The following is a 112,531-nucleotide window of genomic DNA, read 5'->3' on the forward strand; positions in this document are numbered from 1 at the left end:
AGCACGAAGAGCATGAGCCTTTGGGATGACCTGAAGAAGAAGGCCTATGATGCCAACCCGGAGCTGGCCGCCAAGGCCGCGCAGGCGCTGGAAAAGGCCCGCGACCTGGCCGTGGAGGCAGGGCAGAAAGCCGCGCCCATCATCAAGGAAGCCAGCGACAAGGCCGCAGGCTACGCGCAAGAGAAAACGCCCTTGCTCAAGGCCCAGGCGCTGAAAGCGATTGACGACGCCAAGCAGCGTCGTACCCAGTTGCAAGAGCAGGCCAAGCGCGACAAAGCTGCGCGGGCGGAGATGATCCGCACCATGTATGACATCACCCTCACACCGGAAGACATCAACTTCGTCGAGGAACCGTTCAACCATTTTGAGCGGCAGCTGATGTTTTTCGTGCGCAATGGCGAAGTGCTGGAAAGCGAAAAACGCAACCAGACGCACCTGGACGCCTACCATTCGCACCGCACCACCGGTGGCCACATGTGGAAGGGCACCGGCCATACCGGTAGCAGTTCATCGTCCATGCAGGTCACTGCGCATAATGTGCAGGAGCACGAGTTCTGGGTGCGCCTGGAGAATGGCAAAGAGGCGTGTTTCCAGCTGAACAACAACGGTGTGCGCGTGCGCCCTGGGCAGTATGTGAGCATGGCGTTTGTGCGCAACGCCAACCAGGACATGGGGCAGATGGTGGCGCTGTACAACCACAACGCCAGGGAGAACTACGTGACCCTGTCGCCCAGGCAGATCAACCAGCAGTTTCAGCTGTACCTGAAAGAGCCCGGCATTTTCAACGCCAACGAAGTGAACGGTACTCGCGACAGGCTGCTGCAGGCACTGGACAAGCGTCTGGGCGAACTGGCCAGGTACATGGCGTTGCACGGCGACCGGCGGGTCGGCCCAGTGATAGACGTACAGGCGGAATAAACGAAAAAGCCCCGGGAGATCTCCCAGGGCTTTTTTTGATATGGCGCACTCGGCGGGATTCGAACCCACGACCCCTGCCTTCGGAGGGCAGTACTCTATCCAGCTGAGCTACGAGTGCAACGCGCACGCATGATACCCATCTGTGTCGTTGACGTCCATCGCCTTGATCTGTGGCCTTTTTCCTCTTCTGCGGGCGACTGCCCTGCGCAAATCCATCTATCCATATGCAATATCAATATTTCACACCCCCTTCTTATGCCCTCTATCCTCTGGTCACAACTTGTTATAACAAGTCATCGATCAGCGAAGAGACCCCATGGCCGAACTGCTCCCCCTGTCCCCGGTACCGCTCTACACCCAGCTCAAGGAACTGCTGCGCGAGCGCATCCTCGACGGTACTTATCCACCGCACAGCCGCATGCCCTCGGAAAGCGAACTGGGCAAGGCCTTCGACGTCAGCCGCATCACCGTGCGCCAAGCGCTGGGGGACCTGCAGAAGGAAGGGCTGATCTTCAAGATCCACGGCAAAGGCACGTTCGTCGCCAAGCCCAAGGCGTTCCAGAACGTCAGTACCTTGCAGGGCCTGGGCGAGTCGATGACGCAGATGGGCTACGAAGTGATCAACCGCCTGCGCAGCCTCCGCCATGTGCCGGCCAACGCATTGGTTGCCGCCCGGCTTCAGGTCGAGGAGGGCAGCCTGGTCACCGAGATCCGCCGGGTGCGCCTGATCAACCGCGAACCGGTGTCACTGGAGCTGACCTGGTTGCCCAAGGCCGTCGGCGAAAAACTGGAGAAGGCCGACCTGGTCACCCGCGACATCTTCCTGCTGCTGGAAAACGACTGCGGCATTGCCCTTGGCCACGCCGACCTGGCCATCGATGCGGTGCTGGCCGATAGCGACCTGACTCAGGCCCTGGATGTTGAAGAAGGCTCGCCGATCATGCGCATCGAGCGCCTGACCCATGCTGCCGACGGCACGCCGCTGGACTTCGAACACCTTTACTACCGCGGCGATGCCTTCCAGTACCGCCTGCGCATTGATCGCCAGAAAGGGGGCAAAGCATGAGCATCCAGACCCAGGACTACGACATCATCATCATCGGGGGCGGCACGGCCGGGCCGATGGCGGCGATCAAGGCCAAGGAGCAAGACAAAAGCCTGCGCGTGCTGCTGCTGGACAAGGCCAATGTCAAGCGCAGTGGTGCCATCAGTATGGGTATGGACGGCTTGAACAACGCCATCATCCCCGGCCACGCCACCCCTGAGCAGTACACCAAGGAAATCACCGTGGCCAATGACGGCATCGTCAACCAGGCCACCGTGCATGCCTATGCAACCCACAGCTTTGAAACCATCGAGCAACTCGACCGCTGGGGCGTGAAGTTCGAGAAGGACGAAACTGGCGACTACGCGGTGAAGAAGGTTCACCACATGGGCGCCTACGTGCTGCCCATGCCCGAAGGCCACGACATCAAGAAGGTGTTGTACCGGCAGCTCAAGCGTGCCCGGGTCGAGATCAGCAACCGTATGGTCTGCACCCGTGTGCTGCTCGATGGCGAAGGCGCCGCCGCGGGTGTGCTGGGCTTTGACTGCCGCAGCGGCGAGTTTCGTGTGGTGCGGGCCAAGGCGGTGATCCTTGCCTGCGGCGCCGCCGGGCGCCTGGGCCTGCCGTCGTCGGGTTACTTGATGGGCACCTATGAGAACCCGACCAATGCCGGTGACGGCTATGCCATGGCCTACCACGCAGGCGCCGAGCTGGCCAACCTTGAGTGCTTCCAGATCAACCCGCTGATCAAGGACTACAACGGCCCGGCCTGTGCCTATGTGACCGGCCCGCTGGGTGGGTACACCGCCAACAGCAAGGGCGAGCGCTTCATCGAGTGCGACTACTGGAGCGGCCAGATGATGTGGGAGTTCCACCAGGAGCTCGAAGGCGGCAATGGCCCCGTGTTTCTCAAACTGGACCACCTGGCCGAGGAAACCATCCAGAACATCGAAGAGATCCTGCACAGCAACGAGCGCCCCAGCCGTGGCCAGTTCCACGCCGGGCGTGGCACCGACTACCGCCAGCACATGGTCGAAATGCATATCTCCGAGATCGGTTTCTGCTCCGGGCATTCGGCATCGGGGGTATGGGTCAATGAAAAGGCCGAGACCAGCGTCAAAGGGCTGTACGCCGCAGGCGATATGGCTGCGGTGCCGCACAACTACATGCTCGGCGCCTTTACCTATGGCTGGTTTGCCGGTGTGAACGCCGCGTATTACGTGGCCGGGCGCGAGCTCGCCGAGGTCGATGCCGAGCAGGTCGAACGCGAGCGCGCGCGGGTGTTTGCCCCGCTGCAGCGTGAGCATGGTCTGCCGCCAGCCCAGGTCGAGTACAAGCTCCGGCGCATGGTCAACGACTACCTGCAGCCGCCGAAGGTGACCAAGAAGATGGAAATCGGCCTGGCGCGCTTTGCCGAGATCGAGCGTGATCTGGAGCAGATGAAGGCCAGCAACCCTCATGAACTGATGCGTGCGATGGAAGTGTCGGTGATTCGCGATTGCGCCGAGATGGCGGCGCGGGCCTCGCTGTTCCGCGAGGAAAGCCGCTGGGGGCTGTACCACCACCGGGTGGACTTTCCTGAGCGCAACGATAGCGAGTGGTTCTGCCATTGCCACCTGAAAAAGGGCGAGAACGGTGAAATGACCAGCTTTAAAAAGGCCGTCGAACCCTACCTGATCGCCCTGGATGCACAAGAGCAGACCGCTTATGACCGGTTGCGGGTGAAGGCCGATGCCGCCTAAGCGACACCTCACCTTGTGGGAGCGGGTTTATCGAGGCGTCGAACCGCCGCGAACACCGGCGAAGCCGGTGCCATCCACCGTGTTGGATTCTTCGCGGGTAAACCCGCTCCTACAGGAAAACGTGCAAGCCTATAGATAGAAGGGAGCCAATGAAGGCCCCAAGGACTCCGTGAAATGGCCTATCAGCCGCAAGAAATCTTCTTCCGCAGCAGCGCCCCGGTCACCATCGACGAAGACAAATGCATCGCCGAAAAAGGCTGCACCGTGTGCGTCGAGGTCTGCCCCATGGACCTGCTCGCGATCAACCCGGCCACGCAAAAAGCCTACATGGCCTTCGACGAATGCTGGTACTGCATGCCCTGCGAGAAGGACTGCCCCACCGGTGCGGTGAAGGTCGACATCCCGTACCTGCTGCGCTGACCCATCCTGCCATCCGGCGAACCACCGGACGCCCTCCTGCTGTGCCCCTCGTTTCCCACCACCCAAGCCGGGCGGCGGAGACGACGCCAACTCTTATAACGATTCGAGGGGAAACACCCATGCGCCTTGTTGCAACCGTGGCCGGCCTCGCGCTGGCGCTCACTGGCCTGAATGCCAGTGCCGAAACCATCCGCATCGCCATCGGCACCCAGGACACCACCATCAACTGCGCCACTGGCGGCCTGCTGATCCGTGAGTTGGGCCTGCTGGACAAGTACCTGCCGCACGACGGCAAATACAAGGACGCCACCTACCAGGTCGAGTGGAAGAACTTCACCAGCGGTGCGCCGCTGACCAACGAAATGGTCGCCGGTAAACTCGACTTCGGTGCCATGGCCGACTTCCCTGGGTCGTTCAACGGCGTTGCCCACCTGGATGCCGGCAAGCGCAGCCTGTTCATCAGTGTGCTGTCGGGCAGCGTGCATGGCAGCGGCAACGGCATCGTCGTGCCTGCCGCATCCAGCGTGCAGTCGCTGGCTGAGCTCAAGGGCAAGACCATTTCCGTGCCGTTCGCCTCCACCGCCCACGGCATGCTGTTGCGCGCCGTCGCCGCTCAGGGCTGGGACCCGCAGAAGGATGTGCGCATCATTGCCCAGGCGCCGGAAATCGCCGGTTCCGCCCTGCGCAGCAACCGCATCGAAGCCCACGCCGACTTCGTACCGTTCGCCGAGCTGTTCCCCAACCGCGGCTTCGCCCGCAAGATCTACGATGGCGCCCAGGCCAACGCACCGACTTTCCATGGTGCCTTGGTCGATGCCGACTACGCGAAGCAGTACCCGGAAGTGATCACCGCCTACCTGCGCGCCAGCCTTGAAGCCGACCGCCTGATCGCGGCGCAGCCTGAGAAGTACAGCGAGTTGATCGAGAAGGTCACGGGTATCGAAGCCGAGGTCAATTACCTTTTCCACGGCCCGCTCGGCCTGCAGACGCGCGACCTGACCTGGAAGCCTGAGTACCGCCAGGCAGTGGCTACGTCCATCGATACGCTCAAGTTGCTGAAAAAGACCGACCGTGGCCTGGACACCGACAAGTTCATCGACGACCAGTACATCCGTGCCGCCTTCAAAGAGGCTGGCCTGGACTACGACAAGGCGCTGAAAGACTACGACCCGCTGCCACTCAAGGCCAATGACGCGCTGACCGGCAAACCCATTACCGACCTCAGCCGCCTGGCGCAGATCTGGGTGCGCGGTGAAGACAAGGTCCGCCACTACGCTTCGCCGGAAGCGGCCCTTGGTGCCCTGGCCCAGTTGGAGCAGGAGGGCAAGGACATCCGCGCCATCTACGCCCAGGCCGCCGACAGCGGGATCAAGTTGCTGGCCAATCAGGCCTGGTTCGTGCGCAACGCCAAAGGCGAACTGGCGGCGTTCCTGCTCAAGGACCAGGCTGAGCAGTATGCCAAGGCCCATGGTGGTGAGGCGCTGGACTTCGTCAGCGCCAACCAGAAGCTGGTCGCCCAGCGCTGACCGGGAGGCATCGACATGACCCGCAACCTCAAGCGCTGGCCGGTGCGCCTGGCGTCGTTGCTGGCCTGCCTGCTGTTCTGGCAGGTGGCGGCAAACGTGAAACTGGACCTGGGTCTGCTGACCTTCACCTATGTCCCCACACCCAAGGCGGTGCTGGACGCTGCCTGGCAGTTGCTGACCTCCAGCACCCTGCTGGCGCACCTGGGCAGCAGCCTGTCGCGGGTGTTTGCCGGTTATGCAACTGCGGCGCTGGTCGGCGTGGCCCTGGGGTTGCTGATCGGTCGCTCGAAATGGGCTGAAGACACCCTGCTACCGCCGCTGGAAGTGCTGCGGCCGATTCCGGCGGTGGCGTGGATCCCGCTGGCGATCCTGATGTTCCCGTCGTCGGAACTGTCGATGGTGTTCATCACCTTCACCGGCGCGTTGTTCCCCATCCTGCTGAACACGGTGCATGGCGTCGAGGCTGTCGACCCGCGCCTGGTGGCATCGGCGCGCAGCCTCGGTGCCGGGCGCTGGGCGATCCTGCGTGAAGTGGTATTGCCTGGGGCGTTGCCGAGCATCGTCACCGGCCTGGCCATCGGCATGGGAACGTCATGGTTCTGCCTGGTCACCGCCGAGATGATTTCCGGGCAGTTCGGCATCGGCTACTACACCTGGGAGTCCTACACGTTGCAAAACTATCCGCACATCATCGTCGGCATGCTGCTGATCGGCGTGCTGGGCATGGGCAGCAGCGCCTTGGTCAAGCGCTTGGGGGCGCTGGCCACGCCGTGGTACCGCACGCGGAGGGCCAGTTGATGAACAGTTATCAACAGGCGCCGGGACGTATCGATGGTCGTGGCCTGTCGATTCGCCTGGGGCACGGCAGCGAAGCATTCGAGGCCGTGCAGCGCCTGGACTTTGCCGTGGAGCCTGGCGAGTTCGTCTGCATCCTCGGCCCTTCCGGTTGTGGCAAGTCGACGTTGCTCGGCGCCCTGGCCGGGCACCTGGTGCCCAGCAGCGGCCAGCTGAACGTGGACGGTCAGCCCGTTGCCGGGCCGTCACCGCAACGTGGCATGGTGTTCCAGCACCACACCTTGCTGCCCTGGCGTAGCGTGCTCGACAACGTGGCCTTCGGCTTGAAAATGCAAGGCCTGGGCCGCGCCGAACGTCACCGGCAAGCGTGCGAAATGCTGCAACTGGTGGGGTTGGCCGACTTTGCCGGGCGCTGGCCCAACCAGCTGTCCGGCGGTATGCAACAACGTGCCGAAATTGCCCGGGTGCTGATCAACCGCCCACGGCTATTGCTGATGGACGAACCTTTCGGCGCCCTGGATGCGCAAACCCGTGCACGCATGCAGGAGCTGTTGCTGGATATCTGGGCCAGCATCCGCACCACCGTGGTGTTCGTCACCCACGATATCGACGAAGCACTGTTCCTCGCCGACCGCATCCTGGTGATGAGCCCGCGCCCCGGTCGCTTTATCGAGGACCTGCGCCTGGACTTTGCGCGACCCCGCCGCGCCAGCCTGCTGACCAGCCCTGAATTCACTCACCTCAAGCGTCACTGCCTGGCGTTGCTCCGCCACGAGGAAGGCCGCGAACTGCCGCGCCTCACCCCGCTGGGCCTGCCGGACACTGACCACCCACCGCTACGGATCGCGCTATGACTGACCGAACGACCGACAACGCCGACATCCTTGCCCTGTTGTCTCGCCTTGATGCCAGCGACGCTGGCGTGCGCCGCATCGCCCTGATCGAGCTGGCCGACCTGGAAGACCCGGATGGTCTGCCTTGGCTCACCGATGCCCTGCTGGTAGATACCGCCGATGAGGTGCGTGCCGAGGCCGCACGCCTGCTTGAGGCCTGGGAAGAACCCGAAGTTGTGCAAGCCCTGTGCGCTGCGCTAGCCGATGCCACCGAGCCGGTACGGTTGGCAGCTGCGCAGAGCCTCAGCGAACTCAAGAGCCTTGAAGCCGGCCATTTGATACTGCCATGGGTCAAACACGCCGATGCGTTTGTCCGCGCCAGTGCCCTACGGGCCTTGCGCGAGCTGCGCCTGGAAGATGCTGCCGAACCTGCGCTGCTGGCGCTGGCCGATGATGACGCCGCCGTGCGGCGTGAGGCTGTGGGCATTCTTGGCTGGCTCAAGCACCAGCCGGCGCTGCAGGCGCTGGCAGCGCTCGCCCAGGCCGAGCCGGACACCGAGGTGCGCCGTGCGGCCATCGGCGCGTTGGGCCTTGCCCGGGACAGCGCGGTGTTGCCTGCGTTGGTGGCGGCATTGACTGACCAGGCCTGGCAAGTGCGCGAAGAAGCCGCCACCACCTTAGGCAAAGTCGGTCAGGAAGCAGCGGGCCCGGCGCTGGTGGGCGCCCTTGCCGATGAATTTTGGCAGGTACGCTTGCGGGCAGCCCGTTCACTGGGTCGGCTGCGCTATGCCCTTGCACTGGACACGCTTGGCGCGCTGCTTGGCCATGGCATTGCCAACCTGCGCAAAGAGGCGGCGCTGGCGCTGGGCGAGCTGGGCCAAGCGCGTGCCTTGCCGGTGCTGCAGGCTGCCGAGGCCGACAGCGACCCCGAGGTGCGCAAGGCGGTGCGGATTGCCCTGGCTCAACTGCGCGGGGTGTCCTGATGAACGCCCCGCAAGCCATCCGCAACCTGCGCGGGCCAGGGCAATTGGTGCTGCTATGGGAAGACGGTGAGCACAGCCTCAGCCATACCCGTTTGCGCGGTGCTTGCCCTTGTTCACAATGCCGTGCGGCGCGGCTGTCAGGTGGGATCAGCCTGGTACGCGACGATGTGCGCGTGGTGCAAATCGAGTCGCAAGGGTATGGCGTGCAGCTGGTGTTCAGCGATGGACATGAGCGCGGGATCTACCCTTGGGCTTACCTGCGTGAACTTGGTAGCCAGTTAAGCTGATCCCTTGCTGGAGCATGTAAACCTCTGGGGCCGGCTGCCTTGTACAAAATCCAAAAGCTGACGCGGTCCACACTGTGGGAGCGGCTTTAGCCGCGAACACCGGCAAAGCCGGTGCCATCCACCGCGCTGGAACGTTCGCGGGTGAACCCGCTCCCACAGAATACGACGTTCACAATGCAATCAGCTCCGGCCGCAGCCCCTCGACCCGTCGCACCGGGGGTGGCAGGTAGCCGCCATCGCCGGTGATCTGATGCAGCACCTTTTCGCGCAGGCCGTGCAGGGCCACGCCGGTGCGCAAGCGCGGGTGCGGCAGGTCGATGTCCACCACCGCCTTGATCCGCCCCGGGCGCGGCTCCAGTACCACCACCCGGTCGGCCAGGTAGGTGGCTTCTTCGGCGTCGTGGGTCACCAGCAGGGTAGTAATGCCGGCCCGTTCACGTATGGCCAGCAGTTCGTCCTGCAATTGCTGGCGGGTCAGTGCATCCAGCGCGCCGAATGGCTCGTCGAGCAACAGGATGCGCGGGCTGGCGACCAGGCCACGGGCAATTGCCACGCGCTGGGCCATGCCGCCGGACAGTTGGTGCGGGTAGGCCGATTCAAAGCCGACCAGCCCCACCAGTTGCACGAACTCATGCACCCGCCGGGCGCGCTCGCCTTGGGTGAGCGCTTCATTGACCAGGCCCAGGGCAATGTTCTGCTCCACGTTCAGCCAGGGGAACAGGCGGTGCTCCTGGAACACGATGCCGCGCTCACCACCAATACCGCTGACCGTACGGCCGTCGACGCGGATGCTGCCGCTGTAGTCGGTATCCAGCCCCACCAGCAGGCGCAGCAAGGTGGACTTGCCACAGCCGGAAGCACCCACGATGGCAATGAACTCGCCTTGGTTGATCGACAGGTTGAAGTCGCGGATGGCCTCGAGCGGTTGGCCATCGACGCTGAACACTTTGCCAACCCCCTCGAAACTGACCAGGGGCGGGGTGGCGTCGGGCTGGTTGGCCGCGTGCAGGTGCGAAGTGTTGAAGGCGTTCATGCGGTTCTCCAGCGCGTGGCGCGCGATTCGAGGCGTTGTCCAAGGGTGCCGAGCAGGGCGCCGACCAGGCCGATCAGCAGCATGGCGGCCATCACCTGGTCCATGCGGAACAGTTGTTGCGCACCGATCATCAGGCTGGCGATGCCGCCGTCCGAGGGCATGAAGTATTCGGCACCGATGGTGCCCAGCCAGGCGTAGATCAGCGACAGGCGCAGGCCGGCGAAAATCGCCGGGGCTGCGCCGGGCAGCACGAGCAGGCGCAGGCGCTGCCACAGGTTCAGGCGCAGGGTGCGGGCAGCCTCGCCCAGTTGTGGCGACAGGCCGGCAATACCGCGCTGGGTGGCGATCAGCAGCGGGAAGAACGCAGCCATGCCGACGAACACCAGCTTGGCCCCTTCACCCAGGCCGAACCAGGCGGTGAGCAGCGGCACCCAGGCGAACAGCGCCACTTGGCGCAGTGCTGTCAGGCTTGGGCCGAACAGGCGCTCGGCATTGCTGGACAGCCCCAGCAGCAAACCGGCCAGCAGGCCCGCGCCGCCGCCCAGGAGCAGGCCGCTCAGGGTGCGTTGCAGGCTCAGTAGCAAGGCTTGCGGCAACGAACCATCGGCCAGGCCGACCAGCAGGGTGCGCAGCACGTCGAGTGGCGAGGTCAGAATGTTGCCGTCGACCCAGCCAAAGCTGTTGCAGACCTGCCACAGTGCCAACAGCGCCAGCGGCAGCAGCAGGCTTTGCCAGCCCCGCGGTACCGGGCCACGCTGCTGTTCGCCGGTGGCCGCTTGCGGCCAATAGAGCAGGCGTTTTTCAACCGCAGAGAAGGTGCGTTCCAGCACCGCGCCGACCAGGCCGATCACCAGGATGCACAGCAGGACCAGGTCGAGCATGAACAGTTGCCGACCCCACACCATCAGGTACCCGATGCCTTCGCTGGAAGCCAGCAGCTCGACCGCCAGCAGCGAGGTCCAGCCAGTGGCCAAGGCCAGGCGCACGCCAGTCAGAAAAGCCGGCAGGGCAGCGGGAAGCAGCAGGCGCAAAAGCAGCAGATGGCGCGGTAAGCGCAGTGCCGCAGCGGCTTCACGCAATTTGGGCTGGGCATCGCGCACCCCGACCAGCGTATGCAAGGTGACGGGGACCACTACGGCTTTCACCAGTACTACCAGCTTCAGCAACTCGCCGATGCCGAAGAACAGCATGAACAACGGAATCCAGGCCAAGGTTGGAATCTGTGCCAGCGCCACGAAGGTTGGCAGCACCAGCGTCTGCGCCTGCCGCGAAGCGCCCAGCCACACCCCCAGCAGCAAGCCGCTGGAAATGCCCGCCGCCAGCCCCCAGAACAACCGCTGCAAGCTTATCCACAGGTGCCCCCACAGCTCGCCGGAGCCAAACTCCACCGCGCTCTGCCACACCAACGCTGGCGCCGGCAGAATCTGCTCGCTCATCCAGTTTTGCCGGCTGGCCACCCCCCAAAGCAGCGCAATCGCCACAGGCAAGACCCAGGGCAGAACCCGCTTCGCAAGGGCAGCACGGTCCCTGTGGAAGCGGCCTTGCGCCGCGAATGGGTCGCCCAGCGGCCCCCGCAGCCGCCCCCGACCTCTGTTCAGCACTCCATTCATGGGCCATCTCTCGAAACGTTGTTGGTTTATTCACTTATGGAATTAAAAAATCCAACAAGCGACTTTCAAGAGATAAGAGCATGCGCACTCTGCATACGGAAGCCCTTGGCCGTTGCGTTTTCCTCATATTTTCCATGCGTTTTCCGCAACCTCGCCGCCGGCCCGCATGTCCTCTGATTTATGCCTTCCAGTTACTAAAAAATGAAGTTTTGATCTTTGGAGGTTCTAACCAGACCTGCCTAGCTTCTGGCCAAAGCGCCGGCCATCGCCGGTGGCACCCTGCCAAGGAGCCTTGCCATGAAAACCCCGTTGCGCCACCTGATTACTGCCCTTGGGCTGGCCTTTACCCTCAGCGTCCATGCAGCAGAGACCGCCAGGCCGGAAAGCATCCGCATCGCCGTGCCGGACCTTAGCGCTGGCAGCAAGCCCAGTGCCGGTGGTGTGGTCGATGTGCTGCGTGAGCAGCAGTTGCTGGAGAAAGAATTTGCCAAGGACGGCATCCGCATCGACTGGCATTTCTTCAAGGGTGCCGGGCCGGTGGTGAACGAAGCGTTGGCCAACGGCCAGGCCGACTTCGCCTACCTCGGCGACCTGGCGGCGATCGTCGGCAAGGCCAATGGCCTCGATACCCGTGTGCTGTCGGCCGGCGTACGCGGGGTGAAGAGCTACCTGGGTGTGGTACCCGGCTCTGGCATCAAGACCCTGCACGACCTCAAGGGCAAGCGTGTGGCGGTATTCCGTGGTACCGCCAACCAGCTGTCATTCGCCAGCGCCCTGGCCAGCCAGGGCTTGAGCGAGCGCGAGCTGAAAGTGATCAACCTCGACTTCAACGCGGCAAATGCCGCGCTGGCCGCCAAGCAGATCGACGCCACCTGGGGCTTGTCCAACCTGCTGTCGTTGCGCGACCGCGGGCTGGTCGAGCTGCCGGTCAATTCGGGTGACCTGAAGGGCGCTGGCAGCACCCAGGCCGTGCTGCTGGGCACTGGCGACTTCATTCGCAAATACCCCGAACTGGTGCAGCGCCTGGTCAACGCCCAAGAGCAAGCCAGCACCTGGCTGCGCGACGAGCACAACCGCGAGGCCTACGTCGACCTGGTGGCCAGCAATGCCAACTGGCCGCGCAGCATCCTCAGCGATGACCTGGCCAAGGAAGACCTTGCCCACTACTTCGACCCCCGGCTGGACGCCGACTTCGTCGGCCAGTTGCAGCAGGGCGTCGACCTGGCCGCCAAGGAGCGCCTAATCCGCCGTGGCTTCCAGGTGGCCGACTGGATCGAACCGCGCTTCCTCGATGCCGCGCTGAAACACGAACAGGCCGTGCAGGCCGCCCGCTGAACCCGCAAACAACCCGACAACTACCGCAAGGACCACGACCATGAGCAATGCCGCCCTGGCCACCGCGCCACAAGCCCTCGATCTCGACATTCACCCGGTTGCCGGCCGTATCGGCGCCGAAATCCGTGGCGTGCAACTGTCCGCCGAGCTGGACGCGGCGACCCTCGACGCCATCCAGGCCGCGCTGGTGAAGTACAAGGTGATCTTCTTCCGTGGCCAGACCCACCTCGATGACCAGAGCCAGGAAGCCTTCGCCAAACTGCTCGGTGAACCGATAGCACACCCCACCGTTCCGGTGGTGGATGGCACCAGCTACCTGCTGCAACTCGATGGTGCCGAGGGCCAGCGGGCCAATTCCTGGCACACCGATGTGACCTTCGTCGATGCTTACCCCAAGGCCTCGATCCTGCGCAGTGTGGTAGCGCCTGCCTCCGGTGGCGATACCGTGTGGGCCAACACGGCGGCGGCGTATCAGGAGCTGCCTGAGCCGCTGCGCGAACTGGCCGACAAGCTATGGGCGGTGCACAGCAACGAGTACGACTACGCCAGCATCAAGCCCGACGTCGACCCGGCCAAGCTGGAGCGTTATCGCAAGGTGTTCACCTCCACGGTGTACGAGACCGAGCACCCGGTGGTGCGCGTGCACCCGATCAGTGGCGAGCGGGCACTGCAGCTGGGGCACTTCGTGAAGCGCATCAAGGGCTATTCGCTGGCCGATTCGCAGCACCTGTTCGCGGTGCTGCAAGGGCATGTGACGCGCCTGGAGAACACCGTGCGCTGGCGCTGGCAGGCGGGGGACGTGGCGATCTGGGATAACCGCGCGACGCAGCATTATGCGGTGGACGACTACGGCACCCAGCCGCGCGTGGTGCGGCGGGTGACCTTGGCGGGAGAGGTGCCAGTCGGGGTGGATGGGCAGTTGAGCCGGACGACCCGCAAGGGCTGATATCGCCGGGGCCGCTTTGCGGCCCTTTCGCGACGCAAGGCCGCTCCTACAGGAGATCGCGTACCCCTGTAGGAGCGGCCTTGTGTCGCGAAACGGGGGCGAAGCCCCCGCCAGCTACACCTCGGTATCACAGGCAATCAGTTGCCTGACCAACCCTTGAGCCAGCGGCGATAGCCCGTACCCCACCCGGCTCACCACCCCGTAGCGGGTATAGAACGCCTCTTCCTGCTCCGCCGTCAGGTCGGCCAGCTGCAAGGCCACCAACCCCCCATCGCGCTGATACGGCCGCAAATTGGCATTGCAGGCAATGCCGATGGTGTCCGAGTGCATCACCACATTCAGCAACGCATAACCATGCTCGCACTCCACCGCCGGCAGAAAATCCTGGCGCCCGCTGAGGTCGCTGAGGATCTTGCGGATGTTCGGCGGCCGGAAAGTGGTCGCCAGCGGGTAATCGAACACGTCGCGCGCGCGTACTTCAGCCCGCTCGGTCAGCGGGTGCCCGGCACGGCAGCAGAAATGCCAGCGCTGTGGCGTCAGCTTGTGCACCTGGTAATCCGGGTCGGACTCGAACTGGCGGGTGTCGGCGACAAAGAACTCGATCTCCTCGGCCACCAGCTTGCGGTTCAGCGCCTGCCAGTTATCCACCTGGAAGCAGGTGCGCGCCGCCGGGTACTCGGCAACGAAACGTGCCACTGCCCGTGGCACCAATCCGCCAGCCGGCGCCGGGCCGGAGCCGAAGCGCACCACGCCGGTGGTGGCGCCGTTGAACTGGTGAATCTCGTTGACCAGCTTGTGAGCCCCATGCACTAGCCGCCGCGAGTGCTCCAGCACCAATAAACCCTGGCGTGTGGGCGCCAGCTCTTTGCTGGCGCGGTCCACCAGGCGGCAGCCGACATTGTGCTCCAAGGTTTGGATGCTGCGGCTGAAGGCCGATTGCGACAGGTTCACGGCCGCCGCCGCGGCAACAAAACTGCGGTGTTCGACAAGGGCAATGTAGTGGCGCAGCTGACGCAGATCGATATGCATTTTCTACATTAAAACCTTCGGTCAAATGCAATTGCTGACAAGGGTGAGTCCCCTTATAAAGGGAGTCACTTATTCCACAAAATATGATTTACAAATATTTATATCTCTTAAAAGAATATAAGCCCGACTGACCGCGATTCGGTTCCGCCAACGGAAATGCTCGCCCAGGGCCCATGCCTCAAGGAGCATTTGCATGTCCGGACTTTCCCGTTGGCCTGCGCGCGCGTCGCGTTTCACCTTGCAACCCTTGGCCGCTGGCGTGCTGCTGGCGGCGTCCTCTGGCAGCTACGCCGAAGAGCCGGTCAGCGCCACCGCCCCGGCGCTGGAGCAGGAAGCCAAGCTCGGCACCGTCACGGTCAACGCCCGCCGCCGCGAAGAAACCGCGCAGAGCGTACCCACGCCGATCAGCGTGCTCGACAGCGAAACCCTGGAAACCCAGCGCATCTACCGTGTGCAGGATCTGCAACAGCTGGTGCCCAGCACCAACGTCGCCTATGTGCATGCGCGGCAGTCGAGCATCTCGATCCGCGGCCTGGGCAACAACCCCGCCAGCGATGGCCTGGAAGGCAGCGTCGGCATCTACCTGGACAACGTTTACCTCGGCCGCCCCGGCATGGCGGTGTTCGACCTGCTGGACGTGGAGCAACTGGAGGTGCTGCGCGGCCCGCAGGGCACCCTGTTTGGCAAGAACACCACCGCTGGCGTACTCAACATCACTACGCGCAAGCCCACCTTCCACCGCGAGGGCAGCATCCAGCAGTCGGTGGGTGAAGATGGCTACCTGCAGACCCAAGGCAGCTTTTCGGGGCCGATCAGCGACACGTTGGCCGGGCGCATCAGTGCCTACCGCACCGAAGACGACGGCTATGTGAAGAACATCCACAACGGTGACGACCTCAACGGCGGCAAGCGCCAGGGTTTTCGTACCCAATTGCTGTTCAAGCCCAGCGAAACCTTCAACCTGCGCTGGATCGGCGAATACAACGAGGAGGACTCCAACAACGGTATCCTCAGCCTGTACAGCACCGGGCCGACCATCAATGGCGTCAACCGCTACGAAAGCCTGGCCGCCCAGGCTGGCGCGACGCTGGTATCGGGCAAGGACCGCAAGGTCAACTTCGACGCCGATCAGCAGGTGACGGTGTTCCAGGGCGGCACTTCGGTGGAGGCCAACTGGACGTTGCCCAACGACTTCACCCTGACCTCGATCACCGCCTACCGCTGGTGGGACTTCACCCCACGTAACGACGACGGCCTCAACGTGCCGGTGTTCTACAGCGCCGGTGTCTCGGTGCGCGACAAGCAGTACTCGCAGGAAATCCGCCTAGCGTCGCCCACCGGAGGCGCCTTCGACTATGTGCTAGGCGCGTACTACTTCAAGCAGGACCTGGACAACAAATCCTTCACGTATTACGGACCGCAAGCGGATATCTGGAACCTCACCCCGGCCGGTGCGCTGAACAACGTCAACACCATCGGCGACGGGCACATCGACACCGATAGCTATGCGCTGTTCGCCCAGGGCACCTGGCACATCACCGACCGCCTGGACTTCACCGCCGGCATTCGCGGTACCTACGAAGAGAAAAGCGCCTGGGTAACCCGCGATGCGCCGACCGGCGGTACGGACGTGACCGGTGCTGCCGCTGCTGCACGCCAGGGCCGGGTGGGCGCCTATGATTCCGGCGACCTCAACCAGTACAGCTTCAGCCCCTCTGGCCTGCTGGGCCTGAGCTACCGCTTCAACGAGCAGTTGCTGGGTTACGCCACCCTGACCCATGGCGAGAAGTCCGGCGGCATCAACCTTACCGTCGGCGCCGCACCACGCCTGGGCACCGATTCGCTGCTGGTCGGCACCGAGCGGGTCAACAACGCCGAGCTGGGTTTGAAAAGCACGTTGCTTGATGGCCGCCTGCAACTGAATACCAACCTGTTCTGGGCCGAAGTGCATGGCTACCAGGCCAACGTCTACGACCAGATCAACCGTGTGCAGTACCTGGCCAACGCCGGCAGGGTGCGTTCGCGTGGCCTGGAGTTCGAGGCTACCGCACTGCCGATCCGCGGCCTTACGGTCAACTTCAACGGCTCGTGGAACGACGTGCGCTACACCGAATACAAGGACGCGCCGTGCCCGCCCGAGGTGAGCCTGGCCAATGCCAGCGCCACCTGCGACCTGTCCGGCCACCAGGTGGTGGGTGCATCCAAGTACATCGCCAACCTCAACACCCAGTACAAGTGGCAGGCCAGCGAGCATGTCGAGCCCTACGTCACTGCCAGCTACGCCTTCCGTTCCAAGGCGGTGGGCACTATCGACGATTCCGATTTCGGCCAGATCCCCAGCTACGCGCTGGTCAACCTTTCCGCCGGTGTACGCCTGGACCAGGGCGACGGCGTGGTCGACCTGTCGCTGTGGGTGAAAAACGCCGGCGACAAGACCTACTTCACCAGCCTGTGGAACTCCGCCAACGGTGGTTATGCCGGCGTGCTCGGCACCCCGCGCACCTTCGGCGCCACCGCCCGTTACGACTTCTGAGCACAAGGAGCTTTGCCATGAATGCCAAGACACAAACCCCTGCACTGCCTGAGGGCGCCTGCCTGACCGCCAAAGTCCCTGAGCGCGATGAGGCGCTGCTCGGCGACGTGGTGGTCAACCCGTACCGCCTGGCGCCGCTGACCGCGATCATTCGCGACGGTGGGCGCAGCCTGAGTGACGCGCACGTACGCGTGCTGGGGCGCGGCGAGCGCGGCGTGGACATCGTTTACGATGTCTCTGATCGTTCACTATGGACTTACGGCGGCATCCCGGTATTCGGTTTGTACCCGGATCACGTCAACCATGTAGAAGTGACCTACAAGCTGGACGGCGAGCGCATTCGCGAGCAATACCAGATCTACGCCCCGGCCGTGCGCCTGCCGGTGGTGGCGAAACAGACTGCTGCGCTGCCGGAGGTCGAACCGATCAAGGTCGCGGCGGGCTTTGAAAAGCGCCTGTACCTGTTCAACCACCTGCAGGGAGACATTCCGGGTGGGCGCGCCTTCAAGTGGAATGCGCTGGGCGGCGCAGCGGAATGGGACCAGGTGGGCAACAACTGGATCGCCGACAGCAATGGCGATGTGCGCTGGTACCTGGATATCGAGCAGATCCACGACTCCAACCGCCGCGACAGCCTGGGCGGTACCATGGGCTTCCAGCAGACCCGTGACGGCAAGCTGATCTGGGGTCAGGGCCAGACCTATTCCAAGTACGACCTGCTGGGCCGACGCATCTGGCAGCGTAGCTTGCCGGACAAGTTTGCCGACTTCTCCCACGAAATCCGCGAAACCAGCAATGGCACCTACTTGCTGCGGGTTGGCACCAGCGATTACCGCCGCCCCGATGGCAAGCGTGTGCGCTCGATCCGCGACCATATCATCGAGGTCAGCGAAGCCGGGGATGTGCTGGACTTCTGGGACCTCAACCAGATCCTTGACCCGTACCGCGGCGACCTGCTGGAAACCTTGGGCAAGGCGGCCATCCAGTTGCCGCCTGGCGTGCAGAAACAGGACGAGCGGCTGGCCAACGAACTGGCCGAGGGTGACTTGCCTTTCGGTGACACCCCCGGGGTAGGGACCGGGCGTAACTGGGCGCACGTCAATGCCATTGATTACGACGCCGATGACGACAGCATCATCGTTTCAGCACGGCACCAGGGCGTGGTGAAGATTGGCCGTGACAAGCAGGTCAAGTGGATTCTCGCCTCGCCCCAGGGTTGGCCGCAGCATCTGCGTGACAAGGTACTGAAACCGGTTGAAAGCGAAGCTTTCGACTGGTCATGGACCCAACACACCGCCTGGCTGACCGGCAAAGGCACGTTGACCGTGTTCGACAATGGCTGGGGCCGCGATTTTGCGCCCACCAAGCTGACCGGCAACTACAGCCGGGCCGTGGAATACCGCATCGACGAGGCCAAGGGCACCGTCGAGCAGGTGTGGGAATACGGCAAGGAGCGTGGCGACGAGTGGTACAGCCCGGTGACTTCCGTGGTGGCCTACCGGCCAGAGACCGACACCCAGTTCATCTACTCGGCTTCGGTGAATTTCCTCACCCCGCAGAAACTGACTACCACCGTGCTGAACGAGGTCCGGCGCGGCACCCAGGAGGTGCTGGTGGAGCTGAAGGTGCATAGCCGGCAGCCGGGTTCGGTGGGTTATCGGGCGCTGGTGATCGACCTGGCCAAGGCTTTTTGATTGAGATGACAAAGCATCACGGCTGCTGGGTGCTTGTCATAGAATTTTCTTCGCCTGTGAGATCGAGCGCCGCCCGCGCGGCGCTTCGCGGGGCAAGCCCGCTCCCACATCTGTTTCGGGCCAGTCACTCCTGTGAGGCCTCCTCTATCCGCCTTGTTGGTCCCATTCGAAATTGAAGGTGGCGCTGATCTTTATCGATTTCCAGTCATGCACCCCATGGTGCGCGCGCCTATGGCACAGGAATAATTGGCCCGAAACAGATGTGGGAGCGGGCTTGCCCCGCGATGCGCCGCGCGGGCGGCGCTCGATCTCACAGGCGCAAAAGCTGCCATGGCAAGCGCCAACCTTTCACATTTCCCCCCGCTCGATCGTCTACCCTGTAGCGACATTTCCAGACGGGCTGTTCAACCATTCGTTCTTTTTTTCGAACAGCCTATTGTCCAACACCCCAGCAGCCGCTTAGCATTCGTTTGAGATTTCAAACGCTCGATGCCCTGCCTTGGGCGCTTTTCAACAATCAACAATTCGGGAAGCCGACATGCAGCTCAAAGACGCTCAGTTGTTCCGCCAGCAAGCCTATATCAATGGTGAGTGGCTGGATGCGGACAATGGCCAGACCATCAAGGTGACCAACCCGGCCACCGGTGAAGTCATCGGTACCGTGCCGAAGATGGGCACCGCGGAAACCCGCCGCGCCATCGAAGCCGCCGACAAGGCCCTGCCGGCCTGGCGTGCCCTGACCGCCAAGGAGCGTTCGACCAAGCTGCGTCGCTGGTTCGAACTGATGATCGAGAACCAGGACGACCTGGCTCGCCTGATGACCACCGAGCAAGGCAAGCCGCTGGCCGAAGCCAAGGGCGAAATCGCCTATGCTGCCTCGTTCATCGAGTGGTTCGCCGAAGAAGCCAAGCGCGTCTACGGTGACACCATCCCTGGCCACCAGCCAGACAAGCGCCTGATCGTCATCAAGCAGCCAATCGGCGTTACTGCGGCCATCACCCCGTGGAACTTCCCGGCCGCCATGATCACCCGTAAAGCCGGCCCGGCCCTGGCCGCTGGCTGCACCATGGTGCTCAAGCCTGCTTCGCAGACCCCGTACTCCGCCCTGGCCCTGGTCGAGCTGGCCCACCGTGCCGGTATCCCGGCTGGCGTGCTGAGCGTGGTTACCGGCAGCGCTGGCGAAGTTGGCGGCGAACTGACCGGCAACTCCCTGGTGCGCAAGCTGTCCTTCACCGGCTCGACCGAAATCGGTCGTCAGCTGATGGAAGAATGCGCCAAGGACATCAAGAAGGTCTCCCTGGAGCTGGGTGGCAACGCCCCGTTCATCGTGTTCGACGACGCCGACCTGGACAAGGCGGTCGAGGGCGCGATCATCTCCAAGTACCGCAACAACGGCCAGACCTGCGTCTGCGCCAACCGTATCTACGTGCAGGACGGCGTCTACGACGCGTTCGCCGAGAAGCTGGCTGCTGCAGTTGCCAAGCTGAAGATCGGTAACGGCCTGGAAGACGGCACCACCACCGGCCCGCTGATCGATGGCAAGGCTGTCGCCAAGGTTCAGGAACACATTGAAGACGCCGTTTCCAAGGGCGCCAAAGTGCTGTCCGGTGGCAAGCTGATCGAAGGCAACTTCTTCGAGCCGACCATTCTGGTCGACGTACCGAGGACTGCTGCCGTGGCCAAGGAAGAGACTTTCGGCCCACTGGCACCGCTGTTCCGCTTCAAAGATGAAGCCGAAGTCATCGCCATGTCCAACGACACCGAGTTCGGCCTGGCCTCGTACTTCTACGCCCGCGACATGAGCCGTGTGTTCCGTGTTGCCGAGGCGCTGGAATATGGCATGGTGGGTATCAACACCGGCCTGATTTCCAACGAAGTGGCACCGTTCGGTGGCATCAAGGCCTCGGGCCTGGGCCGCGAAGGTTCCAAGTACGGTATCGAGGACTACCTCGAAATCAAATACCTGTGCATCAGCGTCTGATAGCACGGTAAAGGCTTTACCTCTGCCAGCGGGGCGCGAGAGCGACGTCTCGCTGGCCTTTTTTACATTGCAGTACCTGGTGACCAGGGCGTTTGCGGCAGTCGATCAACGAATACTGTTCGCGAGCACTCCCAGCCACCCCCGAATAAAAGCGCCATTACTGTCGGCGCAATGAGGGCATTATGAGCAAGACCAACGAATCCTTGATGCAACGTCGTGTAGCTGCCGTCCCACGTGGCGTTGGCCAGATCCACCCGATCTTCGTCGACACCGCGAAGAACTCGACCGTGATCGACGTTGAAGGCCGCGAACTGATCGACTTCGCCGGCGGCATCGCAGTACTGAACACCGGCCACCTGCACCCGAAAGTGGTTGCAGCCGTGCAAGAGCAGCTGACCAAGGTCAGCCACACCTGCTTCCAGGTGCTGGCCTACGAGCCTTACGTAGAGCTGTGCGAGAAGATCAACAAGCTGGTACCAGGCGAATTCGACAAGAAGACCCTGCTGGTCACCACCGGCTCTGAAGCCGTTGAGAACGCCGTCAAGATCGCCCGTGCCGCTACTGGCCGTGCTGGCGTGATCGCCTTCACCGGCGCTTACCACGGCCGTACCATGATGACCCTGGGCCTGACCGGCAAGGTCGTGCCTTACTCCGCTGGCATGGGCCTGATGCCAGGCGGCGTGTTCCGCGCGCTGTTCCCGAACGAACTGCACGGTGTGAGCGTTGACGAAGCCATCGCTTCGGTCGAGCGTATCTTCAAGAACGACGCCGAGCCGAAGGACATCGCCGCGATCATCCTCGAGCCAGTACAAGGCGAAGGCGGCTTCCTGCCAGCGCCGAAAGAGCTGATGAAGCGTCTGCGCGCCCTGTGCGACCAGCACGGCATCCTGCTGATCGCCGACGAAGTACAGACTGGCGCTGGCCGTACCGGCACCTTCTTCGCCATGGAGCAGATGGGCGTTGCGCCTGACCTGACCACCTTCGCCAAATCCATCGCTGGCGGCTTCCCGCTGGCCGGTGTGTGCGGCAAGGCCGAGTACATGGACGCCATTGCTCCAGGCGGCCTGGGCGGCACCTACGCCGGCTCGCCGATCGCTTGCGCCGCGGCCCTGGCCGTGATCGAAGTGTTCGAAGAAGAAAAACTGCTGGACCGCAGCAAAGCTGTGGGTGAGCGCCTGACCACTGGCCTGCGCGAAATCCAGAAGAAGCACCCGATCATCGGCGACGTCCGTGGTCTGGGTTCGATGATTGCCGTCGAAGTCTTCGAGAAGGGCACTCACACCCCGAACGCTGCTGCTGTTGGCCAGGTTGTGGCCAAGGCACGCGACAAGGGTCTGATCCTGCTGTCTTGCGGCACCTACGGCAACGTCCTGCGTATCCTGGTTCCGCTGACCGCCGAAGACGCGCTGCTGGACAAAGGCCTGGCCATCATCGAAGAGTGCTTCGCTGAACTTGCCTGATGTGACACGCTTCTGAAAAAACCCGCCTCGGCGGGTTTTTTTTGTGCCCAGAAAAGCCATGTGGCGCTATGGTTGTTGGAGGATTTGCTCAGGAAGCTGCGACGGACTGTGTGTCAGGGATTTTCAGGAGTAGTTGGCGATGAACGCTGCAGACCCCACACCACCAAGCGTACTGATTGTCGAAGGCGACCCATGGGTACGTGACATGCTCAGCGAAATGCTGCTGAGCGTGCGCTGTGATGCGCGGCTGCAGGTATGTGCCGACGGTTCGCAGGCGCTGAGTGCCTTGGCCGGCAAGCCCGACCTGATCATTGCTGCACGCGAGCTGGCCGGCATCGACGGCCTCGACTTGCTGCGCAAGGTACGCGCCAAAGGCTCGGGGTTGCCGTTCATCCTCATGAGCAACCGCAGCGACAGCGCCAGTGTGCGCGAGGCGCTGCCGTTGCACCCCACGGCCTACCTGAGCAAGCCACTGAACCTGGATAACCTGCGCAAGCGCCTGGAAGAGCTGCTGCTGGCGGTTGGCGAAGAGATCGCCTGCCCGGTGCCGCCCTTGCAGGCAGGTGCCAGCCTGCCGGCCTATCTCGAACAGCGCCGCGCGACCGCCGATGGCGGGCCGCTGCTGGCCGATGTGCAAGTGGCGATCAAGCGTGCGCTCAACCCTCAGGGCCTGAACCTCAAGGTGCTGGAAGAGGAAGTGCGTAAAGACCCGCAGGTGACTGCCGTGCTGATCGCTGCGGCCAACAGCGCGGCGCTGCACCGTGAGGCACCGGTGCAGACCTTGTTGCAAGCCTTGAACAAGCTTGGCAGTACGCAGAGCATGAACCTGATTCTGGGCATGACCCTGAAACGTAGCGCACGCCTCAGCGACCCGTTGCTGGCGGAGCATGCGGCCCGCTATTGGGACCTGTCGCTGCACACTGCCGAATATGGCCGCACCCTGGCGCGCATGCTCGAGCTGGACGAGGGGCGTTGTTACTGCGCGGGGCTGCTGCATTGCCTGGGCGACCTGGCCGTACTGCGTTGCCTGCAGGAATGGCGCCTGGCCGGCGGTGAGCTGGACGAGGACAAGGTACAGCTTTCACTCAATGAATTCGGTGCGGCGTTCGGCTCGGCGCTGCGCACCCGCTGGCGCTTGCCGCTGGCCCTGCGTGAGCTGATTGCGGCGATCTACCAGCTGGGCGGCGGGGTGTATTCACGGGAGATTCTGGCCATGAACCTGGCCGGGCAGTTGTCGCGGCTACCGGCTGAGCAGGGGCTGGAGAAGGTGGCCAGTGGCAAGACTGCGCGGTTGCTGAAGATTGGATTGCCGGAGTTGAGCCGGTTGCGCAAGGTGGAGAACCCGGAGGTTAAACCGGCGCCACCTGAGCCAGCTACCTAAGTTAGGCTGGACGCTGACCTTTGTAGGAGCGGCCTTGTGTCGCGATAGGGCTGCGAAGCAGCCCCAGATTTGTGCATGTTCGCTGAAACCCTGGGGCTGCTTCGCAGCCCGATCGCGACACAAGGCCGCTCCTACAGCGATCGTGTAAGCCTTCGGGTAATTCAGCCGCGGACTATCTGGTTCTTGCCCTGCCGTTTGGCCTGGTACATCGCCGCATCGGCGCGGGCATACAGGCTGTCCAAAGCCACATCTTCATCGGTCAACCCGGTAAGCCCCTGGCTCACCGTCACCCCGTAAGTCTGCTCCCCATGGCTGAAGCTCAAACGTTGAATCTGCCGTTGCAGGCGCTCGGCAATCTGCTCGGCTACCTCGGCACTGCAACCCGGGAACACCGCCGCAAACTCCTCACCACCAATACGCCCGAACAGGTCGCCACGGCGTAACACGGCCTTGCCGCTGTCGGCGATCTGCTGCAGTACCTGGTCGCCTTCCTGGTGACCAAAGCTGTCGTTGATGCGCTTGAAGTCGTCGATGTCCAGCAGCAGGAAAGCCAGCGGTGTGCCGTCTTCACGGGCGCTGTCGAAGGCTTGTTGGGCACATTCGAAGAAGTGCCGGCGGTTGCTGCTCTGGGTCAGCACGTCGGTGGTGGCAAGGCGTTGCAGTTCGCCTTCGAGCTGCTTCTTTTCAGTGATGTCTTCGGCGATGCCGACGATGATCACCCGGTCGCCGTCGCGATGCTGGTTGATGTAGCACTTGTCGCTCAGCCAGCGCAGCTGCCCGTCGGCATTGATAATGCGGTATTCGCGGTCTTCCACTGCGCCCTTGAGCAGCACTTGGGCAAGGCTGCGTTCGGCGTACTCCAGGTCGTCGGGGTAAATACTGTCGCGCCATTCATTGAAGTCGGCCAGCACCAGGCTGGCCGGGCGACCGAAGATGCGCTCGTAGGCGGGGCTTACGTAAAGTACCTGGCGCGTTTCCCAATCGAATGCCCAGAGCACCGCATTGACGCTGTCGAGCAACGAACTGAACAGCTGCTCGCGTTCGCTCAGGCGGGCAACCTCGCCTTGGGCGTGGAATAGCGCCAGTAGTGTCTGCGCAGGACCGGGAGGTGAGCGACCGGGCAATGTTGTTGGAATGTTCTTGGCCATGTGCACGAAGTGAGTCTCAACGTGAAAGCGTGCGGCCAGCATCCTGCCCGCCACGCGGGCGATGTGCCGGGTTTGAGTGGAAGCGGGGAGGGGAAGTTCCAGGCGACACGCCCCATTGCGGGGCGTGCTGATCAACGGTGGTCAGGCGCCGGTCGGGCGCAGGGAGTAGGTCTTGAGCTGTGCCGCAAAGTCGCGCAAGGCATGGATACCGCTGGTTTCGGCCTCGTGTACCCAGTCCTTCATGGCGGCCAGCATGTCGTGGCCGTTGGCGCTGGTGCGCGCCCAGATCTGCTGCAGGGCCAAGCGCTTTTCATAGATGGTCTTCAGCGCCTGGCTGTGCGCCAGCATCGACTCGATGCGCACATGGTGGCGGTCTTCCAGCAGGCTGGTTTCACGCGACAGCAGGCGTTTGGCGCGGCGGAAGTGGTGGCTTACCGAGGCATCGACCCGGGCCAGCTCCTGCTTCACCAGCGGGCCGATCACCAGCTTGCGGTACTGGGCCATGATCTGGAAACGGTTGTTGAGGATGGCCATGGCGGTGTCCATGTCCAGGCTGCCTTTGCCTTCGACCCGGTGGGCAATCGGCGCCACGCGCTGCACTTTGGCCAGGCGCAGCAGGCAGAACAGGCGGATCCACGCCCAGCCCATGTCGAACTCCCAGCGCTTGACCGACAGCTTGGCCGAGTTGGGGTAGGTATGGTGGTTGTTGTGCAGCTCTTCGCCACCGATGACGATGCCCCACGGCACCAGGTTGGTAGCGGCGTCACGGCATTCGAAATTGCGGTAGCCGAGCGCATGGCCCAGGCCGTTGACCACACCGGCGGCCCAGAACGGGATCCACATCATCTGCACCGCCCAGATGGTGATGCCGATGGTGCCGAACAATAACAGGTCGATCACCGCCATCAGCGCGATGCCGCCCAGTTTGTAACGGGAGTAGAGGTTGCGTTCGATCCAGTCGTCCGGGCAGTTCTTGCCGTAGATACGCAGGGTTTCAGGGTTGCGTGCTTCTTCACGATAAAGCTCGGCACCTTTGCGTAACACCGTGTTCACGCCCTTGTGCACAGGGCTGTGCGGGTCGTCGGGGGTTTCGCACTTGGCGTGGTGCTTGCGGTGGACGGCGGTCCACTCGCGGGTGTTCTGCGCCGTAGTCAGCCACAGCCAGAAACGGAAGAAATGCTTGAGCGCGCCGTTGAGCTCCAGGGCCCGGTGCGCGGAGTAGCGATGCAGGTAGACCGTGACGCCGACAATGGTCACATGGGTCATCAACAAAGTGATGCCGACCAGTTGCCAGGCCGACAAGTCGAGCAGGCCGTTGTACCACATAGGTGTAAATACCCTCGAAATGCGGGGGGAAGGGCCGATTATCCCTTGGTGGGGAAATAAAACCAGTCAACCGTTTAGATAGGAGGTCACGACATGTTTCAGCCTTTATAATGTCCCTTTCTTTTCAATGGGCTATCCCACCCGACATGTCTGTTTCCGTTCGCGACGCCTTGCGCCTTTCTGCGCTGTATGTGGTGCTCTCGATCCTCTGGCTGGCGCTGGCCGAGGTGATGCTGCACAGCATGACTGACGATCCTCTGGCACTGACCGTGGGGCGGCAGATCAACGTGGTGGTCTGGGTGCTGCTCAGTGCATGGCTGATATATATGTCGCGGGTGCGCCTGCTGAACTTCATCGGCCATGGCGCCCGCATGCGATGCGAAGACCGGGAGCGGCTGCGCATGGCGGCCGCGGTGTTCGACAGCACCCTTGAAGGCGTGCTGGTGACCGACCGCCAAGGCTTGATCGTGCACGTCAACCGCGCGTTCATGCGCATCACCGGCTACCAGCAGGATGAAGTCATCGGTCAGCGCCCGAGCAAGTTCAAGTCGGGCCGCCATGGCCTGGCCTTCTACCAGCAGGTCTTTGCCGCCCTGGCAGAAAAAGGCGAATGGAGCGGCGAAATCTGGAACCGGCGCAAGAGTGGCGAAATCTACCCGCAGTGGCAGACCATTTGCGCCATTCGCGACGACCAGGGTGAGCTGAGCCACTACGTAGCGGTGTTCAGTGACATCAGTGCGATCAAGCATTCGGAGCAGGAGCTGGCCTACCTGGCCCACCACGACCCGTTGACCGGCCTGCCCAACCGCCTGCTGTTCACCGACCGCGTCGAGCAGGCGCTGGCGGCCGCGCAGGCCAACAAGCGCGGTTGCGCCTTGCTGTTGCTGGACCTCGACCATTTCCAGAGCATCAACGATGGCCTGGGCCACACCATCGGTGACCAGTTGCTGAAACTGGTGGGCGAGCGCCTGGGCGAGGTACTGGGCAGTGGCGTGACCTTGGCCCGCCTGGGCGGTGACGAGTTCGGCGTGTTGGCCGAAAACTGCCAGCAGGTCGGCCAGGCGGGCAAGCTGGCGCAGTGCATCATCGAGCGTATGCGCGAGCCGTTCCTGTTCGATGGCCATCGCCTGTTCATCAGTGTCAGTGCAGGCATCAGCTTGTTCCCCAGCGACGCCTTGAGTGCCGAGCAGTTGCTGCGCAATGCCGACTCGGCGTTGTACAAAGCCAAGAGCAACGGGCGCGCGTGCTATGCGCTGTACACCGAAGAACTTACAGCCCACGCACAGCACCGGGTCGAGACCGCCGGTGAACTGCGCCGGGCGCTGGAGCATGACGAGCTGCGCGTGTTCTATCAGCCGGTGCACGACCTGGCGACTGGCTGCAAGGTCGGCGTCGAGGCACTGGTGCGCTGGCAGCATCCGCAACGAGGCCTGGTGCCGCCGGGCGAGTTCATCCCGATTGCCGAACGCACCGGGTTGATTGCCGAAATCGACGCCTGGGTGTTGCGCCAGGCCTGCCTGCAAATGGTGCAATGGCAGGCGCAAGGTCGGCAGCTGGCCTTTGTGGCGGTGAACATTTCCAGCCGCCTGTTTGGCCAGCACGCGTTGTATCGGCAAGTGGCCGAAGTGCTGCACGAGACCGGCCTGGCCCCCGCCTTGCTGGAGCTGGAGGTCACCGAAAGCGCGGTGATGGAAGACCCGGAGGTGGCGCTGGAGCAACTGCACCGTTTGCGTGAGCTTGGCGTGACCCTGGCCATCGATGACTTTGGCACCGGCTATTCATCGCTGCTGCGGCTCAAGCGCCTACCCGTGCAGAAGCTGAAGATCGACCAAGGCTTCGTAGCCGGGTTGCCGCTGGATGAAGATGACATCGCGATCGTGCGGGTGATCATCGCCCTGGCCCGCAGCATGGGCATGCAGGTGCATGCCGAGGGTATCGAGCAGGCGGAGCAGGCCAGTTTCCTGCTACAGGAGCAGTGTCAGCTGGGGCAGGGGTACTGGTTCGGGCGGCCGGTGCCGGCTGGCGATCTTCGCTGGGATTGAGATTTTGGGGCCGCTTTGCGGCCCGGTCGCGACACAAGGCCGCTCCTACATGGGTATGCGGTCGCCTGTAGGAGCGGCCTTGTGTCGCGATCGGGCTGCAAAGCAGCCCCCGGATTCAACGCTTGTTCAAGCCCTTCGCCAAGCGGTCCCCACCCAACTGGATCAACGCCACCAGCGCCACCAGCATGGCAATCACGGTCAGCATGATCTGGCTGTCAAAGCGCTGGTAACCATACCGATAAGCAATGTCGCCCAAGCCCCCGGCGCCAATCGCCCCGGCCATGGCCGAGGAGTTGATCAGGGTCACCAGGGTGATGGTGAAACCACCGACAATCCCCGGCAGCGCTTCAGGCAACAGCACATGCCAGACAATGTGCCAGCGCCGGCAGCCCATGGCTTGCGCGGCCTCCACCAGGCCATGGTCGACTTCACGCAAACTGACTTCGGCTATTCGCGCAAAGAACGGCGTGGCAGCAATGGTCAGCGGCACCACCGCCGCCCACACGCCATAGGTGGTGCCCACCACAAGGCGGGTGAAGGGGATCAGTGCGACCATCAGGATCAGGAACGGGATCGAGCGGAACAGGTTGACGAAAGCGCCCAGCACCCTGTTCAGCAGCGGTGCCTCGAAGATTCCACCCTTGTCGCTGGTGACCAGCAGCACGGCCATCGGCACCCCCGCCAGCAGTGCGACCAACGACGACACACCGACCATCAGCAGGGTATCGAGCAAGCCTTCCAGCAGGCGATCAAACCACATGGCCCAGTACCTCCACGTCCTCGGCCCAGCGGCGGGCACGTTCCAGCAGTTGATGGGTGTCGTGCGGCGCGTGCTGCACCGACAGGATCAGTTGCCCCAGGGCATGCTCGCCAATGGTTTCCACGCCGCCCTGCAGCAGGCGCACGCGGCCACCCAGGTCGCTGAACAGGGCCGACAGTTCCGGCTCGCCAAGCAAGGTCAGCTTCAGCACCACGGCACTGTCGCGGCTAACCGGGCTGGCCCGCAGGCTGGCTTGCAGCGCGGCGGGCAACTTGGCCTGCAGCGGCGCGAGCAGGGTGCGGGTGACCTCGTGGCGCGGGGAGCCGAATACCCGCCAGACCTCGCCCTGTTCGACCACTTCACCGCGCTCGAGTACCACTACCCGGTGGCAGATATCGCGGATAACCGCCATCTCATGGGTGATCAGCACGATGGTCAGGCCCAGGCGCCGGTTGATGTCGCGCAGCAGTTCAAGGATCGAGGCGGTGGTTTCCGGGTCCAGCGCCGAGGTGGCCTCGTCGCACAGCAGGATCTCGGGGTCATGCACCAGCGCCCGGGCAATGCCCACGCGCTGCTTCTGCCCGCCGGACAACTGCGCCGGGTAGACGTGGTGCTTTTCCTGCAGGCCGACCAGTTCCAGCAACTCACGCACCTTGCGCTGGCGCTCGGCCTTGGCCACGCCCGCCACCTTCAATGGCAGCTCGACGTTCTGCCATACGGTCTTGGCCGACATCAGGTTGAAGTGCTGGAAGATCATGCCGATGCGCCGACGCAGGGCCACCAGCTGGTCTTCGTCGAACGGCTCGATGTCTACCTGGTCGATCAGCACCCGGCCCTGGCTGGGTTGTTCCAGCCGGTTTATGGTGCGCAGCAGCGACGACTTACCGGCGCCGCTGCGGCCGATGATGCCGAAGATCTCGCCATGGCGGATGTTCAGGTCGATGCCGTGCAAGGCCGGTTGCGTCTGGCCCGGGTAGGTCTTGCCCAGGCCGATGAAGCGAACATGGGCTTCATTGACTTCCGGGCGCAAGGCCTGCTCCCTGGCCGTTGGCGGCAGTGGTTGTGTGGTGGGCGCCCTGAGCGCGCTGGCCTGGCTCATGTCAGCCTTCCCAGCCGGCCTGGTAGAGCTTGCCGTGGGCTTTGTCGAGCGCTGCGCGCACAGATGGCGAGTGTTGGTAGATGTCGACGAACTTGGCCAGGCGCGGGTCATCCTTGCTCTGCGGGCGAATGACAAACTGGATCACGTACTCCTTGTTTTCCAGGCCGTCGAACAGCAGCGCGGAGCCTGCATCGAAGGTGTTGGCCAGGCGGATGTAGGCCGGGTAACCCTGCACCAGGTCGGCGTCATCATAGGCGCGTACCAGTTGCACCGCCTCGACCTGCAGGATCTTCAGCTTTTTCGGGTTGGCGACGATGTCGTCTTCGGTGGCCTTGTAGCCGACCCCTGGCTTGAGCGTGATCAACCCGGCCTTCGCCAGCAGTTGCAGGCCACGGCCACTGTTGATCGGGTCGTTGGCGATGGCCACGCTGGCGCCTTCAGGCAGCTCGGCGAAGCTTTTGTACGTTTTTGAGTAAAGGCCGACGTTGTTGATGATGCCCGGTGCGTACGGCACCAGGTTGAAGCCCGCAGCCGCCTTGGCGTTTTCCAGGAACGGGATGTGCTGGAAGTAGTTCACGTCGATGTCGCCGCTGTTGAGGCTGACATTGGGCGCGATCCAGTCGCTGAATTCGATCAGCTTCACGTCCAGGCCTTGCTTGTGCGCTTCTTCCACGGCGGCTTCCAGCGGGATGGCAAAGGCCGCTGTGGTGCCGATTTTCAAGGGTTCGGCGGCCAGGGCAGTGGCAGACAAGCCGAGGCTGATGGCGATGGCCGCGACGGGCCGGAACAGTTTCTCAAGCATGGTGCAGGGCTCCAGTCGGGGCAGGGGTAGCGTTTGGGGTGAAGCGGTATGCCGAACCGGGGTGGTCGGCGGGCAGGTGCGGGTGCTCGGCCTGGAACAGCTTTTCGCGCAGGGTGCCTTCGGCGTAGGCGGTCTTGTAACGGCCGCGCTGTTGCAGTTGCGGGATGACCAGGTCGATGAAGTCCTCGAAGCTTTCCGGGGTGACGGTGCGGGTCAGGTTGAAACCGTCCAGGCCGGTCTCGTCGATCCACGCAATCAGCTGCTCGGCGACCTGTTCAGGTGCACCGACCAGGGTTACGTAGCGGCCACCCAAGGCGTGCTGTTGCAACAGGCGTCGGCGGGTCCAGGCGCTGTCCTGAAGCTGCCGCGTGGCCGACTGGATGGCGTTGCCCTGGCTGAAGGCGATCGGCTCGTCCAGTTCGAAGGCGGCGAAGTCGATACCGGTGGAGGCAGCGAAGTGCGCCACCCCGGCCTCGGCGCTGGCGTAGCGCAGGTACTCGGCGTGCTTGGCCTGGGCTTGTTGCTCGGTCGGGGCGACGATCACCGTAATACCCATGAACACCTTGACCGCCTGCGGGTCGCGCCCGGCGGCCCGGGCAGCGGCGCGTACCTTGTCGACCTGGGCACGGGTGGCGGCCTTGTCCTGGCCGCTGATGAACACACATTCGGCATGGTTGCCGGCAAAGGCCAGGCCACGCTGCGAGCTGCCGGCCTGGAACAGCACGGGGGTGCGCTGCGGCGAGGGCTCGCACAGGTGGTAGCCCTCGACCTTGTAGAACTCGCCCTGGTGCTCAACCTTGCGCACCTTGTCGGGGCGGGCGTAGACGCGCTGCTCGCGGTCGGCGACCACGGCGTCGTCGGCCCAGCTGCCTTCCAGCAATTTGTACAGAACCTGCAGGTATTCGTCGGCCTGGTCGTAGCGGCGGTCATGCTCGGGTTGCTGCGCCAGGCCCATGGCCCGGGCGGCGCTGTCGAGGTAGCCGGTGACGATGTTCCAGCCGACCCGCCCGTTGCTCAGGTGGTCGAGGGTGGAAAGGCGTCGGGCGAACAGGTACGGCGCCTCGTAGGTGAGGTTGGCGGTGAGGCCGAAACCCAGGTGTCGAGTGACCGCCGCCATGGCCGAGACCAGCAGCAGTGGGTCGTTGACCGGCAACTGGATCGACTCCTTGAGGGTGACGTCCAGCGACTGCCCGTAGATGTCGTAGGTGCCGACGATATCGGCAATGAACAGCCCGTCGAACAGGCCGCGCTCCAGCAGGCGTGCCAGGTTGGTCCAATAGTCCAGGGTCTTGTACTGGGTCGAGGTGTCCCGTGGGTGGGTCCACAGGCCGTGGTTGATGTGCCCGATGCAGTTCATGTTGAAGGCATTGAGCAGGATCTGCCTGGCCATCAGATGGTCCCCCGGCGTGGCGGGTTGGCATTGTTCAGGTAGTAGTTGCCGATGGCGTGGTACTTCCAGCGCACCGGGTCGTGCAGGGTATGCACCCGAGCGTTGCGCCAATGGCGGTCGAGGTTGTGCTCGGCCAGGGTAGCCTGGCTGCCGCCCAGTTCGAACAACGCAGTGCCGGCGGCGAGGGAGATTTCGGTGCTGATTGCGCGTGCTTCGGCCACGGCGATGGACGCGGCAGCGACGTTGTCGGCACTGCTGTCGTCACGGGCGCGGTCGAGGTATTCGCCGGCACGCTCCAGCAGGGCTTCGGCGGCATGCAGGCGGATCGCCAGGTGGCCGAAGCTTTTCAGCGTCAGCGGGTCGTCGGTGGCTTTGTCCAGGCCAGAGTCGACCCACGGGCGGCTGCGGGTGCGCACGAAGTGCAGGGCGTCTTCGTAGGCAGCGCGGGCGATGCCGGTGTCGATGGCGGCATGGAGGATCTGCGCCAGCGGGCCGACCGGGGTAGGGCGCTCGAAGGCGCTCTGGAACGGCACCACGTCGGCGGCGCTGACGTAGACATTGTCGAACACGACCGAGCCGCTGCCGGTGGTGCGCTGACCGAAGCCGCTCCAGTCGTCGATGACCTGCAGGCCCTGGCTATCGGCCGGGACGAAGGCCAGGTGCTGCACGCCGTGTTCGTCGACCACCGAGGTGGGAATGCGCTGGGCGTAGATGGCGCCGGTGGAGTAGAACTTGCGGCCGTTGATGCGGAAACCGTCGCCTTCACGGCTCAGGCGGGTGGTGCGGTCGTTGGCGGTTCTGGTGCCCAGTTCGGCCAGGGCATTGCCGAAGCGGCGGCCGGCCAGTACTTCGGCGTACAGGCGCTGTTGCTGCTCGGGGCTACCGTTTACCCGCAGCACTTCCAGGCCGTAGAAATGGTTTTGCGGGATCTGCCCGAGCGAGCCGTCGGCCTGGGCGATACGGGCGATGACTTTGGCCAGGGTGACATTGGACACGCTGGCGCCGCCAAAGGCCTTGGGTACGCTGATGGCCCACAGGCCGGAACGGGTGAACAGCTCAAGTTCGGCGTGCGGCAGGCGGCGCTCGCGGTCGCGCAGGGCGCTGTCGCGGCGCAGTTGTTGGGCGATGTCTTCGGCGACCTGCAGGGCTTGGGTATCGTCAGTGATGATGTTTGTAGTCATGGTGTTTCTCCGGGGCCATTGGGGCCGCTTTGCGGCCCATCGCGACACAAGGCCGCTCCTACAGGAGACCGCGTACCTGCATGGGCTCGCGTATCCCTGTAGGAGCGGCCTTGTGTCGCGATGGGCTGCAAATCAGATCCAGGAATGCCGTGCAGGCAAGGTGCCGTTCAGGTGGTAAGCGCCGACCGCGTGGTACTTCCAGCGCACCGGGTCATGCAGGGTATGCACCCGGGCATTGCGCCAATGGCGGTCGAGGTTGAATTCGGCAAGGGTGGCGCGGCTGCCAGCCAGCTCGAACAGCTTCTCGCTGGCCTGCAAGGCAATCTCAGTGGTCAGCACCTTGGCCTCAGCCACCGCGATCGAAGCCCGCGCTGCGGACTCGGCATCGATCGGCGCCGCATTGACCTCGTCGAGCACCCGCGCAGCCTTGCGCAGCAACGCTTCTGCCGCATGCAGCTCAAGCTTGAGCCGGCCGATGTCGGCGATCACATAAGGGTCGTCGCTGGCGCGCTCCACGTTGGCTTCGATCCACGGCCGGGACTTCTCACGCACGAAGCTGATGGCATCGTCGATCGCCGCTTCGGCAATCCCTGCGTCAATTGCCGCCTGGATCAGCTGCGAGGCCGCCCCCTGGATATTGGCGGTATCGCGCTGGCGCCAGTTGTCGATCACCAGCTCTGCATCCACCGGCACCTGGTCCAGCAGCACGGTACCGCTGGCGGTGGTGCGCTGGCCAAACCCGGACCAGTCATCGACGATGCGCAGCCCCGGGCTGCCCCGGCGCACAAAGGCCAGGCGCTGGCGGCCTTCATCGTCCAGGGCTTTTACCGCCACCCAGTGGGCGAACAGCGCGCCGGTGGAATAGAACTTTTCGCCGCTGATGCGATAACCGTCACCTACGCGGCTAATGCGAGCCTTGAGGGTGAGGGTGTCCTTGGTGCCGCGTTCTGGTCCGGCATTGCCGATGCGCCAGCCGTCGAGCACGCTGCGGAAGATGACCGCCTGCTGCGCTTCGCTGGCCGTCAGGCGTAGCAGTTGCAGCATGCCGAACTGGTTCTGCGGGATCTGCCCGAGTGCCGGGTCGGCGGCACTGATCAGGCGGAACACTTCGGCGATGGTTTCGAACGACACGTCGGGGCCGCCGTGGGCTTTGGGTACGCTGATGCTGCCCAGGCCGCTGCGGGTGAACAGCTCGATCTCGGCCCATGGCAGTTTGCGTTGCTGGTCGCGGCGGGCGGCCTGCTCGCGCGCGACCTCGGCCAGTTCGCGGGCCGCTTGCAGGGCTTCGGCGTCGTTGCGCAGTACCTTGGCCGGCAGCAGCAGGGGCGAGCTGTCGAGATCGCTATGGAATTGGGTATTTACTTGGCTGGACATCAGTGCCGCTCCTTGGCTGCACTCAATGCCCTGGCGTTATGCACTGGGGTGATTGTGATCCTGACCATTCCTGACCTCACAAATTGGTGATGCCGCTACAGCTGATTGCGGCAGAAGTGTGTTGGTCCGGTGGTCCGGTTCATATACCGTAATGCTTTATAAAAAGTTTATGAACTAACTTTTTGGAATATTTATAGATAGAAGGAGTAATGTGATTATTCAGGGCAACGCGATCGGTGTAGGAGCGGCCTTGTGTCGCGAAAGGGCCGCACAGCGGCCCCAGGATTTCGGCAATGATGCGGAAATTTCTGGGGCTGCTGTGCAGCCCTTTCGCGACACAAGGCCGCTCCTACAACGATTTGCGTCTGTGCTGATTTATTCGGAAGCAGCAGTCCCCAGGAACTTGCGCAAGAACTGCCGGGTACGCTCTTCCTTCGGCGCCGCAAACAGCGCCTTGGCCTCGCCCTGTTCCACGATTACGCCCTTGTCGAAAAAGATCACCCGGTTCGCCACATCACGAGCAAAGCTCATCTCATGGGTGACGATGATCATGGTGCGCTTCTCTTCGGCCAGACCGCGGATGGTCGCCAGTACTTCACCGACCAGTTCAGGGTCCAGCGCCGAGGTGGGTTCGTCGAACAGGATCACCTCCGGCTCCATGGCCAATGCACGGGCGATGGCCACCCGTTGCTGCTGGCCACCCGACAGGCGCCGGGGGTAGGCGTCTTCCTTGCCCGCCAGGCCGACCTTGGCCAGCAGGCGCCTACCCAGGTCGAGGGCCTGCTCGCGGGGTGTCTTCTTGACGATCACCGGGCCCTCGATCACGTTCTCCAGAGCGGTGCGGTGCGGGAACAGGTTGAAGTTCTGGAACACGAACCCGGCCTGCTGGCGCAAGCGCCGGATTGCACTTTGCTGGCCACCCAGTGGGCGGTTGGCATCGATGCTGATGGCGCCGACCTTGATCTGCCCGGCATCCGGTGTTTCCAACAGGTTCAGGCAGCGCAGGAAGGTGGTCTTGCCCGAGCCGCTGGGGCCAATGATGGCCACTACTTCGCCGGGCTGCACGGTCAGGTCGATACCGTTGAGCACGGTCTGGCCCTTGAACCGCTTGGTCAGGCCTTTGACTTCAATCATGCTCAGTGCTCCTGGTCATGCTGGTTGACCCGCGCTTCCATGCGGTTCTGGAAGTGCGCGAGGATGCTGCACAGCACCCAGTACACGACCGCCACCGCCACGTACATGGTGAACACTTCGAAGGTGCGTGCGGTAATCAGCTGCGCCTGGCGGAACAGTTCGGGCACCTGGATGGTTGCTGCCAGGGCGGTGTCCTTGACCAGCGAGATGAAGCTGTTGCCCAGGGGTGGCAGGGCGGTGCGCAAGGCCTGTGGCAGGATCGCCCGGCGCATGGCTTGCACGCGGGTCATGCCGATACTGGCTGCTGCTTCCCACTGGCCACGGTCGATGGAGGAAATGGCTGCGCGCAGGATTTCGCAGATGTAGGCCGCCATGTTCAATGACAAGCCGATCAGCGAAGCCGGGATCGGGTCGAGTTCGATGCCGATCTGCGGCATGCCGAAATAGATCACGAACAGCTGCACCAGCAGGGGTGTGCCGCGGAAGAACGACACGTAGACCCTCGCCAGCCAGTTCAGCGGCAGGATCTTCGACAGCCGCATCAGCGCCAGGGCAAAGCCCAGCACCAGGCCGAAGAACATGCCGCCAACACTGAGCAGCACCGTATAACCCGCGCCCTTGAGCAGGAAGGGCGCAGAGTCGGCAACGAGTTGCAGGCTTTCGGCAATCATTTGGTGACGTCGGCACCGAAGTATTTTTTCGACAGCTTGGCCAGCGTGCCGTCAGCCTTGAGCTTGTCGATGGCCTTGTTGATGGCGGCCAGCAGTTCAGGCTCGCCCTTGCGCAGGGCCACGCCGCTTTCCAGGCGCGAGAAAGCATCGCCGGCCAGTTCGGTGTCCTTGGCTTTTTGCGCGTATTCCAGCGCGGCCAGGCGGTCGATCAGGATGGCGTCGATGCGGCCGTTGCGCAGGTCGGCGAACTTGCTTGGGTCGTCTTCATAGGTGCGCACTTCGGCTTTCGGGACGTCTTGCTTGACCCACTGTTCGTAGTTGGTGCCCAGGCCCACGCCGACTTTCTTGCCGGCCAGGTCTTGCGCCGTCTTGATGTTCAACTGTTCGGCTTTTTTCTTCAGGATCAAGGCCTGAATCCCCGAAATGGTGTAGGGCTCGGAAAAATCGTATTTCTTCTTGCGCTCTTCGGAGATGGTCACCTGATTGACCACCACATCCAGGCGCTTGGATTCCAGCGCGGCAAGGATGCCATCCCACTTGGTCGGCTGGATCTTGGCCTTGACCCCCAACTCCTTGGCCAGCAACTCTGAAAGTTCCACCTCGAAGCCGGCAAGCTTGCCGTTCTCGTCCTGGAAGCTGAAGGGAGGGTAGGTGCCCTCCAGGCCGACGTTGATCACGCCTTTTTCCTGGATGGTCTTCAGCTGCTCGCCAGCAAAAGCCTGGCCGAGCAGGCCGGCGCCCAGCAGGATTGCCAGGCTGGCGTTGAGTAGCGGTTTGGCGAATTTCGACATGTCAGAGCCCCGCGCTTGTTGTTTAAGTAGTGAGGTGGCGACTATAGGGTTGGCTGCTTAGGCCAGGAAATACTAAAAAATTATTTTGTTATTCCCTTTTTGAGTTTGCCAGGTGCTGGCTGCTTTGAGGGTAGGCGAGGTTGCCCGTGCCGTCATCGCTGCTTATGCCTGACTTAGCGCAGGATGGAATAAAGCGTTGTTTTTTCCAAGGGCCGGATTTGCCGTAGAGTGGATTGCATGTGGGCAGGCCAGGCTTATTCGCGGGTAAACCCGCGAATAAGCCTGGCCTGGCAACAAAAAAATGTGATGGCCTATACGGCAGGAGAACACCGTGAGCGAACAACCTTCACCAACGCACTGGCAGTTGCAGAGCATCGTCACCGGCCTGCGCGGCGCCCGTGAGCAATGGCGTACCCGCAATGGCCGCAGCAGCGGCGAACAAGGCGGGCGTGAGCTGCCGTCGCGCGAGGCGATGCGGCAGATTCTCGAGCACCTGTGCGGCGCGCTGTTCCCCATGCGCCTTGGGCCGGTCGATCTGCGTGAAGAAAGCGAAGACTTCTACGTCGGCCATACCCTCGACGCTGCGCTGACCGCCTTGCTGACCCAGGCCCGCCTGGAGCTGCGTTACGCCGCACGGCAAAACAAGGCCGAGCTGGCTGGCGTCGATGCCCATGCGCTGAGCCTGGTCCAGGGTTTCGCGGCTGCCCTGCCAGAGCTGCGCGTGCTGCTCGACACCGATGTGCTGGCCGCCTACCACGGCGACCCGGCGGCGCGCAGCGTCGATGAAGTGCTGCTGTGCTACCCGGGTATCCTGGCGATCATCCACCACCGCCTGGCCCACCACCTGTACCAGGCCGGCCTGCCGCTGCTGGCGCGTATCAGTTCGGAGCTGGCGCATTCGGCCACCGGCATCGACATCCACCCGGGGGCGCAGATCGGCCCGAGCTTCTTCATCGACCACGGTACCGGGGTGGTGATTGGCGAAACCGCGATCATCGGCGAGCGCGTGCGTATCTATCAGGCAGTGACCCTAGGGGCCAAGCGCTTCCCCAGTGACGAGTCCGGCACGCTGCACAAAGGCCTGCCACGCCACCCGATTGTCGAGGACGATGTGGTGATCTACGCCGGGGCCACGGTGCTGGGGCGTATTACCATCGGCAAGGGTTCGACCATCGGCGGCAATGTGTGGTTGACCCGCAGTGTGCCGGCCGAGAGCAACATTACCCAGGCTAACCTGCAGCTGGATTGTCAGGACAAGCATTGATCTGGCATTTGTTTAGCCTGTTCTGGCCCTTTCGCGGGTGAACCCGCTCCTACATTGGTCGGCGCTGCCCTCACGGTCGGCGCCCTCGTTGTAGGAGCGGGTTCACCCGCGAAGAGGCCGGAACAGGAATGCACCAATCAGCACCCCAATTCGCAATGAAATCCGATCCATGTTTAACTTGAACGCTTGTTCAATGTAAAAACGCTGGTCCGCTGCCGGTGTTCAACAGGAGGATTCCTTTGCTGAACCCGTTCATTCCGAACCTCACGTCATTTGACGAGGTGCACGCCCGATGAGTGCACCGACCCCTTCCCTTGCCAATGGCAAGATCCGCATGAACCCCCCGGTGTTCTACTTTGCGGCGAGCTTCATCCTCATCTTCGGCCTGGTGGTCATTTCCAACCCGCAAGCTGCAGGCGACTGGTTGCTGGCGGCGCAGAACTGGGCGGCCAATACGGTCGGCTGGTACTACATGCTGGCGATGACGCTGTACCTGGTCTTCGTGGTGGTCACCGCCTTGTCCGGCTACGGCAAGATCAAGCTCGGTGCCGACCACGACGAACCCGAGTTCAGCTACCTGTCATGGGCCGGCATGCTGTTCGCCGCCGGCATCAGCATCACGCTGTTCTTCTTCTGCGTGTCCGAACCGCTGACCCACATGCTGCAACCGCCCCAGGGTGAAGCAGGCACGGCCGAGGCCGGGCGCCAGGCGATGCAGATCCTGTTCCTGCACTGGGGCCTGCACGGCTGGGGCGTATTCGCCTTCGTCGGCATGGCGTTGGCCTACTTCGCCTACCGGCACAATCTGCCGCTGGCCCTGCGCTCGGCGCTGTACCCGCTGATCGGCAAGCGTATCAACGGCCCGATCGGCTACGCGGTGGACGGCTTCGGCATCATTGCCACGGTGTTCGGCCTGGGCGCCGACATGGGTTTTGGCGTGCTGCACCTGAACGCCGGCCTCGACTACCTGTTCGGCATCAGCCACAGCCAGTGGGTGCAGGTGATCCTCATCACCCTGATGATGGGCGCGGCGGTGGCCGTGGCCGTCGCCGGGGTGGAGAAGGGCGTGCGGGTGATGAGCGACATCAACCTGTTCCTGGCTTGCGCACTGCTGCTGTTCGTGCTGTTCGCCGGGCCTACCCAGCACTTGTTCAATACCCTGATCCAGAACCTGGGTGACTACCTGGGCGCCTTGCCGCGCAAGAGCTTCGACGTGTACGCCTACGGTGAGAACCGTGACTGGCTGGGCGGCTGGACGGTGTTCTACTGGGCCTGGTGGATTGCCTGGGCGCCGTTCGTGGGCCTGTTCATCGCCCGCATTTCCCGTGGCCGTACCATTCGCGAGTTCGTCTTTGGCGTGCTGCTGATCCCGCTGGGCTTCACCCTGGCGTGGATGTCGATCTTCGGCAACAGCGCCCTCGACCAGGTGATCAACCACGGCATGACTGCGCTGGGCCAATCGGCGCTGGATAACCCGTCGATGAGCCTGTACCTGCTGCTGGAGACCTACCCCTGGAGCAAGGTGGTAATTGCCACCACGGTGTTCATCAGCTTCGTGTTTTTTGTCACTTCGGCCGACTCGGGCACCGTGGTGCTGTCGACCTTGTCGGCCAAGGGTGGCGATGCCGACGAAGACGGGCCGAACTGGCTGCGCATTTTCTGGGGCGCAATGACCGCGCTGATCACCAGTGCGCTGTTGTTTGCCGGCAGCATCGATTCGCTGAAATCGGCGGTGGTGCTGACCTCGTTGCCGTTCTCGCTGATTCTGCTGTGCATGATGTGGGGGCTGCACAAGGCGTTCTACCTGGAGTCGCAACGGCAGATCGCGCAGATGCACTCGCTGGCGCCGTTTGCCCAGTCACGCCGTGGCCGTGGCGGCTGGCGCCAGCGCCTGAGCCAGGCCGTGCACTTCCCATCGCGTGATGAGGTATACCGCTTCATGGACGACGTGGTGCGCCCGGCGATTGCCGATGTGCGTGAAGTGTTCGAGCAGAAGGGCCTGGTGCTGATTACCCAGGACGACCCGAGCCACGACAACGTCAGCCTGAAGATCGGCCATGGCGAGGAGCAGCCGTTCATCTACCAGGTGCAGATGCGTGGCTACTTCACGCCATCGTTCGCCCTGGGCGGGCTGGGCACGCAGGAGTTGAAGAACCGGCGCTACTACCGGGCCGAGGTGCACCTGAGCGAAGGTAGCCAGAACTATGACCTGGTGGGCTACAGCAAGGAGCAGATCATCAACGACATCCTCGACCAGTATGAGCGGCACATGCAGTACCTGCACCTGGTGAGGTAATAACCTGTACCGGCCTCTTCGCGGGTGAACCCGCGAAGAGGCCGGTACTGGCAACAACTAAAAGGGCGCATCCCCCAGAATGGTCGCCCGATGCATCACCCGCCGATTGGGCCGGTAATCATCCACGGCAAAATGCTGGGTCACGCGGTTGTCCCAGAACGCCACATCATTCTCCTGCCAGCGCCAGCGAATGCTGAACTCCGGCCGCGTGGCATGGGCGAACAGCAGCTTCAGCAACGCCTCGCTCTCCAGCTCGCTCAGCTCATTGATGCGCGTGGTAAACCCTTCATTGACGAACAACGCCTTGCGCCCGCTCACCGGATGCGTACGCACCACCGGGTGCGACAGCGGCGGGTTGTTGCGCCGCGTGGCTTCCCAGCGCGCCAGGTCTTCAGCCGTGGTGCCAAAGCGTTCCAGCGGGAACGACTTGGTGAAATCGTGGGTGGCGGTCAGCCCGTCGAGCATCTTTTGCAGCGGCGCCGACAAAGCTTCGAAGGCAGCAATGCCGCTGGCCCACAAGGTGTCGCCACCGTAGGCCGGCAACTGCTTGGCACTGAGCACCGCACCCAGTGCCGGGGTTGGCAGGAAGGTCACGTCGGTGTGCCATACGGCGTTGTCCCGTACATCGGTCACTGCCGTGTCGAGCACCAGCACCTGCGGGGTGTCCGGCACGTTGGGGTAGATCGGGTGAATGTGCAGGTCGCCGAAGCGGGCGGCAAAGCGCGCCTGTTGTTCCGGGTTGATCGGCTGGTCGCGGAAGAACAGCACCTGGTGCTGCAGCAGCGCCTGTTCGATGGCGTCGCGTTGTTCTGCGGTGATGTCGCGGCTGATGTCCACACCGCTGATCTGGGCGCCGAGCGCCGGGCTGAGGGGGGTGATGGTCAGGCTCATGTCGGTCTCTTCAATCAGGCGCCAGTGTGCTGGCGTGGACAATAGGGTTCAGTGGCTCTGCCCGTGCCAGGGCACCAGCTTGCGTTGCAGGGCACGCAGGCTCATTTCCAGGGCGAAGGCAATCAGGGCAATCAGCAGGATGCCCAGCACCACCACATCGGTGACCAGGAACTGCGCCGCCGACTGCACCATGAAGCCCAGGCCGCTGGTGGCGGCGATCAGCTCGGCGGCGACCAGGGTCGACCAGCCGACACCCAGGCCTATGCGGATGCCGGTGAGGATATCGGGCAGCGCGCTGGGCAGGATCACATGGCGGATCAGTTGCGCCTTGCTGGCGCCAAGCGACTGCGCCGCACGCAGCTTGGCCGGGTCGACCGTGCGCACGCCGGTGGCGGTGGCAATGGCGATCGGGGCGAAGATCGCCAAAAAGATCAGCAGCACCTTCGACAGCTCGCCGATACCGCACCAGATAACGATCAGCGGCAGGTAGGCCAGCGGCGGTATCGGCCGGTAGAACTCGATCAGCGGGTCGAGGATGCCGCGTGCCACGCGGTTGTAGCCAATGGCAATGCCCACCGGGATGGCGGTCAGCGTGGCGGCCAGCAGGGCCACGCCGATGCGCCCCAGGCTGGCGCCCAGGTGCTGCCAAAGGCTGGCATCCATGTAACCCTGGGTCAACAAGGTCCAGCCCTTGGCCAGGATGTCGCCGGGCGAGGGCAGGAACAGCGGTTCGACCCAGCCGGCGGCAGTCACCAGCCACCAGGCCAGCAACAGGCTGGCAAGGGTCAGGGTGCTGATCCAGCGGGTGGACAGTGGGCGGCGCAGCTTGGCGGCTGGGCGGGGTTGGGCGTCGTGTTTGCCGGTAACCGGCAGGTCCAGGCTGCTCATACGCGCTCCTGCAGGCTTTGGCGTTGGGAGAACACCCGCGCCAGTACGTGCTCGCGGGTTTCGATGAAGGCCGGGTCGGACTTGATCGCCCGGGCCGATTCGCCAGCGGCATAGCGCTGGCCGAAGTCCAGTTGCAGGCGTTCCACCACGCGCCCCGGGTTGGGCGCCAGCAGTACCAGCTCGCTGGCCAGGAACACCGCTTCTTCAATGTCGTGGGTAATCAGGAATACCGGCTTGGCGGTGCGCTGCCATACCTGCAGCAGCAACTCCTGCATCTGCTCGCGGGTGAAGGCATCGAGGGCGCCGAACGGTTCGTCCATCAGCAGCACCCGTGGGTCGGCTGCCAGCGCCCGGGCCAGGCCCACGCGTTGCTTCTGGCCACCGGACAGCTGCCAGATGCGCCGCTCGCCGAAACCGGCGAGGTCGACCAGGGCCAGCATCTCGCGGGCTTTGGCTTCACGCTCGGTGCGCGGTATGCCGGCCAGCTCCAGGCCGAAGGCGACGTTGCCCAGCACGTTCTGCCAGGGCAGTAGCGCGTCGTCCTGAAACACGACGCCGCGCTCCGCTCCAGGCCCTTGCACCGGCACACCGTCGAGGGTGATGTGGCCGCCACTGGGGGTAACGAAACCGGCGATCAGGTTGAGCAGCGAAGTCTTGCCACTGCCGGATGGCCCCAGGGCCACCAGCAATTGGCGCGGCCCCAGGCTCAGGTTGATGTCGGCCAGTACCGGGGTGGCGGCACCGGGGTACTGTGCGCTGATGCGCTCCAGTTCGAGCAAGGCCATGGCGGGCTCCGGATCAGTTTAGTTTGGCAGGAACTTGGCGCTGACGTACGGCGAGTAATCCGGCAGTACGGCGTCGACCTTGCCTTGCTGCTTGAGGAAGGTTGCCGTGTCGGTCAGGGCCTGGGTGGTCGGGGCGCCCAAGGCGTTGGCCTGGTCGGCGGCCAGTGGGTAGACGTTGCCCTCCAGCAGCACCGGGATGTCGCTGGCCTTGGCGCCGGACAGCTTCACCAGTTTTTCAACGTTGCCCTTGTCGGCAAGCCAGGCTTTCGGGTCTTTGCGGTAGTCGGCGTAGGCATCGAGGGTGACCTTGGCGAAAGCCTTGACCACGTCGGGGTGCTTCTCGGCGAAATCCTTGCGCACAATCCAGGCATCGAAAGTAGGTGCGCCTTTTGCGGCCAGCTCGCCAGAGGTAATCAGCACCTTGCCGTTTTCCTTGGCCACGCCCAGGGCCGGGTCCCACACGTAGGTGGCGTCGATGTCGCCGCGTTTCCAGGCAGCAATGATGGCTGGCGGTGCAAGGTTGAGGATCTGCACCTTGGACGGGTCGATGTTCCAGCTTTTCAGGGCTGCCAGCAGGCTGTAGTGGCCGGTGGAAACGAACGGCACGGCGACTTTCTTGCCGACCAGATCTTGTGGCGTCTTGATGCTGTCGCGCGCGACAAGCGCTTCACCGGCGCCAATTTGCGTGGCGATCAGAAAGGTTTCGACCGGCAACTTGCGGGTGGCGGCGGCGGCCAGCGGGCTGGAACCCAGGTAGCCGATCTGCACGTCGCCGCTGGCCACTGCGGTGATCACATCGGCGCCGTTGTCGAACTTGCGCCAGTCGATGCTGGCCTTGCTGGCTTTTTCGTAGTCGCCATCCACCTGTGCCACCTTGGCCGGGTCGACGGTGGTCTGGTAGGCAACGGTCAGGTCGGCCGCCTGGGCCAGCCAGCTGGTACTGGCGAGGGTCAGGGCGGCGAACAGGCGCAGCGGGGCGTGCGGGATCATGGTGAACCTCTCGTCAGGCAAACTGGGTCATGGATGGCGAGAAGGCTAAATGATCTAAGAAAGTTAAAATAAATAACTTTTTTGCATTAGCTTAGGAGGCAAAGGCCTTAGGCTTGATGTCGCCATTGATGCGGGCTTCTGTAGGAGCGGCCTTGTGTCGCGATGGGGCGCGAAGCGCCCCTGGGATCTCTGCTACGCCACAGAGATTGCTGGGGCCGCTTCGCGCCCCATCGCGACACAAGGCCGCTCCTACAAAGGACCGCATGGGGCCGTAACCTGGATTCATGAGGCCAAAACCTGGATCAATGGCGAAATCAGAACCGCCTGCTAGGCTTTTCGTCCCTATATAACGATACGGAATTAGGTTATGAGCAAACGTTTGCAAATAACCAATGGTTATGAATGGCAGGGTTGCTACAACGAATGGCTGTAAAGGTTCCTAACATATTCCGTAAAAATCTTAGAAATTCATAAAACGGTCATTTTGGATTTATAGGATTGTCATTATCCTGTAGCGCAGGTGACGTCTTAGACCAAAGTCGCGAAACGTTTAGAAACGATTGACTTAAGGGTCACGCTTTGGGACTAAATCGTCCATCCACGGTGAGCGGGGCATAAGACCCTTCCGCCAGAGATACACAAGAATTAGAACGTAGAGGAGCAAAACATGTACAAGTCCAGCCTGGCTCTGGCCGTGGCACTGGGGGTTATCGCCCAATCTGCAGGCGCTGCCGGTTTCGTTGAAGACAGCAAACTGTCGCTCAGCTCGCGCACCATGTATTTCAACAACGACAACCGTGATGGCGGTGCCGACAACCGTGAGTCGGGTCAGGGCTTCAAGCTCGACTACATCTCCGGCTTCACCGAAGGCACCGTTGGCTTTGGTGTCGATGCCCAGGCCTTGTGGGGTATCCACCTGGATGGTGGCCGTGGCAAGCACCCAGACAACAGCAGCTTCTTCCCGAGCGACACTGACGGTTCGGCTGTAAGCCAGTGGGCTCGTGTTGGCGCCAACGCCAAGGCCCGCTTCTCCAAGACCGAAGTTCACTACGGTAGCGCCCTGGCGCCGAACCTGCCGATCCTGGTCTCCAACGACGGCCGTCTGCTGCCACAAACCTTCGAGGGTGGCACCATCCAGTCGAAGGAAATCGACAACCTGACCATCAACGCCGGTCAGCTGACCCACGCCATGGGCCGTGCATCGAGCAACCGTACCGGTCTGTCGATTGCCGGTGCCAGCCAGGACAGCAACAAGTTCCGCTACGGTGGCCTGGACTACAAGCTCACTCCAGACCTGACCCTGCAGTACTACTACTCGAACCTTGAAGATTTCTACAAGCAGCACTTCCTGGGCGCGACCCACGTGTTCAAGATTGCTGACGACCAGTCGTTCAAGACCGACCTGCGCTACTTCGACAGCAGCAGCGACGGCAAGAACGGTGACGGCGGCGGTTACAACTTCAACAATAACGGTGGCTACGCCAAGAACCTCGGCGAGGTCGACAACAAGACCTGGTCCGCGATCTTCACCTACACCCTGGGTGGCCACTCGTTCCTGCTCGGCCATCAGCGCGTCAATGACGACGGTGGCTTCGTCTGGCTGAACCAAGGCAGCGTTGTTGATGGCAACGGCCGCAACGAAGGCGCCGGCGGTTCCAGCTTCTACCTGTTCACCGACAGCATGATCAACCAGTTCGCCAAGGCCGGTGAAAACACCACCTTCGGTCAGTATGCCTATGACTTCGCGCGTCTGGGCGTGCCAGGCCTGAAGGCCTCGGTTTCCTACCTGAAAGGTGAAGACGGCAAGAACGCGAACGGTAACGGCACCTTCAGCGAATGGGAACGCGACGCTCGCATCGACTACGTCATCCAGGAAGGCACCTTCAAGGGTCTGGGCGCCAGCCTGCGTCACGGCGTATACCGTGGCACCGGCACCAGCTCGCTGGCTGACCAGGACCAGACCCGTCTGATCTTCAACTACACTTACAACTTCCTGTAAGCCGTAGCTGACTCAAGAAGCCTCGCCTAGTGCGAGGCTTTTTTGTGCCTGCTATTTCGTATGCCTTATGGTTATAAATAAATCGATATTTATTCTTTTTGTTTTTAATCGAATGCAGGCACATTGAACCCACACGGTGTACAGAACCCAGCACAGGAGCCGCAGCCCATGAGCCTCAAACTCGGCGATATCGCCCCCGATTTCGAACAGGATTCCAGTGAAGGCAAGATCCGCTTCCACGAGTGGCTGGGCAACAGCTGGGGGGTGTTGTTCTCCCACCCGGCCGACTTCACCCCGGTGTGCACCACCGAGCTGGGCCTGACCGCCAAGCTGAAAGACGATTTCGCCAAGCGCGGGGTCAAGGCCATTGCCCTGTCGGTGGACCCGGTCGACTCGCACCACAAGTGGATCGATGACATCAACGAGACCCAGAACACCGTGGTCAACTTCCCGATCATCGCCGACGCCGACCGCAAGGTGTCCGACCTGTACGACCTGATCCACCCGAATGCCAGCGACACCCTGACCGTGCGCTCGCTGTTCGTCATCGACCCGAACAAGAAGGTGCGCCTGACCATCACCTATCCAGCCAGTACCGGGCGCAACTTCAACGAGATCCTGCGGGTGATCGACTCGCTGCAGCTGACCGATAACCACAAGGTCGCCACGCCAGGTAACTGGCAGGACGGCGATGACGTGGTGATCGTGCCTTCGCTGAAGGACGAGGAAGAAATCAAGCAGCGCTTCCCCAAAGGATATCGGGCGGTCAAACCCTACCTGCGCCTGACCCCGCAGCCAAATCGTTAAAGGATTCCTCGTTGCATTGCTCTTAGCCAAGCAGGGATTTTCGGGCCGTTTCGACGGCCCTTTTTTATGCCTGCAGTTTCTGCTTGAGGCCTGGGGCTGCTGCGCAGCCCATCGCGACACAAGGCCGCTCCTACAAGGGATCGCGATTCCCTGTAGGAGCGGCCTTGTGTCGCGATGGGCCGCAAAGCGGCCCCAAGATCGAAAACATTCAAATAACAATAAAGAATAAACAAATGAAAAAATATGATTTCTAGATATATGCGCCGGCTGTTAATGTCACTCCCAACAGAACACAAGGAAGCGCTGCAATGCTGGTCGTATCAATCGGTGGTAGCCCAAGCCCACGTTCACGCTCCGGCGTGCTGCTGGAGCGTTCGCGCCAGTGGCTGCAGAATCGCGGCGTCGAAGTGGTGACGTTCCAGGTACGTGACTTTCCCGCCGAAGACCTGCTGCACGCCCGTTTCGACAGCCCGCAGGTGCAGCACTTCCAGCAACTGGTGGCCCAGGCCGATGGCCTGATCGTCGCCACGCCGGTGTACAAGGCATCGTTTGCCGGGGCTCTGAAAACCCTGCTCGACCTGCTGCCCGAGCGCGCCCTGGCACACAAGATCGTGTTGCCGATCGCCACTGGCGGCAGCATCGCCCACATGCTGGCGGTGGATTACGCACTCAAGCCCGTGCTGTCGGCACTCAAGGCGCAAGAGACCCTGCAAGGGATCTTCGCCGACGACAGCCAGGTGGCTTACGCAGAAGGCAGCAAGCCCGCGCAGCTGATCGCAGCGCTGGAAGAACGCCTGCACGACTCGCTGGAAACCTTCCACGCTGCCCTGGCCCGTCGGCCTCGCCCCGTGGCTCCCGGCGTACTGAACGAACGGCTGATCAGCGCTCGCTGGAGCATCTGACTGGCCGAACCCGCTTCACCACCTTACTCGCCCGTCAACGAGGCAAGCAGGTGCAACCCGAACCCTTTCGCAGGAGAGCGCCATGCGCACAGTCTTCTTGCGTCGCGGTCTGGTCGCCCTGTTTGCGGCGGCTGTGTCCTTCGGCGCCATTACCCAAGCCCAGGCCGAGAGCCTGCGTATCGGTTATCAGAAATACGGCACCCTGGTGCTGCTCAAGGCCAAGGGCACGCTGGAAAAGCGCCTGGCCGAGCAGGGCGTGCAGGTGCAGTGGACCGAGTTCCCCGGAGGCCCGCAGCTGCTTGAAGGGTTGAACGTCGGCTCGATCGATTTTGGCGTGACCGGCGAGACGCCACCGGTGTTCGCCCAGGCCGCTGGCGCCGACCTGCTGTACGTGGCCTACGAGCCGCCGGCCCCGCACAGCGAGGCGATCCTGGTGCCCAAGGGCTCGCCAATTCAGTCGGTGAAAGAACTCAAGGGCAAGAAGGTCGCCCTCAACAAAGGCTCCAACGTTCACTACCTGCTGGTGCGTGCACTGGAAGATGCCGGTCTGAAATACAGCGATATCCAGCCGGTTTACCTGCCGCCGTCCGATGCCCGTGCCGCCTTCGAGCGCGGCAGCGTGGACGCCTGGGTGATCTGGGACCCGTACCAGGCTGCCGCCGAGCAGCAGTTGCAGGCGCGCACGTTGCGTGACGGCAAGGGCCTGGTCGACAACCATCAGTTCTATCTGGCTACCCGTAACTACGCGGCGCAGCACCCGAAGGTCATCAATACCCTGATCGAAGAAGTGCGCGCCGTAGGCGAGTGGTCCCAGGCCAACCCGCAGGAGGTGACCGACCAGGTCGCACCGCTGCTCGGCCTGCCTGCCGACATCACCCTGACCTCGGTCAAGCGCCAGGGCTACGGCGCTGCGCCGCTGACCCCGGAGGTGGTGGCCGCGCAGCAGAAGATCGCCGACACGTTCCAGGCGCTGAAGCTGATACCCAAGCCGTTGAGCATCAAGGACGTGATCTGGACACCCCCGGCCAAGGTCGCCAGCGCGCCTTGATTGATTTGCCTGTGCCGGGGCGTCGCTCCGGCTTGAGCCACCCTTGAGGAGACAACTCCAATGAGCCTTAACATTTTCTGGTTCCTCCCTACCCACGGTGACGGCAAGTACCTGGGCACTTCCGACGGCGCACGTGCGGTCGATCACGGTTACCTGCAGCAGATCGCGCAGGCCGCCGACCGTCTGGGCTTTGGTGGGGTACTGATCCCTACCGGCCGTTCCTGCGAGGACTCCTGGCTGGTGGCCGCGTCGCTGATCCCTGTGACTCAGCACCTGAAATTCCTGGTTGCACTGCGCCCAGGCATCATTTCGCCGACGGTGGCCGCACGCCAGGCGGCGACCCTGGACCGCCTGTCCAATGGGCGTGCGCTGTTCAACCTGGTAACCGGTGGTGATCCGGACGAGCTGGCCGGTGACGGCCTGCACCTGAACCACCAGGAGCGCTACGAAGCGTCGGTCGAGTTCACCCGTATCTGGCGCAAGGTGCTGGAAGGCGAAAACGTCGATTACGACGGCAAGCACATCCAGGTGAAGGGCGCCAAGCTGCTCTACCCGCCGATTCAGCAACCACGTCCGCCGCTGTATTTCGGCGGTTCGTCCGAGGCCGCTCAGGACCTGGCCGCCGAACAGGTCGAGCTGTACCTGACCTGGGGCGAGCCGCCGTCAGCCGTTGCCGAGAAGATTGCTCAGGTGCGCGAAAAAGCGGCTGCTCAAGGCCGTGAAGTACGCTTCGGCATCCGCCTGCACGTGATCGTGCGGGAAACCAATGAAGAAGCCTGGGCCGCCGCCGACCGCCTCATCTCGCACCTGGACGATGACACCATCGCCCGTGCTCAGGCCTCGCTTGCGCGTTTCGACTCGGTGGGCCAGCAGCGCATGGCTGCCCTGCACGGCGGCAACCGCGAAAACCTGGAGGTCAGCCCCAACCTGTGGGCAGGCGTTGGCCTGGTACGTGGCGGCGCCGGCACAGCACTGGTGGGCGATGGCCCGACTGTCGCTGCGCGGGTAAAGGAGTATGCCGACCTGGGGATCGATACCTTCATCTTCTCGGGTTATCCACACCTGGAAGAGTCGTACCGCGTTGCCGAGCTGCTGTTCCCGCACCTTGATGTTCAGCGCCCGGAGCAACCGAAAACCGGTGGCTATGTGAGCCCGTTCGGCGAGATGGTGGCCAACGACATTCTGCCCAAGTCTGTGTCGCAGAGCTGAGGGCCGGGCCATGAGTCGTGCAACTTCCAACAACCTTGCCCAGCGCCTGGCGCCATGGGCGCTGCCGGTGCTGCTGCTGGCCGCTTGGCAGCTGGCGGTAAGCGCTGGCTGGGTGTCGACGCGCATCTTGCCGGCACCAAGCGCCGTGGTCAGCGCCGGCGTCGAGCTGGTGCGCAGCGGCGACATCTGGACCCATCTGGCCATCAGCGGCTGGCGTGCCGGGCTGGGCTTCGTCATCGGTGGCAGCATCGGCCTGGTGCTGGGCTTCATCACTGGCCTGTCGAACTGGGGCGAACGCCTGCTCGACAGCTCGGTGCAGATGATCCGCAACGTGCCGCACCTGGCGCTGATCCCGCTGGTGATCCTGTGGTTTGGTATCGATGAGTCGGCGAAGATCTTCCTGGTCGCGCTGGGCACGTTGTTCCCGATCTACCTGAACACCTACCACGGCATTCGCAACGTCGACCCGGCGCTGGTGGAAATGGCCCGCAGCTATGGCTTGTCCGGCTTCAGCCTGTTCCGCCAGGTGATCCTGCCGGGAGCGCTGCCGTCGATCCTGGTGGGCGTGCGCTTTGCCCTGGGCTTCATGTGGCTGACCCTGATCGTCGCCGAAACCATCTCGGCCAACGCCGGTATCGGTTACCTGGCCATGAACGCCCGTGAATTCCTGCAGACCGACGTGGTGGTGTTGGCCATCGTCCTGTACGCCGTACTCGGCAAGCTGGCCGACCTCGCTGCCCGCGGCCTGGAGCGTGTGTGGTTGCGCTGGCACCCAGCCTATCAAGTGGCGAAGAAGGAGGGCGCATGACCGTGCTCAAGGAACAGCCGCCACGCCTGCTGCGTGGCATCCCGCTGGCCTCCAACGGCTTGCGCAAGGCCTTTGGCCAGCGCGAAGTACTGAAGGGTATCGACCTGCATATTCCGGCCGGCCAGTTCGTGGCCATTGTCGGCCGCAGCGGCTGCGGCAAGAGCACCTTGCTGCGTTTGCTGGCCGGGCTCGACCAGCCCACTGCCGGGCAGTTGCTGGCCGGTGCCGCGCCGCTGGACGAAGCGCGCGAAGAAACTCGCCTGATGTTCCAGGACGCACGCCTGCTGCCGTGGAAAAAGGTGATCGACAACGTGGGGCTGGGCCTGTCTGGCGACTGGCGCTCGCGAGCGCTGGATGCCCTGGAGGCGGTTGGCCTGGCCGACCGCGCCAATGAGTGGCCGGCAGCGCTGTCGGGTGGTCAGAAGCAGCGTGTGGCACTGGCCCGGGCGCTGATCCACCAACCGCGCTTGCTGTTGCTGGACGAGCCGCTGGGCGCGCTGGATGCCCTGACCCGTATCGAGATGCAGCAACTGATCGAGCGCCTGTGGCGTCAGCACGGCTTCACCGTGCTGCTGGTTACCCACGATGTCAGCGAGGCGGTTGCCGTGGCTGACCGGGTGATCCTGATCGAAGACGGCGAGGTCGGGCTCGACCTCACTGTCGACCTGGCTCGGCCTCGGGCGCGTGGTTCGCACCGCCTGGCTGCGCTGGAAAGCGAAGTGCTCAACCGTGTTCTGTCGGCCCCGGGCACTGCGCCCGAGCCGGACCCTGTAGCCCCTCTGCCCACGCAGCTGCGTTGGGCGCACTGATTCACTCAATTACCAGACTGAAGCCATAGAGAAGGAAGCAAATCATGACTATCAAAGCCATCAACGTTCGCAACCAGTTCAAAGGCACCGTGAAAGAAATCCTCGAAGGACCGGTACTGTCGGAAATCGACGTGCAGACGGCGTCGGGCATCGTCACTTCGGTGATCACCACCCGCTCCGTGCGTGAGCTGGAACTGCAGGTGGGCAGTGAGGTGATTGCCTTTGTGAAGTCGACGGAAGTGTCTATCGCCAAGCTGTGATTCGCCTGCTTGATATTGGGGCTGCTTTGCAGCCCTTCGCGGGTAAACCCGCTCCTACATTGGCCTGTGTTCGCCGGACCAATGTAGGAGCGGGTTTACCCGCGAAGGGCCGCAAAGCGGCCCCAATATTTCAGCCCTGACGCTTAGCCAGAAACGGCGGCAAATACAGCCCTAAATAGGCCTCAAACACCCGCTTGCCTTCCTCGGCCATGCGCGGGGTGATCGCCTCATGCAACTGCACCGACCGCGCATACACCCGGTCGCTCAGCTCCATGGCCAGGGCAAACACATCCACATCCAGCGGCATCACCGGCAGGTGAAAATGCTGGTCGAACAACTTGTGCATCAAGTCGCCCAGCTCCATGTCGTGCTGCCGGTCGGCCTGCACCACCTCACTCAGCCCATGCTGGGCCAGAATCAGCTGCCGCGCTGCCGCATCTTCGTTGTAGATATCCAGCATGCGCTGCTCGATCAGCCGTGACAGCTCATGCCAGGTGCTGAACGCGTGGCTGTCGATTGGCGCGCTCAGCGCTTCACGAAAGGCGCGGTGGACATCGGCGGTCAATGCCTCGAGCAACGCCGGCACGCTGGCGAAGAAGTGGTACACCGACGACGGTGGAATCTGCGCACGCTCGGCCACGCTGTAGACCGACAACCCCGCCACCCCCAGCTCGGCCAGCAGCTCGCGGGCAGCCGCCAGAATCGCCTCGATCCGGGCCTGGCTGCTGGCGCGCGGCTTGCGCGGGGTGGCGGTGCGGTTCATCAGTTGCTGATCGCCAGGATGCTCGCCTGGTAGGCACCCACGAACAGGTCGAAGTCACCGACTTCTTCCTGCTCCAGCTCGGCCTGTTTGGCCAGCGACTCACGGGCCAGCGTTTCGTACGCCTGTTGCTGTTCCTGGCTCAACGGCTGCTCGCGGAAGGTCTCGGCGTGGATCCGGCTCTGGCGCAGCGAGAACTGCACGAAGCTTTCTTTATGCTCGGTCATGCGCGCCAGTACCTGGGCCGAAGGCGTCAGCGCGGCGTCGTCGACCTTGGCCTGCTGGGCATCCAGGGCCTTGGCGTGCTCATCAAAGCCTTGGGCCTGGTCGAGCAGGTCAGCCAACTGGCGGATACGCGCGATCAGCTCGCTGGCCCACTGCTTCAGGCCAATCGGTTGGCCGTTGCGGTGCAGCTCAAGGTCTGGGCGACGGCCTTCCTTGACCACGGTCAGGAAGTTGCTGGTGCAATGGCCACACTCGCTGTTGTCCAGCTGCGGGCTGTCTTCCAGGGCGCAGAACAGCAGGAATGCATCGAGGAAGCGTGCCTCGGTGAGGTCGATGCCCACCGGCAGGAACGGGTTAATGTCCAGGCAGCGCACTTCCACGTACTGTACGCCACGCGAGGTCAGGGCCTGGATCGGCCGTTCGCCGGTGTAGGTGACGCGCTTGGGGCGGATGTTCGAGTAGTACTCGTTTTCGATCTGCAGGATGTTGGTGTTCAGCTGTACCCACTCGCCGTCGACGTGCGTGCCAACTTCAACGTAAGGCGCGTAGGGCGTGCCGACGGCCTTGCGCAAGCTGTCGGTGTAGCTGGCCAGGTTGTTGTAGCACGGCGTCAGGCCGGCTTGGGCGTTGCTCTGGTAGCCCAGGTCGCTCATGCGCAGGCTGGTGGCGTAGGGCAGGAACAGGGTGTCGGCATCCAGCTCTTCAAGCTGGTGCGGGCGGCCACGCAGGAAGCCTTTGTCCAGTGTCGGCGAGGCACCGAACAGGTACATCAGCAGCCAGCTGTAGCGGCGGAAGTTACGAATCAGCGCGATGTAGGCCGACGACTGGTAGTCGCGGTCGTCTTGCGTGTTGCCTTCGGCTTCGCGCAGCAGAGGCCACAGGGCTTCGGGCAGCGAGAAGTTGTAATGGATACCGGCAATGCACTGCATGGTGCGGCCGTAACGCAGGGCCAGGCCCTTGCGGTAGACGTGCTTGAGCTTGCCGATGTTCGAGCTGCCGTACTCGGCAATCGGGATGTCCTCCTCGGCCGGCAGCGTGCACGGCATCGACGGGCTCCACAGGTATTCGTCGCCCAGCTTGCTGTAGACGAAGCGGTGGGTCTGTTCGAGGCTTTCGAGCACCTTGGCCGGGTCGGCCAGCGCTGGGGTGATGAATTCCAGCAGCGACTCGGAATAGTCAGTGGTGATCTGCTCGTTGGTCAGCGCCGATCCCAGTGCTTCCGGATGCGGGGTCTGGGCCAGGCGACCTTCGTCGGTCACGCGCAGGCATTCGCGCTCAATACCGTGCAGGCACTGCTTGAGCAAGGGGAGATTAGCGCCGAGCAGGCTCAGGCGGCGGTTGAGGAGGTCGCTCAAGATGTATTCCTTCACGCGTCAGTCGCCCCAATATGGGGGTAGAGATAACGGTCTACAAGGGTAGGAAGAAAGGAACTGGCGTTGTCGCCTGGTTTACGCGGTTCCAGCAGTGCCAGCGCACTGCTGAAAATACCGCAGATAGTGCTTGGTGAGCTAGAGAACCGCGAAGGTTCCTTGCGCTTTGGCCACCAGTTTGTCGCCCTGGGCTACGTCCGCGTCGACCACCAGGGTGCGCCGCCCGGCGTGCAGCACGCGGGCGGTGCAAAGTACTTCGCCGTCACTGACGGCGCGCATGTAGTTGATCTTGCATTCGATGGTGACGCTTTGCTGGTCAAAGCCATGGCTAGCCGAGCAGGCCAAACCCATGGCGATATCCACCAGGCTGAAAATCGCCCCGCCGTGCAGCTTCTGGCCACGGTTGCGCAACTGGGGCTCAAGCGCCAGGGCTACCTCGGCAACACCTGTGTCCAGGCGTTGCAGGCGGCAGCCCAGCAGTTGGCTGAAGGCGCTTTCGACGTACTCGCGTGGTACGTCCATCACTTCTTCTTCAACTGCTTGGCATTGGCGAACAGCGAGGCCATTGCGTTGTTGGCGGGTGCGGCCGTGGCCGTTTCACGCTGGCGCGGTGCCTGTTGCTGGCGGTTGCCGCCATTGCCACGGTTACCGCCGCGGTTGCCTTCGACCTTTTCACCCGGGGTGTCGCTCATGCGCATGGACAGGCCGACACGCTTGCGCGGGATGTCCACTTCCATGACCTTGACCTTGACCACGTCGCCGGCCTTGACCGCTTCACGCGGGTCCTTGATGAATTTCTCGGACAATGCCGAGATGTGCACCAGGCCGTCCTGGTGTACGCCAATGTCGACGAAGGCACCGAAGTTGGTGACGTTGGTTACCACGCCTTCGAGGATCATGCCTGGCTCCAGGTCCTTGAGGTCTTCGACGCCGTCCTGGAAGGTGGCAGTCTTGAACTCGGGGCGTGGGTCGCGGCCGGGCTTGTCCAGTTCCTGCAGGATGTCGGTCACGGTCGGCAGGCCGAAGGTTTCGTCGGTGAATTTCTTCGGGTCGAGGCGCTTGAGGAAGCTGCTGTCACCGATCAGCGAGCGGATGTCGCGGTCGGTGCCGGCGGCAATGCGCTGTACCAGCGGGTAGGCCTCGGGGTGAACGGCCGAGGCGTCCAGCGGGTTGTCACCGTTCATCACGCGCAGGAAGCCGGCGGCCTGTTCGAAGGTTTTTTCCCCCAGGCGGCTGACTTTTTTCAGCGCCGCGCGTGTGGCGAACGGGCCGTTGGCATCGCGGTGGGCGACGATGTTCTGGGCCAGGGTGGCGTTAAGGCCGGAGATGCGCGTCAGCAGCGCCACCGAAGCGGTGTTCACGTCCACGCCGACGGCGTTCACGCAGTCCTCGACCACGGCGTCCAGGCCGCGCGCCAGTTTCAGCTGCGACACGTCGTGCTGGTACTGGCCGACCCCGATGGATTTCGGGTCGATCTTCACCAGCTCGGCCAGCGGGTCTTGCAGGCGGCGGGCAATCGACACGGCGCCACGGATCGACACGTCGAGGTCCGGGAACTCGCGGGCGGCCAGCTCCGATGCCGAGTACACCGAAGCGCCGGCTTCGGAAACCATGATCTTGGTAATCTTCAGCGCTGGATACTTTTTGACCAGCTCGGCCACCAGCTTGTCGCTTTCGCGGCTGGCGGTGCCGTTGCCGATGGCGATCAGCTCCACCGAGTGCTTGGCGCACAGGGCGGCCATGATCGAGATGGTACGGTCCCAGTCGTTCTTCGGCGCGTGCGGGTAGACCGTGGTGTAATCCAGCAGTTTGCCGGTGGCGTCGACCACGGCGATCTTGCAGCCGGTGCGCAGGCCCGGATCGAAGCCCAGGGTGGCGCGCGGGCCGGCCGGCGCGGCCAGCAGCAAGTCGTGCAAATTGTGGGCGAACACGTTGATTGCCTCGCCTTCGGCATTGTCACGCAGCTCGCCGAACAGGTCGGTTTCCAGGTGGGTGTAGAGCTTGACCTTCCAGGTCCAGCGCACCACCTCGCCCAGCCATTTGTCGGCCGGGCGGCTACGGTTTTCCACACCGACGTGGTTGCCGATCATCACTTCGCACGGGTGCAGGGTGCCGGGCAGTTCTTCGCCGACTTTCAGCGAAGCGCTCAGCACGCCTTCGTTGCGCCCGCGGAAAATCGCCAGGGCGCGGTGCGACGGGGCGTTGCGCAGCAGTTCGTCATGGGCGAAATAGTCGCGGAACTTGGCGCCTTCCTCTTCCTTGCCGGCCACCACGCGGGCACTGAGCACGGCTTCCTGCTTGAGGAAGCTGCGCAGCTTGTCGAGCAGCGCGGCGTCTTCGGCAAAGCGTTCCATGAGGATGTACTTGGCGCCTTCCAGTGCGGCCTTGATGTCGGCCACGCCTTTTTCAGCGTCGACGAAGCGTGCAGCTTCGCTTTCCGGTGTCAGGTTCGGGTCGTTGAACAGGCCGTCGGCCAGCTCGCCGAGGCCGGCTTCCAGGGCGATCTGGCCCTTGGTGCGGCGCTTCTGCTTGTACGGCAGGTACAGGTCTTCGAGGCGGGTCTTGGTGTCGGCCAGCTTGATCTCGCGGGCCAGCTCCGGGGTCAGCTTGCCCTGTTCGTCGATGCTGGACAGGATGCTGGCCCGGCGCTCGTCGAGTTCGCGCAGGTAGCGCAGGCGCTCTTCCAGATGGCGCAGCTGGGTGTCGTCCAGGCTACCGGTCACTTCCTTGCGGTAACGGGCGATGAAGGGCACGGTCGAGCCTTCGTCCAACAGGCCCACGGCCGCCTCGACCTGCTGGGGGCGTACGCCCAGTTCCTCGGCGATACGGCTGTTGATGCTGTCCATGTAAACCACCTGACATTTGTGAATACGGGGGTCGCCTGTGGGCTTTTCGCCCGGCGGCGCTGGATGAAAGCCGCGCATTATACCCATCGCAAACGGCTTGCGGTGATGGCGCCCGGCCAGCCGGAACTGGCGCCGGGGGAAAAATCTGCTAACAATGCTCACGGCACGCGTTGCAATGGCTACGCCATAATGCGCGGCGATATCAGAGGAGTTATTCATGACCGGCACGCCAAACACCGCTGAAGGTGACAAGATTCTCATCGTCGACGACGACCCAGGGCTGAGCAGCCTGCTGGAACGTTTCTTCACCAGCAAGGGCTATCGTGCCCGCGCGGTGCCCAACACCGAACAGATGGACCGCCTGCTGTCACGCGAGGTGTTCAACCTGGTGGTGCTCGACCTGATGCTGCCGGGCGAAGATGGCCTGTCTGCGTGCAAGCGCCTGCGCCAGCAGAACAACCAGATCCCGATCATCATGCTCACCGCCAAGGGCGACGAGCTCAGCCGCATCAAGGGCCTGGAGCTGGGCGCCGATGATTACCTGGGCAAGCCGTTCAACCCGGACGAGCTGATGGCCCGGGTCAAGGCCGTGCTGCGCCGCCAGGCGCCGACCGTGCCGGGTGCACCGGGTAGCGAGGACGAGTCGGTCACCTTCGGCGACTACGAGCTGTCGCTGGCCACCCGTGAACTGAAGCGTGGCGACGAAGTGCACATGCTTACCACCGGTGAGTTCGCCGTGCTCAAGGCGCTGGTGATGCACGCCCGCGAGCCGCTGACCCGCGACAAGCTGATGAACCTGGCCCGTGGCCGCGAATGGGATGCCCTGGAGCGCTCCATCGATGTGCAGATCTCGCGCCTGCGCCGCATGATCGAGCCGGACCCGTCCAAGCCGCGTTACATCCAGACCGTGTGGGGCGTGGGCTACGTGTTCGTGCCGGACGGAAACGCCGGAAAGTGATGCCTGACCGTCGATGAAAACACCGCTCTGGTTTCCGCAAAGTTTCTTCGCCCGCACCTTGTGGCTGGTGTTGATCGTCGTCCTGTTCTCCAAGGCCCTGACCCTGGTCTACCTGTTGATGAACGAGGACGTGCTGGTCGACCGTCAGTACAGTCACGGTGTGGCGCTGACCTTGCGCGCCTATTGGGCTGCCGACGAAGAAAACCGTGACAAGATCGCCGAAGCAGCAGGGCTGATCCGCGTGACCGGCTCGGGCGTGCCCGAAGGCGAGCAGCACTGGCCCTACAGTGAAATCTACCAGCGGCAGATGCAGGCCGAGCTGGGCGAAGACACTGAAGTGCGGCTGCGCATTCATGCGCCACCGGCATTGTGGGTCAATGCGCCTAGCCTGGGCCCGGGTTGGTTGAAGGTGCCGTTGTACCCGCACCCGCTGCGTGGGCAGAAAATCTGGAACGTGCTGGGCTGGTTCCTGGCCATTGGCCTGTTGTCTACCGCCTCGGCGTGGATTTTCGTGCGGCAGCTGAACCAGCCACTCAAGCGCCTGGTGTTCGCTGCGCGCCAGCTGGGCCAGGGGCGTAGCGTGCGCCTGCCGATCAGCGACACGCCCAGCGAAATGACCGAGGTGTACAAGGCCTTCAACCAGATGGCCGAGGATGTCGAACAGGCCGGGCGCGAGCGCGAACTGATGCTGGCCGGGGTTTCCCACGACCTGCGTACACCGCTGACACGGCTGCGCTTGTCGTTGTCGTTGCTGAACAGCGACAGTGACCTGAGTGATGACATGGTCCGCGATATCGAGGACATGGACGCGATTCTGGACCAGTTCCTGGCGTTTATCCGCGATGGCCGGGATGAGCCGGTGGAAGAGGTCGACCTGGCGGACCTGGTGCGCGAGGTGGTGGCGCCGTACAACCAGCCGGAAGAACGCGTGCGCCTGTGCCTGGAACCGATACCGCCGTTCCCGCTGCGCCGGGTTTCGCTCAAGCGCATGCTCGGCAACCTGATCGGCAATGCCCTGCACCATGCCGGCAAGGGGGTCGAGGTGGCTGCTTATGTGTCGGGTGACGAGAGTGCGCCGTATGTGGTGCTGAGCGTGCTGGACCGCGGCACCGGGATCGACGAGTCGGAGCTGGAGACCATCTTCAACCCGTTCATTCGTGGCGACCGCGCGCGGGGCGGCAAGGGCACCGGGCTGGGGTTGGCCATCGTCAAGCGGATTGCGGCGCAGCATGGTGGGAATGTGGAACTGCGTAACCGGTCTGGCGGTGGGATCGAGGCGCGGGTGCGGTTGCCGTTGGGGCTGTTGTTGCCGCGTAATGCTGTTTGAGCCTTACCGGCCTCTTCGCGGCTAAAGCCGCTCCTACATGGAAACGCGATTACATGCGGGAAACGCAATCCATGTAGGAGCGGCTTTAGCCGCGAAGAGGCCGGCACAGGCTTGAATCAGCCTTTCCCTTTGGTCCGGGTCTGATTCGGCCCGCCATTCTTCTCCAGGTGCTCGATAATCATCCCGGCCACGTTCTTGCCGGTGGTCACCTCGATACCTTCCAGCCCCGGCGACGAGTTCACCTCCATCACCAGTGGCCCATGATTGGAACGCAGGATATCCACACCCGCCACGCTCAAGCCCATCACCTTGGCTGCGCGAATCGCGGTAATCCGCTCTTCGGGGGTAATCTTGATCAGGCTGGCGACGCCCCCGCGGTGCAGGTTGGAGCGAAACTCGCCGGGCTTGGCCTGACGCTTCATCGAAGCAATGACCTTGTCGCCCACGACGAAGCAGCGAATATCGGCACCGCCGGCCTCCTTGATGTACTCCTGCACCATGATGTTCTGCTTGAGGCCCATGAACGCCTCGATCACCGATTCGGCCGCCTGGGTGGTTTCGCACAGCACCACGCCGATGCCCTGGGTGCCTTCCAGCACCTTGATGACCAGTGGGGCGCCGTTGACCATCTGGATGAGGTCGGGGATGTCATCTGGCGAGTGGGCGAAGCCGGTGATCGGCAGGCCGATGCCGCGGCGCGACAACAGCTGCAACGAACGCAGCTTATCGCGCGAGCGGGCGATGGCCACCGACTCGTTGAGCGGGTACACGCCCATCATTTCGAACTGGCGCAGCACCGCGCAGCCGTAGAACGTGACCGAGGCGCCAATGCGCGGGATCACCGCATCGAAGCCTTCCAGCGGTTTGCCGCGGTAATGGATCTGCGGCTTATGGCTGGCAATGTTCATGTAGGCCCGCAGGGTATCGATCACTACCATTTCGTGGCCACGCTGGGTACCGGCTTCGACCAGGCGGCGGGTGGAATACAGACGCGGATTGCGCGACAGCACAGCGATCTTCATGCAGCACCTGTGACAGGAGAGAGAGTGGCCGGAAAGGCCGGTTTGTCTTGTACGTATTTAAGGCCAGGGTTGACCACCAACTGACCGTGAATCAACGCCTTGGAGCCCAGCAGCAGGCGGTAGCGCATGCTCTTGCGGCAGGCGAGGGTAAATTCCACCTCCCACACACGATCGCCCAAGGCCAATGACGTGCGAATGACATAACGGGCCTGGGCGTGACCATTGGAGCTTCTGATGGTCTTTCTGTTCACCAAAGGTGCCTCGCAGCGGCGATGGCGCAGCTGCACCACTGTGCCCAGATGCGCAGTGAAGCGCACCCAGGGCTGGCCATCACGCTCGAACGGTTCCACCTCGGTGGCGTGCAGGCTGGAGGTGCTGGCGCCGGTGTCGATCTTGGCGCGCAAGCCGGCAACCCCAAGGTCGGGCAGGGCGACCCACTCGCGCAGGCCGATCACAGTCAAATGGTCAAATGTCTTCACGAAGCGCACCCTGCGAATGAGGTGGTGAACTGTAAGCACGGCGGGGACTTTTTGCATCCGTATGTGAAGGTAGTACAGTTCGATGAAAGACAGAATCCGAGGTAACGGGATGGCACAAAAAGCCGAAGACGACGACAAGGTCCGCCTGGACAAATGGCTGTGGGCGGCGCGCTTCTACAAGACCCGGGCGCTGGCCAAGGCGGCGATCGAGAGTGGCAAGGTGCATTGCCGGGGTGAGCGTTGCAAACCGGGCAAGGAGCCACGGGTGGGTGACGAGTTTGTGCTGCGCACCGGCTTCGATGAACGCACGGTGGTGGTGAAGGCACTGTCGGTGGTGCGGCGTGGGGCGCCCGAGGCGCAGACGCTGTACGAAGAGACTGAAGAGAGTGTGCGGCGCCGGGAGCAGGCCGCCGAAATGCGCAAGGCCGGGGCGATGGGTGTGACTACCGATGGCCGGCCGAACAAGAAGCAGCGGCGGCAGATTCACCAGCTGCATGGGAACTTTGAATAGCCGGGGCCGCTGTGGGAGCGGGCTTGCCACGCGAAGGGGGCTACGCGGTGCATGGCACCGGCTTCGCCGGTGTTCGCGGGACAAGCCCGCTCCCACACAGCCCCAACGATCTAGCGCATCACCGCCAATCGCCCGACCAACGGTAGCTTGGCCACAATCGAGAACAACGGCGCCGTCCAGCGCATCAATGCCTCGCTACCCTTGGCCGCCAACGGCGTGTAATAGCTCCAGCCCAACGCCAGCACCGCCATCAGCAGCCCGCCGATGTAATCATCCTGCCCCCAGTGGGCGCCTGCCACCAGGCGCGGCAGCATGAACAGCACCGCCAGCCCCCAGATCACCAAAAACTGCACCAGGCGCCGGCTGAACACACTCATGAACAGCGCCCAGACCAGCAGTACTGAGGCGTGATCCCCCGGGAAACTCTTGCTGGAACGGTCCTTCAGCTCCCAGGCCTTTTCCAGGTTCGGGTAGTAGTCACTGAGGTGCACGACGTCGTCGAACATCATCGACGGGCTCTTGTGTTGCCAGCCGGCTGCATCCACCCACTTGGAAAACAGCGCGCGAATCACCACTAAGAGGAGTAGCGTGACCAGAAAGCCGAAAAACGCCTGGCGAACCTGAGCGGCCTTGAACACCCAGTCACCGCGGATGAGCACTGCCAGCAGGATCAGGCCGACCACGATGTCGAACGGGCGCAGGCTGCCGACAGTCCAGATATAGCGCCAAGTGGTGTTGTCGGCCAGCGGCGCATTCAGGCTGTGGAACAGCCACTCGTCGAAAGTCAGGCACAAGATCTGGCCAATAGGCCATAACCAGAAACACAGTAGAGCGATGGGTAGCAGCGTACAGGCTGCCAATGGCCCCCAGGACCACCTTGCTTGGAACAGTGGTCGATTGTCCATAAAATACCTCTATTGCAAACAGGAATCGGAGCGCCTTGTGAGCGCTCTGCCACGGGTTATCGATGTTTTTCGATAGCCCTGTAATCATTTTGTCATCATTTTCAGATAGCCAAAACCTATGAGCGATTTGCCTGATACCGATTTCACCCAACGTTTCATCTTCGACGAGCGCGATGTGCGCGGCGAGTGGGTGTCTCTCGATGACAGCTACGCGGCGGTGCTGGCGCGTCATGAGTACCCGCAGCCGGTGCAGGCGCTGCTCGGCGAGCTGATGGCCGCCACCGCCTTGCTGGTCGGGGCGCTGAAGTTCGATGGCCTGCTGATACTGCAGGCGCGTTCGGCCGGGCCGATCCCGCTGCTGATGGTCGAATGCTCGGGCGAGCGTGACATACGTGGCATGGCCCGCTATGAAGCGGAGCAGATCCCGGCCGATGCCAGCCTGGCGCAGTTGATGCCCGACGGCCACCTGACCCTGACCATCGACCCGGTCAAGGGCCAGCGTTACCAGGGTACCGTCGACCTCGATGGCGCCAACCTGGCGGAATGCTTCACCAACTACTTCATCCAGTCGCAGCAGTTGAACACGCGCTTCTGGCTCAATGCCGAAGGCGGCAAGGCCCGTGGCCTGCTGCTGCAGCAACTGCCTCGCGATCGCCAGCCGGATGACGAAGAGCGCGAAGACAGCTGGCAGCACGTAGTGGCGCTGGCCAAGACCCTCAAGCCTGAGGAGTGGGCCGAAGGCAACGAAACCCTGTTGCACCGCCTGTACCACGAAGATGCCGTGCGCCTGTTCGATATCCAGCCGCTGCGCTTCAACTGCAGCTGCTCGCGCGAGCGTTCCGGTAACGCGCTGGTCAGCCTGGGTGAGCAAGACGCCAAGGCGCTGGTGGAAGAGTGCGGCGGGCAGGTAGAGATCGATTGCCAGTTCTGCAACCAGCGCTATTTCTTCGATGCCAGCGATGTGGCGCAACTGTTTGCCGGTGGCGGCACTGACGTGGCCTCAGAAACTCGCCACTGAAACGTTAAAGCTCAGGATAATCTCCTGTCGAATTGCGCAAAAGCGCAGTTCTGACAGGAGGGGCCTACTTTTTTTGGGCTTTTCTGGCATAATCCGGCCACTTTTTTCGCTGTAGTAGTTTTTTCAAGACAACTACAAAACGTTTGGAGCACTCGGCCTCGGGCCGGATGGGGTATCTCATGACGCAAGCCAACAACACCGTGTACACCGACCTGAGCGTCGATGAGCTGGTAAAAGAAGCGCTGCAACGCGGTGAAGGTGTACTAGCCGATACCGGCGCACTGGTCGTGGAGACCGGTCACCGTACTGGCCGTTCGCCGGCTGACCGTTTCATCGTCGAAGAACCTTCCACCCAGGACGCCATTTCCTGGGGCCCGATCAACCGCAAGTTCCCGGCCGACAAGTTCGATGCCCTGTGGGCTCGCGTCGAGGCGTTCAACAACGCCCAGGATCACTTCGTTTCCTACGTTCACGTAGGGGCGGCCGCCGAGCACTACCTGCCGGTGAAGATGACCACCCAGACTGCCTGGCAGAACCTGTTCGGTCGTTGCCTGTTCATCAACCCAGAGCAGTTCAACCCGGCTGGCCGCGACCAGTGGCAGATCCTCAACGTTGCCAACTTCGTCTGCGAACCTGAGCGTGACGGCACCAACTCCGACGGTTGCGTGATCATCAACTTCGCCCAGAAGAAGGTGCTGATCGCTGGCATGCGCTACGCCGGCGAAATGAAGAAAGCCATGTTCTCGGTGCAGAACTTCCTGCTGCCGGCTGCCGACGTACTGCCTATGCACTGCGCGGCCAACATCGGCGAAGAAGGCGATGTGACCCTGTTCTTCGGCCTGTCCGGCACCGGCAAGACCACCCTGTCGGCCGATGAAAGCCGTTACCTGATCGGTGACGACGAGCACGGTTGGGGTGAAGGCGTTGTCTTCAACATGGAAGGCGGCTGCTACGCCAAGTGCATCGACCTGTCCGAGAAGAACGAGCCGGTCATCTGGAAAGCCATCAAGCACGGCGCGGTACTGGAAAACGTCGTTCTCGACGGCAACCAGCACGCTGATTACACCGATGTCAGCCTGACCCAGAACAGCCGTGCGGCCTACCCGCTGGAGCACGTTGCCAAGCGTTCCGAAGCGAACCTGGGCGGCGAGCCTAACGCAGTGATCTTCCTGACCTGCGACCTGACCGGCGTTCTGCCCCCGGTGTCGATCCTGAACAACGAGCAGGCGGCCTACCACTTCCTGTCCGGCTACACCGCGCTGGTCGGTTCCACCGAAATGGGTTCGGGCGGCGGCATCAAGTCGACCTTCTCCACCTGCTTCGGCGCACCGTTCTTCCCGCGCCCGGCTGGCGAGTACGCCGAGCTGCTGATCAAGCGTATCAACGGCTTCAACTCCAAGGTCTACCTGGTCAACACCGGCTGGACTGGCGGTGGCTACGGCGTTGGCAAGCGCTTCAGCATCCCGACCACCCGTGCGGTAATTGCTGCGATCCAGAGCGGCGCGCTGGTCGGTGCCGAAACCGAGCACCTGGACATCATCAACCTGGACGTGCCGAAGGCTGTGCCAGGCGTTGAAACCGAGCTGCTCAACCCGCGCACCAACTGGGCTGACAAAGCGGCCTACGACGAGGCCGCCCAAGGCCTGGCCAAGCTGTTCATCGAAAACTTCAAGAAGTTCGAAGTTTCCGACGCCATCAAGGCCGCTGGCCCGCAGCTGTAAGCTGCAACCAGCCGCAACGAGAAAGCCGCCCCCAGGGGCGGCTTTCTCGTTCCTGGCTCAACAATTGCCATCTGGCGCCAAACGAGGCGCATCAGCGAGTCTTGGCCGCCAGAGCGGCTCGGCGAGCAGCAAACAGTCGTTCGGCCTCCTCATCGTCCATCACCGGCGTGGTGTCTTCCAGGCTGGTCTTTACCTGCTCGTGGAACCAAGCCTCGTAGGCAGCGGCTTCATGAGCGCGTTTTAACGCTTGGGTGCGGTCAGGCCGTTGATAGGTACTCGTTTGCTCGGGGTCGTAAGTGGTTGCGTCTACCTCGAAATGGTCGATCCCCAGTTCAAGCAGGTAAGCCACCAAGGTCTCGAGTTTCTTGAAAAGCCTGACATTACCGCTGCGCTGGGCAGTGAGTACATGCTCCTGCTGGTTGATGTCGACCTGCACCGCCCAGCCTCCTGGCTGGCCGACGATATGCGTGGCGTTGATGCGCCCTGAGTCCGCCATACGGCTCAGGTTGGCATGGTCGAGATGGTGAGTTGGCATGGGTGTTTTTCTCGGATTCATCGGGACTGATCATGCTATGCAATCTATAGTTGATTGCGACTATAGGCCTTCCGAACTTGCTGTGGGAAGCTTCCTTTTCGATTGCAACCAACTGTGGATAACTCATGACTGAATCCCCTCAGCGCACTGCCTTCTCCCACTTTCACCCGATCCTTACCCGCCCGCAGGACAACGACCTCAATGGCCATATCGCCGGGGCCACCGTGCATGGCTTCTTCGAAACCGCGATACAGGCGTTCCTCGTTGAGCAGGCCGAGCTGGACTTGCGTGACGGCGCGCTGGCGGCTTTCGTGGTCAGCTCGGCGGCAGACTTCTATGCATTGCCGGGCTTCCCGGACGTGCTGGAAGTTGGGCTGGGCGTAACGCGCCTGGCGGGCAGTACGGTGGAGTATCGCCTGGCGCTGTATCGCCCTGGGGAGCCGGAGGCATGTGCGGCGGGCACGGTGGTGCAAGTGTTCATTGAACGCGCCAGCGGGCGGCCTGTGGTGTTGCCAGAGGCGCTGCAGGTGATTCTTTCCGGCCTGGTGCTGGAGCAACAGGCATAAAAAACCCCGCCGGCAGGGGCGGGGCTTTTGTTGCCGGGGCAGAGCCCTCAGGCGTTAGTCGCGCCAGTGGCGCTTGTGCTTGCGGTGGCCATAGTGGTGACCGCGGTCATAGTGGCGACGGTCGTCGTCGTAGCCGCGACGGTAACGACGGTCGTCATGGCGCTCGTCATCGTCGGCCTTGTTGCCCATGTAGTTACCCAGTGCGCCACCGGCACCGCCGCCAGCGGCTGCGCCAATGTAGCTACCTGTGGTGCCGCCGACCGAGCGACCGACCACGTTACCGCCCGCAGCGCCCAGCGCGCCGCCGATTGCGGCTTCCCCGCGCTGGCGCTTGTCGGCGCCCAGGGCACCGCCTGCCGCGCCGCCCAGGCCAGCACCAATGGCGCCGCCGGTGCTACCGCCGATGGAGTTGCCCACCACGGAGCCCAGTACCCCACCCAATGCGCCGCCAATGCCGGCCTCGGTGGTGCCGCCTGCCATGGCAACGCCGCTGAGCAAGCTGAAAGACAACAACAGAATCGAGGAGTACTTCTTCATCAAGAGAGCCTCATAGGGATGACGAGGCGAATTTGAGGCTAAGCGAGGTGGCTGGCAACGGAAATCCGACGAGTAACACGAGTTGTACACAATTCTCTAAGTTACTGTATTTACTGTGAAACTTTATCGAAATTCGACTGTCTGAGATCTTTATGACAAAGCCCTGAACCGTTGCGGAACAGGGCTTTTTTGCATTTTGCGCTGGGGCTGCCGGCCTCTTCGCGGCTAAAGCCGCTCCTACAGGTTCAGCGCTAGCTTCAGGCCTGTGGTGTACCTGTGAGCGGCTTAGCCGCGAAAAGGCCAACAAATGTCCTACAGGATGCGCCCGTCGTCCCGCGCCCGCTCCAGCTTGATGGCAATGAATTTGGATGTCGGTGTATGGCTGCCATCACCGATGCTCTCCAGCGGCACCAGCGGGTTCACTTCAGGGTAGTAAGCCGCGGCCTGGCCTGCCGGGATATCGAACGCCAGCAACGTGAAGCCGTGCACCCGGCGCACATGCTCATCCCCCCACAACGACACGATGTCGACCTTCTGCCCCGGTTGGAAACCCAGGCGGATGATGTCGGCTTCGTTGACGAACAGCACCTCGCGCTGGCCGCGCACGCCGCGGTAGCGGTCGTCCAGGCCGTAAATGGTGGTGTTGTACTGATCGTGCGAGCGCATCGACTGCATGATCAGGTCCGGCAACTGGCCGCTGGCACGCACGCGCTCGTCGAGCAACGTATCGGGCAACAGGTTGGCCTTGAAATTGGCGCGCCCGGTGCTGGTCTTCCATTCGCGGCTGGCCGCGCTGTTGCCCAGGTAGAAACCACCCGGGTGCTGCAGGCGCTGGTTGAAGCCGCTGAAACCGGCAATGGTGTCGCCGATCAGGTCGCGGATGCGGTCGTAGTCGGCCACCAGCCAGTGCCAATCCACCGGCGTCTTGCCCAATGTAGCGGCGGCAATACCGGCAATTACCGCAGGCTCCGAGCGCATTTGCGTCGACAGTGGCTGCAGTTGACCGTTGGAGGCGTGAACCATGCTGAACGAATCCTCGACCGTGACCGCCTGTGGGCCGTCGGCTTGCAGGTCGATGTCGGTGCGGCCCAGGCACGGCAGGATCAGTGCCTGCTTACCGTGGATCAGGTGGCTGCGGTTGAGCTTGGTGCTGATGTGCACGGTCAGCTCGCAGTTGCGCAGCGCCTTGGCCGTACGCTCGGTATCCGGCGTGGCCTGGGCGAAGTTGCCGCCCAGGCCGACGAATACTTTGGCCCGGCCATTGAGCATGGCGTGGATCGCCTCGACGGTGTTGTGGCCATTGTGCCGTGGCACGGGGAAACCGAAGCGTTTTTCCATGGCATCCAACAGCGCCACGGGCGGGCGTTCGTTGATGCCCATGGTGCGGTCACCCTGCACGTTGCTATGGCCGCGAACCGGGCACAGGCCTGCACCTGGCGCGCCGATGTTGCCGCGCAGCATCTGCAGGTTGACGATTTCCTGAATGGTCGGCACCGAATGGCGGTGCTGGGTGATGCCCATGGCCCAGCACATGATCACCCGCTTGCCACGGCAGTACATGCGCGCGGCCAGTTCGATGTCGGCCAGGGTCAGGCCGGACTGCGTCTGGATGTGCTCCCATGGCGTGGCATCCACCACCGCCAGGTATTCGTCGACGCCATGGCCATGTTCGGCAATGAAAGCGTGGTCGAAAATTGCCGGTTCGCCGTTGGCCTGGGCTTCACGCTCCCACTGCAGAACGAACTTGGCCATGCCACGCAGCATCGCCATGTCGCCGCCCAACGCCGGGCGGAAGAATGCAGTGTTGGTCGGCCGGTCGCTGTTGGTCAGCATCTCCAGCGGGTTCTGTGGGTGCTGGAAGCGTTCCAGGCCACGTTCCTTGAGCGGGTTGATGCATACCACCTGGGCGCCACGTTTTACCGCGTCGCGCAGCGGGTCGAGCATGCGTGGGTGGTTGGTGCCGGGGTTCTGGCCCCAGACAAAAATCGCGTCGGCATGCTCGAAATCGTCGAAGGTGACGGTGCCCTTGCCGACGCCGACGCTTTGCCCCAGGGCCACGCCGCTGGCTTCGTGACACATGTTTGAACAGTCGGGGAAATTGTTGGTGCCGTAGGCGCGCACGAACAGCTGGTACAGGTAGGCGGCTTCGTTGCTGGCCCGCCCCGAGGTGTAAAACTCGGCCTGGTCAGGGCTGGCCAGCTTGTTCAGTTCGCGGGCGATCAGGGCGAAGGCAGCGTCCCAGCTGATCGGCTGATAGCGGTCGTTGGCCGCATCGTAGGCCATCGGCTCGGTCAGGCGCCCCTGATACTCCAGCCAGTAGTCGCTTTGCTGCAGCAGCGCAGTGACGCTGTAGCGGGCGAAGAAGGCGGCGTCGACACGGCGTTTGGTCGCCTCCCAGTTCACGGCCTTGGCGCCGTTCTCGCAGAACTTGACCATGCCGCTTTCCGGCGAGTCGCCCCAGGCGCAGCCGGGGCAGTCGAAACCGCCGTTCTGGTTGGTTTTGAGCAGGGCGCGAATGTTTTTCAGCGCGTTGTCGCTGCCGACCCAGGCCTTGGCCACGCTGCGCAGCGCGCCCCAGCCACCGGCGGGGCCGTGGTAGGGCTTGTAGCGAGGGGTGGAGGTTGGGGCGTTTTCTGGAAGGTGCTGGTACGAGGTCACGGCTGTTACGACTCCGCCGCTGGGCTATAGACCCGCGGTGCGCTGTGCTTGGGCAAATGGATGAGGTTGAGGTTGTGCTTGCGCGCCCACTGCAGGGCGAGGCCGGTGGGGGCCGACAGGCTGACCAGGGTCTGGATGCCGGCACGCAGCACCTTCTGGATCAGTTCCAAACTGCAGCGGCTGGTGACGATGGCCAGGCCGCCCTGGCTGTCGATGCCTTGGCGCAGCAGGGCGCCGATCAGCTTGTCGAGGGCGTTGTGCCGGCCAATGTCTTCACGGCCCAGCAGCAGCTCGCCATGGCGGTCCATGAACAGTGCCGCATGCACCGCGCCGCAATGCTGGCCCAGCGGCTGGAAGGCATCGATGCGCTCGCGCAGGCCGACCAGCCACTGGGCCGGGGGGAGGGGCGCGCCGGGCAGCACGTTCAGCTCTGGCAAAGCCTGCTCCAGCGCTTCGACCCCACACAGGCCGCAGCCACTGGTACCGGCCAGCTGGCGACGCTGGTTTTTCAGGTTCCAGAACGCCCGGCTGGAAATTTCCAGGTCGGCGTACAACGCCGAGCCGCTGCCGGACAGCTTGAGGTCATAGATTTCCGTGGTGCCTTCAACAATACCGCTGCCGACGCTGAAGCCGACGGCGAAGTCTTCCAGGTCGGTGGGGCTGACCAGCATCACTGCCTGGTTGAGGCCGTTGTAGACAATGGCCAGCGCCACTTCTTCGGCCAGCGGCGTGCTGCTGCGTGTGCTGTCGCTGAGCTGGATGTAATCGTAGGTGTTGCTGGCGGCGGGCATGGACAAAGGCGATGAGGCCGCGCAGACCGGAGGTTTGCTGTTCATCGTGGCAGGCTGTTCATTCGGCGGCTTGGTAATAGCACAAGCCTAGGCGTGCCGGCAGGCGGCGTCTAATCGCTAGGCTCTATGCCTTGATAGAGCGCGTCGATTGGTCGCAGGGGGGGCAGGTAGGGAAATCCTGGCCTAGACTTCCGTCTTCGAGGTTTACGTCAACAAGGAGAACGCAATGAGCCTGTTCAGTTTCGTGAAAGAAGCCGGCGAGAAGTTGATCGACCTTCTGACTCCGGGCAATGCCAAAGCAGAGGAGCAGCTCAAAGAGCACGTTGCCAAGGTTGGCCTGGGCAACCCCAACATCAGCGCCACTGTAGAGGGTGACAAAATCATCCTCAAGGGCGAGGTGGCCAGCCAGGAGGAGAAGGAGAAGATCATTCTGGCAGCGGGCAATATCAATGGTGTGGCCAGCGTTGACGATCAGATCACTGTGACCGGGCCGGTGGTGACGGCGGCCCGGTTCGTCACGGTGAAGAAGGGTGACACGCTGTCGGCCATCTCCGTGGTGGTGTACGGCAATGCCAACCAGTACAACAAGATCTTCGAGGCCAACAAGCCGATGCTCTCGCACCCGGACAAGATTTACCCGGGGCAGGTGCTGCGTATTCCTGATTGATCGCTGCAGCCTGTACCGGCCTCTTCGCGGGTAAACCCGCTCCTACATAGGTAATGCGTTGTGTAGGAGCGGGTTTACCCGCGAAGAGGCCCTTACAGGCCAACCAATAACTCCCGGTAATCCTCGACCGCAGCAAACTCCTCGGTATCACGCGGCTGTGCCTGGCTATCCGGCTGGCGCACCGCCAGTAAATGCCCCACACCAAAACGTCGCGCACTGCGCAATATCGCCAGGGTGTCATCAATGAACAGGCTGCGCGCCGGCACAAAACCGATGTCTGCCTGCAAGGCATCCCAGAATTGTGGGCTTTCCTTTGGGTAGCCATAGTCATGCGAGCTGATCAGCCGCTCGAAATACGGCGCCAGCTCTACCCGCTCCAGCTTCAGCGACAGCGAATCCCGGTGGGCGTTGGTGATCATCACAACGCGCTTGCCGGCGTCGCGAATCGCTGCCAGGAAGGTGTCGGCATCCGGGCGTAAGGCGATCAGGTCGGCAATTTCCTGTTTCAGCTCGCGGATAGGCAGGCGCAGTTCGCGGCTCCAGAAGTCCAGGCAATACCAGTTCAGGGTGCCGGCATTGCGCTCGAACAGGGGTTGCAGCTCCATTTCCGCCATGGCCCGGCTCACCCCATGCAGCTCGGCATAGCGCTGGGGCAGGTGGTCCAGCCAGAAGCGGTTGTCGTAATGCAGGTCGAGCAGGGTGCCGTCCATGTCCAGCAGGACGGTATCGATGTCAGACCAAGGAAGAACAGGCATGGGAAACTCTCGTTCAGTCGGCAAGCCACGGTATAGTAACCCGTTCACGCCAAGGAGCCGCCCCATGCGCCAGAAACCCACCGTCCTCAGCCGCGAAATCGTCGCCAGCAGCCGCCTGTTTCGCGTCGAAGCCGTGCAATTGCGCTTCAGCAATGGCAACGAGCGTACCTACGAGCGGCTGGTGGGGCGTGGTAACGGCTATGGCGCGGTGATGATCGTGGCCATGCTCGACGCGGAACACGCCGTGCTGGTCGAGGAATACTGCGGCGGTACCGATGAATACGAGCTGTCATTGCCCAAGGGCCTGATCGAGCCGGGCGAAGACGTGCTGGCCGCTGCTGACCGCGAGCTGAAGGAAGAAGCCGGGTTTGGTGCGCGGCAACTGGAACACCTGACCGAACTTTCGCTGTCGCCGGGCTACATGAGCCAGAAGATCCAGGTGGTGCTGGCCAGCGACCTGTACGAAGAACAGTTGGAAGGCGATGAGCCGGAGCCGATGCGGGTCGACAAAGTCAACCTGCGCGAGCTGTCGGCGTTGGCCATGCACCCGCAATTCACCGAAGGTCGCGCCCTGGCAGCGCTGTACCTGGCGCGTGACCTGCTGGTTCAGCGGGGGCTGCTGGAACTATGAACGACCTGCAACTGATGCACGAAGTGGTCAAGTTGGCGCTGACCGCAGGCGAAGCGATCCTGCCGTTCTGGCGTGCCGATGTGGTGGTAACCAACAAGGCCGACGATTCGCCGGTAACCGCTGCCGACCTGGCGGCGCACCGGGTGATTGCCGATGGCCTGCTGGCGCTGGCGCCGCAGATTCCGGTGTTGTCCGAAGAGGATTGCAACATAGCCCTGGCCGAGCGCCAGGGCTGGAACCGCTGGTGGCTGGTCGACCCCCTGGACGGCACCAAGGAGTTCATTGCCGGGAGCGAAGAATTCACGGTCAACATTGCCTTGATCGAAAACGGCGAGGTGGTGTTTGGCGTGGTGTCGATGCCGACCAACGGGCGATGCTATTTCGGTGGCCGTGAATTCGGCGCGTGGCGGGCCGAGACGGGTGAGGCTGCTCAGCCGATTCAGGTGCGCAACGCGCCGGGGGCAGGTGAGCGCTTCACCGTGGTGGCCAGCCGTCGACATTCCAGCCCCGAGCAGGAGGCACTGTTGGCCGGGTTGGGGGCTGCGGTGGGTGAACTGGAGCTGGCCAATATTGGTAGCTCGCTGAAGTTCTGCCTGTTGGCCGAGGGCAGCGCCGATTGTTACCCACGCCTGGCGCCGACTTCGCAGTGGGACACTGCTGCGGCACAGGGTGTGGTTGAAGGGGCGGGTGGTGAGGTGATCGGGCTGGACGGGTTGCCGTTCTGCTATCCGCCGCGCGAGTCGTTGCTTAACCCGTATTTCCTGGCGTTGCCGGCAGAGGCGACATGGCGCCAGGCCTTCCTTGAGCTGATCTGACAGCTTTGCCCCGAACCTGTAGGAGCGGCCTTGTGTCGCGATCGGGCCGCAACGCGGCCCCAAGGTTTTAGCTCCGCCGCCGAATTTGCCGGGGCCGCTTTGCGGCCCGATCGCGACACAAGGCCGCTCCTACAGGGATCGCGACGGCCTTCGGAATCAGCGGTGCAGCACGTACTGGCCGCTGAAGGTGACCGCCGGCTCATCACTCCCGGCATTGCTCACCGTGGTCTCCAGCGTCAACCGCGCCCGCCCGCGCCGCTGGTACATGTTCAGGAACCTTTCCCAGGCCTTTTCGTCCGGCGCCGCACAGCGTGCTACCGCCGTACCGGTAACCGGCAGTGGATAACTGATCTGCCCTTCCTGAATGACGATATGCCCGTCATCGATCCCCAGGTCACGCAGGCGCAGGTGCAACCAGCCCCAGCCCACCAGCACCGCCGCGCAGTACAGGCTGCCGCCAAACATGGTGGACTTGTGGTTGACGTTGGCCGCCAGCGGCAATTGCAGGCGCAGGGTGTGCTGCTGCCAATCGATCACTTCCAGGCCCATTTCGCGGGTCAGGGGGATGTCGCTGTGCAGTACGGCCTGCAGGTATTGGCTTTCGGTGCTCATCAACGGTGGTCCTCTTGATCGTCATGCCCGCCGCTGCCGCCGTCGAAGCTCAAGCCGTGCTTGCGCAGCTTGTCGTGCAGGGTCTTGCGGGGGATGCCCAGCGCTTCGGCCAGGCTGCGCATGGAACTGTGTGGCTGGGCCAGTTCGGCGGCGATCAGCGAGCGTTCGAACTGCTCGACCTGTTCGCTCAGGTTGCCGCTCAGCATCGGCACCGCAGCAGCGGGTGCTGGCGGCGCCTGGCCGTCCAGGGCCAGCTCCAGGCCCAGGGCGAAACGCTCGGCAGCGTTCTGCAGCTCGCGTACGTTACCTGGCCAGTCGTGGCGCAGCAGCATGGCCCGCTGGGCCGGCTGCAGCACATGCGGTGACAGGCCGTGGCGCTGGCTGGCGGCGTCGGCAAAGTGCTGGAACAACACCAAAATGTCATCGCCACGCTCGCGCAGCGGCGGAATACGCAGCGGCGCCACGTTCAGGCGGTAATACAGGTCGGCGCGGAAGCGCCCTTGGTCGGCAGACTGGCGCAGGTCTTCCTTGGTTGCGGCAATGATGCGGATGTCGAGCGGGATCAACTGGTTGCCACCCAGGCGTTCGACCACCCGCTCCTGCAGCATGCGCAGCAGCTTCACCTGCACATCCAGGCTCATGCTCTCGATTTCGTCGAGGAACAGCGTGCCACCGTTGGCGAACTCGAACTTGCCGATGCGGCGCTTCTGCGCCCCCGTGAACGCGCCAGGCTCATGGCCGAACAACTCGCTTTCCACCACCGACTCGGCCAGCGCCCCGGCGTTGATCGCCACGAACGGCCCCTCGCGGCGGCTGGACAGGTCGTGCAGGGCACGGGCCACCACCTCTTTGCCGGCGCCGGTTTCACCCAGAATCAGCACATCGGCGCGGGTACCGGCCAAGGCGCCGATCTGCTCGCGCAAGCGCTGCATGGACGGTGACTGGCCGACCAGGCGCGTGGCCAGCTGCTGACGATCACTCAGGGCCAGGCGCAGGCTGCGGTTGTCCAGTACCAGGCGGCGCAGGGACAGGGCGCGGCGCACGCTGTCGAGCAGGGCGTCGGTGGCAAAGGGTTTTTCAAGAAAGTCATAAGCCCCGGCGCGCATCGCTTGCACGGCCAACGGGACATCGCCGTGGCCGGTGATCAGCAGCACCGGCAGCTCGCTGTCGCGGCCGTGCAGTTGCGCCAGCAGCTGCAGGCCATCGATGCCGGGCATGCGGATATCGCTGACCACCACGCCGGGCCAGTCGGCCTCGATCCGTTCGGCCAGGCCTTGGGCATCGGCGAGCGCGACCACTTTCAGCCCGGCCAGGTCCAGGGTCTGGCTCAGGGCCTGGCGCAGGTGCGGGTCGTCATCGACCAGGATGACCTGGGCGTGGCTGTCGATCTGTGTCTCGGTGGTCATGCCGAGGGGTCCTCCGAATTGGGCAAAGTAGCGCCAGGCGCGGCTACACGTAGCTGCAGGGTGAGCAGGGCGCCACCTTCCGGGTGGTTGGCCAGCAGCAACTCACCGCCCAGCGCGCGCATCAGGCTTTCGCAGATGGCCAACCCCAGGCCCAGGCCCTGGGTGCGGGTCTTGGTGGTGAAGAACGGCTCCTTGGCGTGCTCCAGGGCCTGGCGGCTGAAACCGGGGCCGTTGTCGCGGATGTACAGGTAGACGCACTCATCGCGCCGCTCGGCACTTAGCCACAGGCGGCGCGGGTTGGCTTTCTCGGTGAGGGCGTCGAGGGCATTGGCCAGCAGGTTGCCCAGCACCTGGCGCAGGCGGGTTTCGCCGGCTTGCACCCACAGGGTGGCTTCCGGCAGGTCGCGGATCAGCTCAACGGCCATTGCCCGGCGCCGCTTGGCCAGCAGCGCCAGGGCATCGTCCAGGGCAGGCTGCAGGGCCACGCTTTCCGGGGCATGGCGGTCGCGGCGGGCAAAGGCGCGCAGGTGGGCGATGATCGAGGCCATGCGCCCGGTCAGCTCGCCAATCAGCTTGAGGTTACCGCGGGCGTCTTCGGTGCGTTGGTGGTCGAGCAGTATCTCGGCGTTTTCCGCGTAGCTGCGAATGGCTGCCAGCGGCTGGTTGAGCTCGTGGCTGATACTCGCCGACATGGTGCCGAGTACCGACAGCTTGCCGGCCTGCACCAGTTCGTCCTGGGCGCGCACCGCCTCTTGCTGGGCGTTTTCACGTTCGAGTACGGCGCGCTTGAGGCGGGTATTGAGGCCTTCGAGGTCGGCGGTCCGTTCCGCCACGCGCTTTTCCAGCTCCTGGCGGCCGCGGGCTTCAAGGCCGATGCGATCGATGTAATGGCGGCGCCGCTGCATTACCAGCCCGGCCAGCAGCATGACGACCAGCAAGGTACCGGCGCCGATGGCCATCACCGTTTGCACCGAACGGTCGACCAGGGTGCGCGGGGCGAGGATGCTGACTTGCCAACCGGTTTCCTTGATGTCGCGGGTCTGGGTGATCCAGGCGTCCGGGTTGAGCACCAGCGGTTGCGGGGCTTGGGTCGGGTAGGGCTGGATGGCAATGATCGCCTGCCGCTCGGCCTCGCTCAGCACGCGGGTGGCACGGAAGCGCCAGTCGGGCCGTGAGGTGAGGATAACCACGCCATTGTGGTCGGTCAGCAACAGCTGCTCGGGGGTACGGCCCCACAGGGTTTCGGTGTGGTCGAGGTCGACTTTGACCACCAGCACGCCGACGACCCGCTCGCGGTCGCGTACAGCGGCGGCAAAAAAGTAGCCGCGCTTGGCCGAGGTGGTGCCTTGGCCGAAAAAGCGGCCCAGGTGGCCGGCCATGGCTTCGTTGAAGTAAGGGCGGAAGGCAAAATTGCGCCCGACGAAGCTGTCGTGCTTGTCCCAGTTGGAGGCCGCCAGGGTATTGCCGCTGACATCCATCAGGTACATCACCTCGGCACCGGTCTGCTGCACGATGCCTTTGAGCAGGCGGTTGGCGTTGGTCACCGCCTCCAGGCGGAACGGGTCAGCCAGCACGCCGCGCAATGCCGGCAGGTCGCCGAGGATCTGCGGCAAGGTTTCGTAGCGGTGCAGGGTGCCTAGCAGGTTGGCCACGTACAGGTCGAGGGTCTGGCGGTTCTGCGAGGCCAGTTCTTCCTGGTAATAGCGTTCGGCCAAATGATGCAGCGGCCACAGTAGCGGGGCCAGGCACAGGGCCAACAAGGCCAGGCTGCGCCAGCGGGGACGGCGTGGGGGCGTGGGTTTTGCAATCATCACGTAAGTGCGCCAGAAAAGTCTGACGCAATTATGCGCTACTTGAGGCAATCACTCAGCGCTTGCTGCCAGTGCGGCAGGCTGATTTGCCACTCATGGGCCAGGCGCGAGCAGTCCAGCCTCGAGTTGAGCGGCCTGCGGGCAGGCGTGGGGTACTCGCTGGACGGGATAGGAAGCAGCTCGGCGCAGGGCTGGCCCCGGGCCTTCAAATGTTCGCCGATCGCCTGGGCGAAGCCGAACCAGGAAGTCGCGCCTTGCGCCGTCAGGTGATACGTACCCCATGCCCCCGCCTCACCGGACTGCCAGCGCTCGATCAGCGTGCGGGTGCTGGTGGCGAGGGTTGTGGCCCAGGTCGGGGCACCTATCTGGTCGTCGACTACGCGCAACTGGGGCTTTTCCTGCAGCAGGCGCTGCATGGTCAGCAGAAAGTTACGCCCGTATTGCGAGTAAACCCAGCTGGTACGCAGGATTAGGTGTTTTCCGGCAACGGCGGCAATTGCCCGCTCCCCGGCCAGCTTGCTTTGGCCGTAGACGCTCAAAGGGTTGGGCACATCGTTTTCGGTATAGGGCGTGGGCTTGTCGCCATCGAAGACATAGTCGGTAGAAAAGTGAATCAACGGCGCGTCGAGCCTTGCCGCTTCTTCGGCGAGCACGCGAGGGCCATCGGCATTGATGGCAAAGGCCCGCTCCGGCTCTTGCTCTGCCTGGTCCACGGCCGTATAGGCGGCCGCGTTGATGATCAGCTCGGGTGCGAGCTGCCGCAGTGTTGTACGCAACCTTTCGGGTGCCGCCAGGTCCAGTTGCTGATGACCCAGCACATGCAACTCGCCCAAGCCTGCCAAGTGCTTCTGCAAGGCCTGCGCGACCTGGCCGTTGTGGCCGCAGACGAGAATCTTCATGGCAGCGCTTGAGCCTTGCTGAACGGTACGCCGAGTTTGTCTTTTTCGGACAGCAGCGGTGGCGCATCCAGCTGCCAGTCGATCGCCAGTTCAGGGTCATCCCAGCGGATACAGCGGTCTGCACTCGGGTTGTAGTAATCGGTGGTCTTGTATAAGAACTCGGCCGACTCGCTCATGACGGCAAAGCCATGGGCGAACCCGGGTGGAATCCACAGCTGGCGGCGGTTGTCGGCCGACAGGTCTACCGCTACCCATTGGCCGAAGGTGGGCGAGCGCTTGCGCACATCCACGGCGATGTCGCGGATCTCGCCCTGTACCACGCGCACCAGCTTGCCTTGGGTGTTTTCCACCTGGTAGTGCAGGCCACGCAGCACGCCTTTGACCGAGCGTGAGTGGTTGTCCTGGACAAAGTGCGCGTCAACGCCGGTGTGCTGCTTGAAGTCACGGGCATTGAACGCTTCGAAAAAAAAGCCGCGGCTGTCGCCGAAAACCTTGGGCTCTATGATCAGTACGTCGGGGATCTTGGTCGGGATGATGTTCATGTCGTTTCGTTGGCCAGTTTGCCCAGGTACTGGCCGTAGCCGGTCTTTTTCAGTTTCTCGGCCTTGGCCAATAGCTGGTCGCGGGTGATCCAGCCCTTGTTGAAGGCAATTTCCTCCAGGCACGCCACTTTCAGGCCCTGGCGGTTTTCGATGGTTTGCACGTACTGCGAGGCATCAAGCAGGCTTTCATGGGTGCCGGTATCAAGCCAGGCGAAGCCGCGCCCGAAACGTTCCACGCGCAGGTCGCCACGCTTGAGGTAGGCATTGGTCACGTCGGTGATTTCAAGCTCGCCACGGGCTGAGGGGTGGATGCCCTTGGCAATCTCGACCACATCGTTGTCGTAGAAGTATAGGCCGGTCACCGCGTAGCTGGACTTGGGTTGCAGGGGCTTTTCTTCGATTGAAAGGGCGTGGCCCTGTTCGTCGAACTCGACCACGCCGAAGCGTTCCGGGTCCTTGACCCAATACCCGAATACCGTTGCCCCGCTGGCATGGCTGACCGCCCGTTGCAATTGTTCGGTGAAGCTCTGACCGTGGAAGATGTTGTCGCCGAGGATCAGGCACACCGAGTCGTCGCCGATGAATTGCTCACCAATCAGGAATGCCTGGGCCAGCCCGTCTGGTGAAGGTTGCTCGGCGTAGCTGATGTGGACGCCGAACTGGCTGCCATCGCCGAACAGCTGTCGGTACTGGGGCAGGTCCTGCGGGGTGGAAATCAGCAGGATTTCACGGATATCGGCGAGCATCAGTACAGACAGCGGGTAGTAGATCATCGGCTTGTCGTAGATCGGCAGCAACTGTTTGGACACACCGAGGGTGATAGGGTGCAGACGGGTGCCGGAGCCTCCGGCAAGGACGATGCCCTTGGTCATGCAATAAGCTCCTTGAGGTTGTTGTTGCCCAGTCGTTCACCTTGATAACTGCCATCCTGGACGTGGCGGCACCACTCCAGGTTGGCCAGGTACCACTGCACCGTCTTGCGCAGGCCGCTGGCGAAGGTTTCCTGCGGTACCCAGCCCAGTTCACGCTCGATCTTGCCGGCGTCGATGGCATAGCGCAGATCATGGCCAGGGCGGTCCTGCACGTAGGTAATCAGGTCTGCGTAGCGGGCCACGCCGGCCGGCCGTTGCGGTGCCAGCTCTTCAAGCAAGGCGCAGATCGCATGCACCACATCGAGGTTCTTCTGTTCGTTGTGGCCGCCGATATTGTAGGTCTCGCCGACCTGGCCTCGGGTGGCCACTTCCAGTAACGCCCGGGCGTGGTCCTCGACGAACAGCCAGTCACGCACCTGCTGGCCGTTGCCGTAAACCGGTAGCGGTTTGCCTGCCAAGGCATTGAGGATCACCAGCGGGATCAGCTTTTCGGGGAAGTGATAGGGGCCATAGTTGTTCGAGCAATTGGTGACCAGCACCGGCAGGCCATAGGTGCGATGCCAGGCGCGGACCAGATGGTCCGAAGCCGCCTTGCTGGCCGAATAGGGCGAGCTGGGCGCATAGGGCGTAGTCTCGCGGAACAAGTCGTCGGCGCCATGCAGGTCGCCATACACCTCGTCAGTGGAAATATGGTGAAAGCGAAACGCGGTACGCCTGGCGTCCGGGAGCTGGCTCCACCAGGCGCGTGTCGCCTCCAGCAGGGCATAGGTACCGACGATGTTGGTCTGGATAAAGGCTGCCGGGCCGTCGATCGACCGGTCCACATGCGATTCGGCCGCCAGGTGCATGATCGCATCGGGTTGAAAGCGTTCAAGCACCGCACTGACGGTGTCCGTATCGGCAATGTCGGTCTGGACGAATTCATAGCGGCTGTTGCTGGCAACACTGTGCAGTGACTCGAGGTTACCGGCGTAGGTCAGCTTGTCGAGGTTGAGCACCTCATGCCCGGTGTGGGCGATCAGGTGACGTACCAGGGCCGAGCCAATGAAGCCAGCGCCGCCTGTGATGAGTATGCGCATTATCGGGACGCCTCTGAAAATTCCATGTGCAGGTCTCTGCAGCCTAGCCTGTCGTTACGAGCGTAGGCAAAAATCATCGCAGTGCTGCTGAGTCAGGTCATTATTCGATTGATATCGGCTTTATGTTGCGTATTTACATCTATTAAAAATGTTTAAGCTTGTTTATATCGATATATATCGGTTATAAGTTGGCTGAATGGGGTATCGTACCCTCCAGAACTGTCATACCGGATTGTTATCCAACTGATCAACGCCCCTGGCAGACGCCGGCTCGGGGCCATCACAGAGGTCTCCCATGAAAACCCTCAATTCCACGCCCCGTGCCGATGGTTTCCACATGCCCGCCGAGTGGGCCCCGCAAACCCAGGTGTGGATGGTCTGGCCGGAGCGCTCGGACAACTGGCGCCTGGGCGGCAAGCCGGCGCAGGCTGCTCATGTAACCCTGGCCAAGGCCATTGCCCGCTTTGAGCCGGTTACCGTTGCGGTTTCTGCTGGCCAATACGAGAACGCTCGGCGCCAGCTCGACCAGCCGAATATTCGCGTGGTCGAAATCAGCAACGACGACGCCTGGGTGCGTGACACCGGCCCGACCTTCGTCATCAACGACCAGGGTGAAGTGCGCGGTGTGGACTGGGGCTTTAATGCCTGGGGCGGCTTCGATGGCGGCCTGTACGCGCCGTGGAACCGCGACGAGGAACTGGCTGCCAAGGTGCTGGAAATGGAGCGCTGCCAGCGCTACCACACCGAAGGTTTCGTGCTCGAAGGCGGCTCGATCCACGTGGACGGTGAAGGCACGGTGATCACCACCGAGGAATGCCTGCTCAACCGTAACCGTAACCCGCACCTGAACCGCGAGCAGATCGAAGCGGTGCTGCGTGACCAGTTGGCGGTCGATACCGTGGTGTGGTTGCCGGACGGCCTGTACAACGACGAAACCGACGGCCACGTCGACAACTTCTGCTGTTACGTGCGCCCTGGCGAAGTGTTACTGGCCTGGACCGATGATTCCAACGACCCCAACTATGCACGCTGCCACGCGGCCATGGAGGTGTTGAAGAACACCCGCGACGCCAAGGGTCGTGAATTCATCGTGCACAAGATGCCGATCCCGGGGCCGCTGTTTGCCACTGCCGAAGAGTGCGACGGTGTCGACCAGGTGGCCGGCAGCCAGGAGCGCGACCCATCGGTGCGTTTGGCAGGCTCCTACGTGAACTTCCTGATCGTCAACGGCGGCATCATCGCGCCAAGCTTCGACGACCCGGCAGATGCCGAAGCCAGAGCGATCCTGGCGAAGATCTTCCCCGACCACGAGGTAGTGATGATCCCAGGGCGCGAACTGTTGCTGGGTGGTGGCAACATCCACTGCCTGACCCAGCAGCAGCCGGCGCCGGTCAAGCGCTGATCGCGTCACGAATGAAAAGGCCCGTCTTGTGACGGGCTTTTTTTTCGGCCGACGTCCGGCGGCCCGGTATGGCATATGTTTTGTATTGTTTTTCAAATAGATAGCTCGGCCAGGCCGGGCTCTCTTATCTGTAACACTACTTACGTAGATTTAGCTGCTCACGGGCCAGGGAGTACGTGTAGAAATGAACGCAGCAAGTGAGTCGGCTTTGCGCCCATCGGCAGTAGATCACCCATCGCTCAGGCTTGTGGCGACGTGGTTGAAACAGCATGGAAGCATCAGGGTCAGGACGACCGACCCACGACGTCTGCTTGCCGGACGCTACCCCCAAGGGCTGATCAGCGAAGCAGAAATGCAGGCGCTGATGGCGGTGTGGCACTGATTGATTGAGCCTGTACCGGCCTCTTCGCGGCTGAAGCCGCTCCTACAGGGACACCACTATCTCGAGCACTGTGGTGTCCCTGTAGGAGCGGCTTTAGCCGCGAAGAGGCCGGCACAGGCAACAAATATCAGAAGCTGTAACTACCCGTCACCACCAGGCTACGCGGGTCGCCTACCTGGATCTGCGCCGCACTGGTCGCCGAGCTGTAGTAGGTTTTGTCGGCAATGTTGCTCAACGCCGCCCGCACATCCCAGTCATGGGTGCGGTACCCCGCCAGCGCATCCCAACGGCCATACCCCGGCAACACCGTTGTGTTCTGGTTGTCCGCATAACGCTCACCCACCAGGGTCAGGCCGGTTTCGGCATACCAGCCCAGCTCCGGCTTCCAGGTCACGAACAGACTGGCGTTGCGCTTGGCCACGTCATTGATGCGGTTGCCTTCCTGGCCGTTGTTGTCCTTGACGATGGTGGCGTCCTGCAGGCCGATGCCGCCGCGCACATACCAGTTGCCGACGATATTGCCGGTAGCCGTTAGCTCGATGCCGCGTGAGCGCTGCAAGCCACTCAGCAGTATGTTTTCCGGGATTATCGGGTCGCGGGTACGGCGGTTGTACAACTCCAGCTCGTAGATGGCCAGGGTGGTGGTCAGGCGCTGGTCGAGCCAGTCGCTTTTCACGCCGATTTCCTTCTGCCGGGTTTCTTCCGGCTTGGTTTCGTTGGCGTTGCCCGTTGCCCCAGGGGTGATGCCGATCAGGCCGCCGCCCACCGGCGAGAACGTCTTGCTCCACGAGGCGTAGAACGAATGGTCGCGCCACGGTGTGTAGATCACGCCCAGGCGCGGGCTGGTGCTATTGCTGTCCTGTTTCTCGGACAGGTTGCGCAGGTTGTTTGTGCTTTCCACTTCGAACTGGTCGAAGCGCACGCCGGCAAGGATCTGCCACTGATCGTTCAGACGGATCTGGTCTTGCAGGTAAAGGCCACGGCTGTCGACCACGGTGTGGCTGTCACTGAACAATGCCGGTATGCCAGGGTGTTGCTGGTCGCGACCGGGTTTACCCAGGCCTGACAGCCGCTGCTCTGGCGCGCGGTACAACACCGGGTCACGCTTCTGGTTGCCGAACTCCAGGCCCAGTAACAGCTTGTGCTCCAGGCCCAAGGTATCGAAGTCGCCCTCGGCCTCCAGGTTGTTGAACAGGTTGCGGGTGTTCAGGTCCTGCTGCCAGCGCTGGCGGGTCAGGATATTGGTGTCGGCGTTGTAGCCTACGACATAGGTGTTGTCGAACTCGCTGTCGAGCTTGAACAGGCCCAGGGTATGGCGCAGCTGCCAGGTTTCGTTCAGCTGGTAGTTCAGGCGCGAGCGCAGCGACTGGGCGCGGTCGTCAATGTAGTCGCGCTGGTCGCCATAGGTGGTGCTGCGGCTGACGTCGGCCGGGCGGCCGTTGACCCCGGGGATGCCGCGGTCCGGGGTGCGGTTGTAGCGGCTGTATTCGTATTGCACCAGCCAGTTCAGGTCGGGGTTGATCTGCCAACTGACCGATGGGGCGAACAACTGGCGGCTGCCGTCGATGCCGTCGCGGAAGCTGTTGTTGTCCTGGTTGCCCATGTTCAGGCGCAGGCTGACCGTGTCGCTAGGGTCGGCGCTGAGGTCGGCATACAGGCTGCGCAGGTCTTCGCTGCCGGCCTGTGCCTCGATGCTCGAGCGGCGGCCATGCTCCGGTGCCTTGCTCACCCGGTTGACGAGACCGCCCTGGCTGCCGCGGCCATACAGCACCGCAGCCGGGCCCTTCAGCACCTCGACCCGCTCGATGTTGTGCAGGTCACGGATGTACTGGCTGTCGTCGCGAATGCCGTCCAGGTAGAAGTCGTTGCTGGCCTCGAAGCCGCGAATGCGCACGCTGTCGAAGCGGGTATCGGCGCCGCTGCTGACGTTGGGAATGCCCTCCAGCGCCTTGCCCAGGGTGTTGTTGCCGTAGTCCAGCACATTGACAGTCTTCACCGTGTCGATGGCCTGGGGTACATACCGCAAAGGCGTCGAGGTGCGGGTGGCTGTGCTCACTTCCTTGACCTGCGGGTTGTCCTTTTCGCGCTCGCTGTCGGCGGTTACCGATAGCTCAGGCAAGGTGGTGGTGGCGGCACTGGCCAGGGTGGCGCTGAACAGCAGCGACAGGCCAAGCGTCAGGGGTGAAAGGCGGCAGGGTACAAGCATGGAAACATCCGGACCGGGAAGACAGAAAAGAGGTGCGAATGGTAATGCTTGTTATTTGCTCTTGCTTGGCTATTTGTAAAGGGTTGTCTTTACATATGTATCCCTTTGTAACGGCCACCGGCGCAGACGGGTGCGCACAGGAAAATTGTCCGTTCGATCAAAAGGCTATTTCTTACACAAGATAAATTGCCCGCTGATAGCGCAAACCTACATGGAAATGCACCAGACACGCCGGTGATTTTGGTTATATCAACCTGCATTTCACGAGTTTTTGACATTTGTAATCGCACACGGCTAGGATTCGGCCAACGCCTGCTGGCCAATACCTTTGGCCATGCTGCTGCCAGAGGCCGCCGTGCAGTTACCGGCAGGCCTTCAAGTCTGGATCCGCATAGCGTCGAACCTACGAAGGGGCGTTGGTTCCTGGCGTCATATTGCAGAGCGTTTTTGATTAAGAAATAAGGAAAACAACATGTTGAAAACCAGGATCAGCCTGGTCGCCTTGGCGATGATCGCCGCGACCCAGGCACAGGCCAATGACCAGGCCGAAAGCAAGGGCTTCATCGAGGACAGCCACGCCAACGTCCTTCTGCGCAACGCCTACATCAACCGTGACAAGAAGCACGGCACCGACGACCAGATCGAATGGGGCCAGGCTGTCATCGGCAACTTCTCCTCTGGCTTCACCCAGGGCACTGTCGGCGTCGGTGTCGACGCGTTCGGCCTGTACGCCCTGCGCCTTGATGGCGGCAAGGGCCACAACGGTGGCGCGGGTGTCGACTTCTTCAAGCCGCACGAAACCACCAATGCCGACGGCAACGCCAGCTCGCCGCACAACCTGGCCCGTGGCGGCGCCGCCGTGAAGTTCCGCATCTCCAACACCGTGCTCAAGTACGGTGACCAGATGCCAGCACTGCCAGTGCTGCAGTACGACGACGCGCGTCTGCTGCCAGAAAGCTTCACCGGTACCCTGATCACCTCGAAGGAGATCCAGGGCTTGGAACTGAACGCCGGCCGCTTCACCCAGGAAGCGCGCAAGAGCGCCGAGCGCCGTGACGGCGGTGGCCTGAAGTCGATCAACGTACTTGGTGGTAGCTACAAGTTCACTGACAACTTCAGCGGTTCGTTGTACACCGCAGACAACGAAGACGTGATGCGCAAGCACTACCTGGGCTTGAACTACGTCTTCCCGATTGCCAGCGACCAGTCCCTGACCCTGGACTTCAACGGCTACAAGTCGGACATCAACAACAAGTACGTCAAGGCTGCAGGCCTGAACGGCGACTCCAACACCATCTGGAGCCTGGCGGCTACCTATGCGTACGGTGCGCACTCGTTCACCCTCGCTCACCAGCGCAGCACTGGCAGCACCGGCTACAACTACGGCTGGTACCAGAACCAGGGTGGCGTGGGTGACGGTGGTTCGACCATCTACCTGGCCAACTCGTACTGGTCCGACTTCAACGCCGAAGACGAGCGCTCCTGGCAGCTGGGCTACGGCCTGGACTTCGGTGCCTACGGCATCCCTGGCCTGACCTACAAGCTGGCCTATGTGGTGGGTGACAACATCAACACCCGCAACAATGCCAACCCGCAGGGCTTCGGCGAAGGTAAAGAGCGCGAGATCTTCAACCAGGTACGTTACGTGGTGCAGGACGGCCCGGCCAAGGACCTGTCGATCAAGCTGCGTAGCTCGTTCGTGCGTACCAACAACGCCGTGCAGCAGAACGGTTACAACGACGACGGCAACGAAGTCCGCGTATTCGTCGAGTACCCGATCAGCATCTTCTGATTCTGATCTGATGGCCTAAGGGGGCTGCTTTGCAGCCCATCGCGACGCAAGGCCGCTCCTACAAGAGAATGAAATCCCCTGTAGGAGCGGCCTTGTGTCGCGATGGGCCGCAACGCGGCCCCTGCCTTTACGCCGGTTCCACTGCCCTACGGCGCACCTCTGCCACCTTCACCTCTCCCTCGCCTGTCTCCGGGGCAAAGCTGTTACTACGCGCCATCCGCCACATCCGCGCATAAAACTCGCTTTCAATCGAGCCACTGAGCAATTCGCCCGGCTTGAGGAACGTGTGCAAGTCCGAAAACAAGCCGATCTCGCTGGGGCTGATACGCCGTGCCAGGTGCTTGGGCTTGAGCTCGGACGGGTGCTCCAGGCCTGCAGCGGCCAGCATTTCGGCCAACGCGTGCAACGTATTGCGATGGAAGCTGGCAACCCGTTCAGCCTTGTCTGGCACTACCAGCGCCCGCTGGCGCAATGGGTCTTGCGTGGCCACGCCGGTCGGGCACTTGTTGGTGTGGCAGCTCTGCGACTGAATGCAGCCAATGGCGAACATGAAGCCGCGCGCCGAGTTGACCCAGTCCGCGCCGATGGCCAGCACGCTGGCAATGTCGAAGGCACTGACAATCTTGCCCGCCGCGCCAATGCGGATACTCGAGCGCAGGTTCAGGCCGACCAGGGTGCTGTGGACGAACATCAGGCCTTCGCGCATCGGTACGCCCATGTTGTCGCTGAACTCTCGCGGCGCTGCGCCGGTGCCGCCTTCCTTGCCGTCGACCACGATGAAGTCCGGGGTGATGCCGGTGGCCAGCATGGCCTTGGCTATGCCCATGAACTCCCACGGGTGGCCCAGGCAGAACTTGAAGCCCACCGGCTTGCCGCCTGACAGCTCGCGCAGGCTGGCAACGAACTGCAGTAATTCGACCGGTGTGCGGAAGGCACTGTGCGCAGCCGGTGAGATGCAGTCCTCACCCACACGCACGCCACGGGTCTGGGCAATTTCGGGGCTGACCTTATGCCCCGGCAGAATGCCGCCGTGGCCCGGCTTGGCACCCTGACTGAGCTTGATCTCGATCATCCTCACCTGCGGCGAGCGCGCCTGTTCGGCAAAGCGCTGCGGGTCGAAGCGGCCGTCCTCGGTGCGGCAGCCGAAGTAGCCACTGCCGATTTCCCAGATCAGGTCGCCGCCGTGTTCGCGGTGGTAAGGGCTGATGCTGCCTTCACCGGTGTCATGGGCAAAGCGGCCCATGCGGGCGCCGCGGTTGAGGGCGGCGATGGCGTTGGCGCTGAGGGCGCCGAAACTCATGGCTGAGATGTTGAAGATCGAAGCCGAGTAGGGCTGGCGGCATTGCGGCCCGCCAATGGCGATACGGAACGAGGCAGGGTCTGGCGTGGCCACCGGCAGCATGGAATGGCTGATGAACTCGAAGCCGGGCTTGTAGGCGTCGTTGAGCGTGCCGAAGGCTTTCTCGGCGCTTTCGTTTTTGGCGCGGGCGTAGACCAGCGAGCGTTGCGAGCGAGAGAACGGCAGCTTGTCGTCGTCGCCTTCGATCAGGTACTGACGGATTTCCGGGCGGATGGTTTCGATCAGGTAGCGGATGTTGCCCAGGATCGGATAGTTGCGCCGCACGGCATGGTGGCTTTGGCGCAGGTCATTAAGGCCAACCAGGCTGAGCAATGCAGTGATCAGCGTTAGCGGCCACAGCCAGGCATGCTGGGGCAGCAGCGGCAGGCTGGCGAAGGTGAATACGAGGCAGGTAACGAGGCAGGCATAGCGGCTGGGTAGAGAGTGTTTCATGGGTCCATCGCAGGCAGGATGACCGGGCATAGGATAGGCAAAGGCGGGGAGGGGAAAACCTGGGTAAACGGTAAAAGACTGTTACGTGAATATCTATTTCCAAGCCTTCACAATGCCTTGAAGCCCGCGCGCGGTCCTACAGGGGATCGCGCAAAGGCTTAACGGGGCAGCAATACGCTAACCCGCAAGCCGCCCCCTTCGCGGTTCGTCAGCATCAGTTCACCGCCATGGCTGGTAGCAATCCGCTGGACAATGCTCAACCCCAGCCCATACCCCCCGGACGCCTGGTTGCGCGACCCTTCACCACGCACGAACGGGTCGGTAATGGTCGCCAGCAAACCGGGTGCAATCCCCGGCCCGCGGTCATCGATATGGATGAACACCCCCGTGGTGGCCCGCTCCAGTGTGACCGAAACATCCCTGGCATAGCGCAACGCATTGACCAGCAAGTTCTGCAGGCAGCGTTGCAACAGCAACGCATCGACCCGCAAGCTGCCCGCCTGGCCGTGCACCGGTAATGGCTCTTCGGCGGTGGCCAATTCCGCGCACTGGCGTGCCACCAGCCGGTCCAGGTCTACCTGCTGCAAATTCTGCTGCTCACCTGCGCGCAGGTAATCGAGCACCTGGCCGATCATGTCGTCCATCTGCGTGATGTTCTGCCGCAGGCGCTGGCGGTGCTCGTCGTCGGGCAGGCGCTCCAGGCGCAGGCGCATGCGGGTCAGCGGGGTGCGCAGGTCGTGGGACACGGCGGCGAGGAAGTAGGCCTTGTCGTTGACCATGGCAATCAGCCGCTGCTGCATGGCGTTGAATGCCTGGGCCGCCTGGCGTACTTCCTGCGGGCCATCCAGCGCCAGCGGCGGCTGCTCAAGGTTGCCGCCCAGGCCACGTGCCGCATCGGCCAGGCGCCGCAACGGGCGCAGGCACAGGCGTACGGCAATCAGGCACACCAGCAATACCGCGACAATCCGCAGGGCATACACCCGCAACAGGTAATCACTGATCAGTACCCAAGCCGATTCACCGCTCCAGCCTTGCAGCTCCTGGCCATCGATGGTCAGCCAGTGGCCATCGGCCATCGGCACCGCGAACTGGATATGAGCCTGCGCCGTGCGCAGGCCGAACAGGCTACGCCAGACAATCGGCTGGCCCAGTTCGTCGGTCAGTTGCACCTTTATCAGGCGCACCTCCTGGGCATGCCCCAGTTCGTACTTGAGGGCCTGCTGCAACAGCAATTCAACGCGCCTGCGACCACGACGCTCGTCGTGCTGCGGCGTGGGCAGGCTTTCGGCGCAGCGCAGTTGATAGTGGGCTGGCAGCTGCAGCGTTCCGGCGTGGCAGTCGGCCTGGGCAATCAGCGGTGCACTGCGCGCAGCGATCAGCCGCACCGGGGCTTCGAGCACCTGGGCAAAGCGCACATCGAACCAGATGCTGCTCGACATCAACTGGATCACCAGCGTGCCGCTGACCATGATCAGCAGCAACTGGCCAAACAAGGTGTGCGGCCACAGCCGGCGAAGCCATCGCATCTCAGGCATCGGCCTCGTGGTGGTCGATAGTCAGCAGGTAGCCTTCGTTGCGGATGGTGAGGATTTGCGCGGCGCCTGCGGGTGCGCGGCGCAGGTGTTGGCGCAGGCGGCTGACGCACATGTCCACCGAGCGGTCATCGGGCAGGTGATCGCGGCCGAACGCACTGCGCGTCAGCTGGTCGCGGGAGACCACGCGGTTGTTGGCTTCCAGCAGTTCGCGCAGTACCCGGTAATCGGAGCGCGGCAGGGTCAGGGTCTGGCCATCGGGGCGGGTGAGCAGGCGCTTGATATGTTCCAGGCGAAAGCCTGCGAACAGCTGCGCATCGACCGCCACGGGTTCTGCGGTGGGGGTATCCAGGCGCTGCGGGCGGCGCAGCACGGCCTTGATCCGGGCAATTAGCTCGCGTGGCTCGAAGGGCTTGGCCAAGTAGTCGTCGGCACCCACTTCCAGGCCGATGATGCGGTCCAGCGTGCTGCCCTTGGCCGACAACATGATCACCGCCAGCCCGGGGGTGGCCTGCAACTGGCGACACAGGCTCAGGCCGTCCTCGCCAGGCAGCATCAGGTCGAGCACCACCAGCTCCACCTTGTGCCGGGCCAGTTGCTCACGCATCTGCTCCCCGTCGGCGGCGGCCAGCACGTTGTAGCCGGCGTCTGCCAGGTAATCACAAAGAAGTTCGCGGATCTCGTCGTCATCGTCGACGACCAGCAGGGTCGTGCTCATGCGGAAAAACACCTGTCGGGTGAGGGCCGGTGGCGCTCATTACGTTCAATTACATCCCCGTACATGTGGGGTCTGGAGCCGGGAGGGCCGATCCCTAGAATCCTAACAAAAAATCAACTGCAAATACGAAGCCTTCCCAAATGAACTTCACCAGTACCTCGAACACGTCCACCTATGTCACCCGAGGCGGTAGCCGCCTCAAGCCACTCGCCTTCTGCGTTGCGGTCGCCATCAGTGGCGGTGCCATGGCGGCAGACAGCAAGCCGCTGGAGCTTGATGCCACGCAGATCGAAGACAGCGCCTTGCTGTCTGCTGACGATACCGGCCAGATCGGCTACACCGTCGAAAGCACCCGCAGTTCCACCGGCCTGAACCTGACCCCGCGGCAGACGCCGCAGTCGGTCACCACCATCACCCGCCAACAGATGGAAGACCGCGGCATCCACACCATCGAGCAGGCGCTGGAAACCACGCCGGGTGTTACCGCCAACAAGTCCGAGGTGGGCGGGCGTACCGACTACCGTGCCCGTGGCTACTCGATCAGCAACTGGAAGGTCGATGGCCTGCAGACCCAAGGCGGTTCCGACTTCAGCGGCAGCGGCAACGCGCTGAACATGGACCTGTACGAGCGCATCGACATCGTGCGTGGTGCCAACGGCCTGCTGGGCGGCACCGGCGACCCCTCGGCCACCGTCAACCTGATCCGCAAGGCACCGACCAAAACCTTCGGTGGCAGTGCCTACGCCACCTATGGCAGCTGGGACAAGCGCCGCCTGGGCGCTGACCTGAACTTGCCGCTGTCCGAAGATGGCCGCCTGCGCTCGCGCTTCGTGATGACCCAGCAGGACGCCAACTCGTTCCGCGACAACCAGTCCGAGCGTTCCCGCGCCGCGCTGGCCAATTTCCAGTTCGACCTGGACGACGCCACCACTCTCGGTGCCGGCTACCAGTACGAATACAACAAGGTGGTCGGTGGCGGTTGGGGTGCGAATATCCCGCTGTGGTACCGCGACGGCAGCAAGACCGACCTGCCACGCAGCACCAACGTGGTGCCCAGCTGGAGCTTCGGCGAGTACACCACCCGTACCGCCTTCGGCTCGCTGGAGCACCGCTTCGACAACGACTGGACGCTGGACCTGAAAGCGTCCCAGGCCACCACCGAAGCCCTCAACCACCGTGGCTTGGCCAAGGTCAACTCGGCAGGGCGCGGTACCTATGGCGGCTATTGGGACCAGGACGGCAGCGGCGCGGTGCTGAACGGCCTGCACAGCTCCAGCGACACCACCCAGCAGTCGGCGCAGATCGACCTGTCCGGCCCGTTCCAGCTGTTCGGCCGCACCCACCAGGCGATGGTCGGCTACAACGACAGCCGCACCGTGGGCTGGTCGCCGCAATACACCTGCACCATGGTTGGCGACGGCATGGCCAGCGCGCCCGCACTGGGCTGCCAGTTCCGCGCCAACAACGGCTTCCCGGTCAGCAACTGGCACAATGGCGTGGATGACGACTACGACATCATCGCCTCACGTACCGGCCTGCACAGCAAGACCACCACCCGCCTGCAGGGCATGTATGCCGCCACTCGCCTGAGCATTACCGACCCGTTGTCGGTGATTGTCGGCGTGCGCACCAGCAATTATTCGTCGGTTACCCGCAGCGTGGCCGGTGAGCGCAGCAGCCAGGAAGAGAACGGCATTGTCACCCCGTACCTGGGTGCGGTGTACGACCTCAACGACAACTACTCGCTGTACGCCAGCTACACCGATATCTTCACCCCGCAAACGTCGGAAACCGTGAGCGGCAGCAAGGTAGAGCCGATTCGTGGGCAAAGTTACGAGACCGGGGTCAAGGGCGAGTGGTTCGACGGCCGCCTGAACGCCTCGGCGGCGTACTTCCGCACCAAGCAGGAAAACAAGGCCGTGCTCGATGGCGACCTGACCACGCCAACCGGTGCCAGCGCCTACAAGGCAGGTTCCGGCGTGGAAACCGACGGTATCGACCTGGAAGTCGCCGGCGCCTTGACCCCTAACTGGAACGTATACGCCGGCTACACCTACCTGCACTTCCGCCGCATCGACAGCGACGGCCGCAGCGACCCGTCGCACCTGTTCAAGGCCTCGACCACCTACCGCCTTAGCGGCCCGCTCGACCGCCTGACCGTAGGTGCCGGCGTGACGGCGCAAAGCAACATCCGCGCGATTTCCAGCCCGGCAGGCCAGCCCACCAACGGCGTGAGCAACGGTGCTACTGACGTGAACTGGTCCGGTTATGCCATCTGGAATGCCATGGCCAAGTACCAGGTAACCGATGACGTCAGCGTCACCCTTAACGCCAACAACCTGTTCGACAAGCACTACTACACCCAGTACGGGTTCTATGCCGGTGGCATCTACGGCGATCCGCGTAACCTGTCGTTGACGGTGAGCACCGCGTTTTGACCTGACACTGCCAAGTGTAGGAGCGGGTTTACCCGCGAAGCACCACCAGAATATTCGGCTTGACCGACATCAGCTTTCCTAATGATGGAATCTCAATTTGCCACACGCTCTGGTTTATTGTTTTTCAGTTTCGTGTAGCCGCTCGGCAAATAATGCTCATCCACGAAATGCCGGGTTTGAAGCTAACCGGCTCACCAGGTCATGATCATCCGGCGCTCTTCGAGGAACTCGGCCTTGTGGGTATAAGTGGCCCGCACGTTGTTGCGTTCCTTGTGACTCATCTGCCGTTCGAGGTCTTCCTTGGGATTGCTGGGGCTGCTGCGCAGCCCATCGCAGGCAAGCCAGCTCCTATACCGACCGCATCGACCTTGGGCTTTGTACAGTTCCTGTGGGAGATCACTTAGGCCTTCAGGCTGCACTGTCGGGCAGAGAACAAAGCCAGCAAGCTTGTAGCAGACCTTGTGGGAGCGGGTTCACCCGCGAATGCGGCGGTAATTTCAGCATCGCATTCGCGGTTAAACCCGCTCCCACAGGTCCCTGCTAAATCAATGAGTCATATGTTGTTCTTCGGGAGCTGGCTTGCCGGCGATGAGGCCAGAGTAGGCACCACATGACAGCCGGCCCCGCACCGATCACGTTGGTTTTGATATGTTTGCTCAAGCACGAGCCAGGTGGGGTCGAGGGTGATTTGCAATGCCGAAAACAAAAAAGGCCCACCTTTCGGTGAGCCTTTTGAGTACTGCGTATGGTGCCGGCACCAGGAATCGAACCCGGGACCTACTGATTACAAGTCAGTTGCTCTACCATCTGAGCTATACCGGCAATGGGGCGTCATTATAGCGATCGTTTGGCGCCTGTAAACCACTTCGTTGCGAATGTTCGCAAAAGAGCTAAGTCACCGGCCCAAAAGAAGAATTTTCTTACCAGCCGCGGTGGAGGGTGTTGACGTTTGGCTCGCTTTTGCCCGGGTTGAAAATCAGCTTGTCGTTGTCGCAGCCGCGCTTGCGGCACGGGGTTTCGGTGCGCAGGGGCAGACCGTTGTCGCCGCCCAGTTGCATGCCGGGGTGGTTCCAGCCGAGGTTGCTGCTGGGGTGGGGCGCTGGGTGGCTGGCGCAGGCGGTCAGGGCCAGGGCGAAGGTCAGCAGGGCGAGGGGCTTGGCTTGGGTCACGGTGTGGGTCCAGTGTCGAATCTGGCGCAACGCCAGAAGGTCGCAGGGCTGGTAGGCAGCGCGCGACTCGCTTTTTAATGATTTGGGGGGTGGATGATACACCGTTGCGGGGGCTGGGCATTAGCCTTGTGTTGGCTGGTGGGGCCTCTTCGCGGGTGAACCCGCTCCTACATGGGCCTCTACAGGCTGAAATTTGTGTGGGCGCTGTGGGAGCGGGTTTACCCGCGAAGGGGCCGACAGCCGTACGAAGATTCTGAACCTGGGGGCTGAAAGCTTCAGGGTTTGGACGCTTCGGAAGTATCCTACGCGCGCCGCCGAAGTATCGCTGTTGTCGGGGAAGTGGCTCACGGATAACGTTTTCGGGTCGCTCTGGCGACCGGGTGTGAGAACCCTTCTTTGAATAAGCGCTACCACTCAATGGTGGTCGTACGCGGGCAGGCTTCGGCCTGGCCGGGCTTCCTTGTTCACTCGGTTTCTCACCCTGCGTACGGCTGCCACCCTAAATCCGTGAGAAAGATTTCTGGCAGCCCCATTCTCTGAATAAGGTTTTGCCATGGAAAAAGATATTCCCTAACCCATCATCACCGCAGGCGTGGAAACCTTCCTCGCCGCCGGCAATCCATCCCTCAATCTGCTGCGCGTAGAGCCCGGTGTCCCGGTCGATGCTGCCTATGAGCATGTCTCGATCCTGATGGGCTATATCAAGCACCTGGTACGCGAGGGGGATATGGAAGATGACCATAAATTCCTCGGTCAAGGGCAAGGCGCACTGACGCGGTCCTTGTAGGAGCGGCCTTGTGTCGCGATGGGACGCGCAGCGGCCCCTGGTTTTGGCGTTTTGGCAGAAATTGCCGGGGCTGCTTTGCAGCCCTTTCGCGACGCAAGGCCGCTCCTACAATGATCGTGAAAGGGCCCCTTGCGCCCACCACAATAAATGTTTATGCACAAGTAGCATTGACGTCTTGCGCGAAAGGCATGCCGGATCGCTACGCCGCTGGTCTTTGCGCAAACGCCTGTTTTTACTGGGCTTGACCCACGAGCAGGAATAAGCCAGGCGTTTGAAATAGCGCTTGGCACCAACAGATAATCACAAGCTTGTTCACAGAGTTATCCACAGGTTGTGCTGCGGCTAACGGTCGCGTTCGGCAAGGATTAGCAGGTTGCGTGGGGTCAATGGATAGTCGCAAAACAACCCCAGCTGAACGTCGTAGCCTTGTTCTTCGAGGAACAGGGCGCGATCGAGTACCAGCCATAGCTCCAGTGGCCGACGGAACAGGTTGCGCACGCGCTCCAGGTTGCGTACCTCGGCCAGGCGTTGCCTGCCGGCAGCTTCCAGTGCTGCCCAGTCCGGGTTACCGCGCAGTGGAAGCTGTTTCAGTTCAGCCAGGTCGCGGCAGTATTGCTCGAAGGGCTTTTCCAGCCAAGCCACCGGCAGCGACGGGGTCGGCAGGTATTCGTCAGTCTGGCGCTGCTGGCGTTGTAGCAGGTCAAAGCCCAGGCGGCGGGCCATCGAGGTGTCGCGCTGGCGCCGCACGCGGGCGCCGGCGGTGACGGTTTCGCTCAGGGGCAGGCCAAGGTCGTCCAGTGACAATTGCAGGCCTGATGCCTGCGCTGCTGTGGATAACGGCTGGTAGTGCTGTGCCGCGATGCGGTTGTAGCAGCAGGGCGCCACGGCCAGTTGTCGGCAACCTTGCTGGCTGGCCAGTTGCATCAGGCGCACATGCAGGTCGCCACAGGCATGCAGGGCGACCACGCTCTTTTCGCCGTCCAGGTGACGGGCGCTGTCGCTGGCCATCACATCCTGATGTACGTGCTGCGCTGGCAGGTGGTGGTGGGCGCTCAGGGCCTGGCCGGCGTTGACCAGTTCGGCGTCGTATTCCAGGCAGGTCAGCTGTTGGCCGGGTTGCAGCAGGCGGCGGCCGAGGTGGCCTTTGCCGGAACACCAGTCCAGCCAGTGACGGGGCTTGTCGTGGAAGGCCAAGTGGCTGGCGAAGGCTTCGATCTGCTGCCATTTGCGGCCGGGGACGGCGACGTCAAGGCGGTGGGCAGCGGGCGGCAGGTCGGTTGCCGGGAGGTTGCCGAGGGCGGATAGCTGGTGGGCTTGCTGGGCCAGGTGTGGGAACGGGGCGGGCAAGGGGGTAGCTGTGTGCTCGGCTTCGGCGTCTGCCAGGGAGCAGTGGCGCAGGTGGGCGGCCAGCTCGGGGTGGGTGGTTTCCCAGGGTAGCTGCAGGGTGGTGAAGGGGCGGGGTTTCCACAGTTGCTGGTGCTCGATCAGGAATTGGTCGAGGGCCTGGAAGCGGGGGGTTAGGTGGGGGCTGTGGAGGTGGCTGGACATGGGGGAGATGTGTGGTGGGTTTCAGGGCCTCTTCGCGGGTGAACCCGCCCCTACAACGGTTCTGCATCGGCCTGTTGTAGGAGCGGGTTTACCCGCGAAGAAGGCTAGGAGATGTCAGCGCCCTTGGCAGGCATCCACCCGCAACCAGCGCTCCAGCAGCTTGAAGCCTTGCACCAGCAGGAACGAGATCACCAGGTAGAACACCCCGGCAGCGAAGAAGATTTCCACCGGCAGGTAGGTGCGGGCAATGATGGTACGGGCCATGCCGGTCAGTTCCAGCAGGGTCACGGTACTGGCCAGGGCGCTGGCCTTGAGCATCAGGATCACTTCGTTGCTGTACGCCGGCAGGCCGATGCGCGCAGCGCGTGGCAGCATGATGTAGAACAGCGCCTTGCCACGCGACATGCCGAGCGCTCGTGCGGCTTCAATCTCACCCTTGGGAATGGACTGCAGCGCACCACGCAGGATCTCGGCGATGTACGCGGCGGTGTGCAGGGTCATGGTCAGCACCGTGCACCAGAACGGATCGCGCAGGTACGGCCACAGCGCGCTGGCGCGCACCGCATCGAATTGCGCCAGGCCGTAGTAGACCAGAAACAGCTGCACCAGCAGCGGCGTGCCACGGAAGAAGAAGATGTAGCTGAACGGCACTGCGCGCACGTACCAGTGGCGCGAGGAGCGGGCGATACCCAGCGGGATGGCCAGGATCAACCCGGCAACCACGGCAATGGCCACCAGCTCCAGGGTCAGCACCGCGCCCTCGGCCAAGCGTGGCAGCCATTTGAAGATGACTTCCCAATTCATTATTCGGCCCTCGCAAAGCCGCGAGCGGCGCGTTTTTCCATGAAGTGCATGCCGGTCATGGCGATAACGGTCAGGCTCAGGTAGATGCAAGCCGCAACCATGTAGAAGGTGAACGGCTCTTTGGTCACGGTCACGCCGATTTGCGAGTGACGCATGATTTCTTCCAGGCCGATCACCGACACCAGCGCGGTGTCCTTCATCAGGATCATGAACAGGTTGCCAAGGCCGGGCAGGGCGATGCGCCACATTTGCGGCAGGATGATCCGCGACAGTATGCGGCCCTTGGACAGGCCCAGCGCCAGGCCGGCCTCACGGTGGCCCTTCGGGATCGCCAGAATGGCACCCCGGAACACTTCGGTGGCGTAGGCGCCAAAGCACAGGCCCAGGGCGATTACGCCTGCGGCAAAGGCGCTGAGTTCCAGGCCCGGCATGTTCAGGGCTTCGCCCAGGCTGTTCATCAGCCCGACGGTGCCGAAATAGATAAGCAGAACCCACAGCAGCTCGGGCACGCCGCGAACCAGGGTCGAGTAGAAGCCGCCAAGCCATTGCAGCGGCTTGATCGGGGAGGTCTTGGCCAAGGCGCCAAGCAGGCCCAAAACCAGGCCCAGCAGCAAGGCGCAAAGCGCCAGTTTTACGGTCATCAGGGTGCCGGCCATCATGGCCGGACCGAATCCGTGCAGGTCGATATTCATGGGCAGGTCATTCTAGGGACTTGCGCGCCGCAGGGGCGCGCAGGTCAGGGCGGATCATTCGATGCTGAACGGGAAGTACTTGTCGTTGATCTTCTTGTACGTACCGTCGGCCTTGATTTCTGCCAGGGCTTTGTTCAGCTCGTCGCGCAGCTTGGTGTCACCCTTGCGCACGGCGATGCCGATCTTGTCGCTGTCCATCACCGACTCGCCCTTGAACTCGAAGTTCGAGCCGTCTTTGCTCTTCAGCCACTCGTACTGCACGTACTTGTCGGCCAGAATGCCGTCGATGCGGCCGGAGACCAGGTCGAGGTAGGCGTTTTCCTGGGTGTCGTACAGCTTGATGTCAACGCCCGGGAAGTTGTCTTCAAGGTAGGTGCCGGCCAGGGTGGCGCGCTGGGTGCCGATAACCTTGCCTTTCAGCGAGGCCTTGTCGGTCTTGAAGTCGACGTTCTTCGGAGCAATGAATTGCAGCTTGTTCGAGTAGTACGGCTCGGTGAAGTCGACCGCCTGTTTGCGCTCGTCGGTGATCGACAGCGACGACACCAGGAAGTCGAACTTCTTGGCGTTCAGTGCCGGGATGATGCCGTCCCAGTCGGAGGTGACGACCGAGCACTCGACTTTCATCTTGGCGCACAGGGCGTCGCCGATGTCTTTGTCGAAACCAACCACGTTACCGCTGGCATCCTTGTTGTTGAACGGTGGGTAGGCGGCTTCGATGCCCATGCGCAGTTTTTCTGCGGCCATGGCGTTTGCCGACATTACCAGCGTGGCAGCAGCTGCCAGGAGGAACTTCTTGTAAGTGTGCATGTATTGCTCCGTTAGCGGTGGCTGGACATGAATTGCTTGCAACGCGCCGAGGTCGGGCTTTCAAAGACCTGTTGCGGCGATCCCTGCTCTTCGACCAGGCCCTGGTGCAGGAAGACCACTTCGCTGGACACATGGCGGGCAAAGTTCATCTCGTGCGTTACCAGCAGCATGGTACGGCCTTCGTCGGCCAGTGCGCGGATAACGTTAAGCACTTCCTGGACCATTTCCGGGTCGAGTGCCGAAGTCGGCTCGTCGAACAGGATCACCTTGGGTTTCATGGCCAGGGTACGGGCAATGGCGGCGCGCTGTTGCTGGCCACCGGAAAGCTGGGCGGGGTAGCTGTGGCGCTTGTCGTAGATGCCGACCTTGTTCAGCAGCGCTTCGGCGGCTTCGATGGCCTCGGCCTTGCTTTGGCCGAGCACGCGGCGTGGCGCCTCGATGATGTTGTCGAGGATCGACATGTGCGGCCACAGGTTGAAGTTCTGAAAGACAAAGCCGATTTCACTGCGCAGGCGATTGATCTGGCGGTTGTCGGCGGCGATCAGGTCGCCGTTTTTGGCGGCCTTGAGCTTGAGGGCTTCGCCGGCCACCAGGATTTCGCCCTGGTGCGGGTTCTCGAGCAGGTTGATGCAGCGCAGCAGGGTGGACTTGCCGGAGCCGGACGACCCCAGGATGGAGATCACGTCACCGTCGCGAGCGGTCAGCGAAATACCCTTGAGAATTTCCTGCTCGCCGTAGCGTTTGTGCAGATTGCGGATTTCCAGCGCGGGCGTGGCCTGAGCCATGTGCGGTCCTCATGTGTTCGGGTGCGTTCCCAGCTGTTGGCGGCCTTCCTGGCGTGCGCCAAGCTAGCATAGCGGCATTATGACGGCCAACAGGGACGCCGGGGACTCTGGGCGCTGGTGGGGCAGTTTGTCGCATCGCTACAGCGTAACGTCGCGCGGATGTCCGCGAAGGTCTCGCCCAGCACCAGAGCCTTGATGAAAAAAGGCGCGATGGTGCCAGCTTTGGCCGGCTCATGGAAGCGGTTTTAGACCATTCGCGGCCCAAACCTGACCTAAAAGCCAAGCGCCCACGTAGGTGCGGGTGCACCCGCGAAGGCCCCAATGCGTATTCAGGGTTGCACCCAAGGGTTTTACTTTTCTGCATTGCACAGGTGCACAGGTGTTACCGGGGAGCACCTTTGGTGCATTTGTAAGTGAGTATTTCAGTAATCCGATGTTTTGGCGGCCTTTCGGTCACCGCTTGGCCGAAAGCCCTCCAAGCCGCATGCTAAAAGGCCCGCAGAATTTTCTGACGAATGCATTCAGCACATGGCGCGTTAATTGCCAGAAGGAAACCGCCGATTGCAGCGACGCCTAGTCCAACCCCTGGCGCGCTTTGTTCCCGCAGTCGGCGTGGTCCACTCCTTACAAAGGTAGTTTCAATGAGCGGTAACAATTCCAATGACCTCGCTCAGGGGCTCAAACAACGGCATGTAACCATGCTGTCCATCGCTGGTGTCATCGGTGCCGGCCTGTTCGTAGGCTCCGGCCACGCCATCGCAGCGGCCGGCCCGGCCGTGCTGATGGCTTACGCCGCTGCCGGTACGCTGGTCGTGCTGGTAATGCGCATGCTGGGTGAAATGGCGGTCGCTTCGCCGGACACCGGTTCTTTCTCTACGTATGCCGACCGCGCCATCGGGCGCTGGGCCGGTTTCACCATTGGCTGGCTGTACTGGTGGTTCTGGGTGCTGGTGATTCCGCTTGAGGCCAACGCGGCTGCGGCCATCCTGCATGCCTGGTTCCCTGCGGTTGACCTGTGGGCCTTCTCCCTCATCATTACCCTGGCGCTGACCCTGACCAACCTGTGCAGCGTGAAGAACTACGGTGAGTTCGAGTTCTGGTTTGCCTTGCTCAAGGTGCTGGCGATCATCGGCTTCATCGCCGTGGGTTGCGCGGCCATGTTTGGCTTTGTACCGAGCAGCCAGGTAAGCGGTGCCAGCCACCTGTTCGATACCCAGGGCTTCATGCCTAATGGCCTGGGCGCAGTACTGGCGGCCATGTTGACCACCATGTTCTCGTTCATGGGTACTGAAATTGTCACCATCGCCGCCGCCGAGTCCAAGGACCCGGGCAAGCAGATCAGCCGTGCTACCAACTCGGTGATCTGGCGTATCTGCCTGTTCTACCTGGTGTCGATCTTCCTGGTCGTGGCCCTGGTGCCGTGGAACGACCCGGCGCTGGCTGAAACCGGCTCCTACCAGACTGTGCTTAGCCGCATCGGCGTGCCGAATGCCAAGCTGATCGTCGACATTGTCGTGCTGATCGCCGTGACCAGCTGCCTGAACTCGGCGCTGTACACCTCTTCGCGCATGCTGTTCTCGCTGAGCAAGCGTGGCGACGCGCCGGCCATTGCCCAGCGCACCACCAAGGCGGCGACCCCGCATGTGGCGGTACTGTTGTCCACTGCAGCGGCGTTCCTGTGCGTATTCGCCAACTTCGTGGCACCGGCGCAGGTGTTCGAGTTCCTGCTGGCCAGCTCGGGTGCCATTGCCCTGCTGGTGTACCTGGTGATTGCCATTTCGCAGCTGCGCATGCGTGCCCAGCGTGAAGCCCGTGGCGAGAAGATTACCTTCAAGATGTGGCTGTTCCCGGGCCTGACCTGGGCGACCATTGCCTTCATCGTTGCCATTTTGGTGGTGATGGCGCTGCGTGAGGACCACCGTGCCGAGATCATCGCGACGGCACTGCTGAGCATTGGCGTGGTGGCGGCTGGGTTGCTGGTGCATCGCAAGCGTGAAGCTGCCGGGCGGGTGGCGTTGGATAACTGATCTGCGCTGGCTGTAATGAAAAGGCCGCGTCCTGAGAAGGGGCGCGGCCTTTTTTGTTGCCTGTGCTGGCCCTTTCGCGGGTGAACCCGCTCCTACAACGGGCATCGCACGTCCGTGGCCTGCGGCGGCCTGTGTAGGAGCGGGTTCACCCGCGAATAGGCCAGAACAGGTTACTTGGCCCTATTAGCCAAACTGCTTCTGTTGCTGCTGCTGCTTGGCCACCGCCTCAGAGGCCGCCACGTAGGCTGCCTGGAACTCATCGCTCTCCAGCCAGGCCATGGTCGCCTCTTCGTCCGCGCCATCCAGCCACTTACGGTAGGCATTGAACACCAGCACGATGTAGTCGGTGGCGTGTTCTTCCTTGTGCCCCTTGAGCACCAGGGCCAGCAGCGGGTCGACCAGGAATACCGAGATCATCGGCACCAGGCCACCGCTTTCCTGGGCTTCCTTCATCTTGTTGAACATCGCGTCGTAGCTGCCCGACTCCATGGCCTTGTTGTACACCTGCTCGACACTGGCGCTGTCACCGGCACTGGCCTTGACTGCCTGGCCGCTGCGTACCATGCGGTTCTGCTTGGCCTTGGTGGCGGCGCGTTTGGCGCGTTTCTGTTGCTTGGTAGAGGTGGCCATGGGGGAATCCTGGGGTGTGCTTGAAAAGTGCGCGTATTGAAACGCAGTTGCCCAGAAAACCCAAGTGTCGCGCAAAGGGGGCTGCAAAGCAGCCCCGGCAATCTAACTGGCTAACCTACCGGCTCATCCTCCTCGAACTCCCGCGATGCTCGCCCGACCAGCAGCGCATCCGGCGCATGCGCTACGCTGTGGTCCTTGCCCGGGTAATCCAGCTGATGCAAAAAATGCCGGATGCAGTTGATCCGCGCACGCTTCTTGTCATCGGACTTGATCACCGTCCACGGCGCATCGGCGGTGTCGGTATGGAAGAACATCGCTTCCTTGGCGCCGGTGTAATCGTCCCACTTGTCCAGCGACTTGATGTCGATGGGCGACAGTTTCCAGTGCTTGAGCGGGTCGTCGCGGCGAGAGATGAAGCGGCGCAGCTGCTCTTCGCGGTTCACCGAGAACCAGTACTTGAACAGCAGAATGCCGCTGTTGCACAGCATGCGCTCAAGGTCCGGGGCCTGGCGCATGAACTCCAGGTACTGCAGCGGCGTACAGAAATCCATCACCTTCTCGACCCCGGCGCGGTTGTACCAGGAACGGTCGAAGAAGACCATTTCCCCCGCTGTGGGCAGGTGCTGGATGTAGCGCTGGAAATACCACTGGCCCTGTTCCTGCTCGGAAGGCTTCTCCAGGGCAACGATGCGCGCACCGCGAGGGTTGAGGTGCTCCATGAAGCGCTTGATGGTACCGCCCTTGCCTGCAGCATCGCGCCCTTCGAACAGGACCACGATGCGCTGGCCGGTTTCCTTCACCCAGCTCTGCACCTTCAACAACTCGATCTGCAGTTCATGCTTGGCCTTCTCGTATTCCTGGCGGCGCAAGCGGGTGCGGTACGGGTAGCTGGCCGGCAGTCGCGCCCTTGTGCTGTCTTCGTTGCTGCCCCTGGGGGCGGTGGCCACTTCCAGGGCCGCAGGCTGCAGGCTGATGCTGGTGATCGTCGGCTCCGGCTTGCGCTGGCGTGGGCGGCGTGTGCGGGCCGGGGTGATAGCGGGTTCGCTGGGGGCGGGGAGCAGGAGGGGGGATTCTTCGCTCATGGCGGGCCTTGTTAAGTCGATTTGGATATCCATCCACCACCTTAAGATCCGGCGAGTGCTGGCCATTTGATGCTGGTCAACTGCGTACCCATAAACAGTTTGAAACAGCTACAAATGGGCTGTAGTGTGAACTGAGGTTTACATTTTTCCCATGCATACTTTAATTCAAACCGAAACCTATCGAAGGTGGTTCGCTGCTTTGCGGGGTTCGCGGGCGAAAGCCCGCATCAACGTCCGGTTGCGTCGAGTTGAGCTTGGGGTGATGGGGGACTGTAAGCCGGTTGCTGAAGGGGTGTCCGAGTTGCGGATCGACTATGGTCCGGGCTATCGGGTGTACTTCGTTCAGCGAGGTTATGAAGTGATCATCCTCCTGGCGGGTGGCGATAAAGCTAGCCAGGCCAGGGATATCAAATCCGCTCTCAAGCTGGCTCGCGACCTCTAGGAGGCCTTCGTGGCAAATATCAAACTGACCAAATGGGACGCTGTAGACCATTTGAAGACGGAAGAGGACATGGCTTTGTATCTTGAAGCCTGTCTGGAAGAAAACGACCCAACGTTGCTCGCAGCTGCCTTGGGCGATATCGCTCGTGCCCGTGGCATGGCTCAATTGGCACGCGATACTGGGCTTACACGGGAAGGCTTGTACAAGGCGCTGTCTGCTGAAGGTAACCCCAGCCTGGCGACCATTATGAAAGTTATGGCGGCGCTTGGGGTGAGGCTGCATGCCGAGGTGCTGCCGCGCACTGCGGGATAAGGGCTGCTATTGGGTTGGGCAGCAAAAATGCTTGGCTGCCAACCCTTGAGCAAAAATTACAGACAACAAAAAACCCGCACTAGGCGGGTTTCTTGTTGTCGCTTCGGGTAACTTTGCAACCACCAGAAGCTTGAAGGTGGTGCCCAGAGACGGAGTCGAACCGCCGACACGAGGATTTTCAATCCTCTGCTCTACCGACTGAGCTATCTGGGCGACGAGGTGAATTAAATAGATTTTCTGACGGCCCGTCAACGACTTTTTGAAAAAATTTTAAATTAATTCCGTCGCTTACGATTCGTGGGGTCATTCCGAGGGTGGAACGTAGCCTTCCGCCTGGGCGTATTCCTCGCCAGCGAAAAACTTGTCCATCTCGCCCTGGAGGAACTTGCGGTCTTCGCCGTTCATCATGTTCAGGCGCTTTTCGTTGATTAACATGGTCTGGTGTTTCTTCCAGTCTTCCCAGGCTTTCTCCGAGATGTGGTCGAAGATGTCCTGGCCCTTGGCGCCGGGGTAGGGCGGGCGTTCCAGGCCTGGCAGTTCTTCTTTGTACTTGCGGCACATCACGGTGCGGGTCATCGGGCTTCTCCTGCAATCAGTTCGTCGGCCGCGCGTTTAAGCAGCTTTTTCACCGGGGCGGCAAGGCCCAGGCGCGGCGGGGTGGCGAGGTTATACCAGAGCCAGTCGGCCTCGGCCACGTGCTCACCGAGCGCATCGACGCGCACCAGCCAGGGCTCGATCGCCAGCTGGAAGTGGCTGAAGGTGTGGGTCAGGCCGTCCATGGCGTGGCTGCCAGCCAGGCGCAGGCCGTGCTGGTAGGCCAGGTCGTCGAGCTGGTCGATGTCTTCCAGTTCCGGCAGGCTCCACAAGCCGCCCCACAGGCCGCTGGAAGGGCGTCGGTAAAGCAGGATGGCGCCTTCGTGGTTGGCCAGTAGCGGCATCAGCGTGCGCCGTTGTGGCAGCGCCTTGCGTGGTTTTGGCTCGGGGTAGCGGGTTTCTTCGCCGTGCAGGTGGGCTTCGCAGCCACGCTGCAGCGGGCAGATCAGGCAGCTGGGCTTGCTGCGCGTGCACAGCGTGGCGCCCATGTCCATCATCGCCTGGGTGTAGTGGTTGGCACGCTGCTGTGGGGTAAAGCGCTCGGCCGTGGCCCACAGCTGGTTGGCCACCTTGGGCTCGCCGGGGTAGCCGCCCTGGGCACTGTAGCGGGCCAGCACGCGCTTGACGTTACCGTCGAGGATCGGCGCGCGGATGCCCATGCTGATACTGGCGATAGCGCCGGCCGTGGAGCGGCCAATGCCGGGCAGCTCGGTGAGCTGCTCGACACTGCGCGGGAACTCGCCGCCATGTTGCTCGACAACGATCTTCGCGGCCTTTTGCAGGTTGCGTGCACGGGTGTAGTAGCCAAGGCCTGTCCACAGGTGCAGCACTTCGTCCTCCGGCGCTTCGGCCAGGGCCTGCACGGTTGGCAGGGCCTGCATGAAGCGGTCGAAGTAGTTCAGCACGGTGCTGACCTGGGTCTGCTGCAACATGATTTCCGACACCCACACCCGGTACGGGGTGATGCCCTGTTGCCAGGGCAGGTCGTGCCGGCCGTGTTCGTCATACCAATCCAGCACAGCGCTGGAGAACTGCTCGGGGCTCATCGCTTGAACAGCCCCTTGAGCGCGTCTTTCAATTCCGGGCTCACTTTGTCTCCGAGTTTTTCATCGAGCTTTTCGTCGATCTTGTCTTTCAGGCGGTTGCCGGCCAGTTTGGCCGCCACCTTGCCCAAGCCATTCTGGTCCAGGCGGCAGGCCTTGGCGCCAAGTTCCAGCGGGCCGCGGCAGCGCAGCGGCACTTCAACGCCCACATAGCGTTCATTGACCTGGCAGGCCGGGTCCGGCATGGCACGCTGGTCGCCTTCGACGATCACGCCCACGTTGTAGTCCATACCCAGCACGCGCAGGTCAAGGTCGCCATGGCCGTTGACGGTCAGGCCCGGGATGCGTGCCTTGAGGTCCGGGTTGCTGGCAACACCATTGCGCACCACCAGGCTGCCGCGCAGTTCCCGGAAGGGGGTGTCCTTGCCACGTGGTTCGCCGCTCAGGGTCTTGCGATTGAGCGTGGCGATGGCCTGGCACAGTTGTTGTTCCAGGTTGGCATTGACCAGCACGCCATCGTTGATAGTGAAGTTTGCACTGCCGTTGAGCGTGTCGACCAGTGCCTTCTGGCTGTTGCCGGTGGCGGTCAGATCACTGGTCAGGGTCAGCAGGCCCTTGACCGGTGGTGCCTGGTCCTTGCCCTCGGTCTTGATGAAGTGCTCAACCGGCACCCGCTGGATGTTGGTATTTACCCCCAGTTGCGGCACGGCAGGGCGCACATCGACCGTGCCCTTGGCTTCGAAGGTGCCGTTGTATAAGCCGCCGCGCAGGGTCTGCAGGGTCAGCAGGCCGCCTTGGCTGATGGCTTTGAGCTGGGCATCGACGATGGGCAGTTTATCGAGGGTCAGCGAGCCGAAGGCCAGTTCGGCCTGCAGGTCGAGGGCGCGCAGGCGGTCGACCGGCAGCAGCTTGTCGTCGCTCCAGGCCACCTGGGTCGGCGCATTGGGCAGCGGCGAGCTGCCAGCACCGGCCACCGCGCTGGCTTCCTGTTGCTTGACCTCGGCCTGGCGCGCAGCGGTGGCGCCCTTGGCTTGCTCGCTCTTGGCCGGCAGGTAGCGGTCGGCGTCGAAGGTGTCGCCTTTAAGCTGCAGGCGCAGGGCCTGTTTGGCGAAATCTTCGACGGCCACGCGGCCACTGAAGGTGCTGTCGTCCAGCTTCACGGCCAGGTCTTCCAGGGCCAGGCTGCTGGGTGTGCCCTGCAGGCGGGTAACCAGCTCCAGCTTGGCAAAGGCCGCTGGGTCGTTGGTGGCCGGCAGCGGGTGGCCGATGCTGTCGAGGAAGGTGCGCAGGTTGAACTGGGCGATGGACAGGCCGCCGCTCAACTGCGGTGCCTTGTCCAGGTCACGCAGGTTCAGTTCACCGAGCGCGCGCAGCTGGTTGGCCGAGACTTTCAGGCCGCTCCACGAGGCAACATTGGCGGCCAGGTCGACCAGCAACTGGCCCTGGGCGGCGAAGGTCACGGTCTTGCCGCCGGTAGGCTCACCCGAGGTTTCGCCCGACAGGCGCATGTCTTCGAAGTTGTAGCGCTTGAGCTTGCGGTCGAAGCGCAGTTCGCCGGCCAGCTCGGTGCGGGCCTTGATGTTTGGCTGGCTGGCACTGATGAACGCACTGGCCTTGAGCGGGATGTTCGCGCCTTCATGGACTGGCCCGGTGCTCAGCTGGATGCTTTCGGCGCTGTAGCTCTGGCCGGTCTTGGCATCGGTGTACTGCACCCGGGCGTTGTTCACGGTCAGGCTGTCGATGTCCAGCTTGACGGCACGGTCGTTGCCATCGGCAGTCGCTGGCTTCTGCTCGGCAGGCGCCTGGGCCGGTGCGTCGGTGGCTGCGCCGTTTTCCGCGGGCAGTGGCTTGCCGATGTCTTCCCAGTTGCCATGGCCCTGTTCGTCGCGCACCAGGGTCAGGTTCAGGCCTTCGACGCGCACATCGCTCATCTGCACTTCGCGGCGCAGCAATGGCAGTACCCGTACCGACAGGCCCAGCATCTGCAGGTCAGCGAACGGCTCTTTGGGTTTGGCCAAGGTGGCGATGCTGGCTTCGTGCAGCTCCAGGCCCAGCCACGGGAACAGGCTCCAGCCGATGTCACCGTTGAGGGTCAGTTCGACGTGCGCCTTGTCGCGTGCCAGCTGGCGAATCTCGTCTTTGTAGTCGTTGGGATCGAAGAGGTGGGTCAGGGCGAAGCCCAGCGCCACGATGATCAGCAGCAACCCGAGAAGCCCCAGTCCCAGGATTTTGCCGAACGCTTTCATGGGCGAGTCCTTGTAGTCCGATTTGAAATTCAAGCGGCTGAGTATAGCGCCGCCGTGTATGTCCCTGCGTATTCGACAAGAGAAGCAGGACATTTCCTATGCTTGCAGCAGATGGTACGGCTTTCGACAGCCATGATTTTGCTTGTTCCGAATGTTTTGCCTGTGCCGGCCTCTTCGCGGGTGAACCCGCTCCCACAGGGGCCCACTGTCTTCCAGGCCTGAGGAGTACCTGCGTGGGTTTACCCGCGAAGAGACCAGTACAGACGACAGGACCGTTTCAGCCGAGCAAAAATGAACGATATCAGATTGCTTTCATGTCACTTGAAGCTGCTACCCTTGCGCCGCTTTGCCTGCCCCCACCCTATAAGAAAGGATCAAATCCATGAGCAGTACCGTCGCGACGGGTACCTTGGCCAGTGCGCCAGGCTTCCTGTCGAAGGAGCGCATCATCGCCCGCCCGGGCTTTAACCGCTGGCTGGTCCCGCCAGCGGCCCTGGCCATTCACCTGTGCATCGGCATGGCCTATGGCTTCTCGGTGTTCTGGCTGCCTTTGTCGCAAGCCCTCGGTATTACCGCCCCCGTCGCTTGCGCTGCGGACATGGGCTTCATGGCTCGCATGTTCAGCGCCGAGTGCGACTGGCCGATCTCGATGCTGAGCTGGATTTACACCTTGTTCTTCGTCTTCCTCGGTTGTTCGGCGGCCGTGTTGGGCGGCTGGCTGGAACACGCCGGGCCGCGCAAGGCCGGCCTGGTCTCGGCACTGTGCTGGTGTGGCGGCATGCTGATTTCGGCCATTGGCGTTAAAACCCACCAGCTGTGGCTGATGTGGCTGGGTTCCGGGGTCATCGGCGGTATCGGCCTGGGCCTGGGCTATATCTCGCCCGTGTCGACCCTGATCAAGTGGTTCCCGGACAAGCGCGGCATGGCCACCGGCATGGCGATCATGGGCTTTGGCGGCGGGGCCATGGTTGGCGCACCGCTGGCCACCGCGCTGATGGGGCATTTTGGCAACGAGCACGAAGTGGGGGTGTGGCAGAGCTTCGTCGCCATGGCGGCAATCTACTTCGTATTCATGACCGCTGGCGCCCTGGCCTATCGCGTGCCGCCGACCGGCTGGAAGCCTGAAGGCTGGACCGCCCCGCTGAAGAAAGCCGGCAACACAATGGTTACCGACCGCCACGTGCACGTCAGCGTGGCCTGGAAAACCCCACAGTTCGCGCTGATCTGGCTGGTGCTGTGCCTGAACGTGTCGGCCGGTATCGGCATTCTCGGCATGGCCTCGCCGCTGCTGCAGGAAGTGTTCGCCGGCAAGCTGCTGGGTAACGAACTGACCTTCAGCCAACTGAACACTGCCCAGCTGGCGCAGATTGCCGCGATCGCCGCCGGTTTCACTGGCCTGCTGAGCCTGTTCAACATTGGCGGGCGGTTCTTCTGGGCGTCGTTCTCCGACTATATCGGCCGCAAAAACACCTACTTCGCCTTCTTCGCCCTGGGCGTGGGCTTGTACAGCCTGGTGCCGAACATGGGCCACCTGGGCAATGTGGCGCTGTTCGTGGCGGCGTTCTGCATCATTCTGTCGATGTATGGCGGTGGCTTTGCCACGGTGCCGGCGTACCTGGCCGACCTGTTCGGCACGCAGATGGTCGGTGCCATTCATGGTCGCTTGCTGACTGCCTGGGCGGCGGCGGGGGTACTGGGGCCGGTGCTGATCACCTACCTGCGTGAGTCTCAACTGGCGGCGGGCGTGGAGCGTGCGGCGGCGTACGACATGACCTTGTACATCCTCGCCGGGCTGCTGGTGCTGGGCTTTATCTGCAACATGCTGGTGCGGCCGGTTGCCGATAAACACTTCATGAGCGATGCCGAGCTGGCGGCTGAGCGAGCTTTGAGCCATGACAAGGGTGCCGATGGGGCGCGCTCGCTGGAGTGGAAAGCGGCGCCAGGCAGCCTGCCGCTGGTGCTGCTGGCCTGGGCGGTGGTGGTTGTGCCGTTGGCCTGGGGGGTGTGGATTACCCTGCAGAAGACGGCGGTGCTGTTCCATTGATGTGTGATACAGCAAGGCCCTAGCGTTCACGCGATCAGTTGTAGGAGCGGCCTTGTGTCGCGATGGGCTGCGCAGCAGCCCCCAGGGGTTCAGCGTGTACGTATGGACCCTGGGGCTGCTGCGCAGCCCTTCGCGACGCAAGGCCGCTCCTACAAAGAGCCCCCATTACGCAGTTGTATAGACCTGTAGCAGCATCCAGCCCCCGTAGTTCCTCGCTTTGCCATATGTCATCCGCGTTTCAAGCTGGCGCGTTCTGGGCCTATAATGGAGCCCTTTTCGCCCAATGATTTTGCGGAGCTGGTGATGGTCGAACGTAAGGCTTCCGTCGAGCGCAATACCCTGGAAACCCAGGTCAAGTGCTCGATCAACCTCGATGGCAGTGGCAAGGCCCGATTCGATATCGGTGTGCCTTTTCTTGAACACATGCTGGACCAGATCGCCCGCCATGGGCTGATCGATCTGGATATCGAGTGCAAGGGTGACACGCATATCGACGATCACCATACCGTCGAAGACGTCGGTATCACCCTGGGCATGGCATTCGCCCAGGCCATCGGTGACAAGAAAGGCATCTTCCGCTACGGCCACGCCTACGTGCCGTTGGACGAAGCGCTGTCGCGCGTGGTCATCGACTTTTCCGGCCGCCCGGGCCTGCAGATGCATGTGCCGTACACCCGTGCCAGCGTCGGCGGCTTCGATGTCGACCTGTTCCAGGAGTTCTTCCAGGGCTTCGTCAACCACGCCCTGGTGACCCTGCACATCGACAACCTGCGTGGCCACAACACCCACCACCAGATCGAAACCGTGTTCAAGGCTTTCGGCCGCGCGCTGCGCATGGCTGTCACCCTCGACGAGCGCATGGCCGGCCAGATGCCGTCCACCAAAGGGTGCCTGTAAATGCAGACGGTAGCCGTAATCGACTATGGCATGGGCAACCTGCACTCGGTGGCCAAGGCGCTTGAGCACGTAGGTGCCGGTAAAGTGCTGGTCACCAGCGATGCCGCGGTCATTCGCGAAGCTGACCGCGTGGTGTTCCCGGGCGTAGGCGCGATTCGTGACTGCATGGCTGAAATCCGCCGCCTGGGCTTCGACAGCCTGGTACGTGAAGTCAGCCAGGACCGCCCGTTCCTCGGCATCTGCGTAGGTATGCAGGCGCTGCTGGAGCACAGCGAGGAAAACACCGGCGTCGACTGCATCGGCCTGTTCCCCGGCCAGGTGCGCTTCTTCGGCAAAGACCTGCAAGAAGGCGGCGAGCACCTTAAGGTGCCTCACATGGGCTGGAACGAAGTCAGCCAGGCCATCGACCACCCGCTGTGGCACGACATCCCTGACCGCGCACGCTTCTACTTCGTGCACAGCTACTACATCAATGCCGGCAAGCCGGGCCAGGTGGTCGGCCGCGGCCACTACGGCGTCGATTTCGCCGCCGCGCTGGCCGATGGCTCGCGCTTTGCCGTGCAGTTCCACCCGGAGAAGAGCCATACCCATGGCCTGCAGCTGCTGCAGAACTTCGTCGCCTGGGACGGGCGCTGGTAAATGAGCAAGTCAAAGACCAAGGCCCCGGTCCTTACCCTGGCCCCCGAGCAGGAGCGTGACGCGTTGCACACGCTCAAGCGCTTTCTCGAAGACCGTTTCGAGCTGGAGCTGGGTTCGTTCGAGGTGGCCGAGGTCCTGGAGCTGTTCAGCAAAGAAATTGCACCCCTTTACTACAACAGGGCGATTGCCGATGTTCAGCTGCACCTCAAGGAGCGGTTCGAGAGCATCGAAAGCGATCTGTGGGCGCTCGAGAAGCCCTGAAACCCCAAGAACAGACAGGTTCCCAAGATGCTGATTATCCCCGCTATCGATCTGAAGGACGGCGCGTGCGTGCGCCTGCGCCAGGGCCGCATGGAAGACTCCACGGTATTTTCCGACGACCCGGTGAGCATGGCCGCCAAGTGGGTCGAGGGTGGCTGCCGCCGCCTGCACCTGGTCGACCTCAACGGCGCCTTCGAAGGCCAGCCGGTCAACGGTGAGGTGGTCACCGCCATCGCCAAACGCTACCCCACCCTGCCGATCCAGATCGGCGGTGGCATCCGCTCGCTGGAAACCATCGAGCACTATGTCAAGGCTGGCGTCAGCTACGTGATCATCGGCACCAAGGCGGTCAAGCAGCCAGAGTTCGTCGCCGAAGCGTGCAAGGCCTTCCCGGGCAAGGTCATCGTTGGCCTGGACGCCAAGGACGGCTTCGTTGCCACCGACGGTTGGGCCGAAGTCAGCTCGGTGCAGGTCATCGACCTGGCCAAGCGGTTCGAGGCCGATGGCGTCTCGGCGATCGTCTACACCGACATCGCCAAGGACGGCATGATGCAAGGCTGCAACGTGCCCTTCACCAAAGCCCTGGCCGAAGCCACGCGCATTCCGGTAATTGCCTCGGGTGGTATCCACAACTTGGGTGACATCAAGGCCCTGCTGGACGCCAAGGCCCCGGGCATCGTTGGCGCCATCACCGGCCGTGCCATCTACGAAGGCACCCTCGATGTCGCCGAGGCCCAGGCCTTCTGCGACAACTACCAAGGCTGAGGACTGAACCATGGCACTGGCCAAGCGCATCATCCCTTGCCTGGACGTGGACAACGGCCGGGTGGTCAAGGGCGTCAAGTTCGAAAACATCCGTGATGCCGGCGACCCGGTGGAAATCGCCCGTCGCTACGACGAGCAAGGTGCCGACGAAA

The 112,531-nt window shown here is 62.7% G+C and carries 101 protein-coding genes, 3 tRNA genes and 1 pseudogene (1 of these 105 running past the window's edge); 50 read left to right on the forward strand and 55 right to left on the reverse strand.

Annotation, left to right across the window (positions count from 1 at the left end):
• The first annotated feature begins 12 nt into the window (after positions 1 to 12).
• Entirely contained in the window at positions 13 to 918 is a 906-nt protein-coding gene (locus ACIP02_RS11890; RefSeq protein WP_400616571.1) for a hypothetical protein, read from the forward strand.
• Between the two features lie 41 nt (positions 919 to 959).
• Here ACIP02_RS11890 and ACIP02_RS11895 read toward each other — a convergent pair.
• A tRNA-Arg gene (locus tag ACIP02_RS11895) sits at positions 960 to 1,036 on the reverse strand.
• 198 nt (positions 1,037 to 1,234) lie between these two features.
• On the opposite strand from ACIP02_RS11895, the gene ACIP02_RS11900 reads away from it, so the two are divergent.
• The 8 genes from ACIP02_RS11900 to ACIP02_RS11935 all read left to right on the forward strand — a co-directional run bounded on the left by ACIP02_RS11900 (position 1,235) and on the right by ACIP02_RS11935 (position 8,549).
• A complete protein-coding gene (locus ACIP02_RS11900) occupies positions 1,235 to 1,984 on the forward strand; it encodes a GntR family transcriptional regulator (RefSeq protein ID WP_016484361.1) in 750 nt (249 codons plus the stop codon).
• Positions 1,981 to 3,705, forward strand: a complete 1,725-nt coding sequence (locus ACIP02_RS11905; RefSeq protein WP_400616573.1) for a fumarate reductase/succinate dehydrogenase flavoprotein subunit — start codon at positions 1,981 to 1,983, stop codon at positions 3,703 to 3,705. The genes ACIP02_RS11900 and ACIP02_RS11905 overlap by 4 nt, the downstream gene beginning before the upstream one ends.
• Positions 3,706 to 3,879: 174 nt before the next feature.
• A complete protein-coding gene (locus ACIP02_RS11910) occupies positions 3,880 to 4,125 on the forward strand; it encodes a ferredoxin family protein (protein ID WP_008096634.1) in 246 nt (81 codons plus the stop codon).
• Positions 4,126 to 4,244: 119 nt separating this feature from the next.
• Positions 4,245 to 5,651, forward strand: coding sequence for an ABC transporter substrate-binding protein (locus tag ACIP02_RS11915; protein WP_400616576.1), 1,407 nt, complete (start codon positions 4,245 to 4,247; stop codon positions 5,649 to 5,651).
• A 15-nt stretch (positions 5,652 to 5,666) separates the two neighbouring features.
• Positions 5,667 to 6,449 carry an ABC transporter permease gene (locus tag ACIP02_RS11920; protein WP_400616578.1) on the forward strand — a complete coding sequence of 261 codons (783 nt, stop codon included), beginning with the start codon at positions 5,667 to 5,669 and terminating at the stop codon, positions 6,447 to 6,449.
• Positions 6,449 to 7,300, forward strand: a complete 852-nt coding sequence (locus ACIP02_RS11925) for an ABC transporter ATP-binding protein (protein WP_400616580.1) — start codon at positions 6,449 to 6,451, stop codon at positions 7,298 to 7,300. The genes ACIP02_RS11920 and ACIP02_RS11925 overlap by 1 nt, the downstream gene beginning before the upstream one ends.
• A complete protein-coding gene (locus tag ACIP02_RS11930; protein WP_400616582.1) occupies positions 7,297 to 8,262 on the forward strand; it encodes a HEAT repeat domain-containing protein in 966 nt (321 codons plus the stop codon). Before ACIP02_RS11925 ends, ACIP02_RS11930 begins: the two co-directional genes overlap by 4 nt.
• Entirely contained in the window at positions 8,262 to 8,549 is a 288-nt protein-coding gene (locus tag ACIP02_RS11935) for a DUF971 domain-containing protein (RefSeq protein ID WP_400616584.1), read from the forward strand. Before ACIP02_RS11930 ends, ACIP02_RS11935 begins: the two co-directional genes overlap by 1 nt.
• A 169-nt stretch (positions 8,550 to 8,718) precedes the next feature.
• Here ACIP02_RS11935 and ACIP02_RS11940 read toward each other — a convergent pair whose 3' ends face one another.
• Both ACIP02_RS11940 and ACIP02_RS11945 read right to left on the reverse strand, forming a co-directional pair.
• Positions 8,719 to 9,582: an ABC transporter ATP-binding protein gene (locus ACIP02_RS11940; RefSeq protein ID WP_400616586.1), complete on the reverse strand. Its 864-nt coding sequence runs from the start codon at positions 9,580 to 9,582 to the stop codon at positions 8,719 to 8,721.
• On the reverse strand, positions 9,579 to 11,192 hold the full coding sequence (locus ACIP02_RS11945; protein ID WP_400616588.1) for an ABC transporter permease: 1,614 nt from the start codon (positions 11,190 to 11,192) through the stop codon (positions 9,579 to 9,581). Before ACIP02_RS11945 ends, ACIP02_RS11940 begins: the two co-directional genes overlap by 4 nt.
• 297 nt (positions 11,193 to 11,489) lie before the next feature.
• On the opposite strand from ACIP02_RS11945, the gene ACIP02_RS11950 reads away from it, so the two are divergent.
• Positions 11,490 to 12,527 (forward strand): ABC transporter substrate-binding protein, encoded by a 1,038-nt coding sequence (locus tag ACIP02_RS11950; RefSeq protein ID WP_400616590.1) that lies wholly within the window; start codon positions 11,490 to 11,492, stop codon positions 12,525 to 12,527.
• A gap of 40 nt (positions 12,528 to 12,567) precedes the next feature.
• A complete protein-coding gene (locus ACIP02_RS11955; protein WP_400616592.1) occupies positions 12,568 to 13,473 on the forward strand; it encodes a TauD/TfdA dioxygenase family protein in 906 nt (301 codons plus the stop codon).
• A 114-nt stretch (positions 13,474 to 13,587) separates the two neighbouring features.
• Here ACIP02_RS11955 and ACIP02_RS11960 read toward each other — a convergent pair whose 3' ends face one another.
• Entirely contained in the window at positions 13,588 to 14,502 is a 915-nt protein-coding gene (locus ACIP02_RS11960; protein ID WP_400616595.1) for a LysR family transcriptional regulator, read from the reverse strand.
• Positions 14,503 to 14,695: 193 nt separating this feature from the next.
• On the opposite strand from ACIP02_RS11960, the gene ACIP02_RS11965 reads away from it, so the two are divergent.
• The 5 genes from ACIP02_RS11965 (at position 14,696) to ACIP02_RS11985 (ending at position 23,551) form a co-directional block, all read left to right on the forward strand.
• Positions 14,696 to 17,035, forward strand: a complete 2,340-nt coding sequence (locus ACIP02_RS11965; RefSeq protein ID WP_400616597.1) for a TonB-dependent receptor — start codon at positions 14,696 to 14,698, stop codon at positions 17,033 to 17,035.
• A gap of 17 nt (positions 17,036 to 17,052) precedes the next feature.
• Positions 17,053 to 18,729, forward strand: a complete 1,677-nt coding sequence (locus ACIP02_RS11970; protein ID WP_400616599.1) for an aryl-sulfate sulfotransferase — start codon at positions 17,053 to 17,055, stop codon at positions 18,727 to 18,729.
• Positions 18,730 to 19,267: 538 nt separating this feature from the next.
• Entirely contained in the window at positions 19,268 to 20,710 is a 1,443-nt protein-coding gene (gene gabD, locus ACIP02_RS11975; protein ID WP_400616602.1) for an NADP-dependent succinate-semialdehyde dehydrogenase, read from the forward strand.
• A gap of 182 nt (positions 20,711 to 20,892) precedes the next feature.
• Positions 20,893 to 22,170 (forward strand): 4-aminobutyrate--2-oxoglutarate transaminase, encoded by a 1,278-nt coding sequence (gene gabT / locus ACIP02_RS11980; protein ID WP_400616604.1) that lies wholly within the window; start codon positions 20,893 to 20,895, stop codon positions 22,168 to 22,170.
• A gap of 139 nt (positions 22,171 to 22,309) precedes the next feature.
• A complete protein-coding gene (locus ACIP02_RS11985; RefSeq protein ID WP_400616607.1) occupies positions 22,310 to 23,551 on the forward strand; it encodes an HDOD domain-containing protein in 1,242 nt (413 codons plus the stop codon).
• A 161-nt stretch (positions 23,552 to 23,712) separates the two neighbouring features.
• Here the strand turns inward: ACIP02_RS11985 and ACIP02_RS11990 are convergent, their stop codons facing one another.
• Positions 23,713 to 24,741, reverse strand: a complete 1,029-nt coding sequence (locus tag ACIP02_RS11990) for a GGDEF domain-containing protein (RefSeq protein WP_400616610.1) — start codon at positions 24,739 to 24,741, stop codon at positions 23,713 to 23,715.
• Positions 24,742 to 24,840: 99 nt separating this feature from the next.
• Positions 24,841 to 26,025, reverse strand: coding sequence for a delta-9 fatty acid desaturase DesA (desA, locus tag ACIP02_RS11995; RefSeq protein ID WP_400616613.1), 1,185 nt, complete (start codon positions 26,023 to 26,025; stop codon positions 24,841 to 24,843).
• Positions 26,026 to 26,171: 146 nt separating this feature from the next.
• Between desA and dibA the strand changes: the two genes are divergently transcribed.
• Entirely contained in the window at positions 26,172 to 28,067 is a 1,896-nt protein-coding gene (dibA, locus tag ACIP02_RS12000) for a phosphodiesterase DibA (RefSeq protein WP_400616616.1), read from the forward strand.
• Between the two features lie 115 nt (positions 28,068 to 28,182).
• Here dibA and ACIP02_RS12005 read toward each other — a convergent pair whose 3' ends face one another.
• From ACIP02_RS12005 to tcyJ, 9 genes are all read right to left on the reverse strand, one after another.
• Complete coding sequence (locus ACIP02_RS12005) at positions 28,183 to 28,827, reverse strand: methionine ABC transporter permease (protein ID WP_400616619.1); 645 nt, start codon at positions 28,825 to 28,827, stop codon at positions 28,183 to 28,185.
• Complete coding sequence (locus tag ACIP02_RS12010) at positions 28,817 to 29,926, reverse strand: methionine ABC transporter ATP-binding protein (protein ID WP_400616622.1); 1,110 nt, start codon at positions 29,924 to 29,926, stop codon at positions 28,817 to 28,819. Before ACIP02_RS12010 ends, ACIP02_RS12005 begins: the two co-directional genes overlap by 11 nt.
• Before the next feature lies 1 nt (position 29,927).
• The gene (locus ACIP02_RS12015; protein WP_400616625.1) at positions 29,928 to 30,728 is read right to left on the reverse strand and encodes a MetQ/NlpA family ABC transporter substrate-binding protein; all 801 of its coding nucleotides are present in this window, start codon (positions 30,726 to 30,728) and stop codon (positions 29,928 to 29,930) included.
• Entirely contained in the window at positions 30,721 to 32,118 is a 1,398-nt protein-coding gene (locus ACIP02_RS12020; RefSeq protein WP_400616628.1) for an LLM class flavin-dependent oxidoreductase, read from the reverse strand. The genes ACIP02_RS12015 and ACIP02_RS12020 overlap by 8 nt, the downstream gene beginning before the upstream one ends.
• Complete coding sequence (locus ACIP02_RS12025) at positions 32,118 to 33,299, reverse strand: SfnB family sulfur acquisition oxidoreductase (RefSeq protein ID WP_400616631.1); 1,182 nt, start codon at positions 33,297 to 33,299, stop codon at positions 32,118 to 32,120. The genes ACIP02_RS12020 and ACIP02_RS12025 overlap by 1 nt, the downstream gene beginning before the upstream one ends.
• A gap of 132 nt (positions 33,300 to 33,431) precedes the next feature.
• Positions 33,432 to 34,673 carry an SfnB family sulfur acquisition oxidoreductase gene (locus ACIP02_RS12030; protein WP_400616634.1) on the reverse strand — a complete coding sequence of 414 codons (1,242 nt, stop codon included), beginning with the start codon at positions 34,671 to 34,673 and terminating at the stop codon, positions 33,432 to 33,434.
• A gap of 375 nt (positions 34,674 to 35,048) precedes the next feature.
• Positions 35,049 to 35,807: an L-cystine ABC transporter ATP-binding protein TcyN gene (gene tcyN / locus ACIP02_RS12035; RefSeq protein ID WP_400616637.1), complete on the reverse strand. Its 759-nt coding sequence runs from the start codon at positions 35,805 to 35,807 to the stop codon at positions 35,049 to 35,051.
• A gap of 2 nt (positions 35,808 to 35,809) precedes the next feature.
• Positions 35,810 to 36,478, reverse strand: coding sequence for a cystine ABC transporter permease (gene tcyL / locus ACIP02_RS12040; protein ID WP_400616640.1), 669 nt, complete (start codon positions 36,476 to 36,478; stop codon positions 35,810 to 35,812).
• Positions 36,475 to 37,269 carry a cystine ABC transporter substrate-binding protein gene (gene tcyJ, locus ACIP02_RS12045; protein WP_400616643.1) on the reverse strand — a complete coding sequence of 265 codons (795 nt, stop codon included), beginning with the start codon at positions 37,267 to 37,269 and terminating at the stop codon, positions 36,475 to 36,477. The genes tcyL and tcyJ overlap by 4 nt, the downstream gene beginning before the upstream one ends.
• A gap of 331 nt (positions 37,270 to 37,600) precedes the next feature.
• On the opposite strand from tcyJ, the gene epsC reads away from it, so the two are divergent.
• Positions 37,601 to 38,533 carry a serine O-acetyltransferase EpsC gene (gene epsC, locus ACIP02_RS12050; protein WP_400616645.1) on the forward strand — a complete coding sequence of 311 codons (933 nt, stop codon included), beginning with the start codon at positions 37,601 to 37,603 and terminating at the stop codon, positions 38,531 to 38,533.
• 334 nt (positions 38,534 to 38,867) lie between these two features.
• The gene (betT, locus tag ACIP02_RS12055; protein WP_280341439.1) at positions 38,868 to 40,829 is read left to right on the forward strand and encodes a choline transporter BetT; all 1,962 of its coding nucleotides are present in this window, start codon (positions 38,868 to 38,870) and stop codon (positions 40,827 to 40,829) included.
• Between the two features lie 57 nt (positions 40,830 to 40,886).
• On the opposite strand, the gene tauD is transcribed toward betT, so the two are convergent.
• From tauD to tauA, 4 genes are read right to left on the reverse strand one after another with little or no spacing between them, the layout of a single operon-like run.
• On the reverse strand, positions 40,887 to 41,720 hold the full coding sequence (gene tauD / locus ACIP02_RS12060) for a taurine dioxygenase (protein WP_400616648.1): 834 nt from the start codon (positions 41,718 to 41,720) through the stop codon (positions 40,887 to 40,889).
• Positions 41,721 to 41,768: 48 nt separating this feature from the next.
• Positions 41,769 to 42,608, reverse strand: a complete 840-nt coding sequence (gene tauC / locus ACIP02_RS12065; protein ID WP_400616651.1) for a taurine ABC transporter permease TauC — start codon at positions 42,606 to 42,608, stop codon at positions 41,769 to 41,771.
• A complete protein-coding gene (gene tauB, locus ACIP02_RS12070) occupies positions 42,605 to 43,393 on the reverse strand; it encodes a taurine ABC transporter ATP-binding subunit (protein WP_400616654.1) in 789 nt (262 codons plus the stop codon). Before tauB ends, tauC begins: the two co-directional genes overlap by 4 nt.
• Positions 43,394 to 43,411: 18 nt before the next feature.
• On the reverse strand, positions 43,412 to 44,383 hold the full coding sequence (gene tauA / locus ACIP02_RS12075) for a taurine ABC transporter substrate-binding protein (protein ID WP_400616657.1): 972 nt from the start codon (positions 44,381 to 44,383) through the stop codon (positions 43,412 to 43,414).
• 667 nt (positions 44,384 to 45,050) lie between these two features.
• Between tauA and ACIP02_RS12080 the strand changes: the two genes are divergently transcribed.
• From ACIP02_RS12080 to ACIP02_RS12115, 8 genes are all read left to right on the forward strand, one after another.
• Positions 45,051 to 46,382 carry an OprD family porin gene (locus ACIP02_RS12080; RefSeq protein WP_400616660.1) on the forward strand — a complete coding sequence of 444 codons (1,332 nt, stop codon included), beginning with the start codon at positions 45,051 to 45,053 and terminating at the stop codon, positions 46,380 to 46,382.
• 168 nt (positions 46,383 to 46,550) lie between these two features.
• The gene (locus ACIP02_RS12085; RefSeq protein WP_400616663.1) at positions 46,551 to 47,189 is read left to right on the forward strand and encodes a peroxiredoxin; all 639 of its coding nucleotides are present in this window, start codon (positions 46,551 to 46,553) and stop codon (positions 47,187 to 47,189) included.
• Positions 47,190 to 47,497: 308 nt separating this feature from the next.
• Positions 47,498 to 48,091 (forward strand): NADPH-dependent FMN reductase, encoded by a 594-nt coding sequence (gene ssuE, locus ACIP02_RS12090; RefSeq protein WP_400616666.1) that lies wholly within the window; start codon positions 47,498 to 47,500, stop codon positions 48,089 to 48,091.
• Positions 48,092 to 48,173: 82 nt separating this feature from the next.
• Positions 48,174 to 49,139 carry a sulfonate ABC transporter substrate-binding protein gene (locus ACIP02_RS12095; RefSeq protein ID WP_400616669.1) on the forward strand — a complete coding sequence of 322 codons (966 nt, stop codon included), beginning with the start codon at positions 48,174 to 48,176 and terminating at the stop codon, positions 49,137 to 49,139.
• Positions 49,140 to 49,199: 60 nt separating this feature from the next.
• Complete coding sequence (ssuD, locus tag ACIP02_RS12100; RefSeq protein ID WP_400616671.1) at positions 49,200 to 50,348, forward strand: FMNH2-dependent alkanesulfonate monooxygenase; 1,149 nt, start codon at positions 49,200 to 49,202, stop codon at positions 50,346 to 50,348.
• A gap of 10 nt (positions 50,349 to 50,358) precedes the next feature.
• Positions 50,359 to 51,156, forward strand: a complete 798-nt coding sequence (gene ssuC, locus ACIP02_RS12105; RefSeq protein ID WP_400616674.1) for an aliphatic sulfonate ABC transporter permease SsuC — start codon at positions 50,359 to 50,361, stop codon at positions 51,154 to 51,156.
• The gene (gene ssuB / locus ACIP02_RS12110; RefSeq protein WP_400616677.1) at positions 51,153 to 51,965 is read left to right on the forward strand and encodes an aliphatic sulfonates ABC transporter ATP-binding protein; all 813 of its coding nucleotides are present in this window, start codon (positions 51,153 to 51,155) and stop codon (positions 51,963 to 51,965) included. Before ssuC ends, ssuB begins: the two co-directional genes overlap by 4 nt.
• 44 nt (positions 51,966 to 52,009) lie before the next feature.
• Entirely contained in the window at positions 52,010 to 52,225 is a 216-nt protein-coding gene (locus ACIP02_RS12115) for a molybdopterin-binding protein (protein WP_003255829.1), read from the forward strand.
• 130 nt (positions 52,226 to 52,355) lie between these two features.
• Here the strand turns inward: ACIP02_RS12115 and ACIP02_RS12120 are convergent, their stop codons facing one another.
• From ACIP02_RS12120 to ACIP02_RS12135, 4 genes are all read right to left on the reverse strand, one after another.
• Positions 52,356 to 52,988, reverse strand: coding sequence for a TetR/AcrR family transcriptional regulator (locus ACIP02_RS12120; protein ID WP_400616680.1), 633 nt, complete (start codon positions 52,986 to 52,988; stop codon positions 52,356 to 52,358).
• Positions 52,988 to 54,580: a glutamate--cysteine ligase gene (gene gshA, locus ACIP02_RS12125; RefSeq protein WP_400616683.1), complete on the reverse strand. Its 1,593-nt coding sequence runs from the start codon at positions 54,578 to 54,580 to the stop codon at positions 52,988 to 52,990. Before gshA ends, ACIP02_RS12120 begins: the two co-directional genes overlap by 1 nt.
• A gap of 138 nt (positions 54,581 to 54,718) precedes the next feature.
• The gene (locus ACIP02_RS12130) at positions 54,719 to 55,102 is read right to left on the reverse strand and encodes a PaaI family thioesterase (RefSeq protein WP_400616686.1); all 384 of its coding nucleotides are present in this window, start codon (positions 55,100 to 55,102) and stop codon (positions 54,719 to 54,721) included.
• Complete coding sequence (locus ACIP02_RS12135) at positions 55,102 to 57,426, reverse strand: Tex family protein (RefSeq protein WP_400616689.1); 2,325 nt, start codon at positions 57,424 to 57,426, stop codon at positions 55,102 to 55,104. The genes ACIP02_RS12130 and ACIP02_RS12135 overlap by 1 nt, the downstream gene beginning before the upstream one ends.
• A 217-nt stretch (positions 57,427 to 57,643) precedes the next feature.
• On the opposite strand from ACIP02_RS12135, the gene ompR reads away from it, so the two are divergent.
• A complete protein-coding gene (gene ompR, locus ACIP02_RS12140; RefSeq protein ID WP_400616692.1) occupies positions 57,644 to 58,384 on the forward strand; it encodes a two-component system response regulator OmpR in 741 nt (246 codons plus the stop codon).
• Positions 58,385 to 58,397: 13 nt separating this feature from the next.
• Positions 58,398 to 59,711 (forward strand): ATP-binding protein, encoded by a 1,314-nt coding sequence (locus ACIP02_RS12145; RefSeq protein WP_060501261.1) that lies wholly within the window; start codon positions 58,398 to 58,400, stop codon positions 59,709 to 59,711.
• Between the two features lie 116 nt (positions 59,712 to 59,827).
• On the opposite strand, the gene rimK is transcribed toward ACIP02_RS12145, so the two are convergent.
• Together rimK and ACIP02_RS12155 are read right to left on the reverse strand one after the other, a co-directional pair.
• A complete protein-coding gene (rimK, locus tag ACIP02_RS12150; protein WP_012316721.1) occupies positions 59,828 to 60,733 on the reverse strand; it encodes a 30S ribosomal protein S6--L-glutamate ligase in 906 nt (301 codons plus the stop codon).
• Positions 60,730 to 61,212 (reverse strand): ATP-dependent zinc protease, encoded by a 483-nt coding sequence (locus ACIP02_RS12155; RefSeq protein WP_400616697.1) that lies wholly within the window; start codon positions 61,210 to 61,212, stop codon positions 60,730 to 60,732. Before ACIP02_RS12155 ends, rimK begins: the two co-directional genes overlap by 4 nt.
• A gap of 109 nt (positions 61,213 to 61,321) precedes the next feature.
• Between ACIP02_RS12155 and ACIP02_RS12160 the strand changes: the two genes are divergently transcribed.
• The gene (locus tag ACIP02_RS12160) at positions 61,322 to 61,723 is read left to right on the forward strand and encodes an RNA-binding S4 domain-containing protein (protein WP_054913217.1); all 402 of its coding nucleotides are present in this window, start codon (positions 61,322 to 61,324) and stop codon (positions 61,721 to 61,723) included.
• 110 nt (positions 61,724 to 61,833) lie between these two features.
• Here ACIP02_RS12160 and ACIP02_RS12165 read toward each other — a convergent pair whose 3' ends face one another.
• On the reverse strand, positions 61,834 to 62,628 hold the full coding sequence (locus tag ACIP02_RS12165; RefSeq protein WP_400616700.1) for a phosphatase PAP2 family protein: 795 nt from the start codon (positions 62,626 to 62,628) through the stop codon (positions 61,834 to 61,836).
• 118 nt (positions 62,629 to 62,746) lie between these two features.
• Here ACIP02_RS12165 and hslO point away from each other — a divergent pair, with 118 nt between their 5' ends.
• The gene (hslO, locus tag ACIP02_RS12170) at positions 62,747 to 63,646 is read left to right on the forward strand and encodes an Hsp33 family molecular chaperone HslO (protein ID WP_400616703.1); all 900 of its coding nucleotides are present in this window, start codon (positions 62,747 to 62,749) and stop codon (positions 63,644 to 63,646) included.
• A gap of 179 nt (positions 63,647 to 63,825) precedes the next feature.
• Entirely contained in the window at positions 63,826 to 65,367 is a 1,542-nt protein-coding gene (locus ACIP02_RS12175; protein WP_400616706.1) for a phosphoenolpyruvate carboxykinase, read from the forward strand.
• A 91-nt stretch (positions 65,368 to 65,458) separates the two neighbouring features.
• On the opposite strand, the gene ACIP02_RS12180 is transcribed toward ACIP02_RS12175, so the two are convergent.
• The gene (locus ACIP02_RS12180; RefSeq protein ID WP_400616709.1) at positions 65,459 to 65,902 is read right to left on the reverse strand and encodes a hypothetical protein; all 444 of its coding nucleotides are present in this window, start codon (positions 65,900 to 65,902) and stop codon (positions 65,459 to 65,461) included.
• Positions 65,903 to 66,027: 125 nt separating this feature from the next.
• Here ACIP02_RS12180 and ACIP02_RS12185 point away from each other — a divergent pair, with 125 nt between their 5' ends.
• Positions 66,028 to 66,468, forward strand: coding sequence for an acyl-CoA thioesterase (locus tag ACIP02_RS12185; protein WP_400616712.1), 441 nt, complete (start codon positions 66,028 to 66,030; stop codon positions 66,466 to 66,468).
• A gap of 54 nt (positions 66,469 to 66,522) precedes the next feature.
• On the opposite strand, the gene ACIP02_RS12190 is transcribed toward ACIP02_RS12185, so the two are convergent.
• The 3 genes from ACIP02_RS12190 to fdhD form a co-directional block, all read right to left on the reverse strand.
• Positions 66,523 to 67,005 (reverse strand): glycine zipper domain-containing protein, encoded by a 483-nt coding sequence (locus ACIP02_RS12190; protein ID WP_400616715.1) that lies wholly within the window; start codon positions 67,003 to 67,005, stop codon positions 66,523 to 66,525.
• Positions 67,006 to 67,317: 312 nt separating this feature from the next.
• Positions 67,318 to 69,663, reverse strand: coding sequence for an FdhF/YdeP family oxidoreductase (locus ACIP02_RS12195; RefSeq protein ID WP_400616718.1), 2,346 nt, complete (start codon positions 69,661 to 69,663; stop codon positions 67,318 to 67,320).
• Positions 69,664 to 69,668: 5 nt separating this feature from the next.
• Complete coding sequence (gene fdhD / locus ACIP02_RS12200) at positions 69,669 to 70,499, reverse strand: formate dehydrogenase accessory sulfurtransferase FdhD (RefSeq protein WP_400616721.1); 831 nt, start codon at positions 70,497 to 70,499, stop codon at positions 69,669 to 69,671.
• 181 nt (positions 70,500 to 70,680) lie between these two features.
• Between fdhD and lysM the strand changes: the two genes are divergently transcribed.
• Positions 70,681 to 71,121 carry a peptidoglycan-binding protein LysM gene (gene lysM / locus ACIP02_RS12205; RefSeq protein WP_400616724.1) on the forward strand — a complete coding sequence of 147 codons (441 nt, stop codon included), beginning with the start codon at positions 70,681 to 70,683 and terminating at the stop codon, positions 71,119 to 71,121.
• A gap of 92 nt (positions 71,122 to 71,213) precedes the next feature.
• On the opposite strand, the gene yrfG is transcribed toward lysM, so the two are convergent.
• The gene (gene yrfG, locus ACIP02_RS12210) at positions 71,214 to 71,876 is read right to left on the reverse strand and encodes a GMP/IMP nucleotidase (protein WP_400616727.1); all 663 of its coding nucleotides are present in this window, start codon (positions 71,874 to 71,876) and stop codon (positions 71,214 to 71,216) included.
• 64 nt (positions 71,877 to 71,940) lie between these two features.
• Here yrfG and nudE point away from each other — a divergent pair, with 64 nt between their 5' ends.
• Together nudE and cysQ are read left to right on the forward strand one after the other, a co-directional pair.
• Complete coding sequence (gene nudE / locus ACIP02_RS12215; protein ID WP_400616730.1) at positions 71,941 to 72,507, forward strand: ADP compounds hydrolase NudE; 567 nt, start codon at positions 71,941 to 71,943, stop codon at positions 72,505 to 72,507.
• Positions 72,504 to 73,322, forward strand: a complete 819-nt coding sequence (cysQ, locus tag ACIP02_RS12220; RefSeq protein ID WP_400616733.1) for a 3'(2'),5'-bisphosphate nucleotidase CysQ — start codon at positions 72,504 to 72,506, stop codon at positions 73,320 to 73,322. The genes nudE and cysQ overlap by 4 nt, the downstream gene beginning before the upstream one ends.
• Before the next feature lie 156 nt (positions 73,323 to 73,478).
• Here cysQ and ACIP02_RS12225 read toward each other — a convergent pair whose 3' ends face one another.
• The 7 genes from ACIP02_RS12225 to rfbB are packed head-to-tail and all read right to left on the reverse strand — an operon-like array spanning position 73,479 to position 80,543.
• Entirely contained in the window at positions 73,479 to 73,934 is a 456-nt protein-coding gene (locus ACIP02_RS12225) for a YiiD C-terminal domain-containing protein (protein WP_400616736.1), read from the reverse strand.
• Complete coding sequence (locus tag ACIP02_RS12230; RefSeq protein WP_400616739.1) at positions 73,934 to 75,340, reverse strand: sigma-54-dependent transcriptional regulator; 1,407 nt, start codon at positions 75,338 to 75,340, stop codon at positions 73,934 to 73,936. Before ACIP02_RS12230 ends, ACIP02_RS12225 begins: the two co-directional genes overlap by 1 nt.
• Positions 75,337 to 77,151, reverse strand: coding sequence for an ATP-binding protein (locus ACIP02_RS12235; protein WP_400616742.1), 1,815 nt, complete (start codon positions 77,149 to 77,151; stop codon positions 75,337 to 75,339). The genes ACIP02_RS12230 and ACIP02_RS12235 overlap by 4 nt, the downstream gene beginning before the upstream one ends.
• A 38-nt stretch (positions 77,152 to 77,189) precedes the next feature.
• Positions 77,190 to 78,050, reverse strand: coding sequence for a dTDP-4-dehydrorhamnose reductase (gene rfbD, locus ACIP02_RS12240; protein WP_400616745.1), 861 nt, complete (start codon positions 78,048 to 78,050; stop codon positions 77,190 to 77,192).
• Complete coding sequence (gene rfbC / locus ACIP02_RS12245; RefSeq protein ID WP_400616748.1) at positions 78,047 to 78,592, reverse strand: dTDP-4-dehydrorhamnose 3,5-epimerase; 546 nt, start codon at positions 78,590 to 78,592, stop codon at positions 78,047 to 78,049. Before rfbC ends, rfbD begins: the two co-directional genes overlap by 4 nt.
• On the reverse strand, positions 78,589 to 79,464 hold the full coding sequence (rfbA, locus tag ACIP02_RS12250; RefSeq protein ID WP_400616751.1) for a glucose-1-phosphate thymidylyltransferase RfbA: 876 nt from the start codon (positions 79,462 to 79,464) through the stop codon (positions 78,589 to 78,591). The genes rfbC and rfbA overlap by 4 nt, the downstream gene beginning before the upstream one ends.
• Complete coding sequence (gene rfbB / locus ACIP02_RS12255; RefSeq protein WP_400616754.1) at positions 79,461 to 80,543, reverse strand: dTDP-glucose 4,6-dehydratase; 1,083 nt, start codon at positions 80,541 to 80,543, stop codon at positions 79,461 to 79,463. The genes rfbA and rfbB overlap by 4 nt, the downstream gene beginning before the upstream one ends.
• Before the next feature lie 295 nt (positions 80,544 to 80,838).
• Here rfbB and aguA point away from each other — a divergent pair, with 295 nt between their 5' ends.
• Positions 80,839 to 81,945 carry an agmatine deiminase gene (gene aguA / locus ACIP02_RS12260; RefSeq protein WP_400616757.1) on the forward strand — a complete coding sequence of 369 codons (1,107 nt, stop codon included), beginning with the start codon at positions 80,839 to 80,841 and terminating at the stop codon, positions 81,943 to 81,945.
• A gap of 184 nt (positions 81,946 to 82,129) precedes the next feature.
• Positions 82,130 to 82,327, forward strand: coding sequence for a hypothetical protein (locus tag ACIP02_RS12265; RefSeq protein WP_400616760.1), 198 nt, complete (start codon positions 82,130 to 82,132; stop codon positions 82,325 to 82,327).
• A gap of 127 nt (positions 82,328 to 82,454) precedes the next feature.
• On the opposite strand, the gene ACIP02_RS12270 is transcribed toward ACIP02_RS12265, so the two are convergent.
• Positions 82,455 to 84,533: a TonB-dependent receptor gene (locus ACIP02_RS12270; RefSeq protein WP_400616763.1), complete on the reverse strand. Its 2,079-nt coding sequence runs from the start codon at positions 84,531 to 84,533 to the stop codon at positions 82,455 to 82,457.
• A 472-nt stretch (positions 84,534 to 85,005) separates the two neighbouring features.
• On the opposite strand from ACIP02_RS12270, the gene ACIP02_RS12275 reads away from it, so the two are divergent.
• Entirely contained in the window at positions 85,006 to 86,325 is a 1,320-nt protein-coding gene (locus ACIP02_RS12275) for an OprD family porin (RefSeq protein WP_400616765.1), read from the forward strand.
• Between the two features lie 127 nt (positions 86,326 to 86,452).
• On the opposite strand, the gene ACIP02_RS12280 is transcribed toward ACIP02_RS12275, so the two are convergent.
• The 3 genes from ACIP02_RS12280 to ACIP02_RS12290 all read right to left on the reverse strand — a co-directional run bounded on the left by ACIP02_RS12280 (position 86,453) and on the right by ACIP02_RS12290 (position 90,367).
• Positions 86,453 to 88,117 (reverse strand): FMN-binding glutamate synthase family protein, encoded by a 1,665-nt coding sequence (locus ACIP02_RS12280; protein ID WP_400616768.1) that lies wholly within the window; start codon positions 88,115 to 88,117, stop codon positions 86,453 to 86,455.
• 158 nt (positions 88,118 to 88,275) lie between these two features.
• Entirely contained in the window at positions 88,276 to 89,643 is a 1,368-nt protein-coding gene (locus ACIP02_RS12285; protein ID WP_400617104.1) for an ATP-binding protein, read from the reverse strand.
• A gap of 1 nt (position 89,644) precedes the next feature.
• Complete coding sequence (locus ACIP02_RS12290) at positions 89,645 to 90,367, reverse strand: response regulator (RefSeq protein WP_400616771.1); 723 nt, start codon at positions 90,365 to 90,367, stop codon at positions 89,645 to 89,647.
• A gap of 140 nt (positions 90,368 to 90,507) precedes the next feature.
• On the opposite strand from ACIP02_RS12290, the gene ACIP02_RS12295 reads away from it, so the two are divergent.
• Positions 90,508 to 92,805, forward strand: a complete 2,298-nt coding sequence (locus ACIP02_RS12295; protein ID WP_400616774.1) for a TonB-dependent siderophore receptor — start codon at positions 90,508 to 90,510, stop codon at positions 92,803 to 92,805.
• Between the two features lie 746 nt (positions 92,806 to 93,551).
• Here ACIP02_RS12295 and ACIP02_RS12300 read toward each other — a convergent pair.
• Positions 93,552 to 93,627, reverse strand: a tRNA-Thr gene (locus ACIP02_RS12300).
• Between the two features lie 98 nt (positions 93,628 to 93,725).
• The gene (locus ACIP02_RS12305; protein ID WP_400616777.1) at positions 93,726 to 93,974 is read right to left on the reverse strand and encodes a hypothetical protein; all 249 of its coding nucleotides are present in this window, start codon (positions 93,972 to 93,974) and stop codon (positions 93,726 to 93,728) included.
• Between the two features lie 577 nt (positions 93,975 to 94,551).
• On the opposite strand from ACIP02_RS12305, the pseudogene ACIP02_RS12310 reads away from it, so the two are divergent.
• Positions 94,552 to 94,728, forward strand: a pseudogene (locus ACIP02_RS12310) (DUF3077 domain-containing protein); the annotation flags it as partial.
• 375 nt (positions 94,729 to 95,103) lie between these two features.
• Here the strand turns inward: ACIP02_RS12310 and ACIP02_RS12315 are convergent.
• From ACIP02_RS12315 to ACIP02_RS12335, 5 genes are all read right to left on the reverse strand, one after another.
• Complete coding sequence (locus ACIP02_RS12315; protein ID WP_400616780.1) at positions 95,104 to 96,309, reverse strand: methyltransferase; 1,206 nt, start codon at positions 96,307 to 96,309, stop codon at positions 95,104 to 95,106.
• A 114-nt stretch (positions 96,310 to 96,423) separates the two neighbouring features.
• Complete coding sequence (locus ACIP02_RS12320; protein WP_400616783.1) at positions 96,424 to 97,113, reverse strand: ABC transporter permease; 690 nt, start codon at positions 97,111 to 97,113, stop codon at positions 96,424 to 96,426.
• Positions 97,113 to 97,805 carry an ABC transporter permease gene (locus ACIP02_RS12325; RefSeq protein WP_201203345.1) on the reverse strand — a complete coding sequence of 231 codons (693 nt, stop codon included), beginning with the start codon at positions 97,803 to 97,805 and terminating at the stop codon, positions 97,113 to 97,115. The genes ACIP02_RS12320 and ACIP02_RS12325 overlap by 1 nt, the downstream gene beginning before the upstream one ends.
• 54 nt (positions 97,806 to 97,859) lie before the next feature.
• Positions 97,860 to 98,612, reverse strand: coding sequence for an ABC transporter substrate-binding protein (locus ACIP02_RS12330; protein ID WP_400616786.1), 753 nt, complete (start codon positions 98,610 to 98,612; stop codon positions 97,860 to 97,862).
• A gap of 11 nt (positions 98,613 to 98,623) precedes the next feature.
• Positions 98,624 to 99,397 (reverse strand): ABC transporter ATP-binding protein, encoded by a 774-nt coding sequence (locus ACIP02_RS12335; protein ID WP_400616789.1) that lies wholly within the window; start codon positions 99,395 to 99,397, stop codon positions 98,624 to 98,626.
• A gap of 641 nt (positions 99,398 to 100,038) precedes the next feature.
• Here ACIP02_RS12335 and gabP point away from each other — a divergent pair.
• Positions 100,039 to 101,424, forward strand: coding sequence for a GABA permease (gene gabP, locus ACIP02_RS12340; RefSeq protein ID WP_400616792.1), 1,386 nt, complete (start codon positions 100,039 to 100,041; stop codon positions 101,422 to 101,424).
• Positions 101,425 to 101,607: 183 nt separating this feature from the next.
• On the opposite strand, the gene ACIP02_RS12345 is transcribed toward gabP, so the two are convergent.
• Together ACIP02_RS12345 and ppk2 are read right to left on the reverse strand one after the other, a co-directional pair.
• Positions 101,608 to 102,054, reverse strand: a complete 447-nt coding sequence (locus ACIP02_RS12345) for a hypothetical protein (protein ID WP_400616795.1) — start codon at positions 102,052 to 102,054, stop codon at positions 101,608 to 101,610.
• Positions 102,055 to 102,164: 110 nt separating this feature from the next.
• Positions 102,165 to 103,136 (reverse strand): polyphosphate kinase 2, encoded by a 972-nt coding sequence (ppk2, locus tag ACIP02_RS12350; protein ID WP_400616798.1) that lies wholly within the window; start codon positions 103,134 to 103,136, stop codon positions 102,165 to 102,167.
• Positions 103,137 to 103,287: 151 nt separating this feature from the next.
• Here ppk2 and ACIP02_RS12355 point away from each other — a divergent pair, with 151 nt between their 5' ends.
• Positions 103,288 to 103,578, forward strand: a complete 291-nt coding sequence (locus ACIP02_RS12355; protein WP_400616801.1) for a type II toxin-antitoxin system RelE/ParE family toxin — start codon at positions 103,288 to 103,290, stop codon at positions 103,576 to 103,578.
• Between the two features lie 9 nt (positions 103,579 to 103,587).
• A complete protein-coding gene (locus ACIP02_RS12360) occupies positions 103,588 to 103,890 on the forward strand; it encodes an addiction module antidote protein (RefSeq protein ID WP_400616804.1) in 303 nt (100 codons plus the stop codon).
• Positions 103,891 to 104,027: 137 nt separating this feature from the next.
• On the opposite strand, the gene ACIP02_RS12365 is transcribed toward ACIP02_RS12360, so the two are convergent.
• From ACIP02_RS12365 to ACIP02_RS12380, 4 genes are all read right to left on the reverse strand, one after another.
• Positions 104,028 to 104,103 (reverse strand) — tRNA-Phe (locus ACIP02_RS12365).
• 90 nt (positions 104,104 to 104,193) lie between these two features.
• Positions 104,194 to 104,466: an oxidative damage protection protein gene (locus ACIP02_RS12370; RefSeq protein ID WP_085676330.1), complete on the reverse strand. Its 273-nt coding sequence runs from the start codon at positions 104,464 to 104,466 to the stop codon at positions 104,194 to 104,196.
• Positions 104,463 to 105,530 carry an A/G-specific adenine glycosylase gene (mutY, locus tag ACIP02_RS12375; RefSeq protein WP_400616808.1) on the reverse strand — a complete coding sequence of 356 codons (1,068 nt, stop codon included), beginning with the start codon at positions 105,528 to 105,530 and terminating at the stop codon, positions 104,463 to 104,465. Before mutY ends, ACIP02_RS12370 begins: the two co-directional genes overlap by 4 nt.
• A complete protein-coding gene (locus ACIP02_RS12380) occupies positions 105,527 to 107,773 on the reverse strand; it encodes an AsmA family protein (protein ID WP_400616811.1) in 2,247 nt (748 codons plus the stop codon). Before ACIP02_RS12380 ends, mutY begins: the two co-directional genes overlap by 4 nt.
• Before the next feature lie 382 nt (positions 107,774 to 108,155).
• Between ACIP02_RS12380 and ACIP02_RS12385 the strand changes: the two genes are divergently transcribed.
• The 6 genes from ACIP02_RS12385 to hisF all read left to right on the forward strand — a co-directional run.
• The gene (locus ACIP02_RS12385; protein ID WP_400616814.1) at positions 108,156 to 109,817 is read left to right on the forward strand and encodes an OFA family MFS transporter; all 1,662 of its coding nucleotides are present in this window, start codon (positions 108,156 to 108,158) and stop codon (positions 109,815 to 109,817) included.
• Between the two features lie 303 nt (positions 109,818 to 110,120).
• Entirely contained in the window at positions 110,121 to 110,714 is a 594-nt protein-coding gene (gene hisB / locus ACIP02_RS12390) for an imidazoleglycerol-phosphate dehydratase HisB (protein WP_009682881.1), read from the forward strand.
• Positions 110,715 to 111,353 carry an imidazole glycerol phosphate synthase subunit HisH gene (gene hisH / locus ACIP02_RS12395; protein ID WP_400616818.1) on the forward strand — a complete coding sequence of 213 codons (639 nt, stop codon included), beginning with the start codon at positions 110,715 to 110,717 and terminating at the stop codon, positions 111,351 to 111,353.
• Positions 111,354 to 111,614, forward strand: coding sequence for a DUF2164 domain-containing protein (locus tag ACIP02_RS12400; protein ID WP_201202159.1), 261 nt, complete (start codon positions 111,354 to 111,356; stop codon positions 111,612 to 111,614).
• A 27-nt stretch (positions 111,615 to 111,641) separates the two neighbouring features.
• Positions 111,642 to 112,379: a 1-(5-phosphoribosyl)-5-[(5-phosphoribosylamino)methylideneamino]imidazole-4-carboxamide isomerase gene (gene hisA, locus ACIP02_RS12405; RefSeq protein ID WP_060494680.1), complete on the forward strand. Its 738-nt coding sequence runs from the start codon at positions 111,642 to 111,644 to the stop codon at positions 112,377 to 112,379.
• A gap of 10 nt (positions 112,380 to 112,389) precedes the next feature.
• A protein-coding gene (hisF, locus tag ACIP02_RS12410; RefSeq protein ID WP_346643162.1) for an imidazole glycerol phosphate synthase subunit HisF crosses the window boundary here: on the forward strand, positions 112,390 to 112,531 show its start. The gene runs 629 nt beyond the window's last position; only the first 142 of its 771 coding nucleotides appear in the window; it begins with the start codon at positions 112,390 to 112,392; its stop codon lies beyond the right edge, outside the window.

This window comes from Pseudomonas sp. NPDC089408 (assembly GCF_044749445.1).
In the GTDB taxonomy this organism is placed as follows: domain Bacteria; phylum Pseudomonadota; class Gammaproteobacteria; order Pseudomonadales; family Pseudomonadaceae; genus Aquipseudomonas.

Coding starts and splice junctions, on each gene's coding strand:
- ACIP02_RS11890 (WP_400616571.1), top strand. CDS start 13: ATGAGCCTTTGGGATGACCTGAAGAAGAAGGCCTATGATGCCAACCCG.
- ACIP02_RS11900 (WP_016484361.1), top strand. CDS start 1,235: ATGGCCGAACTGCTCCCCCTGTCCCCGGTACCGCTCTACACCCAGCTC.
- ACIP02_RS11905 (WP_400616573.1), top strand. CDS start 1,981: ATGAGCATCCAGACCCAGGACTACGACATCATCATCATCGGGGGCGGC.
- ACIP02_RS11910 (WP_008096634.1), top strand. CDS start 3,880: ATGGCCTATCAGCCGCAAGAAATCTTCTTCCGCAGCAGCGCCCCGGTC.
- ACIP02_RS11915 (WP_400616576.1), top strand. CDS start 4,245: ATGCGCCTTGTTGCAACCGTGGCCGGCCTCGCGCTGGCGCTCACTGGC.
- ACIP02_RS11920 (WP_400616578.1), top strand. CDS start 5,667: ATGACCCGCAACCTCAAGCGCTGGCCGGTGCGCCTGGCGTCGTTGCTG.
- ACIP02_RS11925 (WP_400616580.1), top strand. CDS start 6,449: ATGAACAGTTATCAACAGGCGCCGGGACGTATCGATGGTCGTGGCCTG.
- ACIP02_RS11930 (WP_400616582.1), top strand. CDS start 7,297: ATGACTGACCGAACGACCGACAACGCCGACATCCTTGCCCTGTTGTCT.
- ACIP02_RS11935 (WP_400616584.1), top strand. CDS start 8,262: ATGAACGCCCCGCAAGCCATCCGCAACCTGCGCGGGCCAGGGCAATTG.
- ACIP02_RS11940 (WP_400616586.1), bottom strand. CDS start 9,582: ATGAACGCCTTCAACACTTCGCACCTGCACGCGGCCAACCAGCCCGAC.
- ACIP02_RS11945 (WP_400616588.1), bottom strand. CDS start 11,192: ATGAATGGAGTGCTGAACAGAGGTCGGGGGCGGCTGCGGGGGCCGCTG.
- ACIP02_RS11950 (WP_400616590.1), top strand. CDS start 11,490: ATGAAAACCCCGTTGCGCCACCTGATTACTGCCCTTGGGCTGGCCTTT.
- ACIP02_RS11955 (WP_400616592.1), top strand. CDS start 12,568: ATGAGCAATGCCGCCCTGGCCACCGCGCCACAAGCCCTCGATCTCGAC.
- ACIP02_RS11960 (WP_400616595.1), bottom strand. CDS start 14,502: ATGCATATCGATCTGCGTCAGCTGCGCCACTACATTGCCCTTGTCGAA.
- ACIP02_RS11965 (WP_400616597.1), top strand. CDS start 14,696: ATGTCCGGACTTTCCCGTTGGCCTGCGCGCGCGTCGCGTTTCACCTTG.
- ACIP02_RS11970 (WP_400616599.1), top strand. CDS start 17,053: ATGAATGCCAAGACACAAACCCCTGCACTGCCTGAGGGCGCCTGCCTG.
- gabD (WP_400616602.1), top strand. CDS start 19,268: ATGCAGCTCAAAGACGCTCAGTTGTTCCGCCAGCAAGCCTATATCAAT.
- gabT (WP_400616604.1), top strand. CDS start 20,893: ATGAGCAAGACCAACGAATCCTTGATGCAACGTCGTGTAGCTGCCGTC.
- ACIP02_RS11985 (WP_400616607.1), top strand. CDS start 22,310: ATGAACGCTGCAGACCCCACACCACCAAGCGTACTGATTGTCGAAGGC.
- ACIP02_RS11990 (WP_400616610.1), bottom strand. CDS start 24,741: ATGCTGGCCGCACGCTTTCACGTTGAGACTCACTTCGTGCACATGGCC.
- desA (WP_400616613.1), bottom strand. CDS start 26,025: ATGTGGTACAACGGCCTGCTCGACTTGTCGGCCTGGCAACTGGTCGGC.
- dibA (WP_400616616.1), top strand. CDS start 26,172: ATGTCTGTTTCCGTTCGCGACGCCTTGCGCCTTTCTGCGCTGTATGTG.
- ACIP02_RS12005 (WP_400616619.1), bottom strand. CDS start 28,827: ATGTGGTTTGATCGCCTGCTGGAAGGCTTGCTCGATACCCTGCTGATG.
- ACIP02_RS12010 (WP_400616622.1), bottom strand. CDS start 29,926: ATGAGCCAGGCCAGCGCGCTCAGGGCGCCCACCACACAACCACTGCCG.
- ACIP02_RS12015 (WP_400616625.1), bottom strand. CDS start 30,728: ATGCTTGAGAAACTGTTCCGGCCCGTCGCGGCCATCGCCATCAGCCTC.
- ACIP02_RS12020 (WP_400616628.1), bottom strand. CDS start 32,118: ATGGCCAGGCAGATCCTGCTCAATGCCTTCAACATGAACTGCATCGGG.
- ACIP02_RS12025 (WP_400616631.1), bottom strand. CDS start 33,299: ATGACTACAAACATCATCACTGACGATACCCAAGCCCTGCAGGTCGCC.
- ACIP02_RS12030 (WP_400616634.1), bottom strand. CDS start 34,673: ATGTCCAGCCAAGTAAATACCCAATTCCATAGCGATCTCGACAGCTCG.
- tcyN (WP_400616637.1), bottom strand. CDS start 35,807: ATGATTGAAGTCAAAGGCCTGACCAAGCGGTTCAAGGGCCAGACCGTG.
- tcyL (WP_400616640.1), bottom strand. CDS start 36,478: ATGATTGCCGAAAGCCTGCAACTCGTTGCCGACTCTGCGCCCTTCCTG.
- tcyJ (WP_400616643.1), bottom strand. CDS start 37,269: ATGTCGAAATTCGCCAAACCGCTACTCAACGCCAGCCTGGCAATCCTG.
- betT (WP_280341439.1), top strand. CDS start 38,868: ATGAACCCCCCGGTGTTCTACTTTGCGGCGAGCTTCATCCTCATCTTC.
- tauD (WP_400616648.1), bottom strand. CDS start 41,720: ATGAGCCTGACCATCACCCCCCTCAGCCCGGCGCTCGGCGCCCAGATC.
- tauC (WP_400616651.1), bottom strand. CDS start 42,608: ATGAGCAGCCTGGACCTGCCGGTTACCGGCAAACACGACGCCCAACCC.
- tauB (WP_400616654.1), bottom strand. CDS start 43,393: ATGGCCTTGCTCGAACTGGAGCGCATCAGCGCACAGTACCCCGGTGCC.
- tauA (WP_400616657.1), bottom strand. CDS start 44,383: ATGATCCCGCACGCCCCGCTGCGCCTGTTCGCCGCCCTGACCCTCGCC.
- ACIP02_RS12080 (WP_400616660.1), top strand. CDS start 45,051: ATGTACAAGTCCAGCCTGGCTCTGGCCGTGGCACTGGGGGTTATCGCC.
- ACIP02_RS12085 (WP_400616663.1), top strand. CDS start 46,551: ATGAGCCTCAAACTCGGCGATATCGCCCCCGATTTCGAACAGGATTCC.
- ssuE (WP_400616666.1), top strand. CDS start 47,498: ATGCTGGTCGTATCAATCGGTGGTAGCCCAAGCCCACGTTCACGCTCC.
- ACIP02_RS12095 (WP_400616669.1), top strand. CDS start 48,174: ATGCGCACAGTCTTCTTGCGTCGCGGTCTGGTCGCCCTGTTTGCGGCG.
- ssuD (WP_400616671.1), top strand. CDS start 49,200: ATGAGCCTTAACATTTTCTGGTTCCTCCCTACCCACGGTGACGGCAAG.
- ssuC (WP_400616674.1), top strand. CDS start 50,359: ATGAGTCGTGCAACTTCCAACAACCTTGCCCAGCGCCTGGCGCCATGG.
- ssuB (WP_400616677.1), top strand. CDS start 51,153: ATGACCGTGCTCAAGGAACAGCCGCCACGCCTGCTGCGTGGCATCCCG.
- ACIP02_RS12115 (WP_003255829.1), top strand. CDS start 52,010: ATGACTATCAAAGCCATCAACGTTCGCAACCAGTTCAAAGGCACCGTG.
- ACIP02_RS12120 (WP_400616680.1), bottom strand. CDS start 52,988: ATGAACCGCACCGCCACCCCGCGCAAGCCGCGCGCCAGCAGCCAGGCC.
- ACIP02_RS12130 (WP_400616686.1), bottom strand. CDS start 55,102: ATGGACGTACCACGCGAGTACGTCGAAAGCGCCTTCAGCCAACTGCTG.
- ACIP02_RS12135 (WP_400616689.1), bottom strand. CDS start 57,426: ATGGACAGCATCAACAGCCGTATCGCCGAGGAACTGGGCGTACGCCCC.
- ompR (WP_400616692.1), top strand. CDS start 57,644: ATGACCGGCACGCCAAACACCGCTGAAGGTGACAAGATTCTCATCGTC.
- ACIP02_RS12145 (WP_060501261.1), top strand. CDS start 58,398: ATGAAAACACCGCTCTGGTTTCCGCAAAGTTTCTTCGCCCGCACCTTG.
- rimK (WP_012316721.1), bottom strand. CDS start 60,733: ATGAAGATCGCTGTGCTGTCGCGCAATCCGCGTCTGTATTCCACCCGC.
- ACIP02_RS12160 (WP_054913217.1), top strand. CDS start 61,322: ATGGCACAAAAAGCCGAAGACGACGACAAGGTCCGCCTGGACAAATGG.
- ACIP02_RS12165 (WP_400616700.1), bottom strand. CDS start 62,628: ATGGACAATCGACCACTGTTCCAAGCAAGGTGGTCCTGGGGGCCATTG.
- hslO (WP_400616703.1), top strand. CDS start 62,747: ATGAGCGATTTGCCTGATACCGATTTCACCCAACGTTTCATCTTCGAC.
- ACIP02_RS12175 (WP_400616706.1), top strand. CDS start 63,826: ATGACGCAAGCCAACAACACCGTGTACACCGACCTGAGCGTCGATGAG.
- ACIP02_RS12180 (WP_400616709.1), bottom strand. CDS start 65,902: ATGCCAACTCACCATCTCGACCATGCCAACCTGAGCCGTATGGCGGAC.
- ACIP02_RS12185 (WP_400616712.1), top strand. CDS start 66,028: ATGACTGAATCCCCTCAGCGCACTGCCTTCTCCCACTTTCACCCGATC.
- ACIP02_RS12190 (WP_400616715.1), bottom strand. CDS start 67,005: ATGAAGAAGTACTCCTCGATTCTGTTGTTGTCTTTCAGCTTGCTCAGC.
- fdhD (WP_400616721.1), bottom strand. CDS start 70,499: ATGAACAGCAAACCTCCGGTCTGCGCGGCCTCATCGCCTTTGTCCATG.
- lysM (WP_400616724.1), top strand. CDS start 70,681: ATGAGCCTGTTCAGTTTCGTGAAAGAAGCCGGCGAGAAGTTGATCGAC.
- yrfG (WP_400616727.1), bottom strand. CDS start 71,876: ATGCCTGTTCTTCCTTGGTCTGACATCGATACCGTCCTGCTGGACATG.
- nudE (WP_400616730.1), top strand. CDS start 71,941: ATGCGCCAGAAACCCACCGTCCTCAGCCGCGAAATCGTCGCCAGCAGC.
- cysQ (WP_400616733.1), top strand. CDS start 72,504: ATGAACGACCTGCAACTGATGCACGAAGTGGTCAAGTTGGCGCTGACC.
- ACIP02_RS12225 (WP_400616736.1), bottom strand. CDS start 73,934: ATGAGCACCGAAAGCCAATACCTGCAGGCCGTACTGCACAGCGACATC.
- ACIP02_RS12230 (WP_400616739.1), bottom strand. CDS start 75,340: ATGACCACCGAGACACAGATCGACAGCCACGCCCAGGTCATCCTGGTC.
- ACIP02_RS12235 (WP_400616742.1), bottom strand. CDS start 77,151: ATGATTGCAAAACCCACGCCCCCACGCCGTCCCCGCTGGCGCAGCCTG.
- rfbD (WP_400616745.1), bottom strand. CDS start 78,050: ATGAAGATTCTCGTCTGCGGCCACAACGGCCAGGTCGCGCAGGCCTTG.
- rfbC (WP_400616748.1), bottom strand. CDS start 78,592: ATGAACATCATCCCGACCAAGATCCCCGACGTACTGATCATAGAGCCC.
- rfbA (WP_400616751.1), bottom strand. CDS start 79,464: ATGACCAAGGGCATCGTCCTTGCCGGAGGCTCCGGCACCCGTCTGCAC.
- rfbB (WP_400616754.1), bottom strand. CDS start 80,543: ATGCGCATACTCATCACAGGCGGCGCTGGCTTCATTGGCTCGGCCCTG.
- aguA (WP_400616757.1), top strand. CDS start 80,839: ATGAAAACCCTCAATTCCACGCCCCGTGCCGATGGTTTCCACATGCCC.
- ACIP02_RS12265 (WP_400616760.1), top strand. CDS start 82,130: ATGAACGCAGCAAGTGAGTCGGCTTTGCGCCCATCGGCAGTAGATCAC.
- ACIP02_RS12270 (WP_400616763.1), bottom strand. CDS start 84,533: ATGCTTGTACCCTGCCGCCTTTCACCCCTGACGCTTGGCCTGTCGCTG.
- ACIP02_RS12275 (WP_400616765.1), top strand. CDS start 85,006: ATGTTGAAAACCAGGATCAGCCTGGTCGCCTTGGCGATGATCGCCGCG.
- ACIP02_RS12280 (WP_400616768.1), bottom strand. CDS start 88,117: ATGAAACACTCTCTACCCAGCCGCTATGCCTGCCTCGTTACCTGCCTC.
- ACIP02_RS12285 (WP_400617104.1), bottom strand. CDS start 89,643: ATGCGATGGCTTCGCCGGCTGTGGCCGCACACCTTGTTTGGCCAGTTG.
- ACIP02_RS12290 (WP_400616771.1), bottom strand. CDS start 90,367: ATGAGCACGACCCTGCTGGTCGTCGACGATGACGACGAGATCCGCGAA.
- ACIP02_RS12295 (WP_400616774.1), top strand. CDS start 90,508: ATGAACTTCACCAGTACCTCGAACACGTCCACCTATGTCACCCGAGGC.
- ACIP02_RS12315 (WP_400616780.1), bottom strand. CDS start 96,309: ATGTCCAGCCACCTCCACAGCCCCCACCTAACCCCCCGCTTCCAGGCC.
- ACIP02_RS12320 (WP_400616783.1), bottom strand. CDS start 97,113: ATGAATTGGGAAGTCATCTTCAAATGGCTGCCACGCTTGGCCGAGGGC.
- ACIP02_RS12325 (WP_201203345.1), bottom strand. CDS start 97,805: ATGAATATCGACCTGCACGGATTCGGTCCGGCCATGATGGCCGGCACC.
- ACIP02_RS12330 (WP_400616786.1), bottom strand. CDS start 98,612: ATGCACACTTACAAGAAGTTCCTCCTGGCAGCTGCTGCCACGCTGGTA.
- ACIP02_RS12335 (WP_400616789.1), bottom strand. CDS start 99,397: ATGGCTCAGGCCACGCCCGCGCTGGAAATCCGCAATCTGCACAAACGC.
- gabP (WP_400616792.1), top strand. CDS start 100,039: ATGAGCGGTAACAATTCCAATGACCTCGCTCAGGGGCTCAAACAACGG.
- ACIP02_RS12345 (WP_400616795.1), bottom strand. CDS start 102,054: ATGGCCACCTCTACCAAGCAACAGAAACGCGCCAAACGCGCCGCCACC.
- ppk2 (WP_400616798.1), bottom strand. CDS start 103,136: ATGAGCGAAGAATCCCCCCTCCTGCTCCCCGCCCCCAGCGAACCCGCT.
- ACIP02_RS12355 (WP_400616801.1), top strand. CDS start 103,288: ATGCATACTTTAATTCAAACCGAAACCTATCGAAGGTGGTTCGCTGCT.
- ACIP02_RS12370 (WP_085676330.1), bottom strand. CDS start 104,466: ATGACCCGCACCGTGATGTGCCGCAAGTACAAAGAAGAACTGCCAGGC.
- mutY (WP_400616808.1), bottom strand. CDS start 105,530: ATGAGCCCCGAGCAGTTCTCCAGCGCTGTGCTGGATTGGTATGACGAA.
- ACIP02_RS12380 (WP_400616811.1), bottom strand. CDS start 107,773: ATGAAAGCGTTCGGCAAAATCCTGGGACTGGGGCTTCTCGGGTTGCTG.
- ACIP02_RS12385 (WP_400616814.1), top strand. CDS start 108,156: ATGAGCAGTACCGTCGCGACGGGTACCTTGGCCAGTGCGCCAGGCTTC.
- hisB (WP_009682881.1), top strand. CDS start 110,121: ATGGTCGAACGTAAGGCTTCCGTCGAGCGCAATACCCTGGAAACCCAG.
- hisH (WP_400616818.1), top strand. CDS start 110,715: ATGCAGACGGTAGCCGTAATCGACTATGGCATGGGCAACCTGCACTCG.
- ACIP02_RS12400 (WP_201202159.1), top strand. CDS start 111,354: ATGAGCAAGTCAAAGACCAAGGCCCCGGTCCTTACCCTGGCCCCCGAG.
- hisA (WP_060494680.1), top strand. CDS start 111,642: ATGCTGATTATCCCCGCTATCGATCTGAAGGACGGCGCGTGCGTGCGC.